Source organism: Alteromonas sp. KUL49 (assembly GCF_006538345.1).
Taxonomy (GTDB): Bacteria; Pseudomonadota; Gammaproteobacteria; order Enterobacterales; family Alteromonadaceae; genus Alteromonas.
Window position 1 is genome coordinate 115,343 of record NZ_BJKL01000009.1, and the last position, 89,525, is coordinate 204,867.

At 45.2% G+C, this 89,525-nt stretch carries 86 protein-coding genes, 2 pseudogenes and 1 riboswitch (1 of these 89 cut by a window edge); of the genes and pseudogenes, 39 read left to right on the forward strand and 49 right to left on the reverse strand.

The features are described 5' to 3' along the window. Positions 1-2,057, reverse strand: the 5' portion of a protein-coding gene (priA, locus tag EYS00_RS15800) for a primosomal protein N' (RefSeq protein WP_130638332.1). 133 nt of this gene lie to the left of the window's left edge; only the first 2,057 of its 2,190 coding nucleotides appear in the window; its start codon is at positions 2,055-2,057; the stop codon falls past the left edge of the window. 319 nt (positions 2,058-2,376) lie between these two features. Here priA and rpmE point away from each other — a divergent pair, with 319 nt between their 5' ends. Together rpmE and EYS00_RS15810 are read left to right on the forward strand one after the other, a co-directional pair. Continuing rightward, positions 2,377-2,589: a 50S ribosomal protein L31 gene (gene rpmE, locus EYS00_RS15805; RefSeq protein ID WP_130638334.1), complete on the forward strand. Its 213-nt coding sequence runs from the start codon at positions 2,377-2,379 to the stop codon at positions 2,587-2,589. Between the two features lie 401 nt (positions 2,590-2,990). Further along, positions 2,991-4,214 (forward strand): malic enzyme-like NAD(P)-binding protein, encoded by a 1,224-nt coding sequence (locus EYS00_RS15810; protein ID WP_130638336.1) that lies wholly within the window; start codon positions 2,991-2,993, stop codon positions 4,212-4,214. Between the two features lie 11 nt (positions 4,215-4,225). Here EYS00_RS15810 and metJ read toward each other — a convergent pair whose 3' ends face one another. Continuing rightward, the gene (gene metJ, locus EYS00_RS15815; RefSeq protein WP_130638337.1) at positions 4,226-4,555 is read right to left on the reverse strand and encodes a met regulon transcriptional regulator MetJ; all 330 of its coding nucleotides are present in this window, start codon (positions 4,553-4,555) and stop codon (positions 4,226-4,228) included. A 146-nt stretch (positions 4,556-4,701) separates the two neighbouring features. Between metJ and metF the strand changes: the two genes are divergently transcribed. Continuing rightward, positions 4,702-5,586: a methylenetetrahydrofolate reductase gene (gene metF, locus EYS00_RS15820; RefSeq protein ID WP_130638339.1), complete on the forward strand. Its 885-nt coding sequence runs from the start codon at positions 4,702-4,704 to the stop codon at positions 5,584-5,586. Between the two features lie 107 nt (positions 5,587-5,693). After that, a complete protein-coding gene (locus EYS00_RS15825) occupies positions 5,694-6,578 on the forward strand; it encodes a virulence factor BrkB family protein (protein WP_130638341.1) in 885 nt (294 codons plus the stop codon). A 32-nt stretch (positions 6,579-6,610) separates the two neighbouring features. Here the strand turns inward: EYS00_RS15825 and EYS00_RS15830 are convergent, their stop codons facing one another. Continuing rightward, positions 6,611-7,270, reverse strand: coding sequence for a DUF2959 domain-containing protein (locus EYS00_RS15830; protein ID WP_130638343.1), 660 nt, complete (start codon positions 7,268-7,270; stop codon positions 6,611-6,613). Next, positions 7,270-7,493 (reverse strand): annotated as a pseudogene (locus EYS00_RS15835) (hypothetical protein). The gene EYS00_RS15830 and the pseudogene EYS00_RS15835 overlap by 1 nt, the downstream one beginning before the upstream one ends. Before the next feature lie 102 nt (positions 7,494-7,595). On the opposite strand from EYS00_RS15835, the gene pip reads away from it, so the two are divergent. The 3 genes from pip (at position 7,596) to EYS00_RS15850 (ending at position 10,016) form a co-directional block, all read left to right on the forward strand. Beyond that, positions 7,596-8,573: a prolyl aminopeptidase gene (gene pip, locus EYS00_RS15840; RefSeq protein WP_130638345.1), complete on the forward strand. Its 978-nt coding sequence runs from the start codon at positions 7,596-7,598 to the stop codon at positions 8,571-8,573. Then, positions 8,570-9,007, forward strand: coding sequence for a D-aminoacyl-tRNA deacylase (dtd, locus tag EYS00_RS15845; RefSeq protein ID WP_130638347.1), 438 nt, complete (start codon positions 8,570-8,572; stop codon positions 9,005-9,007). The genes pip and dtd overlap by 4 nt, the downstream gene beginning before the upstream one ends. Positions 9,008-9,107: 100 nt before the next feature. Beyond that, the gene (locus EYS00_RS15850) at positions 9,108-10,016 is read left to right on the forward strand and encodes a bifunctional GNAT family N-acetyltransferase/thioesterase (protein WP_130638349.1); all 909 of its coding nucleotides are present in this window, start codon (positions 9,108-9,110) and stop codon (positions 10,014-10,016) included. Between the two features lie 51 nt (positions 10,017-10,067). On the opposite strand, the gene rpoH is transcribed toward EYS00_RS15850, so the two are convergent. After that, positions 10,068-10,922, reverse strand: a complete 855-nt coding sequence (gene rpoH / locus EYS00_RS15855) for an RNA polymerase sigma factor RpoH (RefSeq protein ID WP_130638351.1) — start codon at positions 10,920-10,922, stop codon at positions 10,068-10,070. 429 nt (positions 10,923-11,351) lie between these two features. Here rpoH and EYS00_RS15860 point away from each other — a divergent pair, with 429 nt between their 5' ends. Together EYS00_RS15860 and EYS00_RS15865 are read left to right on the forward strand one after the other, a co-directional pair. Beyond that, positions 11,352-12,590, forward strand: coding sequence for an EAL and HDOD domain-containing protein (locus EYS00_RS15860; protein WP_130638353.1), 1,239 nt, complete (start codon positions 11,352-11,354; stop codon positions 12,588-12,590). A 165-nt stretch (positions 12,591-12,755) separates the two neighbouring features. Further along, positions 12,756-13,997: an EAL and HDOD domain-containing protein gene (locus EYS00_RS15865; protein ID WP_130638355.1), complete on the forward strand. Its 1,242-nt coding sequence runs from the start codon at positions 12,756-12,758 to the stop codon at positions 13,995-13,997. On the opposite strand, the gene ftsX is transcribed toward EYS00_RS15865, so the two are convergent. The 3 genes from ftsX to ftsY are packed head-to-tail and all read right to left on the reverse strand — an operon-like array spanning position 13,998 to position 17,031. After that, complete coding sequence (gene ftsX, locus EYS00_RS15870) at positions 13,998-14,978, reverse strand: permease-like cell division protein FtsX (RefSeq protein ID WP_130638357.1); 981 nt, start codon at positions 14,976-14,978, stop codon at positions 13,998-14,000. It lies immediately after the preceding gene. Beyond that, a complete protein-coding gene (ftsE, locus tag EYS00_RS15875) occupies positions 14,975-15,664 on the reverse strand; it encodes a cell division ATP-binding protein FtsE (RefSeq protein ID WP_130638359.1) in 690 nt (229 codons plus the stop codon). The genes ftsX and ftsE overlap by 4 nt, the downstream gene beginning before the upstream one ends. A 38-nt stretch (positions 15,665-15,702) precedes the next feature. Beyond that, complete coding sequence (gene ftsY, locus EYS00_RS15880; protein WP_165399406.1) at positions 15,703-17,031, reverse strand: signal recognition particle-docking protein FtsY; 1,329 nt, start codon at positions 17,029-17,031, stop codon at positions 15,703-15,705. 87 nt (positions 17,032-17,118) lie between these two features. Here ftsY and rsmD point away from each other — a divergent pair, with 87 nt between their 5' ends. Continuing rightward, positions 17,119-17,754 carry a 16S rRNA (guanine(966)-N(2))-methyltransferase RsmD gene (gene rsmD, locus EYS00_RS15885; RefSeq protein WP_130638361.1) on the forward strand — a complete coding sequence of 212 codons (636 nt, stop codon included), beginning with the start codon at positions 17,119-17,121 and terminating at the stop codon, positions 17,752-17,754. Between the two features lie 26 nt (positions 17,755-17,780). On the opposite strand, the gene EYS00_RS15890 is transcribed toward rsmD, so the two are convergent. Both EYS00_RS15890 and EYS00_RS15895 read right to left on the reverse strand, forming a co-directional pair. Then, positions 17,781-18,356, reverse strand: coding sequence for a YjaG family protein (locus EYS00_RS15890; protein ID WP_130638363.1), 576 nt, complete (start codon positions 18,354-18,356; stop codon positions 17,781-17,783). Continuing rightward, the gene (locus EYS00_RS15895; protein ID WP_130638365.1) at positions 18,349-18,957 is read right to left on the reverse strand and encodes a YhgN family NAAT transporter; all 609 of its coding nucleotides are present in this window, start codon (positions 18,955-18,957) and stop codon (positions 18,349-18,351) included. The genes EYS00_RS15890 and EYS00_RS15895 overlap by 8 nt, the downstream gene beginning before the upstream one ends. A 305-nt stretch (positions 18,958-19,262) precedes the next feature. Between EYS00_RS15895 and EYS00_RS15900 the strand changes: the two genes are divergently transcribed. Continuing rightward, positions 19,263-19,445 carry a helix-turn-helix domain-containing protein gene (locus tag EYS00_RS15900; protein WP_130638367.1) on the forward strand — a complete coding sequence of 61 codons (183 nt, stop codon included), beginning with the start codon at positions 19,263-19,265 and terminating at the stop codon, positions 19,443-19,445. An 84-nt stretch (positions 19,446-19,529) separates the two neighbouring features. Here the strand turns inward: EYS00_RS15900 and pepB are convergent, their stop codons facing one another. Next, the gene (gene pepB, locus EYS00_RS15905; RefSeq protein ID WP_130638369.1) at positions 19,530-20,807 is read right to left on the reverse strand and encodes an aminopeptidase PepB; all 1,278 of its coding nucleotides are present in this window, start codon (positions 20,805-20,807) and stop codon (positions 19,530-19,532) included. 91 nt (positions 20,808-20,898) lie between these two features. Between pepB and sfsA the strand changes: the two genes are divergently transcribed. The 7 genes from sfsA (at position 20,899) to panC (ending at position 26,887) form a co-directional block, all read left to right on the forward strand. Then, on the forward strand, positions 20,899-21,600 hold the full coding sequence (sfsA, locus tag EYS00_RS15910) for a DNA/RNA nuclease SfsA (RefSeq protein WP_130638482.1): 702 nt from the start codon (positions 20,899-20,901) through the stop codon (positions 21,598-21,600). Positions 21,601-21,821: 221 nt separating this feature from the next. After that, positions 21,822-22,271 (forward strand): RNA polymerase-binding protein DksA, encoded by a 450-nt coding sequence (dksA, locus tag EYS00_RS15915; RefSeq protein ID WP_130638371.1) that lies wholly within the window; start codon positions 21,822-21,824, stop codon positions 22,269-22,271. Positions 22,272-22,322: 51 nt separating this feature from the next. Continuing rightward, positions 22,323-23,270 (forward strand): tRNA glutamyl-Q(34) synthetase GluQRS, encoded by a 948-nt coding sequence (gluQRS, locus tag EYS00_RS15920; RefSeq protein ID WP_130638373.1) that lies wholly within the window; start codon positions 22,323-22,325, stop codon positions 23,268-23,270. A 100-nt stretch (positions 23,271-23,370) separates the two neighbouring features. Then, a complete protein-coding gene (pcnB, locus tag EYS00_RS15925; RefSeq protein ID WP_130638484.1) occupies positions 23,371-24,687 on the forward strand; it encodes a polynucleotide adenylyltransferase PcnB in 1,317 nt (438 codons plus the stop codon). Further along, the gene (gene folK, locus EYS00_RS15930; RefSeq protein WP_130638375.1) at positions 24,680-25,177 is read left to right on the forward strand and encodes a 2-amino-4-hydroxy-6-hydroxymethyldihydropteridine diphosphokinase; all 498 of its coding nucleotides are present in this window, start codon (positions 24,680-24,682) and stop codon (positions 25,175-25,177) included. Before pcnB ends, folK begins: the two co-directional genes overlap by 8 nt. A gap of 51 nt (positions 25,178-25,228) precedes the next feature. Continuing rightward, positions 25,229-26,023: a 3-methyl-2-oxobutanoate hydroxymethyltransferase gene (panB, locus tag EYS00_RS15935; protein WP_130638377.1), complete on the forward strand. Its 795-nt coding sequence runs from the start codon at positions 25,229-25,231 to the stop codon at positions 26,021-26,023. Between the two features lie 15 nt (positions 26,024-26,038). Beyond that, a complete protein-coding gene (gene panC, locus EYS00_RS15940; RefSeq protein WP_130638379.1) occupies positions 26,039-26,887 on the forward strand; it encodes a pantoate--beta-alanine ligase in 849 nt (282 codons plus the stop codon). Positions 26,888-26,936: 49 nt separating this feature from the next. On the opposite strand, the gene panP is transcribed toward panC, so the two are convergent. Then, entirely contained in the window at positions 26,937-28,574 is a 1,638-nt protein-coding gene (gene panP / locus EYS00_RS15945; RefSeq protein WP_130638381.1) for a pyridoxal-dependent aspartate 1-decarboxylase PanP, read from the reverse strand. A 325-nt stretch (positions 28,575-28,899) separates the two neighbouring features. Between panP and EYS00_RS15950 the strand changes: the two genes are divergently transcribed. Further along, positions 28,900-29,619, forward strand: coding sequence for an EAL domain-containing protein (locus tag EYS00_RS15950; RefSeq protein ID WP_130638383.1), 720 nt, complete (start codon positions 28,900-28,902; stop codon positions 29,617-29,619). A 16-nt stretch (positions 29,620-29,635) separates the two neighbouring features. On the opposite strand, the gene EYS00_RS15955 is transcribed toward EYS00_RS15950, so the two are convergent. From EYS00_RS15955 to pdsO, 4 genes are all read right to left on the reverse strand, one after another. Continuing rightward, the gene (locus tag EYS00_RS15955) at positions 29,636-30,292 is read right to left on the reverse strand and encodes a tRNA (guanosine(46)-N(7))-methyltransferase TrmB (RefSeq protein WP_130638385.1); all 657 of its coding nucleotides are present in this window, start codon (positions 30,290-30,292) and stop codon (positions 29,636-29,638) included. Beyond that, entirely contained in the window at positions 30,292-31,104 is an 813-nt protein-coding gene (locus tag EYS00_RS15960) for an ABC transporter permease (RefSeq protein WP_130638387.1), read from the reverse strand. The genes EYS00_RS15955 and EYS00_RS15960 overlap by 1 nt, the downstream gene beginning before the upstream one ends. A gap of 6 nt (positions 31,105-31,110) precedes the next feature. Next, positions 31,111-32,031, reverse strand: coding sequence for an ABC transporter ATP-binding protein (locus tag EYS00_RS15965; RefSeq protein ID WP_130638389.1), 921 nt, complete (start codon positions 32,029-32,031; stop codon positions 31,111-31,113). Positions 32,032-32,329: 298 nt separating this feature from the next. After that, positions 32,330-33,061, reverse strand: coding sequence for a sortase-associated OmpA-like protein PdsO (gene pdsO, locus EYS00_RS15970; protein WP_130638391.1), 732 nt, complete (start codon positions 33,059-33,061; stop codon positions 32,330-32,332). A gap of 256 nt (positions 33,062-33,317) precedes the next feature. Here pdsO and pdsR point away from each other — a divergent pair, with 256 nt between their 5' ends. The 4 genes from pdsR (at position 33,318) to EYS00_RS15990 (ending at position 38,201) form a co-directional block, all read left to right on the forward strand. Then, on the forward strand, positions 33,318-34,004 hold the full coding sequence (gene pdsR, locus EYS00_RS15975; RefSeq protein ID WP_130638393.1) for a proteobacterial dedicated sortase system response regulator: 687 nt from the start codon (positions 33,318-33,320) through the stop codon (positions 34,002-34,004). A 9-nt stretch (positions 34,005-34,013) separates the two neighbouring features. Then, a complete protein-coding gene (gene pdsS / locus EYS00_RS15980; protein WP_130638395.1) occupies positions 34,014-36,191 on the forward strand; it encodes a proteobacterial dedicated sortase system histidine kinase in 2,178 nt (725 codons plus the stop codon). Between the two features lie 154 nt (positions 36,192-36,345). Continuing rightward, positions 36,346-37,002 (forward strand): methylamine utilization protein, encoded by a 657-nt coding sequence (locus tag EYS00_RS15985; protein ID WP_130638397.1) that lies wholly within the window; start codon positions 36,346-36,348, stop codon positions 37,000-37,002. After that, positions 37,002-38,201: a hypothetical protein gene (locus EYS00_RS15990; protein ID WP_130638399.1), complete on the forward strand. Its 1,200-nt coding sequence runs from the start codon at positions 37,002-37,004 to the stop codon at positions 38,199-38,201. Before EYS00_RS15985 ends, EYS00_RS15990 begins: the two co-directional genes overlap by 1 nt. Here EYS00_RS15990 and EYS00_RS15995 read toward each other — a convergent pair. Then, positions 38,198-39,274: a CNNM domain-containing protein gene (locus EYS00_RS15995; protein WP_130638401.1), complete on the reverse strand. Its 1,077-nt coding sequence runs from the start codon at positions 39,272-39,274 to the stop codon at positions 38,198-38,200. The two genes, EYS00_RS15990 and EYS00_RS15995, sit on opposite strands and share 4 nt — an antisense overlap. 90 nt (positions 39,275-39,364) lie before the next feature. Next, positions 39,365-40,477, reverse strand: coding sequence for an SO_0444 family Cu/Zn efflux transporter (locus EYS00_RS16000; RefSeq protein ID WP_130638403.1), 1,113 nt, complete (start codon positions 40,475-40,477; stop codon positions 39,365-39,367). A 230-nt stretch (positions 40,478-40,707) separates the two neighbouring features. Here EYS00_RS16000 and EYS00_RS16005 point away from each other — a divergent pair, with 230 nt between their 5' ends. Together EYS00_RS16005 and EYS00_RS16010 are read left to right on the forward strand one after the other, a co-directional pair. After that, positions 40,708-41,226 (forward strand): hypothetical protein, encoded by a 519-nt coding sequence (locus EYS00_RS16005; protein ID WP_130638404.1) that lies wholly within the window; start codon positions 40,708-40,710, stop codon positions 41,224-41,226. A 164-nt stretch (positions 41,227-41,390) separates the two neighbouring features. Next, the gene (locus tag EYS00_RS16010) at positions 41,391-44,309 is read left to right on the forward strand and encodes a TonB-dependent siderophore receptor (RefSeq protein ID WP_130638405.1); all 2,919 of its coding nucleotides are present in this window, start codon (positions 41,391-41,393) and stop codon (positions 44,307-44,309) included. Between the two features lie 131 nt (positions 44,310-44,440). Here EYS00_RS16010 and rpsQ read toward each other — a convergent pair whose 3' ends face one another. From rpsQ to EYS00_RS16070, 12 genes are all read right to left on the reverse strand, one after another. Further along, positions 44,441-44,698 carry a 30S ribosomal protein S17 gene (gene rpsQ / locus EYS00_RS16015; protein WP_130638406.1) on the reverse strand — a complete coding sequence of 86 codons (258 nt, stop codon included), beginning with the start codon at positions 44,696-44,698 and terminating at the stop codon, positions 44,441-44,443. Next, positions 44,698-44,889, reverse strand: a complete 192-nt coding sequence (rpmC, locus tag EYS00_RS16020; RefSeq protein WP_130638407.1) for a 50S ribosomal protein L29 — start codon at positions 44,887-44,889, stop codon at positions 44,698-44,700. Before rpmC ends, rpsQ begins: the two co-directional genes overlap by 1 nt. Next, positions 44,889-45,299, reverse strand: a complete 411-nt coding sequence (gene rplP, locus EYS00_RS16025) for a 50S ribosomal protein L16 (RefSeq protein ID WP_130638408.1) — start codon at positions 45,297-45,299, stop codon at positions 44,889-44,891. The genes rpmC and rplP overlap by 1 nt, the downstream gene beginning before the upstream one ends. A gap of 2 nt (positions 45,300-45,301) precedes the next feature. After that, positions 45,302-46,006: a 30S ribosomal protein S3 gene (gene rpsC, locus EYS00_RS16030; protein ID WP_014947978.1), complete on the reverse strand. Its 705-nt coding sequence runs from the start codon at positions 46,004-46,006 to the stop codon at positions 45,302-45,304. A gap of 9 nt (positions 46,007-46,015) precedes the next feature. After that, a complete protein-coding gene (gene rplV / locus EYS00_RS16035) occupies positions 46,016-46,348 on the reverse strand; it encodes a 50S ribosomal protein L22 (RefSeq protein WP_020745230.1) in 333 nt (110 codons plus the stop codon). A 12-nt stretch (positions 46,349-46,360) separates the two neighbouring features. Further along, a complete protein-coding gene (gene rpsS, locus EYS00_RS16040; RefSeq protein ID WP_012516961.1) occupies positions 46,361-46,636 on the reverse strand; it encodes a 30S ribosomal protein S19 in 276 nt (91 codons plus the stop codon). Between the two features lie 15 nt (positions 46,637-46,651). Beyond that, positions 46,652-47,476 carry a 50S ribosomal protein L2 gene (rplB, locus tag EYS00_RS16045; RefSeq protein ID WP_130638410.1) on the reverse strand — a complete coding sequence of 275 codons (825 nt, stop codon included), beginning with the start codon at positions 47,474-47,476 and terminating at the stop codon, positions 46,652-46,654. A 14-nt stretch (positions 47,477-47,490) separates the two neighbouring features. Further along, complete coding sequence (gene rplW, locus EYS00_RS16050) at positions 47,491-47,790, reverse strand: 50S ribosomal protein L23 (protein ID WP_130638412.1); 300 nt, start codon at positions 47,788-47,790, stop codon at positions 47,491-47,493. After that, a complete protein-coding gene (gene rplD, locus EYS00_RS16055; protein ID WP_130638414.1) occupies positions 47,787-48,392 on the reverse strand; it encodes a 50S ribosomal protein L4 in 606 nt (201 codons plus the stop codon). Before rplD ends, rplW begins: the two co-directional genes overlap by 4 nt. Before the next feature lie 17 nt (positions 48,393-48,409). Continuing rightward, the gene (gene rplC / locus EYS00_RS16060) at positions 48,410-49,048 is read right to left on the reverse strand and encodes a 50S ribosomal protein L3 (protein ID WP_130638416.1); all 639 of its coding nucleotides are present in this window, start codon (positions 49,046-49,048) and stop codon (positions 48,410-48,412) included. An 18-nt stretch (positions 49,049-49,066) separates the two neighbouring features. Further along, positions 49,067-49,378 (reverse strand): 30S ribosomal protein S10, encoded by a 312-nt coding sequence (gene rpsJ / locus EYS00_RS16065; RefSeq protein ID WP_010179497.1) that lies wholly within the window; start codon positions 49,376-49,378, stop codon positions 49,067-49,069. A gap of 291 nt (positions 49,379-49,669) precedes the next feature. Further along, entirely contained in the window at positions 49,670-50,185 is a 516-nt protein-coding gene (locus EYS00_RS16070) for an Rrf2 family transcriptional regulator (protein WP_130638418.1), read from the reverse strand. Positions 50,186-50,312: 127 nt separating this feature from the next. Here EYS00_RS16070 and EYS00_RS16075 point away from each other — a divergent pair, with 127 nt between their 5' ends. Then, a complete protein-coding gene (locus tag EYS00_RS16075; protein ID WP_130638420.1) occupies positions 50,313-51,260 on the forward strand; it encodes a cytochrome b in 948 nt (315 codons plus the stop codon). A gap of 33 nt (positions 51,261-51,293) precedes the next feature. On the opposite strand, the gene EYS00_RS16080 is transcribed toward EYS00_RS16075, so the two are convergent. Both EYS00_RS16080 and EYS00_RS16085 read right to left on the reverse strand, forming a co-directional pair. Continuing rightward, the gene (locus EYS00_RS16080; protein ID WP_130638422.1) at positions 51,294-52,007 is read right to left on the reverse strand and encodes a LytTR family DNA-binding domain-containing protein; all 714 of its coding nucleotides are present in this window, start codon (positions 52,005-52,007) and stop codon (positions 51,294-51,296) included. Then, entirely contained in the window at positions 52,001-53,593 is a 1,593-nt protein-coding gene (locus tag EYS00_RS16085; RefSeq protein WP_130638424.1) for a sensor histidine kinase, read from the reverse strand. The genes EYS00_RS16080 and EYS00_RS16085 overlap by 7 nt, the downstream gene beginning before the upstream one ends. Positions 53,594-53,824: 231 nt before the next feature. Between EYS00_RS16085 and EYS00_RS16090 the strand changes: the two genes are divergently transcribed. The 7 genes from EYS00_RS16090 (at position 53,825) to gpmA (ending at position 63,402) form a co-directional block, all read left to right on the forward strand. Continuing rightward, on the forward strand, positions 53,825-54,703 hold the full coding sequence (locus tag EYS00_RS16090; RefSeq protein WP_130638426.1) for an ABC transporter ATP-binding protein: 879 nt from the start codon (positions 53,825-53,827) through the stop codon (positions 54,701-54,703). Further along, entirely contained in the window at positions 54,696-57,956 is a 3,261-nt protein-coding gene (locus EYS00_RS16095) for a M1 family aminopeptidase (RefSeq protein WP_130638428.1), read from the forward strand. The genes EYS00_RS16090 and EYS00_RS16095 overlap by 8 nt, the downstream gene beginning before the upstream one ends. A gap of 41 nt (positions 57,957-57,997) precedes the next feature. Continuing rightward, positions 57,998-58,097, forward strand: a riboswitch (TPP riboswitch). Positions 58,098-58,294: 197 nt separating this feature from the next. Then, entirely contained in the window at positions 58,295-58,819 is a 525-nt protein-coding gene (locus tag EYS00_RS16100; protein ID WP_258313036.1) for a TenA family protein, read from the forward strand. 239 nt (positions 58,820-59,058) lie between these two features. After that, on the forward strand, positions 59,059-61,272 hold the full coding sequence (locus EYS00_RS16105) for a GspE/PulE family protein (RefSeq protein ID WP_130638430.1): 2,214 nt from the start codon (positions 59,059-59,061) through the stop codon (positions 61,270-61,272). Positions 61,273-61,372: 100 nt separating this feature from the next. Continuing rightward, on the forward strand, positions 61,373-61,873 hold the full coding sequence (locus tag EYS00_RS16110; protein WP_130638432.1) for a sel1 repeat family protein: 501 nt from the start codon (positions 61,373-61,375) through the stop codon (positions 61,871-61,873). 137 nt (positions 61,874-62,010) lie between these two features. Beyond that, positions 62,011-62,472 (forward strand): cupin domain-containing protein, encoded by a 462-nt coding sequence (locus EYS00_RS16115; RefSeq protein WP_130638434.1) that lies wholly within the window; start codon positions 62,011-62,013, stop codon positions 62,470-62,472. 183 nt (positions 62,473-62,655) lie between these two features. Beyond that, a complete protein-coding gene (gene gpmA / locus EYS00_RS16120) occupies positions 62,656-63,402 on the forward strand; it encodes a 2,3-diphosphoglycerate-dependent phosphoglycerate mutase (RefSeq protein ID WP_130638436.1) in 747 nt (248 codons plus the stop codon). A gap of 49 nt (positions 63,403-63,451) precedes the next feature. Here gpmA and EYS00_RS16125 read toward each other — a convergent pair whose 3' ends face one another. From EYS00_RS16125 to EYS00_RS16155, 7 genes are all read right to left on the reverse strand, one after another. Continuing rightward, positions 63,452-64,201, reverse strand: coding sequence for a DUF1080 domain-containing protein (locus EYS00_RS16125; RefSeq protein WP_130638438.1), 750 nt, complete (start codon positions 64,199-64,201; stop codon positions 63,452-63,454). A 61-nt stretch (positions 64,202-64,262) separates the two neighbouring features. After that, positions 64,263-64,880, reverse strand: a complete 618-nt coding sequence (locus EYS00_RS16130; RefSeq protein ID WP_130638440.1) for a gluconate 2-dehydrogenase subunit 3 family protein — start codon at positions 64,878-64,880, stop codon at positions 64,263-64,265. Next, positions 64,880-66,565, reverse strand: a complete 1,686-nt coding sequence (locus EYS00_RS16135) for a GMC oxidoreductase (RefSeq protein WP_130638442.1) — start codon at positions 66,563-66,565, stop codon at positions 64,880-64,882. The genes EYS00_RS16130 and EYS00_RS16135 overlap by 1 nt, the downstream gene beginning before the upstream one ends. Before the next feature lie 47 nt (positions 66,566-66,612). Further along, positions 66,613-67,500 (reverse strand): hydroxypyruvate isomerase family protein, encoded by an 888-nt coding sequence (locus tag EYS00_RS16140; RefSeq protein WP_130638444.1) that lies wholly within the window; start codon positions 67,498-67,500, stop codon positions 66,613-66,615. After that, positions 67,490-68,710 carry a nucleoside permease gene (locus EYS00_RS16145; protein WP_130638446.1) on the reverse strand — a complete coding sequence of 407 codons (1,221 nt, stop codon included), beginning with the start codon at positions 68,708-68,710 and terminating at the stop codon, positions 67,490-67,492. Before EYS00_RS16145 ends, EYS00_RS16140 begins: the two co-directional genes overlap by 11 nt. A 235-nt stretch (positions 68,711-68,945) precedes the next feature. After that, positions 68,946-70,001 carry a sugar phosphate isomerase/epimerase gene (locus tag EYS00_RS16150; protein WP_130638448.1) on the reverse strand — a complete coding sequence of 352 codons (1,056 nt, stop codon included), beginning with the start codon at positions 69,999-70,001 and terminating at the stop codon, positions 68,946-68,948. A 13-nt stretch (positions 70,002-70,014) separates the two neighbouring features. Then, positions 70,015-71,169, reverse strand: coding sequence for a Gfo/Idh/MocA family protein (locus tag EYS00_RS16155; RefSeq protein ID WP_165399408.1), 1,155 nt, complete (start codon positions 71,167-71,169; stop codon positions 70,015-70,017). A gap of 379 nt (positions 71,170-71,548) precedes the next feature. On the opposite strand from EYS00_RS16155, the pseudogene EYS00_RS16160 reads away from it, so the two are divergent. Together EYS00_RS16160 and EYS00_RS16165 are read left to right on the forward strand one after the other, a co-directional pair. After that, a pseudogene (locus tag EYS00_RS16160) lies at positions 71,549-72,554 on the forward strand (LacI family DNA-binding transcriptional regulator). Between the two features lie 40 nt (positions 72,555-72,594). Continuing rightward, positions 72,595-73,470 carry a sugar phosphate isomerase/epimerase gene (locus EYS00_RS16165; protein ID WP_130638452.1) on the forward strand — a complete coding sequence of 292 codons (876 nt, stop codon included), beginning with the start codon at positions 72,595-72,597 and terminating at the stop codon, positions 73,468-73,470. Positions 73,471-73,477: 7 nt separating this feature from the next. Here the strand turns inward: EYS00_RS16165 and EYS00_RS20595 are convergent, their stop codons facing one another. The 3 genes from EYS00_RS20595 to EYS00_RS16175 all read right to left on the reverse strand — a co-directional run bounded on the left by EYS00_RS20595 (position 73,478) and on the right by EYS00_RS16175 (position 76,449). Continuing rightward, the gene (locus EYS00_RS20595) at positions 73,478-74,035 is read right to left on the reverse strand and encodes a hypothetical protein (protein ID WP_207301719.1); all 558 of its coding nucleotides are present in this window, start codon (positions 74,033-74,035) and stop codon (positions 73,478-73,480) included. After that, positions 74,025-75,857 (reverse strand): serine hydrolase domain-containing protein, encoded by a 1,833-nt coding sequence (locus EYS00_RS16170; RefSeq protein WP_130638454.1) that lies wholly within the window; start codon positions 75,855-75,857, stop codon positions 74,025-74,027. The genes EYS00_RS20595 and EYS00_RS16170 overlap by 11 nt, the downstream gene beginning before the upstream one ends. A gap of 97 nt (positions 75,858-75,954) precedes the next feature. Further along, positions 75,955-76,449, reverse strand: a complete 495-nt coding sequence (locus tag EYS00_RS16175; protein WP_130638456.1) for a hypothetical protein — start codon at positions 76,447-76,449, stop codon at positions 75,955-75,957. A gap of 238 nt (positions 76,450-76,687) precedes the next feature. Between EYS00_RS16175 and EYS00_RS16180 the strand changes: the two genes are divergently transcribed. Beyond that, positions 76,688-78,565 (forward strand): winged helix-turn-helix domain-containing protein, encoded by a 1,878-nt coding sequence (locus tag EYS00_RS16180; protein WP_130638458.1) that lies wholly within the window; start codon positions 76,688-76,690, stop codon positions 78,563-78,565. 35 nt (positions 78,566-78,600) lie between these two features. Here EYS00_RS16180 and EYS00_RS21285 read toward each other — a convergent pair whose 3' ends face one another. From EYS00_RS21285 to EYS00_RS16195, 4 genes are all read right to left on the reverse strand, one after another. Further along, positions 78,601-78,795 (reverse strand): helix-turn-helix domain-containing protein, encoded by a 195-nt coding sequence (locus EYS00_RS21285; protein WP_207301720.1) that lies wholly within the window; start codon positions 78,793-78,795, stop codon positions 78,601-78,603. Beyond that, positions 78,714-79,538, reverse strand: a complete 825-nt coding sequence (locus EYS00_RS16185) for a GlxA family transcriptional regulator (RefSeq protein ID WP_207301721.1) — start codon at positions 79,536-79,538, stop codon at positions 78,714-78,716. Before EYS00_RS16185 ends, EYS00_RS21285 begins: the two co-directional genes overlap by 82 nt. A 117-nt stretch (positions 79,539-79,655) precedes the next feature. Beyond that, the gene (locus EYS00_RS16190) at positions 79,656-79,979 is read right to left on the reverse strand and encodes a VF530 family DNA-binding protein (RefSeq protein WP_130638460.1); all 324 of its coding nucleotides are present in this window, start codon (positions 79,977-79,979) and stop codon (positions 79,656-79,658) included. A 2-nt stretch (positions 79,980-79,981) separates the two neighbouring features. Continuing rightward, positions 79,982-80,335 carry an RNA-binding protein gene (locus EYS00_RS16195; RefSeq protein ID WP_130638462.1) on the reverse strand — a complete coding sequence of 118 codons (354 nt, stop codon included), beginning with the start codon at positions 80,333-80,335 and terminating at the stop codon, positions 79,982-79,984. 257 nt (positions 80,336-80,592) lie between these two features. Between EYS00_RS16195 and EYS00_RS16200 the strand changes: the two genes are divergently transcribed. From EYS00_RS16200 to EYS00_RS16210, 3 genes are all read left to right on the forward strand, one after another. Next, positions 80,593-81,954 carry a uracil-xanthine permease family protein gene (locus EYS00_RS16200; protein WP_130638464.1) on the forward strand — a complete coding sequence of 454 codons (1,362 nt, stop codon included), beginning with the start codon at positions 80,593-80,595 and terminating at the stop codon, positions 81,952-81,954. 12 nt (positions 81,955-81,966) lie between these two features. After that, positions 81,967-83,331 carry an 8-oxoguanine deaminase gene (locus EYS00_RS16205; protein WP_130638466.1) on the forward strand — a complete coding sequence of 455 codons (1,365 nt, stop codon included), beginning with the start codon at positions 81,967-81,969 and terminating at the stop codon, positions 83,329-83,331. Between the two features lie 66 nt (positions 83,332-83,397). Next, positions 83,398-83,721 (forward strand): DUF3392 family protein, encoded by a 324-nt coding sequence (locus EYS00_RS16210; RefSeq protein WP_130638468.1) that lies wholly within the window; start codon positions 83,398-83,400, stop codon positions 83,719-83,721. 8 nt (positions 83,722-83,729) lie between these two features. Here EYS00_RS16210 and EYS00_RS16215 read toward each other — a convergent pair whose 3' ends face one another. From EYS00_RS16215 to EYS00_RS16225, 3 genes are all read right to left on the reverse strand, one after another. Continuing rightward, entirely contained in the window at positions 83,730-85,304 is a 1,575-nt protein-coding gene (locus EYS00_RS16215) for a sodium:solute symporter (RefSeq protein WP_130638470.1), read from the reverse strand. Positions 85,305-85,443: 139 nt separating this feature from the next. Continuing rightward, the gene (locus tag EYS00_RS16220) at positions 85,444-87,501 is read right to left on the reverse strand and encodes a hypothetical protein (RefSeq protein ID WP_130638472.1); all 2,058 of its coding nucleotides are present in this window, start codon (positions 87,499-87,501) and stop codon (positions 85,444-85,446) included. A gap of 99 nt (positions 87,502-87,600) precedes the next feature. After that, positions 87,601-89,487: a DUF3466 family protein gene (locus tag EYS00_RS16225; RefSeq protein ID WP_130638474.1), complete on the reverse strand. Its 1,887-nt coding sequence runs from the start codon at positions 89,485-89,487 to the stop codon at positions 87,601-87,603. Positions 89,488-89,525 lie beyond the last annotated feature (38 nt).

Here is an 89,525-nt window from a genome sequence, read left to right on the forward strand (position 1 = left end):
ATAAAACGAAAGCGTCCTTGACGTTTTTCGATTAAACAAGGAAATGGACCGGCGATTTGTAACGGTACATCAGTCTGCCCTTGTTGTCGGATAATCTCTCGGCATTGGGCGAGAAAGTCATAAGCCAATTGACCATCTTGCGCTTCTGCCCGCACGACAAACTGACTCACAAAAGGGGGTAATCCAGCGGCTTTTCGTTCGGTAAGGGCTAGACGTGCGAAGTGCCCATAACCATTGTTAATGAGATCTTGGAGCAATGGGTGGTGTGGATTATGTGTTTGTAAGTACATCTCACCGGGTTTGCTCGCGCGCCCCGCTCGACCAGCCAATTGGGTGACCAACTGCGCAAGCTTTTCCGACGCTCTAAAGTCAGCGCTAAATAAGGCGCCGTCGCAATCGAGCACGGCCACAAGCGTTACATGGGGAAAATGATGCCCTTTTGAGAGTATTTGAGTACCCACCAATAATTGATGCTCTCTGCGGTTAACCGCATCGAGTATGTCGTTGAGCTTATCCTTGCCCCTCACTGAATCACTATCTATTCGCACCTGACTGACATTAGGAAACAGCCGTGCCAAGCCTTGCTCCACTTGCTCCGTACCCGTACCTGCTGTGACCAACTCATCTGAGTGACAACTTTCGCATTGCTTGGGAATAGCACCAGAAGCACCGCAGTGATGACATTGGAGTCGACGCATGCCTATATGAACGGTGTAGGGTCGGTCACACCGTCGACATTGCATGGTTTCACCACAGTGATGACATAGCATCGCTGGGGCGTAGCCGCGTCTATTTACAAACACCAATACCTGATTACCAAGGTTAAGATGTTGGCGCATTATGTTGAGTAAGGGAGATGACAGACCGTAGTCAAGGGGTTGATCTCTCACATCGAGTAAATGTTGATGTGTACTACTCGCACCGCCGGCTCGCTTGGTAAGTTGCAAATGATGATAACGACCGTTCAACGCATTATTTAAACTTTCTAGTGAGGGTGTCGCACTGCCGAGTAACAAGGGGATATGCTCGTGACGTGCACGAATGGCCGCCAAATCACGGGCGTGATAGCGAAGACCATCTTGCTGTTTGAATGACTCGTCATGCTCTTCATCAACAATGATCATACCGAGGTTTTTAACGGGCGTGAAAATGGCCGAACGGGTGCCAATAATAATACCTAATTCACCGGCATTAGCTTGCTGCCACACGCGAAGTCTCGCAGTATCGGTCAGTTGAGAATGCAATACCCCCACATCCACATTAAACCTGCGCTTAAAGCGCGACACTGTTTGAGGTGTTAAGCCAATTTCTGGCACTAAAATAAGCACTTGTTTACCAGCTTCTAATAGCGGCTCAATTGCCTGCAAGTAGACTTCGGTTTTTCCACTGCCTGTAACCCCCTCTAATAAACTTACCGCAAAGCGCCCTTGCTGTTGAATAAGGGCCGCAATAGCAACGGCTTGTTCTTTATCTGGCAGTGGTTTATCTGCAACGCTGAAGGTCTTGAGCCACGCTTTTTCTGTAAATTGAGGCGTAGTTTCTTCTAGCGCTATAAGACCTTTATCTGCTAACGCTTTGACTACTGGGTGCGAAAACTGCTTACGCGCATCTACCGCTAACATGGTTTGTTCAATCAGAGCGTCTAAACAGGCTTTTTGCTTGGGTGCATTTTTTAGCGTTGTTTGCACAATCTCGCGACCAGATTCCGTTGCCTTAGCAAACAGACTTGGCGTTGCTTGAGCAGACTCACCTTTGCGTAACAACACTGGAAGCATGGCATGAATAACCTCACCCGGTGCATGGTGATAGTATTGCCATAACCACTGTGCTAGATGAATCAATGTAGGAGATAACACTGGCTGAGTGTCGATGACTTCACTGATGGGTTTAACTTTAGTTTCGTTATCAACATCATCAAGTTGGCCTACCACAATACCTACCAGCGATCGCGGGCCAAAGGGCACCTTTACTCTTACACCAACTTGGAGAGCTTCGTCATTCGAATAAGTAAAGTTTTGTCGTAACGGCACAGGAACCGCAACCTCGATGTAAGCCATTGATGTAACGACACCTCACAGTATGCATATAGCGCGTAGTCAAAGGGGTATATCATCTGTCTTTCCGGCAGAAAGTCAAACATCCAATCTCGAGCTTTATTGATTTGCCAATAATCTCACGGATAAATAGCAACTAAAGCCCTTAGGTGCTCACTTTGCATACAAATATGCTTGATCCCGAGCCCGTCATACTTTAATATGCGCCGCTCTTTTGCGACGTGCTGCTTTTAAACAAGCGTCATGTCATTGAATATTAAGTAACGTATGGTGTGCGACTTCGGGTTGTATAGCGATGCGGCCTTATTATGTGAGGTAATCCATGAAACAAGGTATCCACCCAGAATACGCAGAGATCAAAGCAACTTGCTCTTGCGGTAACGTATTAAACGTTCGTTCTACACTTGGTAAAGACATCAACCTAGACGTATGTTCAGCGTGTCACCCTTTCTACACTGGTAAGCAACGTAACGTTGACACCGGTGGTCGTGTTGACCGCTTCAAGAAGCGTTTCGGTGCTTTGGGTAAAAAATAAGCCCAATCCAACGTTTCTAAAAAGCGCCCGTGTGGCGCTTTTTTTATGTCTTTGTACCCTCTATCCTCCCCCGTTAAATTTATAAGAAAAATACAAATAAATTTAATGATAAACCACATGAATGACTAACATTTTATAGTGTGACTGGTCTAATGAGATATTCTGTCCTACATTGGGTACAAAATTAAGCGTGATCAGATATGTAACCTCAAAATCCCTATGCTAGAGTAATTGCACAGGGATAGGTTAAAAGGACTAAGCACCTATCTCTAATCATGCTGACGGTGCAAACGTTAGTTGTTCTGCTCGTCATATGTCGTGTGTGTCACTAAAAAAACGATAAAACGCGCCCACACAACACTTTGTTTATCCACTCCCTACATCGAAGGATACGTGAACCAATGTCAGACTTTAGACAACGCGCTCTTGATTACCATGCCAAGCCTACGCCGGGAAAAATTCGCGTTGAACTATCAACGCCTGCAGACAGCGTAGAAGATCTTGCTCTTGCCTACAGCCCAGGTGTTGCCGAACCGGTAAGAGAAATTGCCGATGACCCAGATAACGCCTACAAATATACCGCTAAGGGCAACATGGTTGCGGTTATTAGTAACGGTACAGCCATTTTGGGTTTAGGTAACTTAGGTCCACTTGCTTCAAAGCCAGTCATGGAAGGAAAAGCGTTGCTGTTTAAACGCTTTGCTGGTTTAGACGCCATCGATATTGAAGTTAAACACCGCACCACAGAAGAATTTATTAATACGGTAGCCAATATTGCTGACACTTTTGGTGGTATCAACTTAGAAGATATTAAAGCGCCAGAGTGTTTTGAAATCGAAAAAGAGTTGATTAAACGCTGTAATATTCCCGTGTTTCATGATGACCAGCACGGTACCGCTATTGTTACCGCCGCAGGCATGCTAAATGCCCTTGAGATCCAAGGTAAAACCATAGAAAACGCCAAGATTGTTTGTATGGGAGCGGGTGCTGCTGCGGTGGCATGTATGGAATTACTCATCAAGTGTGGTGCTCAGCGTGAGCGTATATATATGCTTGACCGCAAGGGCGTTATACACACTCGCCGAGAAGACTTAACAGAACATAAAAAGCTTTTCGCAAACAATACGGACAAACGCACCTTAGATGATGTAATGGACGGTGCAGACATATTTGTGGGTGTTTCAGGGCCTGATGTACTACCGCCCGAGACCTTAGCATTAATGGCTGAAAACCCAATTGTCTTTGCGTGTTCGAATCCCGACCCAGAAATTAAACCTGAGCTAGCGCATGAAGTACGCAGTGACTTAATCATGGCAACGGGACGCTCGGATTACCCTAATCAGGTGAATAACGTGCTGTGCTTCCCGTTTATTTTCCGGGGTGCTTTAGATGTTCGTGCAACAGCCATTAATGATGAGATGAAAGTGGCAGCAGTGGAAGCCATTAGAAGTATCAGTAAAGAGCCAGTGCCAGAAAGCGTACTGAAGGCGAGTAACAGTAAATCGCTAGAGTTCGGTAGAGAATACATCATTCCCAAACCTATGGATCCACGGTTGAATGAGCGCATTGCCTCTGCGGTAGCAAAGGCTGCAATCGACTCAGGCGTGGCTAGAATTACCGACTAACTAGTTAGCCTTTACTCTTCTTCTAGGGCATTGTCGATAGACACGTCAATGCCCATCTCTTCCATTATTTTCCGCGCTTCCGCTGGAATGCGATTTGGATTGTCTTTTTTCAGGTCGTCGTCATTGGGCAATGGCTGACCAGTAAATGCGTGTAAGAAGGCTTCGCACAACAGCTCTGAATTGGTTGCGTGGCGCAAGTTGTTTATTTGTCGACGGGTACGTTCGTCAGTAAGTACTTTCAAAACATTGATCGGAATAGAAACAGTAACTTTCTTAACCTGCTCACTCTTTTTTCCGTGTTCTGCATACGGATATACATACTTTCCGTTCCACTCTGCCATTTGCTACTCATTCTGCCTGTTTTTAAGTTATAGACAGAAATTCTAAACAATGTAGCGAAAAGGTCAATTGAGCAGTGTAAACCGCTTGACGTCTAGACATATATTATTTAGTTTAGACGTCTAAACGTCCATTGAAGAGAAAGATCATGGTTTCCTACGCAGAAGGTATCGACGCCCTTAACCAAACACTGTCGGAATTGAGAGACATCGACGTATCGTTTGAGTTTTTTCCGCCTAACAGCGAGAAAATGGAGCAGACCTTATGGAAGTCAGTAGAACGCCTAGCACCGCTAAAGCCAAGCTATATGTCTGTGACCTATGGCGCAAACAGTGGTGAGCGTGACCGTACTCACGACGTAGTCAAGCGCATTCAACAGCAAACTGGTGTTGCTGCTGTACCTCACCTTACCTGTGTAGATGCGTCTAGAGATGAGCTGAAACAAATCGCTCAAGATTACTGGGATTCAGGCATTCGCCGTATTGTTGCTCTGCGTGGTGATTTACCCAAAGGTGTAGACAAAACTGAAATGTATGCGTCTGACCTAGTGGCCTTGCTGAAAGATGTTGCAGACTTTGATATCTCAGTTGCCGCCTATCCTGAAAAACACCCTGAAGCACCCAACGCTCAGTTTGATTTACTCAACTTAAAACGCAAAGCCGAAGCGGGTGCCAGCGAAGCAATCACGCAGTTTTTCTTTGATACTAGTGTTTACCTACGCTTTAGAGACCGCGCCGCTGCTGCAGGCATCGACTTAGATATTGTTCCGGGTATTCTACCCGTGACTAACTACCAAACCTTGGTTAAGTTCGCTGGCTTTACTAACGTGCACGTACCAGGCTGGTTACACAAGATGTTCGATGGTCTAGACGATGACGACCAAGCGACACGTAACTTAATTGGCGCCAACATTGCCATGGACCAAGTGAAAGTATTAGCTAAAGAAGGTGTAAAACATTTCCACTTCTATACGCTTAACCGCAGCGAACTTAGCTACGCGATCTGCCATATGTTAGGGGTTCGCGGCAATTAATTTTGCTGAATACCGCCATTGCGGTATACCATGTACATGCACTGTATCGGATAAACGCGCGACGCATATCGCGCGTTTATTGTTTCTAGAAGAACAAGGAGCACAGCGTGGACTGGAGCCAAGTAAAAAACAAGTACAGCGAGGTACAACCTAAAGTTCTCAATGTACTTTCAATTTTTATTAAACGCTGTAAAGACGACAGTATCACTATCTCGGCAGGTCATTTGGCTTATGTGACTCTGTTATCACTGGTGCCCTTTATTATGGTGACCTTTACCATAATGTCAGCCTTTCCTGTTTTTGCCTCAGTGCGCACCAAGTTAGAGTATTTTATTTTCAATAATTTTGTTCCCACCGCCAGTGACGTTGTACACGAGTATATGTCGGACTTTGTTGGTAACGCTTCGCAAATGGGTGCTATTGGTATATTGTCATTATTACTGGTTGCACTAATGCTTATCATGAACGTTGACAAAACGTTGAACCGAATTTGGCGCACTCAGAGTAACCGTCCGGTGGTTTATACCTTTGCGATTTATTGGATGGTTATTACACTTGGTCCTTTACTCATCGGTTCAAGTGTTGTTATTAGTTCCTATCTTCTTGGTCTAGCTGCCTTTGCCGAAGAATACACACCGGGTTTGGGTACGTTTTTACTCAAGCTAGTACCCAGCTTTACCGCCCTACTCGCCTTCATGATTTTGTATATGCTAGTGCCTAACAAGCGCGTGCCTGCCAAACACGCATTACTAGGTTCGTTACTCGCTACGCTCTCATTTGAATTCACTAAATCAGGGTTCGCGTTATACGTGACTAACTTTCCGTCGTACCAGGTTATTTATGGTGCGTTAGCGGTTGTTCCAATTTTGTTTTTGTGGGTATATCTGTCTTGGATTGTGGTGTTACTTGGCGCCGAGTTTACTTGCGCATTGGATGATGCTTCAGACAAAGAAGCTGCAGAAGAAGATTCTCCCGCAGCATCATTGGGATAACATGGCGTTGAGAAAGGTGAGGACTACTAGCTTCAGTCCCCTTTCATTGTAGCGATGAAGGCGTCGGATTCGGCTATAGCAGTATTCATTTGAGAAATTAGCTGCTTCACATTGTTTTCAATGGTTGAAAGTTCGCCTTGCAACGCACCTATCGCGCTCGCGTTTAAATTGTGTTTCAAATAGAGCACATTGTCTTGTAGCGCAGATAGCACAGGCGCCATTTTGCTTTCTGCCCGTCGCATTGACGACAGCAAGCTGTTATAGCGACGCTTGGTCGCGTTAAGTTTCTGCTGGCTATCACGTTTTAACGACGCATTCTGATACTGAGAAAGCTCAGTTTCCCACTCTTCAAATAATGCATCCGCAACACTTTCGATATTATTGATACGCTGTGTAACTTCGTCAGCCGCGGCTTGGCTATCGTAGTACTGAGACGAGAGCGTATCGTAGATATCCTCAAGCTCTCCACCATCAAACGCTACAACCGCACTGTATGCCTCAAGAGCAGAGCTAAACTGTTCTTGCGCTTCCTCTTGAGAAGATTTAGCGTCTTCAACGCGGTCAACCAATATGTCACGCTTTTCAACACCGACCTTTTCCCAAACAGCGTAATAGGCCGATTGATAAGCAGATTGACAGCCTGTTAGGCTAATAGACAGAACGGCCAACACACACAGCGAACGAAATTTCATTAATCATCACCCTTATATCGTGCTGCGCTAATAATAGCGAATAGATGCACGATGACGCCCACGATACCCAAAATAATAGTCCAGCTTAAGGCATAGCACACACCAACGGTAACAAAAATAAAATCGCCGCTAAAATACGGCCTTGAACCAAATGCCCTAATCCTGGGATAAAAAAGTTACATATTGCGGCAATTACATTTCCGCCTGAACCTTGTCCAGCCATAAGCTACTCCATCGAAAATAAAAGTATCAATAAACGCCAAAGCGTGATTTATTAAGAATAAGCTAAACTAAAATCACAACTCATACAATGCGTTGACACAAAATGAAACGACTTTACCCCGAAGCTTCGTGCTACCAGAATGGATATCTTGACGTGGGGGACGGCTATTCAATCTATTTCGAACAAAGCGGGAATCCAGAGGGCATTCCTATTCTTTTTCTTCACGGAGGCCCAGGTGCTGGCCTTCCACCGCATTACACCCAGTTTTTCAATCGTGATCTCTACCGTATTATCGGTCTAGACCAACGAGGTTGTGGTCGCTCTACGCAAACTCTCATGCCGGAGCACAACACTACGGAGCACAATATCCGTGACATCGAATCCCTTCGCGAGCATCTTGGTATACAAGAATGGGCTTTGTTTGGAGGCTCATGGGGAGCAACTCTGGCACTTTGCTATGCTATTCGTCACGCAGACAAGGTCACAGGAATGGTGCTTCGCGGGGTGTTTTTAGGTAGGGCGGAAGATCGGGAGTGGTACCTTGGTGCTAATGGTGGACCTGCACAGTATTTTCCAGAGTATTACCAAGAGCTCACCCGTGATGTGATAGGCGAATTAAATGCGGATAACATAAGTCAATATTATCTTTCTTTGCTCAAATCTACTGATGAGAGCGTACAGCATTATGCGTCGATACAATGGTACTGTTGGGAAGAACGCCTGTCTAAATTGTTTCACTCAGATACGCACATTAAGAGCCAAGCTTCTCAGCTTCATCCGAGTGTATTCCCACTCGCCTACCTAGAGTGTCATTATCTAGTACATCATTGCTTTATTAATGATGATTATATTCTTGAAAATGCAGAACATTTCAGTCATATTCCAGGCGTAATCATACACGGCCGCTACGACATGATATGTAAAACAGAAGCTGCTTTTTCATTGAATTCTCGTTGGCCAAATAGCGAACTTAAAATTGTGTCCAATGCTGGTCATAGTACTTCAGAGCCCGGAATAGCCTACGCCTTATGTAGAGCAACTAAAGACTTAGCAGTAACCATAAGAGAATCCAATTTGTGATAGGACTTATTCAACGAGTTTCAGAAGCCAGTGTATCGGTAAATAACGAAGTGGTAGGTAACATAGGTCATGGCATGCTGGTATTACTGGGCGTTGAAAAGTCTGACAACGACTCCTCAATAGAAAAGCTAGCCAACAAACTCTCTCGATATCGCATGTTTTCAGACAGCGATGGAAAAATGAATCTCAATATTGAACAAGTGGGCGGTGAAATCTTAGTGGTCTCACAATTCACATTAGTTGCAGATACGCAAAAGGGCAATCGCCCAGGATTTTCTCGAGGCGCAACGCCAGAACACGGCGAACAGATTTATAATCAATTTGTTAGTAAGCTAAAAAGTCTCAACATGGCAGTACAGACAGGTCAGTTTGGCGCTGACATGCAAGTGGCACTCATTAACGATGGGCCAGTCACTTTCCAATTCCAAGTCTAATTTCTGCCGCTAATGCAGTAAAGCGAAGACCAATTAACACTTGTTTCACATTTAACCATGAGGTTAAATGAATGCTTTCCCTCAATATAAGGCGAACATTTTGTATAAGGTTGTGACCCCAAAAAGCGAAGCGGAACTCGATGCCTACTATCACTTCCGTTGGGAGAACCTTAGGCAGCCTTGGAATTACCCGTTAGGATCAGAGAAAGACGAATATGAGCAAGTCTCTGAGCACCGAATGATAACTAACGGACGAGGAGATATTGTTGCTTGTGGTCGCGTACATTTAAACACTGCTGAAGAAGCGCAAATCCGCCATATTGCCGTTCATCCCGATCAGCAACGAAAAGGCTTAGGGCAAATGATGTTAGCTGCCTTAGAGAGTGTTGCTAGAGACCTCGGCGCTGATCGAGCGGTAACCAATAGCCGAGAGATATCCATGGACTTCTTTAGTGCATGTGGATTTGAAGTCGAGCGAGAGGCTGCCAGTGAGTTAGGTATGCTTAAACGCCAGCAAATGGTCAAAAAACTCACTGCCAACAACACGCTCATACTACATCCCATATGGTGTGATGAATTACAAAAAACCTGGTCGGAAACCATACCCATTACCGAACATATGGGTATTAAACTACATCAGTACAGTGGACGAACCTTAGAAACACGGGCCTCGTTAAACAAAAATATTAATATTCACGGCACCATGTTTGCCGGCAGCATATTTTCGCTAGCTACACTCACTGGCTGGGGAATGTTATACCTTCAACTGAAGGAAAAAACACTCTCTGGTGATATCGTGCTAGGTGATGGTGATATTCATTACCACAAACCCATCACCATGAAACCTCGAGCAATTTGCAATATAGAAACCTTAAGTGGAAAGTTTAAAACCCTTGAAACGGGAACGAAGAGCAGGTTTGAACTGAGTGTTGAAATTCTAGACGACGATATACCTGTCGCAGAATTTAAAGGGGTTTACTGGGTGTTGCCCAGCAAAGATGAGGCATAAAAAAACGCCCGATAAATCGAGCGTTTTCATATCGTTATTAAAGACAGTTGTTTAAGCAACCATTGCTGCTTGCAACTTCTTCATCGCATTCTTTTCAATTTGGCGTACGCGCTCAGCAGACACCTGATATTTATCAGCTAAGTCTTGCAAAGTAATCTTGCTATCAGCTAACCAGCGAGTTTCGATAATGTCTTGGCTACGCTCATCAAGAGTTTTGAGTGCTGAGTACAAACGCTTGCTCGCATTAGTATCCCAATCAGTGTTGATCACTTCCATTTCAACATCAGTAGATTTGTCTTCTAGATATTGAACAGGAGCAAAGTTACCCGTTTCATCTTCGTCAGCAGACAAATCAAAAGCCTGATCTTGGCTGCTCATACGAGCTTCCATTTGAAGGACTTCTTTGGTGCTCACACCTAACTCTTCTGCAACGGTTTGTACTTCTTCATGAGTGAACCAGCCGAGACGCTTCTTAGCCTTACGGAGGTTAAAGAACAACTTGCGCTGTGCTTTAGTCGTCGCGACTTTAACAATACGCCAGTTTTTAAGAACAAACTCGTGAATCTCAGCTTTAATCCAGTGAACTGCAAATGAGACTAAGCGCACACCCACTGAAGGGTCGAAGCGTTTTACCGCTTTCATCAAGCCGATATTACCCTCTTGAATGAGGTCAGCTTGTGGAAGGCCGTAACCTGAGTAAGATTTAGCAATATGCACAACAAAACGCAGGTGAGACATTACCAGCTTACGTGCAGCTTGTAGGTCTTCTTCCTCTCGTAATCGTAAAGCCAGATTGCGCTCTTCTTCAGCGCTAAGCATATCAATACTGCTAACAGCTTGTACGTAGCCTTCGATGCTACCACTGTGCGGCACTGATAAGGCCATAGATTGCATTTTATCGCTCATTGTTCACCTCTTTTTTCGCATCTTGATACTATCAAACTTGTATCCGCTGCGCGAGACCTAATTTTAACCTAAATACGATGACATATTGATATGTTATTCCTCGTCAAAAGATCAAGACCGGTTTAGACGAAAAAAGTTTCAAAATATTATCTCAACCCCATTTACAGCCGTTTGTTTAGCTTAGAGGGGAAGGCATAGGACCATAATAAAGTTAACCTTTAATGACATAGTTGCTAACTCAATTTGTCTCATTAATCTGCGATTCATCGCGTAGTTTCAATTCACATGACATCCATCTAACCAGTTGCTATCTTAGTGGAACCGGTTCGAAGAGTATAAATGGGTTGATTTATTTTCAGTTATCTTTTCGCGAAAAGCTGATGTAGTTTTATTTTCACTAGCATAAATACAAGAGGCTAAGACGTACTCATGTTTGCATATGTTGCACGACAACCTATTTTTGATGCCAATCAGGAAGTATTTGCATACGAACTTCTCTTTAGGGTTGGCCAAGAAAACTGTTTTCCTGATATTCCACCAGACGAGGCAACATCTAAAATTCTCACTTCTACACATTTGAGTATTGGAATCGAGGAAATCGTCGGCGACAAAATGGCCTTTATCAACTTCCACAAAGATACCTTGATGTATCGCTTTCCTACCTCACTAGACGCCAATAAGGTAGTTATAGAAGTTGTTGAAACCGTCGAAGTCAATAATGCTTTAGTCAGTGCGTGTAAGCATATTCGAGGGCTTGGCTACAAAATAGCGCTAGATGATTATGACATGCAGGGTAAGTGGGAAGAGTTCATGCCCTTCATCAGCATTATTAAAATCGATATCACCGAACTTGATCACAACGACATTGCTGAGCTTGCAAAACGTTTTAAAGAAAGAAAGATTAAGTTGGTAGCCGAGAAGATTGAAACCCTTGAAGAGTTTGAAAAATTTAAAGCGATGGGTTTCGACTATTTCCAAGGGTACTTTCTAGCAAAACCTGAAATAGTTAAACATCGAAAGCTCGGGCCAAACAGTATCACTATGCTAGAGCTCATTAGTATCAGTGCTCAGCCTCAGCTAGATTTCGACAAAGTGAATAGCATTATTGAGCGAGACCCATCGCTGATATATCTACTGCTGCGCTTTATCAACAATCCTATGTTTAACAAACGCAATAAAATCACCTCGCTAAAACATGCACTTACGTTTATGGGCGAAGTTGAAGTGAAAAAGTTTATTGCGTTGCTGTCCCTCGCCAATTTAAGTGAAGGCAAGCCCAGTGAACTTATGCAGATGGCACTGGTACGTGCGAAATTTTGTGAATTGGTGTCGGTATCATTAAAGGAAATTGAAAATCCGCCGACAGGCTTTCTTACAGGGCTACTTTCGCTACTCGACGCTATGATGGGTCAACATATTGAAGATTTAGTCTCTAAAGTACCCATCAGCGACAAAGTGAGTGACGCTTTGTGCGGTGGTACGGGCCTTCTTCGAGATTGTTTGGATTTGGCCAGACACTTTGAAGCGGCGAATTGGGCAGGTGTAAAACGTTTCGTTGCTAAATATCCAATAAAGCAGACTTTACTCCATGGGTATTACAACGAGGCAATGAAATGGGCGCGTCATATGCAAATCAGCGCTCAATCGGAGAACACGAGTACAAAGTAAATACCAAGTCACGGCTAGTTTAGTACTTGAGCACGTCAAACTTATTGGCGTAAACTGCTTACTTATGCATGCGAAAAGCTATCTCATAGCGATTTGCAAGGGTTATGTTGTTTAACAAGAACGCCGCAAACAAGACGGCGCAATGAACGCAGGGACTTTTTATTTATGTTCGCTTTCACAGCTCGCCAACCGATATTGGATCGAAACAAAAGTGTTTTCGCTTATGAGCTTATCTTTAGAGATGGAAAAGCAGGTGCGTTCCCGGAGCATTCAAAAGAGAAAAGCAATTACATTGCAAACCATTTTCATCCGCTTGGGCTAGATGATATCTGCGCCGAGAAAACGTCATTCATCAATTTCTCTAGCGATACCATTATCTCTCGGTTCCCTACATCGTTAAATCCGGAAACCGTCGTGGTTGAATTAGCTGATAATCCATTTACCCAAACAGGATTATTGGAAGCCTGTCAGCACATTAAACAATTGGGTTTTAAGCTAGCCATAGACGATCCAATGATGATGAGCGCGCAACACGACATTTTTCCGTTAATTGATATTTTAAAAGTTGATGTATCTAAAACTCGCTACGAAAATATCGAAAAGCAAATACCCCGCTTCATTGATGCAAACATTAAGTTAGTCGCCGAACAAGTTGAAGACCACGACAACTTTGCCACTTGCAAGGACTTGGGTTTCGACTTCTTCCAAGGATATTTTTTCGCTCAGCCAGAAGCTCGCATGATGAAGCAGCTGCCAGCGTCGAAGATGAACCTTGTAGATTTGATGGGAGAGAGCTCAAATTCGGTTTTTGATGTTGATCGCATTAGTGAAATTATTGAGCGAGACGCAGCATTAAGCTACATGCTGCTTAAGTTCATCAATAACCCAACAATCAACAAGCGCTACAAAATTACGTCTTTGAAACACGCTCTGAACTACATGGGTGAAGTCGAGATTAAGAAGTTTATTGCACTGCTTAGTATCGCTAATTTGGGTGACGACAAGCCATTAGAAATTATTCACATGTCTCTTGTTAGAGCCAAATTTTTTGATTTGTTAAGCAAGACACGAGACATGAATACCAATCCGCCGATTGGCTTTCTGGTCGGGCTGTTCTCTTTGCTAGACGGGCTTTTAGATCAGTCGATGACAGACATCCTAAAACAGTTACCTTTATCTGAAGAGGTAAACGACGCGCTTATGGGTAAAAACCTCGAGTTCAATGCTTACATGAGCTTAGTCAGAGCCCTTGAAAGTGCGCTGTGGATGAACGTTATCAAGCAGGCTAAAGTGCTCAATATTGACCAAAAGCAACTGCATGCTCTGTATAACCAAGCCATCATTTGGGGCAATGGTGTAAGAAGCGCAATTTCGGCGCACTATCCTAAGGCGAAAGCTCAAGGATAATTAAGTGGGCTCTATTTGCTTGACGTGACGTTGTACTGAAATCAAAGAGCCCAACAAACCCAACCCAACCGATAACCCCAACATGACAAGTAGTGCCGTTCCAGACAACCCAGTAATATTGAAAGAGGTTTGATAAAGGGCGGCGAAGGCCTGAATACTACTGTCCATCCACCATAGAATTCCCACTACGGCGAACCACGCCATTACTCCGCCTAGTAAGCCAAACCAAAAGCCAGTGTACAAGAATGGACGATGAATAAAGGCATCTGTGGCGCCCACCAATTTCATCACTAATATTTCATCTCGTTTACTGAGTATATTGAGCCGAATAGTATTTCCTATGATTAATACCACGGCCACAAACAGTAGGCCGCCAATCAATGAGACTAAATCCCGGGCTATAGCGATCACAGCATGTAGTCGTTCTAACCATTCAATATCCAGTTTTGCCGATTCTACTTCTCGCTCTGCTTTTAACTTATTGAGCAAGCGCTTTGCGGCTAAAGGGCTATCATGACGCTCTGCGGGAGTGACTAACACAACATCTGGTAAGGGATTGGTCTCTAAGTAAGCGATAGCGTCCCCCAAACCTGACAATTGCTGAAACTCTTGCAGTGCATCATCAGCGGGAATGAAGACTAAGCTGTCGATTTCAGGCCAACTGTTCAAACGAGCCACTAACTGCTGGCTTCGAGAGGCAGGAGTACCTGTTTTCAAAAACAGAGATATCTCTGAAGCTTGCTCCCAACCTACAGTAATTTTTTCTGTATTTTTTACCATGATATAGAGCGTACTGGGTAAGGTAATACTTAATCCGAGCACACCAATGGTCATGAGTGACGCCGCGGGTTGCCGCCAAAGTTCACCAAGACTCGCAAGGGCTTGGCGAATATGGGTAACGAAGAACATAAAAAATGCTTGGATCACACCCACCTTTCGCTCGCTTGCACCGCTATTTCGACCTCTAAACAAAATACTCATAGTGGTGTCGCATCCAAGTCTTGAGTGAGTCCGTCAGTAATCATCTGCCCTTTTCGCAGAGTTAATGTACGATATTTCATCCGTGCAATCAGGCCCAAATCATGGGTCGCAATCAATACAGAAACACCTGCTTGATTGAAGTCTTCAAATAGACGAATAATTTCCATAGACAGCTTGGGGTCTAGGTTACCCGTGGGTTCATCAGCTAAGAGCAAAGGAGGTTTATTCACCACGGCTCTAGCGATACCTACGCGTTGTTGTTCACCGCCTGACAGCATGATAGGCAAGCAGCGACTCTTATCCCGCAAACCGACCATTTCGAGTGCCGCATCAACCCGTTTAGTGATTTCTTTGTGGGTGTATCCTTCGATAACTAGCGGTAGTGCAACGTTATCAAACACGGTTTTATCCATCAGCAACTGATGGCTTTGGAAGATCATGCCTATGTCACGGCGAATGTACGCAATATCTCTGCGACTAATTTTGTTAAGGTCGTGACCATTAATAAGTACACGACCCACAGTAGGGCGCTCCATAATGCTAATCAGTTTGAGCAAGGTGCTTTTGCCTGCACCAGAATGTCCGGTCAAGAAAGCCATTTCACCGGGCGCAATATGGAAATCCACTTTACTCAGTGCCCGTTGCCCGCCTGCATAGGTTTTACTAACTTGCTCAAACTTAATCATGCTTATCCCTAGAGCACTACCTTTTGCGTTTTATAAACTCATTGTGTTGCGCTGTCAGCTTCACTAAACAAGGCATCGATGAATTCATTACTATCAAATTCTCGTAGGTCGTCAATACCTTCACCTACACCTATATACCTGATAGGTATACCAAACTGGTCTGCAATAGAAAAGATTACACCGCCTTTAGCCGTGCCATCAAGTTTGGTTAATGTGAGTCCAGTTAGTCCAACCGCTTCATTAAACAGTTTGGCTTGACTTACCGCATTTTGACCTGTACCCGCATCGAGAGTAAGCATAACTTCATGGGGTGCATTCGGATTGAGTTTTTTCATTACTCGAACCACTTTTTTAAGCTCTTCCATCAAGTTGTTTTTGTTTTGTAGTCGACCTGCCGTATCTGCGATAAGTACATCACATTTGCGCGATTTAGCAGCTTCCAACGCATCATAGAGTACAGAAGCACTGTCAGAACCTGTGGGCTGCGCAATCACAGGAATATCGTTTCTTTCACCCCACACTTGAAGCTGTTCAACCGCTGCAGCCCGGAAAGTATCCCCTGCCGCCAACATGACTTTCTTACCTGCTTGTTGATACTGCTTCGCCAATTTTCCGATAGTGGTAGTTTTACCCACACCGTTAACGCCCACCATAAGAATGACAAAAGGTCCGGTGCTAGCGTCATGTTCTGCCATAACCTCATTCAGGGGTTGATTAACTTTTACCAACATCTCTGACATTTGCTGCTTTAGAATATCAACCAAAGCTTCGGCATCTTTTAAGTCTTTACGACTAGCGTTATCTGTAAGGTTATCGATAATTTTTTGCGTGGTTTCCATGCCAACATCAGCGACAAGCAGCTGGGTTTCTAAATCTTCATACAGTTCATCGTCAATGGCTTTGCCTTTAAACAGGCTCACCAATCCACTGCCCAAGTTTTCTTTGGTGCGAGATAAACTGTCTTTTAAGCGCGCAAATAAAGACTTCTTCTTCGGCTCTGGCTCTGGCTCTGGCTCTGGCTCTGGCTCTGGCTCTGGCTCTGGCTCTGGCTCTGGCTCTGGCTCTGGCTCTGGCTCTGGCTCTGGCTCTGGCTCTGGCTCTGGCTCTGGCTCTGGCTCTGGCTCTGGCTCTGGCTCTGGCTCTGGCTCTGGCTCATTTTCAGTATTTGATGATGTCGTTGTGTCAACTAGAGATTCTGCAGAAGTAATCTCAGTAGCCTCTACTTCTCCATTGGATTCTGATGTTGCGTCTGCGGCAATAGATTCATTTGCTTCACCGCTCTCTTGCAACGGCACATCGTTGCTTTCTTGTACTTTCTCTTCATCTGCTTTTTTATTCTTGCTGAACCAGCCAAAAAGTTTAGACATTGTTAAGACAAATCCTTATAAATTCGGAGCAAACTCGGCTACACTGGCCGGCTAATGTATAAGCTAATGATACCACTGTAAGTCACCATGAAGCGAGCGTCTCGCCCATCTAGGGCACCTTTCACAGCTAAAAAACGCCAATCCAATGCAACGCATGGGGCGAGCGGTCAAATTCGTATTATTGGTGGGCAGTGGCGAGGTAGAAAACTGCCAGTAAGAGATGTCACCGGCTTGCGGCCAACCACCGACCGAAACAAAGAAACCCTATTCAACTGGTTAATGCATAAATTAACCGATGCGGTATGTATCGATGTATTCGCAGGTTCTGGTGGGTTGGGTTTTGAGGCCCTATCTCGCTACGCGAAGCACTGCGACTTTATCGAAAAAGACAGTGGCGCATTCAACCAACTGGTAGAGAATACAAAGCTGTTACGCTTGAATTCACCAGAACACGTCAGTGTTTTACAAGGCGATGCTCTGTCTATTCTCTCTTCTCTGTCGAAAAACAGTTTTGATATTGCATTTGTGGATCCGCCCTTTGGGAAAGGGCTAGTACAACCCGTACTGGATTTAATCGACAAACATCAATTAATGGCCAGTAATGGAGTGATTTATATCGAGCAAGAAAGTGGTCTACCTTGGCCGACACTACCCGCACACTGGCAACTGACAAAATCAAAAGAGACATCGTCGCTGATGTATGGGCTTATTGAAATATCTTGAATGAGATAGGGCCTTTCAACCTAGACTTACTCGATAGCCAAACCAATGTTCGACATCTGTTCTTCCAAAGCCAAGGCTTTGAGCGCCTCTACCGCTGCAACTGATGAGGTTTGTTTTTCAACTTCATCAAGAAGTGCTTCTTGTATCTCTATTTCAAATGCCATCAAAGGGTGTGACTTCACGGTGTCGTCGTCAGCTTCTTCGGTAGACAGTAGGTAAGCTTCTACGCTGCCTTGAGATAACTTACTCACAACAACCGCCCCTTGAGGGTCATCGCCCGACTTTAAATTGAGCAGAGCAGCTAGGCCAATAGCCGCATCAATGGCAGGATAAACCCCATAAAAGTCATAGTCTTGCGTATCAGGAGTGGCCAACTCTACCTTTTCGAGCTGGGTCGCAACATTAAACTTACTCTTAGGCGACTTGAGTGACTCCCAGACTAAATTCAAACAATGACGCAGTACCTCTCCCCCTTCGTATTCTGTCACTTCACAGAACAATTGATAGTTGGGGAGCATTCTCTCGAGAAGTGCAGCACTAAAAGCTACAGCACGCCACCCTTCGAGGGCACGTACGCGAGCGAATGTATTTAACTTAGCCATGTTGAACTCCAGTAGCATGTAAGAAGTATTGCGATGCTCCGTCGAGCAACATTTGTATTGCAATCATTACCAAAATCATTCCCATCAGTCGTTCCATTGCCGCGAGGCCTCTCTCACCGAGCAACTTATGGAATACATTGGAAAACATTAGTATCACCGCACTCACTAACCAGGCTGCACCCAATGCTATCGACCAATCGAGCATTCGGTCAGGGTTTTGATTAGCAAGAAGAATAAGGGCAGCCAAAGTAGAGGGGCCGGCAATCAGTGGGATCGCCAAAGGTACAAGAAAAGGTTCTTCACCCACAGCCAACGCATTGGCATTACCCGGTTGGGGGAAAATCATTTTGAGCGCTATTAAGAATAATATAATACCGCCAGCGATACTGACGGTCTCTTGACCCACATTCAAGAAGTTAAGTACCGACTGACCACTGAACAGAAAAATAAACAAAATCACAAACGCAAAAAGCAACTCTCTGACCAATATGACTTGTCGTCGTTTAGGCTCAATGGACTTTAATACCGACATAAAAATGGGAAGGTTGCCCAGTGGATCCATGATCAAAAATAACATTATTGCTGCGGACCAAGTATCCATAATAATTCTTTCTCGACAGTGAGTTGCTAGTGTTATCGGTGGATAATTGAGCAATCGTCTTATCCATTAGTTGTAGTGTACAAAAAAGCACTCGAAAATTACTAACTTTGGGCTTAAATTTTACCAATTCCCTAAAGTGCTCGATAGAAGAAACAAATTTTTACTGAAAAAACATCACGTTTTTTCCATTTCTCCTATAATTTAGAGCAGAGTAACCATTCCTCACTACATTGGGTGGAATTGTAAATGTTTAGGATTGGGACGGGAATAGTTACTAAAACACAATAACAATCTGGAAATAAACAATGAGTTTGATGACTGTAAAAGAAGTTGCCGCCTTCCTTGACGTGCAAGAAGTTCGCGTAGAACGTTTAGCAAGAGAGCATTTGCTAATATCAAAAGACAAAGACGCCGATGGCAACCCACTGTTTGACCGTGGCGACGTTGAAAAATACAAAGAACTAGCAGAACGCTTAGGCGGTATCTAGCGCTTTAGCGATATTTTAGTACTTCTGAAAAGGCAGTGCTCTCGCACTGCCTTTTTGTTACTGACAGATGTCTACTTAAAACAACTACTTGAGCATTGCAGCAATACTTCTTATGCCTTTTGCTGTGGCTCCCGCTGGCATTTCTCCCGTAGCGTTGCCGTGGTAAGCAGCTGCAAGGTCAATGTGGATCCACCCTTTTCCCTCTGGATTGACAAACCTTGCCAAGAATCCTGCGGCGTTGGACGCGCCACCTGCACCACCGCCTTTCATCGGACGACTATTTGCAGTATCAGCAAAAGGTGACGGACACTTTTCACTGTGAAAACTTTCAAGTGGCAAGGGCCAAAAACGTTCATTTTGTTCCGCCGCAACGGCTAGCATCTTCGCTCTAGCTTCATCATCCAATGAGAAAACACCGTGATAGTCAGTGCCGAGTGCCACTACAGCAGCACCAGTGAGTGTGGCAGCATCAATAATTAACGGCGCACCGGTTTCTGTTGCAGCTAACAATCCGTCAGCGAGTACTAAACGACCCTCTGCATCTGTATTCACGATTTCTACAGAAACACCGTTCTTGTAGGTCAGTACATCACCAAGCTTATAGGCATGGCCGCTAATGAGGTTTTCTGCACAGCATAAAATTAATTGAATACGTTTATTCAACCCTTGAGAAATTGCCAAACCTAGTGCACCTGTGACAGTGGCGGCACCTCCCATATCGCATTTCATGTCTAACATACCTTCACTAGACTTGATGCTATAGCCACCAGAGTCAAAAGTAATGCCTTTGCCCACCAACACGGCATCAACGGGTGCGTCACTATTACCTGTGGGGTTGTAGTCTAACGTCAACATAACAGGGGGACGCTCACTGCCACGTCCTACGTTGTAGATCCCTGTCCATCCGGCATCCTTTAGCGCTTCACCCACTACCATAGTGTATGACACTGCATCGCCACCTAATTCAGCAATCCAATCAGCGGCACGTTGCGCAAGATCTTCAGGGCATAAGTCTTCTGGTGTGTCGTTTACCAACTGACGAGTGAATAGTAATGCCTGATACTGCGATGCCAACAGCGCTTTGTCGTCATTATCAGCCCAGTGAATTACACCAGGATTTCTTGCGCGTGTGTAGCTCATGGCAAAAGCCCATTGCTGTTCTTTGTGCCAATTACCAGCCAAACGAACTGCCGGAATACCAAGAGCATCTAGCTTTCTGGCGGCTTGTTGAATTACACGTTCATTTAAACCGTCATTGGGCAAATGAATAACTGCGCCAGACTCAACGAAAGATAACCTCGCGTTATCTCCCCAAGCACTCTGTGCGCTCTCGGTAGATAAATGAACAACAAATTCAGACATAACTTTCTTTCCTATTTCTCGATGACTTTGCTCGACACCACTGTCGTAGCATAGTGTAATGCGCTTCTTTCGATTATCTGAAACGCACAATATGTTCTTTGAGCCTGCGCTAATAAAAGGTACTTTAGTTAAACGCTACAAACGTTTTCTTGCAGACGTTATTCTTGAGAATGGCGAACTCGTCACCGCCCATTGCCCTAATACTGGCGCAATGACGGGATGCGCTGAGCCTGGTTACACGGTTTACTTGAGTGAATCCAACAATCCTAAACGCAAATTAAAGTACACATGGGAGCTCGCGCAAACCGATGAAGGCGACTTCATTGGCATCAACACTCACAATGCTAATAAACTGGTAGCGGAAGCACTAAATAACAAGGTGCTTGATTCATTTTCTTCCGCCCGTAGCTGGAAAGCAGAAGTAACACCTCCTACGATGACGAGTCGATTCGATTTTGCCATCCAGCACGACGATTCCACGAGTTTTCTAGAAGTAAAATCAGTCACCTTAAACAGAGCTGGGAAAGGTTATTTTCCCGACGCAGTCACAACAAGGGGCGCTAAACACTGTAACGAACTCGCACAATTGGTACGCTCTGGTATAGAAACCAGTTTACTGTTTTGTGTGCAACACACGGGCGTAACTAGTGTGCATCTCGCCGAAGACATTGATCCAAACTATGCCAAAGCGGTGCGTGAAGCTAATGAAGCAGGTGTAAAGATACTCGCCGCGGCCTGCAAAATAGACAAACAAAAAATACTTATAAATCATGAAGTACCGGTATTTTTATAAAAAATAGGTTGATTTTTTTAAAATCATCTTCATATTTTCGCCTTGCTCTGCATTAGACGCAATTCGAAAAAAAGCGGAGCCACTTCGCTGCAATGGGTAAAAATACCTGTGCAGCTATAAAATCACATAGACACGTAAAATTGCCTGAAGCTGATGAGTCTGATATAGATAGCTGATGTAGTCAGGACAATTTGGATGTCGTAGTGTAGGAGATATGGCACATGCCAACAGGAAAAGAAACTAAATCCCTGGGATTATTGGCGTTAGCAGGCTTACAGCCATACGAGCCAAAAGCTGATGAAGAGTACATGGGTGAACCCCAAATGGAACACTTCCGCCTATTGCTTAAAGCATGGCGTAACCAGCTAAGAGAAGAAGTAGACCGTACAGTTACACACATGAAAGACGAAGCGGCAAACTTCCCTGATCCAGTGGACAGAGCTGCTCAAGAAGAAGAGTTCAGTTTAGAGCTTCGAACGCGTGACCGCGAACGTAAGCTTATCAAGAAGATCGAAAAAACCCTTAAGCGTATCGAAGAGGACGATTTCGGTTTTTGCGATTCTTGCGGTATCGAAATTGGTATACGCCGTCTTGAAGCACGTCCAACAGCCGACATGTGCATTGATTGTAAAACAATGGCTGAAATCAAAGAAAAACAACTACAAGGCTAACCCCCTTGCAGTGTTCAGGCTCAATACGCTTATTGAGCCTGTCTATCTTCAATGACGATCACATTACCTTCTACAGATGGCGCTTTGCAATCTGACCCACGTTCTTACGTTGGACGTTTCGCCCCGTCCCCATCTGGGCAACTTCACTTTGGTTCCCTTGTCACCGCGCTCGCTAGCTATTTAGAGGCTAGAAGTAAAAAAGGTACTTGGCTGGTGCGTATGGAAGACATCGATGAACCACGATGTATCAACGGTATGGACATTGCCATTCTCAATACCCTAGAGGCTCATGGGTTAACATGGGATGGGGAAATTATTTATCAGAGTCAACAGCATCATCGATATCAAGACTCTGTCGACAGCTTACTTACTCATAATAATGCGTATTACTGCCAATGCACACGTAAACAGATCAATGCCATGGGTGGGCGCTACAGTGGCCAATGTCGAGATAAAAAGCTTACCGCCGATGGAGCTGACAAAGCCATTAGACTTCCATTGACAGGAAACACTCCTTCATTTAACGACGGTGTCCTAGGTATCGTACCTGAAGGTGAATCCCTAGAAGATATTGTGATTAAGCGCAGAGATGGTTTGTACTCGTATAATATAGTGGTTGTACTCGACGACGACTATCAAGGCGTTAATCATATCGTTCGAGGCGCAGATTTATTGCCCGTAACGGCGACACAGATTGCCCTCTATCGCAGTTTAGGATTATCTGTACCACATTATAGCCATATTCCCGTGGCATCAGTGGCTCCTGGAAGAAAGCTCAGCAAGCAGAATCATGCTAAACCACTGGACAACAGCCACGCGATAGAAAATCTGCATCGAGCCATGACTTTTTTGTCATTATCGCCCCACCAATGTCAGGAATATCAAGGAGTAGATGATCTGTTGAAGCATGCTGTGTCACTGTGGAACATGAAAAAGGTGCCGAAAACCCCTGAAATTATTGTCGACGCGCAGGAATCCACTTATCATAGCCAACGTTAATCGTTGTGGAGTTAGTATCATCATTCATCGTGTATTTAAAACGGTAAAACAAGCATTCACCAAAGAGAAAAGCAGTGAAGCGGGCTTGACCGCCCGTGTTATGACACGAGCCGAACACGGGATCTCTCGTGATGATGTTAGCCCCAATGCATTAAAAGTCATGTATCGCCTTAACGGTGCCGGTTTTGAATCCTATCTTGTTGGCGGATGTGTTCGCGATGTACTGATGGGAAAAGTCCCTAAAGATTTTGATGTCGTAACCAACGCCACGCCAGAGCAAATCAAAGGCTTGTTTAGAAACTGCCGCTTAATTGGCCGCCGATTTAGACTCGCTCATATAGTGTTTGGTCGAGAAATCATCGAAGTCGCAACCTTCCGAGGGCATCACAGCGATGAAGCAAAAGACACCGATGCCCCAAAAAATAAGGTCAGAGCGAAGCAAGACGACCAGGGTCAGTTAGTAAGAGATAATGTATTTGGCACAATTGAAGAAGATGCAGAACGTCGCGACTTTACGTTCAATGCCATGTACTACAGTGTCGCCGACTTTACGGTAAAAGACTTCGCCAATGGCCTTGATGCCATTGAAAAGCGTGAGGTGCGTTTGATTGGGGACCCAGAAACCCGCTATCGCGAAGATCCTGTGCGTATGCTCCGAGCAATACGATTTGCTGCTAAGCTGCAAATGACGCTACATCCAGAAACAGCTGCGCCTATTAAAAACCTTGCCCATTTACTGCAAAACATACCAGCAGCTCGCCTGTTTGAGGAAACGTTAAAACTATTTTTGTCAGGAGAAGGCGAAAAAACCTTCTTTATGCTCCATGAGTATGGCTTGATTGCACCACTGTTCCCTCAGATAGAGCCGTTTTTATCCGACACCTCATGCCGAGAAATGCAGTTTATTCGCAAGGTACTGCAAAATACTGACGAAAGAATTAATAGCAATATGCGTGTTACGCCAGCGTTTTTATACGCAGCCTTATTGTGGTATCCGTTAGAGGAACATGCACAACGACTGCAAAGCGAGTCTGGTTTAAATGCTCACGATGCCTTTAATATTGCGTCAGGTGATGTGATTGCCAAACAAACACAGCGTATTATGATCCCAAAACGTTTCTCGACTGTGATCCGTGACATTTGGGTACTCCAGCAACGTTTACCTAAACGTTTCGGTAAACGCGCGTTCCAATTACTCTCTCACCCAAAATTCAGAGCAGGCTATGATTTCTTGCTAGTTCGAGGGCAAATAGAGGGAGGTAAATTATTGGAGCTTGCTCAATGGTGGACGCAGTTCCAGCACGCCGATAATGACAAACAACGCAAACTTCTCAACGAGTTACGTCGTACAGAAAGTTCAGGAAATAATAATAAACGTAGAAAGCGCAGACCACCAAAGAGATCTCCGGATGCATAAAGAACACGTATATATCGGCGTTGGTAGTAACTTAGGCGACTCATATGAAACAGTACGCGAAGCCTTTGACGCACTCAATGAATTGCCATATACCCGATTATTGACGTCATCGTCGCTATACAGCAGTAAGCCTATGGGGCCTCAAAACCAGCCTGATTACGTAAATGCAGTAAGCCTAATTGAGACAGGATTAGAGCCTGAAGAGTTGCTGACTCTGTTGCAAGATATCGAGTTAAACTTTGGACGGGAACGCAAAGGTGAACGGTGGGGTGCGAGAACGCTAGATTTAGATATTTTAATGTTTGGCAGCAAACAAATATCTACTGAAACTCTTACCGTCCCTCATATTGGTATGGCTCAGCGAGAATTTGTTATGGTACCTTTGTTTGAGATTGCTCAAACCATGGTCATGCCCGACGGTAAGCCTATATCTCAGTGGGTCGCAAAATGCTCTCTCGACGGTTTAAAGCGCCTTCGCCCTTCCAATTAGCAGCAAAATCCGTATAGTTCGCCTCACGATAGACCATCTTAGGTAGGTGCCATGAAAAAAGTTACGGTTTCCAGTCTGCTCAAGAAAAAGCAAGCTGGTGAAAAAATCACATCGCTAACCGCTTACGACGCCAGCTTTGCCAAAATGTTCGACGAACAGGGTATTGATGCCATGCTAATTGGTGATTCACTGGGTATGGTACTCCAAGGGCAAGACGACACCCTACCTGTTACCGTAGACGATATTGCCTACCACACGCGCAGTGTACGCAGCGGAACCTCAAGGGCTTTTGTGTTGGCTGATATGCCTTTTATGAGTTACGCAACACCAGAACAAACTTACACGAATGCAGCGATTTTAATGGCAGCGGGTGCCAGCATGGTTAAGTTAGAAGGTGGTAGCTGGTTATGTGAGACCATTTCAGGACTAAATCAACGGGGCGTTCCTGTCTGTGGACATCTTGGCTTAACACCACAATCAGTACATGTTTTTGGTGGTTTTAAGGTACAAGGAAGAGAAGCCAGCCAAGCCGAGCACTTGTTGGCTGAAGCGCAAGCATTAGAAGAAGCCGGTATTCAACTACTTGTTCTTGAGTGTGTACCCTCCAGCTTAGGCAAGGCTATTAGTGAAGCGCTAACTATCCCCGTTATTGGTATTGGCGCTGGCAAAGATACCGATGGCCAAATTTTGGTGATGCACGATATGTTTGGTATTAGTGCTAACTATATGCCGAAGTTTTCAAAGAATTATCTAAAAGAAACTGGCGATATGCGTGAAGCCGTGAGCCAGTATATAAGCGAAGTACAAGATGGAACCTTCCCGTCTGCTGAACACAGCTTTGAGTAAATAGAAAGGTTAGCTATGCAAGTAGTATCGAGTATCTCCGCCCTGCGTTCGCTAATCGGGCAATGGAAAAATGACGGTAACTCTGTTGGCTTTGTTCCTACTATGGGTAACCTTCATGATGGCCATTTGTCACTGGTAAAACAAGCCAAAGACAACACGCAGAAAGTCATCGTTAGTATTTTTGTTAATCCTATGCAGTTTGGAGAGAACGAAGACCTCGATGCCTACCCGCGTACGTTAGACCAAGACAAAGCCAAACTTACCGATGTAGGCGCAGATGCAGTTTTTCTTCCCAGCGTTGAAGATATGTACCCGGGTGGATTGAAACAGCAAACTTTCGTAGAAGTGCCCGATATTTCACATGTACTTTGCGGTGCCAGTCGCCCCGGACATTTCAGAGGTGTGGCAACAGTAGTGACTAAGTTGTTCAACATGGTACAACCTGACGCAGCGTTTTTTGGAGAAAAAGACTTCCAGCAGCTGCAAGTGATCCGCACTATGGTACAAGACCTTTCTATGCCCATAGCGATACACGGCGTACCCACCGCCCGTGAAGATTCTGGGCTCGCGATGAGTTCAAGAAACGGTTATCTGAGCAAAGAGGAAAGACTCGTTGCTCCCGAACTCTTCGCCGCTATGAGTGGATTAGGTGAGTCGCTGAAGAAAGGAGAATACTTGTTCACTGAGCTTGCTCAGAACACGGCAAGACGTCTTAATGAAGCTGGATTCGTTACCGACTATGTGAAAATAGTGAATACGAAGACATTGCAACCAGCAGTGGTTGGAGATAAAAGTGTAGTGATATTGGTCGCAGCTTATCTTGGCACCACACGTCTAATAGATAACCTGCCTGTAGTTCTTTAATTTATAGCAGATGTGTAGGTGCTTTTTTTAAGTGCCTATACCTAAGAAGCTATGCGCTCAATCGTTCTGATTGTTTCTCAACGTCTAAAACAAGTTGGTCCCACAGCGCTGTTTTGGTAGCGATTAGATGCTGTTCAGCCAATATCGCGGCTAAATCGTTATGACTGGTAAGTGGATTAGCCAACACCACGCGAAACACGGTAATGCACTGACCAGGGTAGTTCTCGGCTTCTAATCGTGTACGCGAAACAAAAGACTTACCGGCTTCACGCTGCTGCTTTTGCACCGACACTACCAGCCTGTCGATCTTTTCATTAATCTCTCTGCACGTATTCATATCAGAGCTCTGCATTAATGCTTGCAAACCGGCCGGTACAACACGATAGGTCAGTAAAGATAGTGTAGGTGTGGTAGTAAGCTCAAAATCTGGATGACGACTTATCATATCAGCAAAAGCTTTGGCCTTTTCGATACTTCTGTCGATAAGCAATTCATAACCTCGACGACCAAATATGTGTAGCGCAGAATACACCATCATCGCCATACCATTGCGTGAACCTTCAAGGGTTGTCGATCCTAAATCTTTGGACCCCGCACGAAGAATATATTGCGCATGATGACGAACAGCATTGGCATCTTCAGGATTCTTAAACAGCGCCATACCAGCCCCCATGGGGACGTACATTTGTTTATGTGCGTCGATAGTCACTGAGTCTGCACGCTCGATACCTTTGAGCTTATAACCATTTTGCGACGAAAATAAGGTTGCTCCACCCCATGCGGCATCAACGTGGAACCAGCAACCCAACTCATTGGCAACATCGGCAAGCTCGTCGAGTGGGTCGATATGGCCAGTTTCAGTGGTTCCACCCACACCAACAATGGCAAGTAGCTTATTACCTTGCTCTGCGTAACGCTTGCCAACTTGTAGAGCCTTTTCAGGGTCTAAAGTTTGTCTAGGCGCTGGTAGGGTAATTAATTGTTCGCGCCCAATGCCGAGTACATCTACAGCTTTCGACAACGAGTAGTGGCCTCGCTTACTGCAAAGCACGCCAAGATTATTAATATCGTAGTGACGATACGCTGCTGCCAATCCAGCTTTTGCTACGCCAGAAAAGCCCGGTGCAGGACCAAGGCACTTATTTCTCGCCACCCACAATGCAGTGATGTTAGCGATAGTGCCTCCAGAGCAGAATGCACCAAGCGCATGACGAGAGCTGTGCAAATAGTCTTCGTAGAAAGCGTCTGACTCGCCGTAAATCAAGTTGTGCATCATTCCAAGCACTTGGCGCTCTAACGGCGTAAAGGCTTTGGATGTTTCGATTTTAACGAGATTTTGATTTAGCCCCACCATCAACTTAGATAAGGGAAGATGAAAATACGGTAGCGCTGAGGTCATATGACCAATAAAAGTGGGTGAGTATGTATTGACTGAATGAGCAACCAGCTTATTCAGTAAGCTTTCTGCATGCGTTGAGACGAATTCTGGAGACTCAGGCACAAACGCATCAGCGAAGTCTTTTTCGACCTCCTCCAATGACGTTTTTTTAGTCACAACATGTTGAGACAAGAAATCTAAAATATTGTCTGATAAATGTTGTTCTATCTGCGCTAGCTTTGAGTCTTTATGCTCTGGTTTAGTGAATACCCTAAACAAGTGCTCCAGACTGACCTGAGCTTCACCCACTCACACACCTCATCAATATAAAGAATGGATACTCAGCGTAAAGCATGAATTCCACGACAAAACCCAGAATACTGCTAATTTGAAACTTAACACATTCATTTGGGGGTGGCGAACTTTACCTCAGATTAACAGTCTCGCCAAGATATAAACATGCGTTTGATTATTCCCTTTTGATCTGTTTTACGCTGTTTTTAGTGCTATTTAGACCTCAACCAGCCTAGTACAAGACAAAGTATTACACTAGCTTTTAGTTAGGAAATCGCTTTTCCGATCAGCTGCTATAATAAAAATTCGAGCACATTACATAGAGTTAAGGCTTAGGGTCATGCCGATTAGAGAAATACGAGAGAACTTTGCCGTTGACGACATCGTGCCCTACTTTCAACCCATTATTGATTTGGAAAGCCAAAGAGTATGGCGTTACGAATGTTTGGCAAGATTAATCACCTCTGGTGATAAAACGTTTTTACCCAGTGAATTTCTGTACTTAATAGAGCGTGAGCAGCATATTCACGCACTGACGGAAGCTATGTTCTGCCAGTCTGCGCAATACTTTCACGATGTGAATGTTCCGTGGAGTATTAATATCAGTGCCACAGATCTTCAAAACCAATCCCTTACCACAACCTTAATCACTCACTTAGCAAACTACCCCAATCCATCTCGGGTTAGCATAGAAATAAGTGCGTCGAGCGCGATGGATAATCCACAGGCGTTGCACAGTTTTGTTGAGCAAAGTATGCAAGCAGGAATCGGTGTTTTCATCGACAACGTAGGTACTAGACCCGGCAACATTAACGCCTTACTCAACTTACCCATTCGGGGAATAAAACTTGCTGGCGGGCTTATTCACCATTATCAGGAGGACAACGGAGTCAGAGAATACGTAGACTACATGCTGTCTTTGTGTACTAAAAAAGACATTAGCGTAGTGGCAGAACACATAGAAACCACAAGTTTATTAGAGTGCGTAAACAATCTCCGTATTCGCTATGCGCAAGGCTATGTGTTTAGTCCCCCTGCACCTACGTCGTTACATCATTGAATGAGTATTGGCTTGTTCAGGTTAAATGAACACGCCAACACGCCTGCCCGCTAGAGGAGTATTTACGCTCGAAGGGCGTCATGGGGTGAGTAGTGTCGATAGGCTTAACAACACCATGTAACCCGTAATGCGCCGCTGCCTGAGTAAACTCCTCAACATATATCTGCCAATTACTACGCACTTCCACATCTTGGCATATTGCCATTAAGTCAGGCATTGCTGCGCTGGCGTGCCAACGCTTCTGTATCTGAGTCTTCTTTGGATAGGGATTGGGATACAACAGGTAGTGTTGCTTTACTTGCCACTTATGCTGGTTAACTAACCGCCAGAAATCATTTACGTCGGCCCGAATAACTCGGTAGTTGTCTTGCCCTGCGCTGTAGTGCGCATGTTTACCCACGCGAAGTTCGGATTTATCTAACCCAATAACACGACAATCTGGATTTTCTCTTGCCAAATTGGCGGTACTCTCGCCCACTCCACAACAAGAATCCAAAATAATCTCTCCGCTACCCGATGCGAGCCACTCAGAGGCTTCATCGAATGCCGCTTGTGTGTGGGCTCCGATAGGACGTTGATTCACCGAATGTTTGTACTTTTCAACCAAGGCGTCCAACTTATCGTGAACACCTAATTGATTAGTGGTTATCGCTCTAGAATTGCCCTCTGACATTAGCTTCGAATTCCCTTGCCTGTTTTCAACAGGTAATAAGCCACACTGAACAAAAGGCCATTAAACCCAACGAGCAGCGCTAGGGATACACCCACATTCACATCGGATACGCCTAAAAATCCAAAGCGGAAACCATTGACCATGTAAACAATAGGGTTAGCTTTACTCACCCACTGCCAAAACTCGGGTAATAGTGTGAGTGAGTAAAACACGCCGCCAAGATAGGTTAATGGCGTAAGAACGAAGGTAGGTACCACACTAATATCGTCAAAGGTTTTCGCAAACACCGCATTAATTAAGCCTGCGGTAGCAAACAGGGTTGCGGTTAACAGCAAGGTAATAGCGATAACACCGAGGTTGTATATTTGAACATCCACAAACAGTAAAGAAACTAAGGTGACAATGATACCGATAAGTACCGCTCGAGCTACACCTCCGCCAACGTAACCCATAATAATCACTGATGTGGGTACTGGAGATACGAGTAATTCTTCAATATTGCGCTGAAATTTTGCGCTGAAAAACGACGACGATACATTCGCGTAAGAGTTAGTAATCACCGACATCATGATCAACCCCGGTACGATAAACTCCATGTAGCTGAAACCGCCCATTTGCCCAATACGCTCTCCAATCAAGCTACCAAAAATCACAAAGTAGAGGCTCATAGTGATCGCAGGCGGCACTAGAGTTTGCACCCAAATACGCAAAAAACGCGTACATTCTTTTATCCAAATGGTGGTTAATGCCACTGAGTTTTGTTGCAGCCAGTTCACTTTTGCCGGTGCAGTAGAAGATGGTTCTGAAGACATAATGATTTACCCTTGCTGCTCTGCCGATTCGACTAAACGAACGAACAATTCTTCGAGTCGATTTGATTTATTGCGCATGCTCAAAACTTGAATGCCTTGTTCTGACAATTGAGTGAATACTGGATTGAGCCCTTCTTCTTTCTCTACGTCGACTTCCAAAGTGTGTTCGTCGAGCAAGCGAGACTCGAATCCTTCAAGTGTTGGCGCGCTAGTATTTCCAGCAATATCCAGCACAAAGGTTTCAATACTCAGCTTCGCCAACAGCGCTTTCATGCTGGTGTTCTCGACGATAGTTCCTTTGTTGATGATCGCGATATTGCGACACAACATTTCAGCTTCTTCGAGGTAGTGAGTCGTGAGAATAATGGTAATGCCTTGCTCGTTAATTTCCTTGAGAAACTGCCACATTGCTCGGCGAATTTCGATGTCTACACCTGCGGTGGGTTCATCTAAAATCAGCAACTTGGGTTCATGCATCAACGCACGTGCAATCATAAGCCTTCGCTTCATACCGCCAGACAACTCTCTGGCACGAGCATCCCGCTTTTCCCACAAGTCTAACTGCGCAAGATATTTTTTGGCGCGTTCTTTCGCAACCGAACGCGGCACGCCGTAGTAGCCCGCTTGGTTCAATACGATTTGCATGACAGTTTCAAACTGATTGAAATTAAATTCTTGGGGTACCAATCCAATACAAGATTTAGCTAGCTCTTTTTGTAACACTAAATCGTAACCAAACACAGAGACCTGCCCCTGTGATTGATTCACCAGAGAACTGATAATACCGATGGTAGTAGATTTACCCGCACCATTTGGCCCGAGTAGTGCAAAGAAGTCGCCTTCTTGCACGCTAAGATCAACACCTTTTAGTGCCTGAACTCCGCCTTTATAGGTTTTAGTTAACCCTTTTATGTCCAACGCATTCATTTTCTGTCTGCTTTCCGAGTGTTATGGCTAATATGCTGTGGTGTGGGAAGGTAGTATTTACCCTGAATTACCACATTGGCGTATTCTCAATGCTGAGAGTAAAAAGAAAAATAAGTGTATCACGTCCTCGCATACTAGAACGACTGAAGGACTAACACTAATAGATTACGTAGCAGAAGTGTTGGCGGTAGCTGGATATTTCAAGGCATAAGACAAAATTTAATATAGATAAACGGACTTATGTGGTTTTCTATAAGATCACTAGACGCGCCGAATATGGCGCGTCATTTGTAATTTGCTACTGATCGTCAGTAGACGCGAGTTGCGCCGCCGGACTGATTTCCATTTCTACTTTTCTGTCAAAGAAGTTACCTTCAAAGGTATCTGTTTTGCTGAACTGTTCACCCACGGCAATGACATCAATTTGAGAGTCATTGACCCCTTTTGCTTCAAGATAGGTTTTTACACTAAGTGCACGTTGCATTGACAGCGCTTGATTGAACTGAGTATCACCCCGTTGGTCTGCATGTCCGGTCAAACGAATAGTCAATGATGTATTATTGCCAAGTGCATGGGCGATTAAATCCAATTGAGGCTTAAACGCAGGCTCCACCTCTACTGACCCCGTCTTAAACTGAACATTACTTAGTAGTGTAGGAATGCTCGCCTCAACCATATTGGTTTGTTGTTGAGTCACCCTTGCCATTTCAAGTGCAGCAGATTGCTGGTCAAATGCTTGTTGCAACGCGTATAACTCTGCGTTCTTCTCATTGAGGCTATCAGTCATTACCGAGAGAGATTCGGTTTGCGCTGTGTCTTTTCCAATCAGCGCGCCAATCGTGCCCACGACAAAAGCGCCTACTGGGCCTGCGACAACCGCACCAACGACAACGCCGGTACCAAGTCCGATAGCGGTAGCCCGCTCTGCATCCTCTTTAGCCGCAGAGTACGTTGTTGCAACACTCGTCAATGAAGTAGACATAAGAAGTGAAAATGCGATGCCTTTGCTCAAACGATTAATAGTGGTCATGATGTAATCCTTAATATGAAGTAAATAGTGCTGTTTAGTATTTGCCGAACATAAAACTGTGAAGTCATGTGGTTATGTTTGGTAGGTTCATTAAACAAACACAAAGGGGCGAACGGGCGACGACAAAGAGGCAAAGCAATGAAATTTAATGGCAAATGTGGCGAAAAAAGGGCAGTTCTGTGGAATTGTTGCCGAACTTAAGACGGCGAGGGAAGACCAAGGTATAGTACGAAAAACATCGAAATGAGACGCCACCATGCCAAGAACAATAGCGCTAGTTGAAGACGATCCGGCGATTAGAGAAAATTATATTGTTGCATTGAAAGCACAGGGTTATACGGTAAACGCCTATGAAGATAGACCCTCTGCGGCGATCGCTTTTGATACAAAGCTGCCTGACTTAGCCATTATCGATATTGGCCTCAAAGAGGAAATAGAAGGCGGTTTTCTATTGTGTCAGCAATTGCGCAGACTCTCAGAAACTCTGCCGATCATATTCTTCACCGCTCGAGACAACGATGTAGACACAATCAGCGGCCTTCGTATGGGTGCGGATGATTATCTAACAAAAGATATCAGTATGGCGCATTTATTAGCTCGTATTGCAGCACTATTCAGACGTACTGATTTGCTAGCAGCCCCTGCCAAGCAGCAAGATGAGATCCGCCTAAGTAAACTTTGCGTCGATGTGTCTAGAATGACTGTCAGTTGGGATGGTGAACCCGTTGCTTTGACCGTTACCGAGTTTTGGATGCTTCACGCACTCATAAAGCACCCTGGCCACGTAAAAAGCCGACAGCAACTTATGGACGAATCACAAATGGTAGTTGATGACACTACAATCACATCGCATATAAAACGTATGCGGAAAAAGTTTGTTCAACTCGATCCTCAGTTTGACCACATCGATACCGTCTATGGTATGGGTTATCGCTGGCAGTAGCGGTGAGTTATGCGTATACGTTTTTCGATCCGAGTTCAGTTACTGGTATTGTCACTTTTTCTCTTTACCATTCCCTATTTGGGGTATCAATATGTATGGGAGTTAGAGCAATACCTACGCACAGGACAAGAACAAACCATGATAGGTACGGCTCGGGCTGTTGCCACCGCTCTGCACGAGCGACCCGCTCTGTTTGAAAGCCGCTCAGCCTATTTGAAAAATGTTAGACCGGGGACAGATTTATACGCACCTGCAATACCAAATCCCATTCGGTTAGATGGTGAGCTCAATGACTGGAGAGCGGTAGAACACCTTGCCACCCAGTATAGTGACGATGAAATCGTAGATATTTTCATCGATACTGACAAGCCAGTCACTTCGCTTTCGTTTACACACATGGTAGGACGTTACGACCAGTACCTCTATGCCATGTTCAATGTTGAGGACGACCATTTAGTGTGGCGCCATCCGTCAAGTCTTAGCGTTGACCGTAGTGACCACTTACTTATAGCTCTTCAAGAAGATACCGATACGCTCAAGCGTTATGTCATTGCACCATATGAGAGTGGTTGGGTTAATGCTTATCGACTTGGTGAAGACCAAAATGCCTACCGCGCTGTAGAGAACGCATTAAACATTCAAGGGCGGTGGATGGAAACGAGAAAAGGCTATGCTATTGAACTGCGCTTTCCACTCGATGAGACTAGCGGTAGCCTCGCCTTTGCCCTTGTTGACGTGGATAACGAAGGTACACGACAAAAGCAATATGCCATTGGAACGGCCAGTACTTCAAATATTGGTGAATTGGGTACCGTGGTAACGCCATCTCCTGAAATAGAGCGGATCCTCTCAGGATTAAAATATGCCGATTCCAGAGTATGGGTGGTAGACAAGCATAAGCGGGTACTGGCCCGGGCGGGTGATATACTCTCTTCTGCAGGCATACGCACAGCGACACCCGAAGAAAGCTCAGATTCTTGGTTAAAATGGGTAGAGCAAAACTGGCTCATTCCACTTTACTACAACATACTTACTCGCCCCCCCGCTGACTTTGTCGATGAACTTGAGAATGCTTATGCCTTAGTGGGGAAAGATATAGCGACAGCACTTTCAGGAGAACCGGACTCACTTTGGCGTCTCACACCAGACAATAAAGCGGTGGTTTTATCTGCTGCACATCCAATCTTTATTGGTGATACCGTAATGGGCGCAGTGATTGTAGAGCAAACCACGCACGGCATAAGAACACTAAGAAACCAAGCATTAGAGCGATTATTCCACGTAATACTTGCTGTAATGTTATTGGGTACCTCAGGGTTACTGTTGTTTGCCCATCGCATTTCAAGCCGTATTCGAAGTTTACGCGACAACACAGAAGCTGTCATAGACGATAATGGTAAAATTATTGGAAGCTTACCGCAGTCGAAACAACGGGATGAAATAGGTGATCTCAACCGTTCATTCTCTGACGTTCTGTCTCGACTTCAACAATACAACACCTACTTGGAGAATATGGCATCCAGACTTTCTCATGAGCTTCGAACACCCATTGCGGTGGTTAAGTCTTCTCTAGATACTTTGTCACAGGTATCAACAAATGAAGAAAATAATGTCTTTGTAGAGCGAGCTCAATCGGGTATTACACGTTTGAGTAAAATACTCAACAGCATGAGTGAAGCGACAAGATTGGAGCAGGCAATCGCTACAGAGGAATCCATCCCCTTTGAATTGAACAAAGTGGTATCTGGGTGTGTACTGGCATATCAACAAACCTATTCTAATCGAACATTTAACTACATTAATAATGGTGAAGGCACTGAAGTTATCGGCTCGCCAGATCTTATTGCACAACTACTCGATAAGGTTATCGCTAACGCTGCTGAATTCAGTAATGACGAGGACACAATCACTGTACATTTATGGCGCCAAGATAAGTCGGTCTATTTAACGGTAAGTAACCCTGGCCCCGTCATTCCTGCTGGTATGGAAAATCAGTTGATTCAGAGTATGGTATCTATTCGTCCTGAAGCAAAGGCTCATTTGACCACACCGGAACCACACCTAGGACTAGGACTTTTTATTGCCAATATGGTAGCTAACTATCACAAGGGTAACCTGTCAATCACTAACCTCGAAGACAACACAGGTGTGTGTGTAAAACTGAGCCTACCTCTTATTCCTACCTAACAATAGGGTAAAAAGTGAGGATTGGACAAATACCCTATAATAGGTCATGGTAAGATCTTAATTTAGTTTACTGATGTACCAAGCTGTTGTACAAAAGTGAAATCTTATAGCGCAAACGTGGGTCATGTATAAAAAAATGGAATCTAGGTTTAAAATGATTACCCGCATAACCTTTCTAGTTTTGGTGTCAATTTTTAGTGGCGTAGCTCTCGCTGACACAAACGAAACCATCACGATTACCTTTCAAATCGATGATGATAATCGCACTCCCGTTTCAGATGCTGTCATTATTCTCACTCCCACCGATGGCGATTACCCAGAGGTGTCCGTTGATAATTTGCCTACCGCGGTAATGAATCAGATAGATAAACAATTTGCGCCGCATGTACTCGTGGTACAGAAAAATACAGAAATTGCTTTTCCCAATGCCGATAATTTGTTTCATCACGTTTATTCCTTCTCCCCCACTAAGCAGTTCGAGCTCAAGCTTTATAAAGAATTTACTGCTGAACCTCTGCTATTCGAGCAGTCAGGCATTGTGGATATAGGCTGTAATATTCATGATTGGATGCTTGGTTATATTGTAGTGTCTGACTCTCCCTATTTTTTGAAGACAGACAATGACGGTACAGGCCAAGTTACCGTGCCTAAGGGCGAATATGAAATGCAACTATGGCATCCAGCACTGTCTTATGTGGAAGCTTTTGACGATAAAGTAGCGTCTTTCACTACCTCTCAAACGATGTCAGTTTCACTGGATGAGACTGTACCTGAACAACAAGGATTTGATGACGGCTTTGGCGATTATTAATGCGAATACTTTTGTTCACACTGTGGTTTGTGGCGGGCATTTCTCATGCTGAAATTAACATTCTGGTAAGAGCGAGTGCGTTAGCCCAGAGCGATGAAACCAGTTTTCAAAGTTGGGGGGTTTCCCATCAGCGCTTTGATAATGAAGATATAGCTCTATCTCAAGCTCTACTATCTTTTGACACGTTAGTTACTGACGATTGGTATGTACATGGCGTTTTTAACGGCTACTCTGATGGTGAAGAAAAACTTGGCTTTACCCAGCTATACGCCAAATATAGACCACTGACCTCGAACAAAATCAAACCAGAAGTAAAATTGGGTTTCTTTTACCCTGCAATGTCTGTTGAAAATACTGATATCGGCTGGCTGTCGCCAAATTTTTTGTCTAACTCAGCCATTAATAGTTGGATTGGTGAAGAGCTAAGAACAGCAGGCGTCGAAGTGAGCTTTCGTCAAAATGGGCGACAAACCCGCAGTCCATGGTCATGGAAAGTCGTAGGCAGTCTTTATAAAGGTAATGACACCACAGGTACGCTATTAGCATGGCGTGGTTTTGCACTGCACGATAGACAATCGGTACATGACGATCGTATCAACTTTCCTCCGATTCCAGGTGTAGTTAACGACAATGGTATTGACGCTCCTGCATGGACCGACCCTTTCAGGGAAATTGATACCAATATTGGTTTTTATGTGGGCGGCCACTTGGCCTATAAGCGTGATACTGATGCTCGGTACTATTACTACGACAATCGTGCAGACCCACTTGCACTGGATCCTGACAGAATTTACGCTTGGCGTACTCGATTCCACTCATTAGCAGTGCGACACAGACTCTCTCCAGATTTAACCTTGCTTTCACAGGGTCTCGTCGGTTCAACGTTGATGGGATATAACATAGTCAAAAACGACTTTTATTCCGCGTTTTTGGCGTTAACGTATCAACAAGACAGCCATACTTATTCGGCAAGGCTAGACTGGTATCAAGTAGTAGATAACGACAGCTTTATGTATGACCCTAATGCGAGCCGAGGCGAGGCGCTCAGTGTAAACTATCAATACCAGATCAATGACTATTTTTCTGTTGCCACTGAATGGCAAACCAATCGAGGAAGAAAAGCTCAACGTAGATTCTTTGTTACCGACGAAGACTACATTGAGAACTCACTTCAGCTTGCTGTGACTTTCAGGTACTAACGCTTTACCTTGTCGAGCGCTGCATCAGGAACATTTTTAATCATCATGCTCTCGCGTCTTTTAGTCATCATTTTGGCTAGCCTGCGCATGCTTACTGTGGTGTCTTTTTCATCTACGATATCTACACCTAACAAGCGCTCTAAGAGATCCTCTAAGGTAACAACCCCCTCAAGACCACCGTATTCATCAACCACAAGTAGCATATGAACGTGCTTATTGAGAAAGTGTTCAAACGTGCTCGACAACGGCATACTACCGAGCACAGTAATGAGGTCTTTAGCATATTCTTTTAATGGCTTATCCGTGTTTCCACGGGCCTGTGCAACCAATAGGTCCGACCGCATCACATAGCCGGTGATTTTTTCGGAATCGTTACTTTCAAAAACAGGAATACGCGAGTATTCAATATGCGCATGTTTATGAAAGAAGGTCTCTACAGTCATCGCATCTGAAACAGAAAATACTGCTGTACGATGAGTAACGACCTCTTTTACAGTTAGTTCATGCAGGCTCAATAGACTTTGCAAGAAAGCCGCCTCATGTTGTGCCAACTGACCTTCTTGTCCGGACAATTCGGCCATCGCGTGAAGTTCGGTCCTGCTTAGTCCGCGCAGTGGGCTGTCTTCTTTGAATCCTTTAGTCAAAATAGCTGACATCACTACAAATGGTTTTAAGACCAAAGTTAAATATTTAAGAAAATAAGCGGTAACTGGTGCTAAGCTTCTCCAGTAGGTGGCTCCTAGCGTTTTAGGGATTATTTCTGAAAACACCAAAATCAACAAAGTTAAAATGGCGGATATTACACCTAAATACGCGTCGCCAAAAACAGCAGCAGCTTGAGCTCCAGCGCCCGCAGCCCCCATCGTATGGGCAATGGTATTAAGTGTTAAAATCGCCGATAAAGGTGTGTTTATATCATCGGTTAAAGAGCGTAGTAGTTTACCACTGGGTCTTTGTTCTTTTTCGAGCACCGAAATATATGCCGAAGAAACACTGAGTATCACTGCTTCTGCTATTGAACACAAAAACGAAAAGCCAAGAGCAATGAACACATAAATTATTAGAAGTAGCATGGATCCTTTCCATTAATTTGCACGCACTGTGCGGACTTCTATTATGGGTGCTACTCAGATAGATACAAGAGGTATCACCTCCAAAATCACCTAATGACAGCAGTTAGAGGTTTTGTGTTGAGTACTAATAAGTCGCTTCTTTATGCTTTGATATCCCAACTTCCCGATCAAGAAACCCAGTAACAGGGCAGACAATATGTACACCCATTGTCCACCTTCTCCGTGATGGTGAATTCCGTGTTCAAGGTAAATCAATTGACTGAGTTCAAAATGACTAATAAGCCAATTGAGTCCATAGCCCGCTGCAATGCTGGTACTCATTACACTGAAAATATAGAGTACCAAAGTTCGGGTACCCATTTCTTGTTTGATCATTCCCATGGTTGAAACATTGGTCGCTGGACCAGCCATAAGGAAAACCAGAATCGCGCCCGGAGACAAACCTGCAGCTAAAAATCCTACAGCGATAGGCGTTGATGCGGTGGCACAGATGTACATTGGCACTCCTATTAATGCCATAACGAGCATTGCAACAAAGCCATCGCCCCACTGAGTTAAAAAGTCTGTGGGAACCCAAGTTTTAATAACCGCTGCCAACATCAAGCCCACTAAAAGCCACTTCACAATATCTTCAAGTAACTTTCCTGAGGCAAATTGCCATACTTTGCCAAGAGTTGCCCCTAAAGATTTATTCGAAGACGACTCAACGGTATGTTGGTGGTGTTCGTGGTTCTCATGACCATGGCCACTGCAACAGGATGATACTGGTTTGTGAGTGTGAGAGGATGACTCATTATCAAACCATCTAACCATTAAACCTGCAAAGATAGCACTAAAAATAGCAGCAACAGGACGAACAACTGCATATAAAGGCCCTAGTAAGGCATAGGAAACCGATACGCTATCTACACCAGTCTCAGGTGTGGATACTAAAAACGAAACCGTCGAAGACTTCGATGCTCCGCTACGACGCAGGCCGATAGCCGCAGGAATAACGCCACAGGAACACAGAGGAAGTGGCGCACCAATAAACGCCGACTTTGTAATCGCTGAAATAGAAGAACTACCCATATGTTTTTGTAAAAACGAAATGGGCACCACCTCATGCATCACTCCAGCAACAAATAATCCCAGAAGCAACCATGGCGCAGACTCGACAAAAAGCGACGCAAAGTTTTGTAGGAGTAGCAATACATCTGTCATAAGCATTTCCGAGCTGACCTTTTCCTAGCTGGAACCATAGAAAATGAATCTTGTTAGTACCGACCTCAGTCTACCAAAAGAACCTGCAGGCTGAAATAAAGTCTCATGCGTCGGTGACTAAACGTAAACATTTGTTGATTCTTCTCACAAAACACAAATACACCTTTAAACAATTTCTATTCTCGTTTATAAATCAATCTAAAATTTTCAATATAGATACAAGAAGAACTATGGCGTCCACAAAACTACACATGGCATTTAGAAAATATCACCGTTGGCTAGGCTTTTTCCTCGCCGGAATTATGGGGGTATATGCAATCAGTGGGGTACTACTCATTTTCAGACCCACCGATATCCTAAAGTACGAACAAACCAACGAGTACCAAATTGAAACACAACTCAATAGCCAAGCGGCGATACAACAGCTTCGTGTGAAAGGGCTAAAAGCCAATGGAGAGTCAGACACCCAAGTAGAGTTTAACTACGGACACTATGACAAAAGCTCGGGCTTAGCGGTGATTACAAAAAAAGACTACCCCATTGTTTTGGCTAAAATGGTCAAACTTCACAAGGCAACTAATAATAGCCCGTTGTTTTGGCTGAACATTAGTTTTGGCGTAGCACTGCTGTTTTTCGTTGTCTCTGCATTTTTCATGTTTCTACCTAAGTTACCAATATACAAAAATGGGTTAAAAATCGCGGGAGCAGGCGCACTGGTAACGATACTCGTCGTTATTTTTGGCTCTTAATCTATAACTCACACAGCGGCTCGCCATTGAGCGAGCTCGCTCATTAAAAAAAATTTATCTTATTTATTTCACTTTTTTGAACTTTTTTGTTTCCTTTCCCGTTCCCTTTTATTGACGAGTATAAAAATAGTGCTCGCGAATAATAAAAAACCCAGGGGAAACATATGTTTAAAACCACCAAAATAAATAGGGCGGTGGGTATAGCGTTGGCGTGTGCCACGTTCACCAGTTTGAGTACCACTGCATTAGCACAAGAAACATCTAACCAGGAAGCCGAAGAAGAGTCCGTTGAAAAGATCCAAGTCACGGGTTCGCGTATTAGTCGTATCGAGCTATCAACACCAGCACCAGTGCTGACTGTTGACGCTCAACAGATTGCGCGTTTCGGTAACCCAGATCTAGGTTCAATCCTTGCAGAACTACCAGCAATAGCCGCTGGCTCTACACTGATTGGCAACAACAACTCAAACGCAAACGCAGGTTTGAGTTCACCCGACCTTCGCTCACTTGGCGAAAACCGTACTCTTACGCTAGTAAATGGTAAACGTCACGTTGCTGGCTCTCCATTCAGCAACGCGGTAGATACTGGTTCTATCCCAGCAGCATTGATTGAACGTGTAGAAGTAATCACAGGTGGTGCATCTGCGATCTACGGTTCAGATGCGGTATCCGGTGTAATCAACGTCATTCTTCGCGATGACTTCGAAGGCGTAGAAATTCGCGCTACAGGTAGTAGCGATACCGAAAGTATCGGTAACGAAACGTATACATACAGTGCACTTGTTGGTGCAACTACCGATGATGGCCGTGGTAACGTTACTTTCTTCGCTGAACGTAACCAAATCAACGAAGTGATGATTCCAGACCTCCAGCAAGCTGCAAACTGGGGTACTTTCATCAACCCTGATAACACAGGTGAAGAAGACGGCATTCCAGATCGTATCCGAACTCGCAACGTAGGTTCGGAAATGATCAACGCCTTCACGGTACTTAACCCATTTGGCGGTGGTCCGAGAATTACCTTCACGCCTGACGGCTCTCCGATCGATCAAGTTTCTCGTATCAACACAAACAGTTTTGCATTTGGTAACTTCGACCAAGCATATGACACTGTGTTCTTTACTGAAAACTACGAAAACTATATTCCAAACCAGGAAACACAGACGTTTGCCAGTACCTTTAGGTATGACCTAACTGAAAACGTTAGATTTTATGGTGATGTGAAATATGTAGATAAGTTTATCGAACAGCAATTCCAGCCATCATTCCGCTTTGGTAACATTTCAATTAATGCTGCTGATAACCCGTTTCTTCCTGAAGCTGCTAGACAACAGCTAGCTGATAACGGACAAACAGGTATTGTACAAACGGCCCGTTTCTTTGATGACATTGGTAACCGTTCTGCATCGAATGACCGTAAGTTATGGCGTGTAGTTACTGGCTTTGAAGGTTACTTCAGCCTTGGTGAAACTGACTTCGATTACGACGTTTACTACACTCGTGGTGAGACGTCTAACACCCGAAGAACACTAAACGATCTTATTCCAGACAACCTTACGGCTGCTCTAGACGCAGTTATCGATCCAGCCACTGGCGAAGTAGCTTGTCGTAGCCAGGTGCCTGATTTACAGGGTGAAGGTTACGAAGATCCAGCGTCAGTTAATGGTGGGGCTTGTGCGCCATTCAATCCTTTTGGCTTTGGACAAGCATCAGCTGAAGCAGTTGACTTTGTTTCTGGTGACGTAGAGCGTAAAGACGAAATTACTCAAACCGTTTACGGTGGTTTCGTTTCATTCGATACCAGCGCATTGTTCGAACTACCTGCGGGCCCAATGGGTATCGCGCTAGGTTATGAATACCGCGAAGAGACAGTATCGACAATTACTGACGAATTTACAAAAGCAGGTTTCTTCACCAACGCAGCAACGCCTGACTCTTCTGGTTCATACGATGTAGACGAATTCTTCATCGAGCTACGTGCACCACTTCTAGAAGATGTTTTTCTTGCTGATTCACTAAGTATTGATGCTGCGTATCGTGCTGCGGATTATTCGCATGCTGGTAGCGCTGATTCTTGGCAAGTAGGTTTAATGTGGGCACCTATTGCTGACCTAACCTTCCGTGGAACACTAGGTGAAGCGGTTCGTGCGCCAAACGTTGATGAGGCGTTTAGTCCACAATCACCAGGTTTTGCGAACATCAGTGATCCGTGTGATGAAGACAACATCGACGATGATCCAGATCGTCGTGCAAACTGTGCCGCATTGGGTATCCCTGCTGGTTTCCAAGCTAACGATAACGTAAGTATTGAAACTCTTTCTGGTGGTAACCCAGATCTGTTCTCTGAAGTTAGTGAATCTCGCACCGTTGGTGTTGTATGGGCACCTGATTTCATTGAAGATTTCTCAATTACTATCGATTGGTATGACATCGAAATTGAAGATGCTATTAACGCCGTTTCTGCTCAGGACATTCTAGATAACTGTGTTGATGCAACCGGTGGTCCTGATGCTGCGTTCTGTGCGCAAATCGACCGTGATGCGAACAATGACGTAGAACTTGTACGTTCAGGATTCGTTAACGCTTCTGCAATTACAACCTCTGGTATTGAATTCCAAGTCTTGTACACCACAGACCTTGCTGACTTCTCTCTTCCGGGTGAAGTACGTATTAATTTCCAAGGTAACAAGGTTCAAGAGTTCGACATTTTCGAATTCCAAGACCGTCCTGACGAAATTAACGTTGAAGTTGGTGAACTTGGTGACCCTGAGTTCCAGTTTAGAACAATCATCGATTATCGTATCGGCGACTGGGTGTTCAACCACACAAGTCGATTCATTGACCGTGTAGCAACGTACGATGTATCACCAGGTGGTGGTTCTCCAGAAGATACGTCGCCTGCATTTGTTGGCACAATCTGGACTCACGACTTTGGTGTTGAATATAACGTTTCTGAGAACTTCGAAGTTAACTTCGGTGTTCGTAACGCGTTTAACAAAGTACCTCCTGGTTATACCTTTGACCCACTATATGACTTAGTTGGTCGTCGAGTTAACGCTGCGATGGTATACCGCTTTAATTAAGTCTACCCTCCCTGTAGACCACACCCGCTACCTCCTTGTGGGGTAGCGGTTTTTTATCAAAGTAAGCATAAAAAAAAAAAAAGCGCCGGTCTTTCGACCGGCGCTTTCTTATTTACTTAACGTGAAAAAACTTATACAGAAGCTTTTTCTACAACGTCAACTAGGATCCAAGTCTTAGACTTAGAATAAGGACGACACTCGCGAATAGTCACTGTATCGCCTTCGTTGCACACGTTGCTTTCGTCGTGGGCGTGAAGCTTAGTAGAACGCTTGATGAACTTCCCATAGATAGGGTGCTTAACGAAACGCTCAACTACAACAGTAATGGTTTTATCCATTTTGTTGCTAACCACACGACCTTGAACTGTACGAATTTTTTGTTCAGTCATTACGCATCAGCCTTTTGAGTCAGAATGGTTTTAACACGCGCGATGTTACGACGCACTTTTCTCAACTGATCAGTTTTTTCAAGCTGGCCAGTTGTGTGCTGCATGCGCAAGTTGAACTGTTCGCGTAGCAGGTTTAACAACTCTGCGTTCAGCTCTTCTACGCTTTTTTCTTTCAGTTCAGTCGCTTTCATTACATCACCGTCCGAGTTACAAAGGTTGTTTTAAATGGCAGTTTCGCAGCTGCCAGTTCAAACGCTTCACGTGCTAGTTCTTCTGGAACACCTTCCATTTCGTAAAGAACACGACCAGGTTGAATTTGGCAAACCCAGTACTCAACGTTACCTTTACCTTTACCTTGACGAACCTCAAGAGGCTTCTCAGTAATTGGCTTGTCAGGGAAAACTCGAATCCAAATTTTACCTTGACGCTTAACGTGACGAGTCATTGCACGACGCGCTGCTTCGATTTGACGCGCAGTCATACGACCACGGCCAACCGCTTTAAGCCCGAAAGTACCAAAGGCTACAGTGCTACCCGCAGCATAACCGCGGTTACGACCTTTGTGCATTTTACGGAACTTCATGCGTTTTGGTTGTAACATGATTAGCCCTCTCGCTTAGCGTTGCGGCCTTTCTTCTTAGGTTGAGCAGCTGGTGCTTGCTCTTGAGTTGTAGGTAAACCACCTAGAACTTCACCTTTGAAGATCCAAACTTTAACGCCGATGATACCGTAAGTTGTTGACGCTTCTGAGGTCGCGTAATCGATGTCCGCACGGAATGTGTGCAATGGAACACGACCTTCACGATACCATTCTGAACGTGCGATTTCCGCGCCGCCCAAACGACCGCTAACTTCAACCTTGATACCTTTAGCACCAAGACGCATTGCATTTTGTACCGCACGCTTCATAGCACGACGGAACATAACACGACGCTCTAGCTGGCTAGAGATGCTATCAGCTACTAGCTGACCATCTAGCTCTGGCTTACGTACTTCAGCGATGTTGATCTGAGCTGGCACACCGGCTAGCTTAGATACGTAATTACGCAACTTTTCTACGTCTTCACCTTTCTTACCGATAACTACGCCTGGACGAGCAGTGTGAATAGTCACACGGATGCTCTTAGCAGGACGCTCGATCACGATTTTAGAAAGTGATGCGTTCTTAAGTTGCTTCGTCAAGTACTGACGTACTTGATGATCGTTGTACAGATTATCCGCATAGTCTGCAGTATTAGCGTACCAGGTAGAAGTCCATGGTTTGCTGATACCCAGGCGTATACCTGTAGGATGTACCTTCTGTCCCATTATCTACTCCTAGTTATCCGCTACAACCACAGTGATGTGACTGCTGCGCTTAAAGATACGATCAGCACGGCCTTTAGCACGTGGCTTAATACGTTTCATCGTTGGACCTTCGTCAACAAAGATCTTCGCTACAACAAGCTCGTCGATGTCTGCGCCTTCGTTGTGTTCTGCGTTTGCAATTGCAGACTCCAACACTTTCTTAACTAGCGCAGCGCTTTTCTTCGGGCTGTAAGCAAGCACTTCTAGTGCTTTCTCAACGTGTAGACCGCGAATCTGATCTGCAACCAAGCGTGCTTTTTGAGCCGACGTGCGGGCAAAACGGTGTTTAGCTAATGCTTCCATTTATTCTACCCCTTAACGTTTAGCTTTCTTATCCGCGACATGACCGCGGTAAGTACGCGTTGGCGCAAATTCGCCCAACTTATGGCCTACCATTTCGTCACTGATGATTACAGGAACGTGCTGGCGACCGTTATGGACCGCAATGGTCAACCCAATCATATCTGGGATGATCATAGAACGACGAGACCAAGTTTTGATTGGTTTACGTTCGTTCTTTTCCACTGCAGCCTCTACCTTCTTCAGCAAGTGAAGGTCAATAAAAGGACCTTTCTTGAGAGAACGTGGCATGGTGAATCCTCGCTATTACTTGTTACGACGACGTACGATAAGCTTATCAGTACGCTTGTTGCTTCGGGTTTTCTTACCTTTAGTAGGAACACCCCAAGGAGTTACTGGGTGACGGCCACCAGAAGTACGACCTTCACCACCACCGTGTGGGTGATCAACCGGGTTCATGGCAACACCACGAACTGTCGGACGAACACCGCGCCAGCGGTTAGCACCTGCTTTACCTAGTGAACGAAGCATATGCTCTGCATTGCCTACTTCACCGATGGTAGCGCGGCAGTCCGCAAGTACTTTACGCATTTCGCCTGAGCGTAGACGCAATGTGATGTAGTTTCCATCACGTGCTAGCATCTGTGCGTAAGCACCGGCTGAACGTGCAATCTGTGCACCTTTACCAGGCTTCATTTCAATTGCGTGAACAACAGTACCCACTGGGATGTTGCGCATTGGCAATGTGTTACCAGCTTTGATCGGAGCGTCTGAACCAGACTGAACCGCATCACCAGCTTGAATACCTTTAGGAGCTAGGATATAGCGACGCTCACCGTCTGCGTACAATACTAGTGCAATGTTTGCAGAACGGTTTGGATCGTATTCTAAACGCTCAACTTTAGCAGGAATGCCGTCTTTGTTACGTTTAAAGTCGATTACACGATAGTGATGCTTGTGACCACCACCGATGTGACGAACTGTGATACGACCGTTGTTGTTACGACCACCAGACTTGCTGCTCTTTTCCAACAATGGCGCGTACGGTGCACCTTTGTGCAGGTCAGGGTTAACGACCTGAACAACGTGACGACGACCGGCAGAAGTTGGCTTAGCTTTCAATAATGGCATTTCTAATCCCCTTCTTACTCAGCACCACCGACAAAGTCGATGTCCTGACCTTCTTTAAGCACTACATATGCTTTTTTCCAGTCGCTGCGCTTACCGAAAGACATACCGTGACGCTTAGTTTTACCTTTAACGTTTACAGTACGAACACCGTCAACTTCAACTTCAAACAATTTTTCAACTGCTGCTTTGATTTCGGCTTTGTTCGCGTCTTTAGCTACTTTAAATACAACTGTGTTGCTCGCTTCAGCAGCCATAGTAGACTTTTCTGAAACGTGAGGTGCTAATAGCACCTTCAGTAGACGTTCTTCATTCATGCTAACGCCTCCTCAAGTTGTTTAACTGCATCAGCAGTGATTAGCACTTTTTCAAATGCAATCAAGCTCACTGGGTCGATGCCTGCTACGTCGCGTACGTCAACTTTGTACAAGTTGCGTGCTGCTAAGAACAAGTTCTCATCAACTTCAGGAGTAACGATTAGAACGTCAGTTAGTTCATATTCGTTAAGTGCAGAAAGAAGAGCTTTAGTCTTAGGTGCTTCAACACCGAACTTCTCAACAACAACCAAACGGTCTTGGCGGATTAGTTCAGACAAGATGCTCTTGATCGCACCGCGATACATTTTCTTGTTAACTTTTTGGTCAAAGTCACGAGGCTTAGCAGCAAATGCACGGCCACCGCCAACCCAAATTGGGCTACGGATAGTACCAGCACGTGCGCGGCCAGTACCTTTTTGACGCCATGGCTTCTTACCACCACCACGAACTTCAGCGCGAGTCTTCTGCGCTTTAGTGCCTTGACGAGCACCTGCACCGTAAGCGACAACTACCTGGTGTACCAGGGCTTCGTTGAAATCACGTCCAAAAGTCGCTTCGGATACTTCAAGAGCGCTTTGCGCGTCTTTCAATGTTAATTCCATCAGTTCACTCTCCGACGTTACGCTTTAACAGCTGGCTTAACGATCACGTCGCCGCCAGTTGCGCCAGGTACGGCACCTTTAACTAGGATAAGGTTGTTTTCTGCGTCTACGCGTACAACTTCCAAAGACTGAGTAGTCACTTGCTTGTTACCAAGCTGACCAGCCATTTTCTTGCCTTTGAATACTTTACCTGGAGATTGGTTTTGACCAATTGAACCAGGAGCACGGTGAGACAAAGAATTACCGTGAGTCATACGCTGTGAACTGAAGTTCCAACGTTTGATTGCACCAGCAAAACCTTTACCTTTTGATGTACCAGTTACATCAATTTTCTTAGTGTCATTAAAGATTTCAACAGTGATTTCACTGCCTACTTCAATATCGGCACCTTCGTTATCTTCTAGGCGGAATTCTACTAGAGAAGAACCTGCTTCAACGCCAGCTTTAGCAAAATGACCTGCTTCAGCTTTGTTGATGCGGTTTGCTTTCTTAGTTCCAGCAGTAACCTGAAGAGCGCGATAACCGTCAGTTTCCTCAGTACGTAACTGAGTTACACGGTTTGGGGTCGCTTCGATAACAGTCACAGGGATCGACGTACCATCTTCAGTGAAGATGCGCGTCATGCCCACTTTACGACCGACTAGACCAATCGCCATTGTTATAACCCTCTCTTGTTAGCCCAGGCTGATTTGAACATCAACACCGGCAGCCAAGTCCAAACGCATCAACGCGTCAACTGTTTTATCAGTTGGCTCGATGATGTCTACCAAACGCTTGTGAGTACGGATTTCGTATTGATCACGCGCGTCTTTATTGACGTGCGGAGAAATCAGAACTGTGTAGCGTTCTTTGCGAGTAGGCAGAGGAATTGGACCGCTGACCTGAGCACCAGTACGTTTCGCTGTTTCGACGATTTCAGCCGTAGACTGATCGATCAACTTGTGATCGAACGCTTTCAAGCGAATACGAATTCTTTGATTTGGCATCGATTAAGCTCCAATCGAAAGAACAAAAAAATTCACCTTTTCACTCCCTTTCTAACTTGGGACGAAAAGATGCGCGTTAACCGTTGGTTCCCAATCGGAACCCTGTTTCTCTTCTCTAGCACGCCCACCGCAGAGGTTAATCTTTGGTTTTGGCAACAACCCTAAAAACAGTGAAGTCGCGGCTGAAAAAATATGCCCTTCATGGGCAGTGGGCGCGAATTATACATGGGTTGGTGATTAATGCAACAACAACCTACGAATAAACTCGCTATTTATTGAAGTGTCTGAAAATTACTTATATGTAGGCTTTTTTAGTGGTGTAGTTGAGTGAAAGTCTAACCAGCGAAGTACGTCTACTTTGGTTGTTTCATTCATGTCATTAGCACCATTTAGAGCAAGCGCTTTAAGCGACGTTTGCTTTAATACCTTTCTATAAGCCATTTCAGCCTCGTGAAAAGCCGAAGCTATGTGGCATTTATTCGCACACTCACTCGTTGTCATGGCACAAGGCCCATTTTGTCGAATTTCAGTACACCGAAAGCTAGATTCAGTACCTTCAACCGCCGCAGTAATATCCCAAAGGTTGATTACGTCAATCGGCTTAGCTAACTGGTAACCACCGGCCGCGCCTCTATGAGCGTTTACAATACCCGCACGACTCAGCGCCTGCATCTGCTTGGCCAAATAAGGCGCGGGTACGCCCAGAAATTCTGCAAGCGCTTCTTTAGGTAGCGACTTATCACTTGGCAGCCCAGCAAGTAGCGTGCATGCATGAGCAGCCCACTCTACACCTTTACCTATTTTCATAAGTATCCTTTACCAACCCTTTTAATTCGGATATATTTTATCTGAATTATATTTTTGTACGTTTAGTATACCTCGATAACCGCCAATGTTGTCGGCGAAATAGGTAATAAAAGTAAGGAGAGATTTTATGTCTACCTTAATAAAACATTTAGTACTCGTAGCACTAGTGCTGCTACCCACGTTAGCTTTTGCGACGACTGACGAGCGTTTACCCGGAAACCATGAAAGTTGGTTGGCACTGTGTTTTGTTGCAGGTTCTATAATTTGCGCTTGGGCGTTAAATCACGCGCTCTCCCGAGTACGGGCAATGGGCACGCTAATGGCGGCTTTGACTTGTTTCGGCGTAGTCATTTGGTTTTTTGTATACGTGTATGGCTCAGGTATTCTTGAATCGCCAAAGCCTTTCGACTCCCGTCTTGATGGCGCAAAACCCACCCTATTGTGGGCTATAGTAACCCTTTGCTTTATTGGAGGGGTACTGCTACTTCGGGTTAGCCTTAGCCAATATCGCAATAGCACTAAGCTTACACTTACCGCAGTTAACCAACCAGATAGATACGGTAGCGTATCTCGAATGTTGCATTGGACTACCGCAATTTTATTCCTGTTAATGATACCCATGGGTATATTCGCCACTATGATCCCAGAAGGTACAGCATACCGTTTAGAGTACTATGTGGTGCATAAAACCATTGGCGTGCTTATTTTTATTCTTGTCATATCACGAGTGCTATGGAATCTGTATTCAAAGCGACCCACACTAGACCAACACATGAAGCCCTCGGAAAAAAAGCTTGCCCACTTAGCGCATATTACACTGTATGGATTGTTGTTCTTACTGCCTATTACTGGCTTTATAATGACAAGCTTTTTCGGCGCACCTACTTACTTATTTGCGTGGGAACTAGCGCCGCTATGGGAGCCCAATGAAAAAGCCGTTTTGCTTTGGGGGCTACTACACAAGTACTTGTTGCCCTATATCGTGTATTTAGTCCTTGGCGCTCACATATTCGGGGTACTTAAACATCAGTTTTATGACAAACATCGGCATATACTCAAGCGCATGGTGTCATGAGGCGGGAACAGTGAGTAGCCTAGATGTGCATCATCAAAGTAGGGTATCAACGGACTTCTTGTAGGATTTGCCAATTTTAATTTGTTCGCCGATGCTCAAGGTTAAACACTCAGCATCGGTAGCTATAACAAATGCCGTGTTAACCGCAAAAGACTTGTGAACTTGTATAAAACCGCTGTCCGGTAAATCAGCGACCAACTGCTTTAGTGTAGTGTTGACTAGTGACATTCTAGCTTGCGAAGCGTTTTCTGATGGCTCAAGGGTCCATAAGCGAACATAATTGCCATACGCCTCAGCGTAACAAATGTGTTCAAGGATAAACTTGCGTTTCTCTCTGCCAACTTTGAGTACGATATGTTTTGGCGCAGCAGACACTGGGGTAGCGGCCACTAGTTGTTGCTCTTTGTAGACTTTTACCATGGCTTGGTTGAATCGTTCAGCGCCAACGGGCTTAACCAAGTAGTCGGTCACCTCTAGTTCAAAACCTTCAACGGCAAATTCTTGGTAGGCACTAATAATGATGACTTGCGGTTTGTTCGCAAGCACCCGCAACATTTGCATACCTGACAAAGCAGGCATATTAATATCTAAAAAGAGTAAATCTACCTTGTCTTTTGATAGATGCTGCAGAGCGTCAGTCGCATTGTAGTACTGCCCCGCAACACTTACCTTGGGATGCTCTGCTAGATGATGTAATACCACCTGATGAGCAAGAGGTTCGTCATCAATAATCAACGCCTTTAGCACGGTGTTAACTCCAGTGTAAGTTCAGATAACCATTCACCGCTTTCGGTTTTCCCACTGTTGAAAGTAGCGGTATTGGGCTGTAGTAACTGCAACCGTCTTTGTAAGTTAGCCATTCCTACTCCATCGCTATCGGCTCGCGATGGACTATCAGCACCTACGCTATTGATGCATTTTACTATTAGCCGATTTCCCTCCACGGTCACATCCAGTGCAATCTGACTGTTTCCGTTTGTGACTTCCACGCCATGCTTGAATGCATTCTCTACTATCACGATGAGCAATAAAGGAGGCAGCTTCCAGCGTTCACCCTCTTCGCAGAAATTCGCTTTCAATGTAAATCCTTCACCGAACCGCAAAGCTTGTAGGGCAAGGTAATTTTGAAGATAGTTGATTTCTTTCGACAACAACACGAGGGCGTTTTGCCCCTCATAAACCGTATAGCGCAGGAGTTCAGCTAATCCAAGCACCATTTTAGGTGCATTTTCAGAGCGATTTAACGTGAGCGCATAAAGGTTATTTAAGGTATTGAACAAAAAGTGCGGATTTATCTGTTGTTGCAGCAACTGTAATTCGGACCGTGCACGCTCACTGGTAATTTGTGCCATCACTCTACTTTGATGTTGGCGTTCAAAAGCCAAAATCACGGGCGTGGTGATTACCAGAATCCAAAATACGATTTGATAGTTTATGGGGGCAAAGAGATTGTGGTCTTCCGAAGGTAACAAGGTTTGCTCAGGAATGTTCAACGGCATTGCCAGAATCGAAGCCCCCAGCAATGGCGTCAATACAATTGTGGTTACTAGCACTCCGCTGACGAAAATGAATATTCCTTTCTCTGAGAGTAAGTGTCGAATCAGCACATTTCTATTGAAAAAATAGATAGCCAGGGCGCAAAAACCCACAACACTAAACTGTAAAAAATAGCTGAGATAACGCAGTGGATCTTTCAGAATTTTACCAAGGTCGAACAACCATGGTAGTGGCTGGTTTCGCATTGGGTCTAATTCATTCATAAACACACCAGAAATAATGAGTGCCCATACGAACATACTGACAACTATCGCACCGTTGAGAGATAGCAGACGGGAAACTAAGCTCGTCGTTTTGTTCAACGCCGATACTGACTGTCGTGCATTGAAAAGAATACCGACACTGGCTGCCACCATAAGCAACCAGCCTTGAACGCTAAATAATGTATAAGTTGAATACCATTCCCAGTTATTTACCAGTATCAAACACACCAGTGGATAGCCTCCAAAGCATAATAGCCATAACACTAAGCGCTTTGGTAACACTCGATTTTGATTCGCACCGCGTAGCAAATACTTGTGCCACAAGAAAAAGGGTAAGGATTCAATCGAGAGTTGTATCAGTATAAATAGCAGTCTTAGCGGAGAGCTTGCCGTACTGTCGCTAGTGCCTAACTGAACGGAGAAAAAGCGAATAGAAGCCTCTAGCAGTAATGCTGCATATAAAGGTAAAAGCGCTACTACATAGTTGTTAACTATATTGCTAGCTCGGGCGATGAAACTGGAATTCCCTTGAGCTTGAGTGGTCTGGATAGACTTGGTTTCCGTCGTATTCATCAATGGTCTTTTACCTGTTGCGCTTAGTACGTTGCAACCATGCCTTAAAATACTCGGTTACTCACGACAAAAATGACAAACCATGTATTTTCACTGACGAAAGTAAACGGCACTCTGTGCGACTACCTTTATCATTTATAGAGTTAGGTTTGTCCTTGCAACGTTGTCGATGGCGCTCCCTTTTGATGCAGTAATACACCTATCAAATGCATCACTCAGGGGAAGCAAACCATGCTAACGATTAAAAACCTCAGCAAAACCTACGCTGACGGCACTGCCGCCTTGAAGGGTATTAACCTATCTCTACCCACTGGAATGGTTGGTCTACTGGGACCAAATGGCGCGGGTAAATCCACATTATTGAGAACGCTAGCCTGTATCCAATCACCCGACACAGGATCGATTGTGTTTAACGGTACAAACACTCTTGAACTGCCAAGCGCTCTGCGTGATCAGCTAGGATACCTTCCTCAGTATTTTGGTGTATACCCCAATATGTCGTGCTTTGCCTTACTAGAATATTTTGCGGTACTGAAAGGAATGACTGACAAATCAAGTACGCGCGCGCAGATAAACGAGTTGTTGGAGTTAACCAACCTCAAAGAGGTTGCCAAAAAGAAAGTCACAAACTTTTCTGGAGGTATGCGTCAACGCTTTGGGATTGCACAAGCACTACTCGGTAATCCAAACCTTATCATCATGGATGAACCGACGGCAGGGCTAGACCCGGCTGAACGAGACCGACTTCACGACCTTCTTGTCACCATAAGTAAAAACAAGTTGGTTCTTCTATCCACCCACATCGTTGAAGACATAGAAAATCTCTGTCATCACGTGGCACTGATAAATAGCGGACAAATCATTGAACATGGCACCGTTCAATCCTTGATTACGCCGCTAGAGGGCAAAGTCTGGCTTACCAATAGCTCTCCAGGTGATAAAGCCAATATTCTCAGCAAGCGGTATCAATATGGGCGACCTTATTTTCGAGTACATAGTGACTTGGCGCCCGACTCCACTGCTAAAGCTTTGGCTCCCACGCTTCAAGATAGGTATTTCCTTGAACTAGCAAGCAAGAGCGTTGTTGAAGGAGAAGCGCGCCATGTTTAATCAAGAACTCGCTTTTTTCCTAAGGCAACCTCTCGTGTGGGTGAGCTTTTTTTGTTACCTCTCTTTTGCCGCTCTCGTATCTGTTGGAGTGCATACGCCGGACCTTCTGGTTGAGAAGCAATTCAGTATTAAGGCAATGACGATTTTAATGTTGGGAATACCCCTGTTTATTGGTGCGCTCTCACCTATTAGCTACTTGCGTGATATGACTAGCAACATGGAAGAGCTTGTCCTAACAACACCCCGAACTTTCCTACAACACCTGCTACAGCGGTCTCTAGTGTTTGGGGGAGTGACATTATTCGTAGGTGCATTGGGCTTAACCATATTGGCATTGCTAATCGCAAAGCAAGGTAGTACTTCAATGCTCTCACTCGCCCCCCTACTGCTATGGAACATTAGTGTGCTTTACATGCCAAGCGTTGTGTTTTTCATTGTACTTGGCGCATGGCTCAGTTACAGATTTATCAGTGTCCCGGTGATTTACGCAGTATTTACCTGTATTTGGGCAGGCTACATGGTAATTGCGAGTATGTCGGGTATATCCATAATGGCGGGTAGCTATGTCGCCAGTGAGTCACTTGTATTCACTATGCAATGGATTGACCCTTACGGAATCACCAGCGTTTTTTCTCAGTTTGAGAATCAGCGCAGCGCACCTTCACTGACTTTTCAACTCGCCATTAACCGCATTAGTTACATGGCAATGAGTGTTGTGCTGTTTTTTAGCGCCGTCACACTCATGTTAAAACTAACGACGAGAGAAAGAGATACCAAGACACTATTCACTTATTTGAGAAAGCGCATGGCGCAACGGCCGCTCGTTTTCACCAAGCCACTGGCGTCGTCCAACACTGGGACGTTCAACAACACAGGGAGTTATTCAACATACTCGACACTCGTACTAAACGCGACCGCGTACCTTTTTACCAACAAACTGAATGTTTTAATTCTTATTGGCTGGTTTTTCCTGATTTTCAGCGAAGTAGCATCCGGTATTCGATTTGCCGAACCTATGTCAACGCTTGCAGCCACCAGCGTCGATGCTTGGAATCGCGTGGCGTACGACATTGTTCCAACACTTGGCAATGCATTGTTGTTAATGTGGACATGGCAGCTATGTTGGCGTGCGCAGATCAATAATATGAGTGAGTTGGTTGCGGCGTCCCCTGTTTCCTCGATGCTCCTTGCTCTGTCACACCTATCCACGGCAATTATTGCGCTACTCGCTATTCTTCTCGTCACAGCATTGGCAGTTTTCGCGGCTGAAACGTGGTCCGGCAGTACGATCATACTCAGCCATTACGCAAAACAATCGGCATTGTTGTTATTACCTCTAAGCGTCAGTGCGACACTCTATGTGGCCATCAATACGGCGACACGAAATAAGCTAGTGGCAGCACTGTTTTGTCTGTTTTGTATTGGAATGAAGCTATCGCCACTCATGGCTCAATTTGGTATCAGCCATCCATTACTCAATATTGCACAAGTCCCTATACTTAGGCCGGATCTTATGTGGGGATTTAGCGCAAGTATAACGACCTTTGCGCCCTACTTGGCTTATTGGCTAACCATTGCTACCGCCTTTTTAATATGTGCAGTGTCAATGTCCCATCGTGGTAACGGCACTAGGCTTCATATGAATCAAACGAAGCAACGCACTTTGTGTGTTGCCTCAGTACTAGTCGCTACAGTGTGTATGCATTTGTTTTTACACTATGAACGGCCATTAAAAATCAATCATGGAATAAGCGATTGGCGCGCAGCTTACGAGCGAAACTACAGCCACTGGCAGCACCAACCACAGCCGCAAATCACTGACATGAAAGTCAATGGCAATTTCTATCCAGAGCTAGGTAATGCGGATTTTGCGCTTGAGTACACACTTACAAACACAACAGCTAGCCCGATAGAGCACATTTTAGTTGGTGGGATAAGTGGCTTCGAATTGCATTCACTAGAACTTCATCGCCCGAATACGCTTACAGAAGATAAGTCGCTCAATCAACATGTGTTTACCCTAGCCGAACCACTAGCACCCAACGACTCTACTAAATTGACAACACGGATTGAGTTTACTCAACCCACACTGTGGTCAGCGTCACTGCACCAAATTGTTACCCCAAAGTTTAGCTACATTCGGTCTCAGCCCTTGATGCCAGTCATAGGGTTTAACGCAGATTACATGCTATCAAAACCGGTAATAAGGGAGCGCATGGGATTGCCTCCACTCTCCCGCCCCCAACCCACTGACTTTATTAATGAGCAACCAGAGCACAATGAAATTGGCGCACGTTATCCAATCAACGTGCATAGCATCATCACCACAAATGCGAGCCATCATGTCGTGGCACCTGGAGCACTCATAGCACAAACTCATGCTCACGGCAGAGCAACATTTGAGTATAAGACTCAAGTACCTATTCGCAACTTAGTGTCTTGGTTCTCTCTTCCTTACGGATCCGTTACTGACAGCTTAGGCCAAACCCAATTGCACGTTTACGCTCCCACTGAAAGCCTTTCTACTCCGTCAGACAGTGTTGAAGTGAATCTCCAAGCAATGAAAGACACGCTACAGTGGTTTAACGAATATATTAGTGAGTACCCCGGTGCTAGACTCAACCTCATAGCCATTCCAGACTTGGGTGCTACAGGATATGCTTTGCCGCAGATTTTACTCATTAACCACCGCGTTGGTTTCCGCGCAACACCGTTTGCATATGCAGAAGATAAACGAGGGTTGGATCAGAGATATAGACGGGCGGTGCATGAAACAGCTCATCAATGGTTCGGTCACGATATGGGCTATGGTGTTGAATGGGATAATGCCTTTTTGGTGGAATCTATGGCGAAGTACGTCGAGCTAGTGCTGCTTGAAAAACATCGAGGGCAATATGAAGTAGAAGCCTTGATAAACTACGAATTTCAACGATTTAGATATGCTGTAGCAAATGCGACGTTAACAGCCGATGCGCTAGTTAACTCAAACAAAAGACATGACATGTATTCTCGCGCGACTCTCGTGTTCACCATATTACGAGATAGCCTAGGAGATGAGGTGATAGTGTCAGCGCTTCGCACCCTGTGGAAACAGCATAGCCACCCCAACCCACCAGCGAGCTCAATAGACTTTGTGAGACTACTCAAAGTATCTACAAACCCGGTACACCATGAATTGATCGACCTGTTGTTTCTATCTGAAGATATAAAATTCATTCTCTCCCATCCCCGTTTTGCAGCTGCGCGGGGGTGACGATTAAGGATTGCTTTCACTCCTTGTTTAGCTACAATCAAAAGCGCTTGTCGGAGTGCCTCACGGCTGAGATCGCTTTATGCGGGATCCGTAGAACCTGATCTGATTAATATCAGCGAAGGAAACAAGAGCTCAATGCCATTGTCGCTTGCTATCTACACTCCGTCTTTTGGTTTTAATCATTCAAAAGGCTTCTATTTCAATGTCAGAAACAACTCACGGTAATTGGTTCGAAACTATCAATGAACAAACATCACCTATTTTAATGCCATCTGTGATCACGGGTTTATTCAGCAATTAACACAAGGCACACTGCCTAAAAGATTTTTGATTTCTACATTCACCAAGACACCTTGTATCTCTCGGTGTATAAAAAGCTATTGGCCATACTAGGGTCAAAATGCGACGATGATGACGAATGTCAGTTCTTTTTCGACAGTGCCACAGGCGTTTTAGAAGTTGAGCAAGCCCTTCATCTAACCTATTCAGACGTTAATGATGCCGATGCTCTATCACCCACATGCGAGCTATACACCAGCTACTTGGCAAAATCTGTATATTCGCAACCACTTTCTGTGGGTATTGCCGCGATTTTACCGTGTTTCACTATCTACAAGGCGGTAGGTGATTTTATTCTTGCTCAGCCTCAAGTCGAAGGTAACCCCTATCAAGACTGGATAAACACTTATGGTGGCGAGGAGTTTGCTCAATCTACAGCACGAGCGGTAGAGATTGCGAACCGACATGCTTCCCTTTGCGACGATGCCACCCTAGAAAAAATGAATGCAGCATTTATCAAAGCCTCCAAGTTAGAGTGGATGTTCTGGGACAGTGCATTCAATAAGGAAGAGTGGGTAATTTAGTTTCTTTGATGGCTGTGCTCAGACCTTAGACGTAAAAACTATACCTGAGCACAGTGAATCTCTCGTCTATACTTAGCTAGTATTGACACCTATGTTGTCATTTCACGTAACTCGCCGCTTTGACACCAAAATAAGTGTGATTTGTTGCCCGAAAGCAGATATCGGTATATCGTGCTAAAACTTATATTATGAGGCCGTTATATAGGTTGGCTCAAATGTGCCAGCAGTAACTACGCATTATGATTTCAAAAACTAGCCAACCTTTGTTTAAAAACATCCGCGACATACTCGATAACCATTCTTCGTTATTCGATGCCTACGCCAAACTAGAACCGCTAATTTTGTCAATTTTCGGTGCTTCCAGAATGAGCTTGTTTCAACGACGTAAGCAGCATCAGGATTTAGTCGCTCGGTTTAAAACGGGTAAAGAAACCACTGAAATTAAAGTCCCCATCAGCCCCTTATCTATCGCTGGATATGTTGCATTGGCACAACGCACTATTCTTATTGATGATCCATATAACGACGCTGAGTTAAAGGCCATACATCCGCGGTTGCGTTTTGCGGGTAAGTTCGACAAAGACAGTGACTTCAAAACTGCAAATATTCTTTGCGTACCCATTCTCAATGCTGGCGTTTTACTCGGCGTCATGCAAATCATCAACAAGCGGGATGGTGCGTTCTCAGACGCAGATATCGAAAATGGAAAAATGGTCGCAGCAGTATTGGGGGAAAAATTCCGTTACGAGCTCGGTGGCACAAACAATCCATTTGATTTACTCGTTCACAAAGGGTTGCTATCCCAATCGGTACTCGATGTACTTCAAGATGAAACGCCAGACACAGCAGCATGTATCCAACGTATGGTGTCTGAGCACCGAGTTTCCGAGCAGAATATTGGGGAGGCTTTGTCTACCCATTATCAGGTGCCTTTCGTTTCATTTTTGCCAGACAAGTACCACCTGTATGAAGGCAATTCGAAACTCAACCTGTCATATCTAAAACGCAACCTAGTCGCCATTATCGCCGACGTTGACGATAAACCTATTGTGCTCATGGCCGAACCAAACAATGCAGCACTTCTTATGGAAATGGAAAGTGCCATGGGTATCGACAGCTACGACATTGCCGTGGGCTTGCCCAAGCAGATATTGCAATATTTAGGCGAAGGTAGTGGCGGTGCGCCCGGTGAAATGAGTGATATCTTGGACGAAATAGGCTCGTCAGCGGAAGAAAGCGAAGAGCAAGTTGATGAGCTGTCCGACGATGCTCCTGCCGTTGTTCGTTTGGTTAGCCGTATTTTACACGATGCCAAACGAATGGACGCGTCAGATATCCATATCGATCCAGAGAAAAATGCGCCAACACGAGTAAGAATGCGAGTTGACGGCGTATGCCGTGACATGAGTCAGGTGCCAAACTCACACCATAGTGCTGTTATCGCTCGTATCAAAATTATGGCGAACTTAAATATTGCCGAAAAGCGCATCCCCCAGGACGGAAAGCTCTCATTCAGAATAAACGGGCAACTCGTCGAGGTGCGTGTAGCGACCATCCCTACCGTGGCAGGAGAAGGTGTGGTCATGCGTATTCTTGCCTCTGGCGGTGCTATGCCTATAGAGAAAATGAACCTTGCCCCCACTACGCATCGCCGTATTGAGGAAATGATCAAAAAACCTCATGGTATTCTTTTAGTGGTTGGCCCAACGGGTTCAGGTAAAACAACAACGCTTCACGCCATTCTTGGCTACCTTAACACTCCAGATAAAAAGATATGGACAGCAGAAGATCCGGTAGAAATCACTCAGCCGGGATTACAACAGGTACAGGTAAGTCCTAAGATTGGCTTTACCTTCGCAAATGCGTTACGCGCATTTTTGCGTGCCGACCCCGATATCATTCTTATTGGTGAGATGCGTGATAAAGAAACCGCTCATGCGGGCATAGAAGCTTCATTAACAGGTCACTTGGTATTATCAACGCTCCACACTAATTCGGCACCAGAAACGATTACTCGTTTACTCGACTTGGGCTTAGACCCAGTTAACTTTTCGGATGCCTGTGTAGGTATTTTGGCTCAGCGTCTAATTAGAACTTTGTGTGGTAAATGTAAGGAAAAGTATATTGCTACCGAAAAAGATCTGGCCTTTATTAACCGTCAATACGGGCCCGATTATATCGGTGAGCTAAACCTTCCAGAACCACTGGAACTATACAAAGCCAAAGGTTGCGATCACTGTGGTAATACAGGATACAAAGGCCGCACCGGTGTTCATGAATTACTAGGTATGACCCCCGAATTACGTGGCTTGGTGTACAAAGAAGCCAGTGTTGAAGCGATGAAAAAGCAAGCTACTAAAGATGGCATGAGAAGCCTGATTCAAGACGCTATTTTCAAAGTAATCAAAGGTGATACAGACATAACTCAAATTCAATCATTTAGTTCAGACTAAAACAAAACCTCAGAAAAACTTTGTTACACCCATAAACAGTTCGACATAGGTATAGCAACTATTATGGACATGTTAAATGTACACTGAAAGGAAAACAGTGATGAAAAAAGTTATTTTTGCAGCAACACTAGTAGCAACATCGGTACTGACAGTTTTGCCAGTACACGCCGCCGTATACTCACAAGACAATGTCTCTAAACGTGATTATGAGGAATTGATCAAAGACGGCTTACGCGCCTTGAAGATCGATGACTACACAGAGGCCATGGAGCTTCTGACAAAGGGCGCTAAAATGGGCAACAAGCTTGCCCAGTATTACTTAGCGACGATGTATATCCAAGGTCAAGGTATGGAAGAGCCAGATTACGAACAAGGTTGGCTTTGGTTAAATGTGGCATTGGAGCAAACTAACCCCCAATGGAAACGCACCTTCAATTCGATGGATTCTGCACTACCTGAGGATTTTAAAGCTTCTATGGCTCCCCTCGTTGAAGAGCACATTGCCTTGTACGGTGCGGAAACACAAGATTTACAATGTAAAAAGCGCCGAGAAACTGGTTCTAACATCAAAAATGTCATCTGCGAAAAACGCTTTTACTAATCTTTGCCAGTTAGCTTATCATCACTAGCGATGCGTTTATCAGACGCATCGCGCCTTACCGTTAACACAAGATACATTTCATTAAAAATGATGTAACATCTCGAGCTGTTGCTGCAAATCAATGGAATATTTGTAAGATGGCTCACCCACTAATAAAAAAATTGGACTTACTTCCTCACCCAGAGGGGGGCTACTACAAACATGTTTATCGCTCTGAAGATACGGTATCTTCTCCTAAACACGGACTGGCAAGGCCGTCGCTAACACATATATACTTTTTGTTACTCAAGGGACAAGTCAGCCGTTTTCATCGCGTACTACACGATGAAGTCTGGAATCACTACGCTGGCGCGCCTTTGCGACTCTTTCATCTTCATCAACAACAACTCACAGAGCAGCGCTTAGGTACAGAAGACTTTGAATTTGCCAGTGTAGTTCGCGCTGGCCACTATCAAGCAGCTGAGTCTATGGGTGATTACACCTTGGTTGGGTGTAGCGTAGCCCCGGGTTTTGATTTTGCAGATTTTAGCTTTATCGAAGAACCTAGCATGAAACAATGGTTAGAAGTCTCTCATCCAGATATGCTGCGTTTTATCTAATATCACCAGCGCGTTAAGATCTTTAGTTTACCTACGCTTACCAGTCACTGAATCATGCTTGAAGCTGGATTTTTTCTGCACAATCAAGGATGATAAGCCCCATTCATATTGACCGCTTTATATCTGGCTGCTGATATCCATGCAGTTAGACCTTTTCACTTTAACGCCACAGGTAATATTACTATGTACAAACTGGTACTTATTCGTCACGGAGAAAGTCAGTGGAACCTAGAGAACCGTTTCACAGGCTGGCACGACGTTAACTTAACCGACGCTGGTGTAGCGCAGGCAAAAACTGCTGGTAAGCTACTTAAAGACGCTGGTTTTGAGTTCGATCAGGCATACACGTCTGTACTTTTACGTGCAATCAAAACCCTTAACCTTGCACTTGAAGAAATGGGACAGCACTATTTGCCAGTAGAACGTCATTGGCGTCTTAACGAGCGTCACTACGGCGCGCTTACTGGTTTAGACAAAGCTGAAACTGCTGCTAAACACGGTGAAGAGCAAGTTAAAATCTGGCGTCGTAGCTTCGATATTCCACCTCCAGCGGTAGAAGACGAAAGCGAACATTTCCCAGGTCACGATCGCCGTTACAGCCATGTTGATGCAGACATTCTTCCACGCGGTGAAAGCTTGAAACTTACTATCGAGCGTGTACTACCTTACTGGCACGACGTGATTCGTCCTGATATTCAAGCAGGCAAGCGTGTTGTTATTGCTGCTCACGGCAACAGCTTACGTGCATTGGTTAAGTACCTAGACGGCATGTCTGACGAAGAAGTACTTGGTTTGAACATTCCTACGGGTGTACCACTAGTGTATGAGCTAGATGCAGACCTAAAACCAATCTCTAAAGAATACCTAGGCGATCCAGAAGCCATTAAAGCAATGATGGACGCCGTTGCTAAACAAGGTCAGGCTAAGTAATTAATCGCTTAGAATTGAAAAAGCCATCAGAATTCTGATGGCTTTTTTGTTAGAGCTCTCTTACCCAAATATTCCTAAAACTCACTAAATTACCGTGGTCCTGCAACTGAAATGGTTCACAACCATGAGCCTTGTATTTCGGCGGCCCTATCCATTCTGTTGTACCCTGAATTTCAGTATGGTTTTGTACCACTACTCCATTGTGAATAACCGTTATCGCTCCTTTCGAGATAAGCTCCTCACCTTCAAAGCGAGGCGCTTTGTATATAATGTCATAAGTCTGCCATTGCTCTGGCGGACGCATGGCATTTACTAACGGAATAGTTTGCTTGTATACACTCCCCGCCTGCCCGTTGGGATAAGTTACATTTTGGTATGAATCTAGTACCTGCACTTCATAACGTTGTTGAAAGAAGATTCCACTGTTGTTGCGTTGCTGACCATCCATATCAGGCTGTGGTTCTGGCACTTTCCATTCCATGTGCAGCTGTACATCGCAAAACCCTTGTTTGGTTTTAATGTCACCTGTGCCTGGTTTTACCGTGAGTACGCTGTCCGTCATTGTCCATTGCACGTCACCACCGTTAACCGATTCCCAAGCGTTTACGTTGTCGCCTAACAATACAATGGCATCTGAGGGAGCTTGACCCGGATTAGCCGTAACCACTGCCGGCACTGGCTCCCATACTTCGGTTTTTGCCGCTTGCTGCTCACGAGTGAGTTGTTCATGCTCATGGGCGTAGGCACCTGTAGTGAGCGTACACAGCGACAATGCCGCCGTTAGTTTAAAAAAGCGCATGAATGCTCCTTTTTTTTTAAAATAATAATTAGAATATTAGATGAGTACTTGTCACGAGCCACTAGGTTGCCCATGCCTTATCGCCTTTCTTAAAGGGGTAAGCGCCGTCATATCGCCCCGGTATAGCCACATATCTCAACACTTGGGTTGCTCCCGGCCTAGACGTGAAAAAGCCGAACAAGGTTAATTGTTTAAGCAAGGTAAAGTGGTGCGGGACTGGTCCTTCACTACCGGGCTCCCAACGACTAGGACGTTCACTAGCAATGTAATCATTGATGTGATTTTCCCGATTGTAAGCATTAGCTTCTTTGTCGAGGGTACTGAAAAGCGCCAATCGCTCCTGACCACTAAGTAACAAAAAGTCCTTACCATAGTCTTTCACTGCTCTTTCACGAATTGCTTGAATCCCATCAACGAATGCCTTTTGAATAACGGCGGGGTAGCAATCTGCTACTAAAACAGTAATGATTTGCCCAACATTGGCCGCTTTTGCTCCCGGCGTATCTGTCTGCGGAATGATCACCTCAGCCATCTCGTTGAACAAAGCAACGTCCGACTCAGTAAACCCCGTACTTGCCAACGACACAGGTGCATGGTCGTCCCACGCGAACGAATGTGAGGATACAAACGCCACACCAGTAGCAGCGCCTATAAATTTAAGTAGGTCTCGGCGATCCATTACAGGTTACCTCGCTTCAATTCTTCCACTGCGTAGCTCGCGGCACGAGCGGTTAATGCCATGTAGGTCAGCGATGGGTTAACGCAGCTACCAGAAGTCATTGCAGCGCCATCAGTGACAAATACATTGGGCGCATCCCATACTTGGTTAAAAGCATTGAGTACTGATGTTTTTGGATCTCTTCCCATACGTGCGGTACCCATTTCATGAATTCCTTTACCCGGGTTGTACTCTCCCTCCCAACCATGAACGTCCTGCATGCCGGCAGCTTCTAGCATATCAATGGCATCTTGCTTCATGTCGCGACGCATTTTGAGCTCGTTTTCTTTTATCTCAACGTCCATAGCAAGCACAGGTAGTCCCCACTTATCTTTAACGTCGCGATTCAAATAAATACGGTTCTCGTGATAAGGCAACATTTCACCAAAGGCGGTCATTCCTACATTCCATCCGCCCGGTTGTGATACTGCGTCTTTTAGCCCTGCACCAATGCCTAGCTCGGCAACATTCTTTTGCCAACCTTGTCGACCAGCGCCACCTTGATAACCAAAGCCACGTACGTAGTCTCGCTTGTCATCACCCCAGTTTCTAAAGCGTGGAATATAGAAGCCACTTGGACGTCGGCCATAAAGGTATTTGTCCTCAAAGCCTTCAACTTGTGCTGATGCTCCCACCAAGAAATGATGGTCCATCACATTGTGACCCAGTTCGCCACTACTGCTACCTAACCCACCTTCCCATACGTCAGTGGCAGAGTTCATTAGCACCCAAGCGGAATTGAGCGCCGATGCATTGACAAATACTATCTTGCTGTTGAAGACGTAGGTTTCGTTGGTCTCAGCATCAATAATTTCAACACCAGTGGCTCGTTTACGGTCTTTATCGTAAAGAATCTCTTTAACGATAGAGAAAGGACGTAAGGTCAAATTACCGGTTTTAACCGCCGCAGGTAAGGTAGACGACTGAGTACTGAAATAGCCACCAAAAGGACATCCCAACCAACACTTATTGCGGTACTGACAATTGGCGCGGCCATGCTCAGGTTTGGGTTGTGTCATGTTTGACGTACGACCGTGAATAACATGACGTGCACCGTTAAATGCCTTTCTCACTCGAGCTGCAACGGTTTCCTCCACGATGTTCATCGGCATGGGTGGTTGGTATTGACCGTCGGGTAGCACATCAAGACCATCTAAGTTTCCACTAATGCCAGCAAAGCGTTCAACGTAGTCGTACCAAGGGGCTAAATCGTCATAGCGAATAGGCCAATCAACGGCAATTCCCTCTTTCGCGTTGGCTTCAAAATCTTCTTTGTTCAGACGATAGCTCTGACGCCCCCATAGTAGTGAGCGCCCACCAACGTGATAACCTCTAAACCAATCAAATGGCTTGTCTTCGGTATAGGGATTTTCCTTCTCATTGGCCCACATTCCTAATGTAGGTTCATTGAGAGGATAATCTCTGTTTAGCACAGGGTAATCTAGCTTCATCGCTTGAGTAGGTAAGCCACGATGAGGATAGTCCCATGCTTCCTTATGCGCATTTTTATAGTCTTTGATATGCTCGATGTTTTTACCTCGTTCGAGCATAAGAACTTTAAGTCCTTTCTCCGTTAGTTCCTTCGCTGCCCAGCCTCCGCTAATGCCAGAACCAACGACAATTGCGTCGTATTCATTATTTGCCATGTGATGTCCCCTTAGCACTTACGTCATGTATCGTGCCCGGTGTAAAGTCATACGTCACAGATGTGAACCGCTTGGCGAAGCGACTCTATCCTGCCTGTTTTATTATCTGGTGTTGGAATGAACTCCTGTGCGAGATACCCATCAAATCCGGTCTCTTTGATTGCACTCGCGATAGCTGCGTAATTCAGCTCTTGGTTATCTCCGATTTCGTGACGACCGGGTACACCAGCGGTGTGGTAATGCCCGAAGTAGGTATGGTTGTCACGAATGGTACGGATAATGTCCCCTTCGCTAATTTGCATATGGTAAATGTCGTAAAGCAGTGAAAAGTGCTGACTACCAAGGCGCTTACAAAGCTCGATACCCCACGCTGAGTTATCTGCCATGTAATCTGGGTGGTCCACTTTACTGTTGAATAGCTCCATGAAAATCACTACACCACGCTTTTGTGCATGAGGTAGTATGCGGCGCAATCCATTCGCCGCATTAGTTAACCCTGTTTCAGTATCCATTCCTCTAGCGTTGCCGCTAAAACAGATGAGGTTGGTGTAACCAGCATCTGCCACAAGATCTATGTGTTTTAAGTAACGTGACACTAGCTCGTCATGGTGCTCAGGGTGGATAAAACCGTCGGTTAAACCAATGTCAGCGCCATTACACATGGAAGAATCAATACCGTATTGCTTTAGCACCGGCCAATCTTCTGGCCCAACAAGGTCGATAGCACCAAACCCCAGTGTCTTAACGGTTTGACACAACTCTTCGATACTCAAGTCACCATAAGTCCAACGGCTGACAGAGTGATTGATATTGCCTTTCAATCCGACCTCCTCACCTGATGCCGAAACTGACGTATTCACAGCGCCTGCGGTCAGCAATCCGGCGCCCGTATACGCCACGCCTTTAAGTACACTTCTGCGAGTTTTATTGTGCATTTGCGTCCACCTTTTCACCTTTGAACAAGACCACAAACACCACTAAGATCACCGCAGCAAAGCCCGCAGGGAACAACCAGATGTCTTGCCATGCGTGTCCGCCTTGTGCCAATGCATACTTGTCGGTAATCATGCCCGCTACCGCGAAGCCAACTAACATACCCACACCATAGGTAGCTAATGTAATAAGCCCTTGCGCGGCACTTTTAATCGCCTCAGAGGCCTTGCTGTTGGTGTATATCTGCCCAGATACAAAGAAAAAGTCATAACAAATACCGTGCAGTGCAATGCCCACAATCAACATGAATAGGCCTTCGTTTGCGTCCCCAAAGGCAAATAATGCGTAACGGAGCACCCATGCTGCCATGCCAATGAGTAAGGTAATCTTGATACCAAAACGATTGAGGAAAATGGGTAACGCTAGCATGAACAAAACTTCTGACACTTGGCCGAGCGTCATTTTGCCCGTGGCGTTTTCCACACCGATTTCGGTAAGAAATGGATTGGCGTTTTGGTAGTAAAAAGCCAGTGGAATACAGATCAAAATAGAAGAGGCGAAGAACACGAGGAAGTTTTTGTCTTTGAGCAACGCCAGTGCGTCTAAGCCCAATAGACTACTTAAGCCACCTTCTTGACTTGCGCCTTTTGGCGCTGTCGCTGGCAAGGTAAAACTGAAAATACCTAAGGCTAGAGAGGCCACTGCGCACAGTAAAAAGGTGTTACGCAACATACCGGCTTCGATGGCACTGGCAGAGTCCCAGCTAAATACATAGCTGATCATCAACCCCGCAACAATCCAACCAACCGTGCCCCACACACGAATTTTGCCAAACTCTTTTGACGGGTCGCTCATTTGTCCAAAGGCTACTGAGTTGACCAATGCCAACGTAGGCATATACGCAATCATGTAGCCCAGTACATAGGGGTAAAATGCGGTAAAGTCTGACGCCTGATACATCATGTACATCAGCCCTGCGCCCAAAAGGTGTAACACGCCCAATATACGCTCAGCATTAAAGTAACGGTCGGCAATCAAGCCCACGATAAATGGCGCAATAATGGCTCCCCACGACTGAGTAGAAAACGCCATGCCAATTTGGCCGCCACTGGCCGACAAGGTACCGCCAAGGTAAGTCCCTAAGGTGACGAACCAACCGCCCCATATAAAGAACTGTAGGAACATCATGATACTAAGACGCATGGTTATCATAATTTTATTGCCTCTCTGTTATCTATTCTTGTTACCGCACTAAATTTACTGTGTGTCTGGCAACGGGCGGAGGGGAGTGAACAGGGAGCAAAACGTTGCTGGCATGGATGCCAGCACCGAGACTACATGGATGTATTCACGGCGTTTTTGCGACTGTTTACTTCCCTCCTCCGATAGTTGTCGGACACTCCCCTCTATCAACATGCGAATCTCAGCGTGTTAACACTCATTCTTACTACCGATCTAATCCTAAAATTCGGCGGTTCTTTTCTTCGCTGGTATCACCGCCTGCAAAGTCATCAAAGGTGTATTTCGGGGGTTCAATAATGTGTTCAGCGATAAATGGCGCACCTTCGGCAGCGCCTTGTTCTGAGTCTTTTAAGCAGCATTCCCATTCAAGTACTGCCCAGCCTTCGTAACCGTATTGGGTTAATTTGCTGAAGATCCCTTTGAAATCTACTTGGCCATCACCCAATGAGCGGAATCGACCTGGGCGATCAACCCAACCTTGATAACCGCCGTAAACACCGCTTCTACCGTTAGGCAGGAATTCTGCGTCTTTAACGTGGAACATTTTGATGCGATCGTGATAGCGATCGATAAACTCCAAGTAATCGAGTTGCTGCAATACAAAGTGACTTGGATCGTAAAGAATGTTGGCTCTTGGGTGATTGTCTACAGCCTTCAAGAACTGCTCGAAGGTGGCACCATCGTGCAGGTCTTCACCCGGATGAATTTCGTAACACAGGTCAACACCAGCTTCGTCAAAGGCGTCTAGAATAGGTTTCCAACGCTTGGCCAATTCAGCGAACCCCTGCTCGACTAAACCAGCAGGACGTTGGGGCCATGGGTAAACCAAGTGCCACATGAGCGCACCGGAAAATGTCACGTGCGCCGTAAGCCCTAAACGCTTGCTTGCCACAGCAGCGCACATTAACTGATTTACTGCCCAGTCAGTGCGCTCTTGCGGCTTACCGTGCAGATGTTCTGGTGCAAAGTTGTCGAATAACTCGTCATACGCTGGATGTACTGCAACCAGCTGCCCCTGCAAATGGGTTGAAAGCTCTGTTATTTCAACGCCCGCCGCTTCACATGTGGCTTTTATTTCATCACAGTATGCTTGGCTTTCTGCGGCTTTTTCTAAATCAAAAATTGATGGGTCGGTGGGTATTTGAATACCCTTGTAACCCAATGATGCAGCCCACTTCGCCATATTTTCTAAGGTGTCGAATGGAGCTTCATCGCCCATAAACTGGGCCAAGAATATTGCTGGACCTTTAATTGCTGCCATTGATATGTCCTCGTTACTTCGCGCCTGCGTTATTCACATTTATCCATTTGGTATCGCTGCTCGAGCTTTCTAATATGGCATCGATAAACGCCATACCCCGAAGTCCAGCATCAACACCAGGTACTCCGGTTGCTTTACCCGACTCTCCAGCTCGAATAGCCTTAGCAAAGTCGTTGTATAGATTCGCCATGGCCTCTAGATACCCTTCAGGGTGACCGCCCGGAGTACGACATCTGTCTAAAGCTTCGTTATACAAGCCTGCTTGCCCTTGACCCGCGCGTATGACCTGAAACGGTGCTCCCAACGGACGGTAAGTAAGAGAGTTTGGCTCCATTTGACGCCATTCAACACCACCCTTGTCGCCGTATACGCGAATTTTCAGTGGATTCTCTTCGCCTGCACAAACCTGACTAGCGATAAGTACGCCCGTTGCACCATTCGCCGTTTTAATCAGCGCTGCGCCGTCATCATCTAAACGACGCCCTTCCACATGGGTGTATAACTCACCACACAGCTCGCTGATAATGTCGCTAAGTACAAACTCCACCAGGCCAAAGGCATGTGTACCAATATCGCCCATGCAACCACTACCACCAGAGAGGGCCGGGTCTGTGCGCCATGCAGCTTGTTTATTGTGAGTTTCTTCATTGGCAGAGAGCCAACCTTGAGGGTATTCAACGTAGACCTTGCGAATATTGCCAAGGTCGCCATTTTCAATCATTTGACGAGCCTGCCACACCATGGGATAACCTAAATAAGTGTGAGCTAATCCGTATAGGCGGTCTGATGTTGCAATGGTGTCAGCTAGACTTATAACTTGTTCAAGTCCAACACCTGCTGGCTTTTCACAAAACACATGGTAACCAGCATTGATTGCCGCGATAGAAATCGGCACGTGTAAATGGTTGGGCGTGACAATAACAACCACTTGCATCCGCTCATGCTCAGGTAGACGAGCTTCGGCTTCGAGCATCATTTCCCACGAAGAATATAAACGCTCTGAGTTAACGCCTAATAAATCACCAGTGCGCGCATTGTTTTGCGCATCTCGGCTGAATGCCCCACATACTAATTCGTACTGCCCGTCGAGGGCTGCTGCATGACGATGAACCGCTCCAATAAACGCCCCTTCTCCACCGCCGATCATTCCGAATTTGATTCGTCGCATCTGTGCCATTCGGCTACGCTCCTGTTGCTGACGTTATTGCACACTCTAGTGCAAAATACCGCCAATATGTTGCAATAATGTAACTTGAGTTAAAATGTAACGGATTACATTTTTATCTTCAATGCATTTCATCGCTAAAAACGACCAAAAAACGGTCTTTGCAATCGTATTCAAAGGATAAAACTAGTCAAACACCTCTAAATCAGGCTCAAAATTTACATAAAACAAACATGAAACATTGGAATTAAGAAAAACTTCTCGTATCCTAAAGAAAAAATGATATCGGTTACATTTAGTATTTGTAGGCATAAGTGTTTCCTACTGAGCGACCATTCGATAGTCTGGAAAAGTAACTTGATGACACAGGATATAATAAGAAATGGCTAACATAAGAGATGTAGCTGACAGTGCGGGAGTGTCTGTGGCAACTGTGTCGCGAGCGTTACAGCAACCAGAACGAGTCTCTCCAAAAACACGTGAAAAAGTAATGGCCGCGGTTGAATCCGTAGGTTACAAACCCAATTTGATGGCGGTTAAATTTCGCTCAGGAAAAACCAACAACTTAGTAGTACTCGTTCCTACAGTCGCCAACGGTTTTTTTTGCGCGAGTCATCAGTGGTATGCAAGAAGCAGCGGCGGATTTGGGGTATTCCATTCTGTTAGCAAACACCATGGGCAACACTGATGTAGAAGCGCAGTATGCAAAAATGGTGAGCACATCCCAAGCGGATGGTTTAATTCAGCTTCGTGCGGCTAACCCGTTTGATCCTAGTATGATCAACGACAACGGTCTGTTCCCCATGGTCAATGTGTGTGAAGTTATTGAAGATAGTCAGTACCCAGTAGTGTCACTCGACAATAGGGCAGCGGCAAAAGCAATGACAGAGCACTTAATATCACAGGGTCACAAGCGCATTGCAATGATTAAAGGGCCACAATCCAGCCCATTAACTCAAGAGCGAATGAATGGATATAAAGATGCTCTAGCTGGTGCCGCAATTGCTTTTGACGAAAACCTTATGTTTCCCGGTGACTTTACACTGCAATCGGGTTATCGCGCAGGAGAGGCAATAGCAGCATGCCCTCACAAACCCACAGCAGTATTTTGTGAGAGTGACGAAACGGCCATAGGTGCAATGCAAGCGCTTAAGCAAGCAGGGTTGAGTATTCCACGTGATATATCGATTGCTGGCTTTGACGATATCGCTTTTTCTGCGTTTACCGATCCGCCCTTAACCACGATAGCACAACCTGCTGAGGAGTTCGGACGCACCGCAGTCACACTTTTAGTAGACTTGCTCAACGATAAGATACGCAAAGCACCCAAAGTAATAATGCCCTTCGAACTTATTGTGAGAGAGAGTACTAGTAACGCGCCAGAGTAAACGTTAATCACTATTCGTAATAACAGAAGAGGAACCAAGGATGCAAAACAATATTCCAGCAAACGATAAACTGGATCGCCGACAATTTATGAAACTTGCTGGAATAGCAACTTCATCTGCGTTTTCATCTTCACTATTTGCTCATGGACACAGTATGGCGAACAACAAACACCACAGTATTGGTCTTCAGCTTTATACCCTTCGTAACATTATGCAAGTTAGCGTACCCGCCACGTTAAAGCTCGCGGCTGACGTGGGTTACAACGAATTGGAGTTTGCGGGTTACTTTGACCATGACTTGAACGACATCAAACAAATACTCGAAGGAGAGGGCATTACGGCACCCTCAGCACATTTTCCGTTGGACATGTTTGAAAACAACATCAACCAAATTATAGATATATCAAAGCAACTGGGTCACAAGTTCGTTGTAATGCCGTGGTTAACCGAAGAACAACGGGGAAAGGACATTGCCACCTACTATCGCTTAGCTGAAGACTTGAATCGTTATGGCGAAACATGCAGAAGCGCAGGACTCACTTTAGCCTATCATAATCACGATTTTGAGTTTGAAAATCGCGAAAGTGAGTTGCCCATGAACGTGTTACTCAACGAAACCAGTGCAGAGAATCTAAGTATAGAGTTAGATTTATACTGGATAGTAAAAGCGGGCTTCGACCCTATTGCATACTTTAAACAACACCCCGGTCGCTTCAAACTGTGGCATGTAAAAGACTTGGCTGCTGACGGAGACTTCGCCGACGTCGGTACTGGCACCATAGACTTTGCAGCCATTTTCGCACAAGCGGAACTTGCTGGCGTTGAACACAAATTTGTTGAGCGCGATCAAACTCCTGACCGTATCAAAACCATAGAACAAGGCTATCAGGCAATGACAGCCCTTTACGAAAAATAAGTTAGCTTTAGTTGCTAAGGTGCTGCTGTAAAAACGGCAGCACTTTATCGATAACAGCTTGATGGGCGTCTATTCTTCTAATAAACCCTGTGTCATCGCACAATGCCGGCAAAGCGGTGTTCCCATGCTCTGTGCACTCAGATAAAAAACTATAGTGGCGCGCCCCATCAATGACGACTAGCTCACTGTTGGGCATAAGATCGTGAGCATAGTCTGAGTTGTACCGATTAGGTGCAATCCTATCTTCGCTTCCTACCATAAGCATGGTGGGTGTTTTCACTGCCATTAAACTTGCAGGTTCGAAGGCGTGAACCACAGCAGCACCTATTGCTACGGCAGCCTTTATATTGTCGACGTGATAGCTGTTACCTTGTCTTGTTAAGCTTTGCTGAACTTTTGCAGTGTGCTTAATCGCGTTAAAGGCCTCGAGCACCGACAGAAACTCAGGCTGAGGTTGGCAGCTGAAATCTTCAACGGTGTTTTCACAGTACTCGTTAAACAGGGCTTTATTGGTAATCCCCCCTAACCCAGACAGCGTTGTATAACCACCAAGGCTAAACCCCACTAAAGCTATATTTTCGTCGTCTATAAGTGAAGCCCAAGTTGGATCGTCCAACAGTTGTTTTTGCACTTGAGATAGATCTGCCGTTCGCTCCCACCACAACAGAAACCCCTCTGGATATTTTTTGCGATTCAAAGGCGGTATTCCCGTGGTGATTTACCGCTGCCACAATGTACCCCGCTTTGACCAAGGCACTAGCTAACCAAAGCATTTGCGGTGCCGAGCCACCTGTTCCATGTGACATGAGAACCAGGGGGTATTTTTGTTGTGACGCTGGCGTACCATCAACCACCACATCACCTGCATGAAATAATGGAGACTCGCTTGCTCCCAACAGCAGAGGTGTTGTGTGTTTTTCCACAGTTGGGTAGAACATATGTGTGAGCATGGGGCGTGGTAATGCCTCTCGCCATGCCTCGCGATTGTGGTCAACAAGCGGAAGCACTCTCATCCCCACCGCCACTCTGTTTCGTTTTAAACAGGCGACATGATCTTCCATATCAGAACACAAGTTACCAAGCTGACGTTGAAGGCCTTCATTTTCTGGAAAGCTAGTGGCTAACCAGTCAATCACATCGATGGCTTTGTTGGTATTTCCAGACCACATGAGTTGTTGCGCTAAATCCAAAACTAATGAGGCATTAACTGGGTTTGAGAGCGCTTGCTGTTTTAGACGGTTAACTGCAGTCTGCCATGTGTTATCAACCAAGCTTTTATTCAGTTGTAGCGAGGGCAATGTCGTTCTGTCAGGTACGTCAAAACCGTAGTATGCAGTCAGCACATCGTTAGCAAGCAGAGCTTTATGTTGAAACCCCATGCCTGTGTGATTAAGCAGGACCAAACTCACGTCGTCTTCAATTAGGTGATACAACAGACTACTGTGCCCTTGTAACTGGCCATCGTAGGTATGGGCACGCAAGGGCTCGCTATCACCTAAAAGGATATCTTCAGTTCGCCAACCGTAGGGCTGATTTTCTGAGAACAATAAGTTTCGGCTATTTTCTGTCAAATAGTCAGGCGTATGCACACCTGTGACAAATCCAACGAGGTCTTTCGCCGACGAATACAAACCAGCACCACCATCAAACACCTGCATGTGAAGGGGCATTTGCACTTCCCAACCACCCTGATTGCCCCATCGTAAATCATCAATTAAGTGCACTTCAGACGTCATCACTCGTCCAGTTTGTTCCATCTTCAATGGCACAAGTATCAAGCTTTTCAGGCTATTTTCATAAGATTCACCGGTTACCTCGGCGACAATAGCCACCAATAAGGTCCAGCCTAGATTGGTGTATAGGTAGTTTTCACCCGGCTCGAAGCCAAGTTCGAGCGCTGCTATTTGTGCGAATAACGTTTCGCTCGATACGTGTTGTTGAAACTCTCCGCTTTGCCAACCGGGCAACATAAAATGCCCCGGCAGCCCAGAGCGGTTTGACAGCAAGTGATGTATGGTGACTTTATCGGCCCAGGGCGCATCAAACTCAGGGAGTACTGCGCGGATACTGGCATTAAGATTTAGTACACCGTCCTCGTGAAGTTTGAGGATCAGTGTTGAAATAATAGGCTTGCTTAAAGAGGCAATAGCGAAACGAGAGTTTGTCGGATTAGAATTTGCCTGAAAGCCTTGTGAGAGACTCACATTGAGTTCACACAGTATTGTCCCCTTTTTTGCTATCGCTAGGTCGCCATAAAACATCTTCTGCGCCACAAAAGGCTTTACTGCTGTCGCAACCCGCTCACATATTTCAGGCGATGTAACTGTATTTTTGGCTGTTGCCATGGTGGGCAAAACAACCGCCAATACTAGTAAAAGAAACTTCATAAGTACTAACTACCATTAAAATTAACTTGCTCTCGCATACTAGTAATGTGAGTGATAGAAAGTCCTTAAATTATTCTCTTTTTATTCTAATGATGGCCTAAAAAGACTTACCAATAGCGATGCCCCACACAATCGCATCTTCATCACCTTCGTGGTAATCGTAATGCAACTGGGGTGCAAGGGTCCAACCTTGGTTAAGTTCAAATTCGTACAGTGTGCCGATACGAGCAACGAACAAATCGTGTTTTGATGTATGCTCATAACCCGGCCCGATTTGCAGTATCCATTGTGGGGTAATATGAATATCGGCTACCGCCAAAAACGTCCAAGCTTCTAATTCGCCGTCAGCATATTCTACAATAGCGCCGAGCCCCAACGCTTCGTTTAATCGATACTCGTAGTCAATGCCTATAGTGGCACCATTTCCATGTTCGCGAATATAGGTACTACCCAGCAAAACCGAAAAGTGATGTGGGTGAAGTGAATGATCTATGCCACCGTGGTCGGAGGGTTCAGCACTGGCGTTCACTGTCGTTGCAGCTCCCACCGTTATCACAATAAAGAAACCAAGAAACAATTGTGTTGTTTTCATAAAGCATGTGCTCTTTTTGTGTTCTACCTAAAAACTGTAGCAACAAAAGCGTCTTTATCAATGTGATGCTTAATGATCAGTGCCTTATCAAAAGGAATTAAAAACCCTTGGTATTAGCAAAGCTAACCTTACAAATGCTAATTACCGTTACATTGAATTTGCTGCCACATGCTAGTAATGTGCTCGCTAGAAAGCCCTAAAATAATTTTCTTTTTGTTCCAATAACGGCTAATCAACTATGGACAGTTCAGCACCGCCCTTCACTGAGTACCTACTAGGCCCCTTTAAAATCAAAGGTTCAGAAAACTTGGTAGTACATAACGATGAGGAAATTGTTGTATTACCCAAAGTCATGTCGTTACTCCTGCATTTTTGCCAGAATAGCGGTGAAGTACTCACGTTTGATGCCCTTAACAACGCGATTTGGCCCAATGAAGTCGTCGGTGACAACGCCATTTACAACCTAGTTGGTCAGCTAAGAAAAATACTAGGAGACAAAGCAAGCAACCCAACCTACATTCAGACCATATCGAAAATTGGATACAAATTATTGGTTGAAGCTACACCGGTTGTGAACACTGAAAGTGTAGAAAATGCTGACATCACAGAGAGTGCGGAAAACGCAGAAGTACTTGAGCCAGTATCAGAGCCTTCAACGAACCTAGTCAAAGCTCGCAGAAAATCAGGGATCTCAAAATGGCTTATCCCTTTTATTTTGATTGTGTCGTTTACCACCATTTTTGCTAGCAAACAGAAAAATGAGGGCGAAGAAGCACTATCAACTCAAGCACAAAGCCAAATGCAATTGGCCCACTACCAATTGTATCGAGGGGATGGACAAGGCGTTACACAAGCGATAGAAACCCTTCAAGAGCTCATAGCCTCAGAACCAAAGCTATATACGCCCAAGTTGGAACTTGCCTACAGTTTTATTCGCATGGCGCGTATTGAGCCAGCGCAAAAAGAATTTTGGTTACAAAAAGCGCGAGCTATTAGCCAAACAGAGTTACCAGATAACGCTAAAGCTAGGTTAACACTCATCTTAAATAGCATTGGTGGAGTGCCACTAGATATCGACACATACGAGTCACTATTCTCACTACCAGATGTATTGAACAACGAGCGCCTCGCCTACAGTGATATTTTGTTTGACGCTGGGCAAACCGAATTGGCGCTCACGCATATTCAACGAGTGCTCGATAGCTGTTTAGATTGCCCTTACGTGTATCGCAAAATAGCGACAACCCATATTGTACTTGGACAAGTCAAAGAGGGTTTTGATAACTTCGCGCAATACAGCAAGCTGCTGAACAAACCACAAAACAACCCTATTGATACCGCTGGATTCGTGCCGTTAAATCTAGCCACCTTGTCTGCTATGGCCAAATGGCACTCAACGGCTCAATCGAAAGTTGAGCTACTCTCACATCAGCGAAATACGCTTGCACTGTTCTATCTAACACTAAATAACATTCAAGACGCTGAAGCCTTGTTGCCTGAGGAAGTACACACTAGCGAAAGCTTTTTCGACCTGTATACCCTAGCCGCCATCGCAGGTGCCAAAGGAGACTTCCATACCAGTTATCGTTTGCTACTCAAACGACAAAACCTCTACCCCGATAACAAGCGCTTTAAGTTGTCGGTGGTATACGCACTTTGGCAATTGGGTAACCCCAAAGAAGCAATCGATAAACTCAGTGATTGGGAGCTTGTGCCAACTTATGACTCGTTGCCCAATGACCTTCCCTTCTCAGAGTGGGCCTTGTACGCAAGCTTGTTAATAGAAACTGGTGAAGAAGAAAGAGGGAGAGAGATATTATCAGCACTCGAACAACAACTCGCTTCGGGTATGGCAATTGGAAGTCATAGTGCTGATATTCGACTGGCATCGGTACTGGCCTTGCAGGGCATAACTGAGGCGTCATTAAATGCGCTAGAGGACGCCATCAGTCAAGGTTGGGTAAGTGATTTCAATCAAAACTGGTGGTACTTACAGGACTCACCCTTTTTTATCTCGTTGAAAGGTGACCCAAGATTTGAAGCCATCGTTGACCGATACAACCAGAACATTCAACAGCTCAATATAACAACGCACAATGAACGTGAAGGTGAATAGCTCCTGCTATTCACCCTTATGAGTTCTCTCGTGTACTAAGCTCGACTTTCAGTGTGAAAGGCCTGTCGATAGGTAGACGGGCACACAGAAAAGTTGCGTTCAAAGGCTCGCCGAAAGCCATCATACGAGCCGAAACCTATGGCAAGTGCTATGGCTTTGATTTCTTTATCTGTGGTGGCAAGTAAATCACTGGCGTCAGGCCAGTTTCGGTAACAAATAACCTGTGGCACTGACGCTCACTTAGGTGTAACTGCTCTGCCAATGCTATTACCGAAATATCATCTGCAATGTTTTCTTTAATCCAGTTTGCCACCGTTTTTATCCGCTCGTTTTTGGGTGACTGAACGTCTAGTAAATCAGAGAACTGCTTTTGATTGCCTGTGCGTTGAAGATAAACCACAAGGCATTTTGCAACGTGATGCGCCGCTTGTTTACCCAAATCTAATTCAATGAGTCGCATGGATAAATCAATACCAGAAGTCACTCCTGCTGACGACCAGTACTTGCCCTCGTTGATGTAGAGTTTGTCTGGCTCTACATCGAGGAATGGATACTGAGTTTTGAACATATCCACAAACGCCCAATGCGTTGCCACCTTGGTGTTATCAGGAATACCTGCATTTGCGAGTAAAAACGCCCCAGTACATATAGACACCACCCGCTCACTTCGCTCCATAAGTGCCTGAAGTTTATCTAGGTCAGTTTCTGAAATTGATGAGCTACGCGACCCTTTGCCCCCAGGAATTATCAAGGTATGACAAGACTCTACGTCATCAATGCTCACTGTAGGCGTAATTTGTAACCCAGCTTCACACCAAATAGGTTTGTTTGAAAAACCGATAACTTGGAGTCGATAACTTCCTTTTTGATACTGCTCAGCTTCATAGAACGCTGACTGAGGCCCTGATAAATCAAGTAGCTCAAGGCCGTCATATGCCAATAGGCAAATAGTCTTTTGTGTATTTGATTGCATTGTCCTTACCTCGTTTTTCAAAGTGAAGCACAAGCATAAGTCTACACGCAGAAGGCATAAATGACATATATGCAACCAAAACTGCCATCTTTCAATGTCATTAGTGATTGGGAAGTGTTATGACTTATTCTCTAACCAAGGATTAGGTTTATCACCCTTTGGATTAGCAGTAGAGCTGGAAGAGGGATTGCTAACTTTAGATGCGCTAGGTTTGGGTTTAGGTTTGGGCTTGTGCCCCTTGCTACGCAAATATAGATTTTCCACTTTTTCCCGAGCCCAAGGTGTGCGGCGCAAAAATGTAAGGCTAGATTTGATACTAGGGTTACTTTTAAAGCAGTTGATATTGATGCGTGCACTGAGTCCTTCCCATCCCATGGATTCTTGTAACTCGGTGAGCATGGCTTTTAGGGTAACGCCGTGAAGAGGGTCGTTGCTATTCATGATTATTCGCTGTCTTCGCTTTGCTCTGGCGCAGTGCGATTTGCGTTAGCCCACACATCATCGGGAATATCTCTGGGCGGTGGCGTTTCATACTCTGCGGCTTCGGCCTGTTTTTTCTCTTGATTCGACCACTTAACACGAATTTTCTTACCCTCGATAACTTTAGCATTGAGCGTTTTAATCGCCTTATCGGTCTCTTCTTGGGTGCTCATCTCTACAAAGCCAAACCCCTTAGATAACCCCGACTTGTCATCCATTACTAAGTCGCACGACACCATAGTGCCACATTCAAAAAACAGGTCTTCTAGGTCTTCTTGGGTAAATGATTTGGGTAAATTGCGAACTAATATGCTCAAAGTTTGGCTCAGCTAAATGAAGAATGTGTGATACATGCATTGTAGCATGTAGGTGAGGGAACACAGTAGCGACTTGGTGCTTTTCTGCACCAGTGTGGTGCCCTATGGTTACCCTGCAATTCCCCAAGGTAAAAAGCGGTACAAACAAACCTTAAAAACCATTTAAATCATAACCTTATCTATAAACCAGCAATATTGACTTCATGGTCAAATAATTGCTTTAAAACTATAATACTTTGCTCAGAGCTGTGATAACCATGCTTAACAATAATGAGGTCCTCTACGGATTAGAAGACAAGCCCAAAGTTACCCATTGTATTAATGCTGCACTACAGCATGTGATGGCGTGCTTTATTGGCATTATTACTCCAACCCTCATTATTGGTGGCGCATTAGGTTTAACCGCAGAAATGCCCTATCTCATCAGTATGGCGTTGATGGTCAGTGGCGTATCCACTTTTATTCAAGCTAAAACCTTTGGCCCCGTAGGGTGTGGCCTTATCGCGGTACAAGGGACCAGCTTTACTTTTATCAGCGCCCTGTTAGTGGCAGGCTTTATGGTGAAAGACAAAGGCGGTACTAATGAAGACATACTCGCCATTATGTTTGGCATTTGCTTTTTTGGAGCCTTTGTTGAAGTTATTCTCAGTCAGTTCATTGGCTTTTTTAAGGCCGTGATTACACCGCTCACTACCGGAATTGTTATCACCACCATAGGCATCACCCTAATAAAAGTGGGTATGACCGACCTTGCTGGCGGCTATGGGGCGAGTAACTATGGCTCACCTGAAAATCTAAGCTTAGGTTTCACTGTGCTGGTGATTGTTGTACTGCTCAATATGTCGAAGCACCCCATGCTTCGACTTTCTGCTATCTTCATTGGCATGTTAGCCGGTAGTTTACTGGCGTGGTGGCAAGGGATTTTGTCTTTCGATTCAATGATAGAACTGCCGTTATTCGCAGTACCTCAGCCTTTCAAGTATGGCATTTCCTTTCAGTGGGACGTGTTTATTCCTGTGGCACTGGTTTATTTTCTTAGCGCCATCGAAACCTCGGGCGATCTAACGGCCAACAGCTTGTTTTGCAAACAGCCCATCACCGGTCCTCTGTACTTAAAACGTATCAAAGGGGGCATTTTAGCCGACGGCGTAAACTCCATGCTTGCGGCAGTATTCAACAACTTTCCTAATACTACGTTTGGTCAAAACAACGCGGTTATTCAGCTCACTGGCGTGGCGAGTCGTCATGTGGGTTTTTACATTGCGGGGCTGCTTGTGTTGTTGGGCCTATTTCCGGCAATCGGCGGTGTTATTCAACTCATGCCTAAATCGGTGTTAGGCGGCGCGACCTTAGTCATGTTTGCGACTATTGCCGTAGCGGGAGTAAAAATTCTCACAAACGATCCTATCGATCGTCGCAAAAGCTTAATTATAGCCACATCATTAGGCTTGGGCTTAGGTGTGATGATGGTGCCTGATGTACTGTCTCAACTACCACCATTGGCAAAGAACATCTTTTCTTCATCGGTCACTGTTGCCGGCTTTTGTGCCATCATCATGAGCATAATCATACCCCAAAGCAGTGAGCCAGCCCCCGTATTAACACAGCAAGAACAGTAGGAAATTATACCCATGTTAACTAAAACCCTGTGGTTAAAATCACCCGCAGCCGTATTCACAGGGAACAGCACTAATGCCGACAATGGCATAGTCATTCAGGGTGACAAAATTGTAGAGTTGGTGGCCGCTGGCGAAACACCAACAACACCTATAGACAGCTATATCGATTGTAGTAATCAGGTAATTACCCCGGGGTTAATCAATACCCATCACCACTTTTACCAAACTCTCACTCGATGTGTACCCGGTGCATTAAACAAACCTTTGTTTCCGTGGCTCAAGTTCTTGTACAAGGTGTGGCAAAACCTCGATGAAGAAATGATTTACACCGCAACTCAACTTGCTGGTTTAGAACTCATGGTATCAGGTGCAACATGTATTTCTGATCATCACTATGTGTTTCCTAAAGGGTTAGAAAACGCCATAGATATTCAGGTAGACGCTATTAACAGTTTGGGTTGCCGTGGTGCATTAACACGTGGCTCGATGAGCCTAGGCGAGAGCGATGGCGGGCTTCCGCCCGACAGTGTTATTCAAACAGAAGATGTGATTTTGGCCGACAGCCAGCGACTTATTAGTCGTTATCACGACCGTTCAGACTCTGCCAAAATACGCATTGCATTGGCCCCGTGTTCGCCGTTTTCAGTATCCACACCGCTAATGAAAGATACAGCGGCATTAGCAGAAAAAAATGATGTACTGCTACATACCCACCTTGCAGAAACCGAAGACGAAAACAATTTCTGCCTTCGAGAATACGGCATGCGCCCGTTAGACTATTTAGAATCGGTAGATTGGCTTACCTCACGCACATGGCTTGCCCACGGAATTCACTTTACCGAGGATGAAATTCAGCGCTTGGGTAAAGCCAAAGTAGGCATAGCTCACTGCCCTAGTTCAAACATGCTATTAGCGTCGGGGATCTGCCCTACAGTAGAGCTTCAACAAGCCGGTTGTAACATCGGTTTAGCGGTTGACGGCTCGGCGTCTAACGATTGCTCGAACATGATTCAAGAAGCTCGGCAGTCTTTGCTTCAACAAAGACTTCGTTACGGTGCAGAACTTATTACCGCTGATCGGGTGTTGGGTTTTGCAACCCAAGGTTCAGCCAAAGTGCTGCATTGGGATAACATCGGCCAATTTGCTGTAGGTATGCAAGCTGATGTCGCCGTGTTTGGTTTAGATGAGCTGCGCTTCTCAGGGGTGGGTAGTCCACTCGACGCACTCGTCACCTGCGGTGCCCATCAAGTCGATAAGCTCATGGTGGCAGGGCAATGGGTAATCGAAGACGGACAACACTCCCAAATAAACCCACAACAACTTATCGAAAAGCATCAACAACTGGCTAAAACCCTTCAGAGTAAAGTGAGTATGTAACTGCATTTAGGCGAATAACCCGTTAGAATCACCTTGTTGTTGCAGTTAATATAACAAGGTTTTCTAATGAGCGAATTATTCGCCTCACTTTCTCGATTACTCAGCCCCTACTATACCGATCTCAGCATTATGCTTATGGCGACGATACTTGTGGTATACGGCGACGTGATCAACAAACACCTCAAACGCATACTGTCGCCGTATCACTTTGTAATTCGGGTGAGCCTTTTCGTACTTCTATGCGCTTTTGGTTATGGTGCACTCACTCTGTTCGGCGCACCTTTTTTGCATCATATCATTGCGTACTTACCTTGGCAGTATCAGGGTGCTGGTTTTGTGGCAGCGTTCTTAGCCATTGGCATATTAGCTGAGCGCAGGCGTTATATTTAGCGCTATCACTAGCGCAAGGAAAGCACTGCATCGGGTACAAATAGGCATATTACGCAAAGCACCACAGACCAACTTGCTAACAGCAACGCCGTAGTTCGGTTTATGCCAATCACACTGGTTAGGTTGTTTTCACCATCAGTATCATTGGGGAAACGCTGACTAGCAATAACACCCACGCCTAAAGTCACAACAAACCCAATAAGGTTCCACCAGAACCAAAATATAGGGCTGCCCGATAGCCAAAACGCCACATTTACCAATACGCCTGTAATCAATCCAATATTGGCCGCTTTACCAGAAATTCTCGTCAGGTGTATGCCGGCAATAAAAGTAGCCAGCACAGGGCCGTAAAATACTGAGCCAATTTTATTAATAGCTTCGATAACCGTAGGGGCAATATCTCCGGCATAAAATGACAGTATTAACGTCACAAGCCCCCAACCCACACCGGCAATTTTGGCGTTGCGCAAATACTCGGTATTGCTGAACGGTGTTTTTCGCAATCGCTGAATATCTTCTACCGTGACTGCCGATAAGCTATTGATGGCTGAACTTAAGCTCGACATGGCAGCACCCATAATTGCCACCAAAAGTAAACCGACAATACCCGCAGGAAGATAGTTAACAATAAAAATAGGGATCATCCAATCGGGAGACTCCACTGGGATCTGAGCGCGAATGGCAGGCGTACTCATCACCACAGTACCAATCACCAACCCGGCTAGACAGTACAGCAAGGTAATGGGGAAGCGACAAAAAGCCACCGTGAGGAGCATTTTCCGTAAGTCACCCACTGACTGCGCCGACAGCGAACGCTGGGCTTCAGACTGATCGCAGCCGTAATACGAGGCATACAAGATTACCCCGCCGAATATCATGGGTAATAGGCCAAAGTCACTATGGGTTAACCCAGCAGATTCAGTATTGACTGCCATCAAGCGCTCGCCATCTACGTTGGCAAAAACATTCGCCCAACCACCTGCGGCGTCTAAACCCGCCCATAAACACAAGCCCGCGCCCATCACGATTAATGCCATTTGAATGGCATCGCCATACACGACGGCTTTCATACCGCCCATGGCAGAATACACCAAGGTGATCACCCCGATAGCCACAAGCGAATGCCACTGCGACAACCCCATGGTGCCTTGCAGTATTAAAGAAATGGCGTAAATCATAATGGCCGTGGCGAACGAACGGCTAAGCTGAAACACAAAGCTGATAAGCAAACGGGTTGAGCGGGTAAAACGCCGTTCAAGGTAGTCGTACACGCTCACTACACCAGCAGCGTGTAAGGTGGGTAATAAACGCCACAGCATGATGATTACTGCCAAAGGCAATGCCAGTTCATACGACAACCAAATGAGGCCGCCACCTTCACGCAGCCCCACAAATGCGGGGGCAGAAATAAAACTGATGGCCGACAACTGGGTAGCCATAACCGATAGCGCTAATGCAGGCCAGCCAAGGGTTCGCCCCCCTAAAAAATAGTCTTTACTGTTTTTTTGGCTGCGAAAGAAAACACCTAAACCGAGCAAAGAGACAAGGTAGATAGCGACAATGGCATAATCGAGGGTAGTCATGAGCGCACTCCGTTGCTGCAACTTACAAAAGGCGTAGTGGTTATTTAATCAACAACCACTCTACCCTAGTGCAACACAAGACGCACTCACAAATTTTGCTAAGCTACCGTAAGTTAGAAAAGATAACGTAATGAATTAGTTATCTTTTTAACCAAGTAAAACGAACATTTCGACGTGAAAGCATCAGTAACATTAGCAATGCTGTAAACACCATCGCCTGCGGCGCCGCCACACTACTTACCAGGTTAGGTGCACGAGCCAATTGAATCGTCGCCTGATAAATCGTTGATGTATTGTTGTTTTGATCGTACGCCCTACCAACAACTTGCCCACTGTCGTTCAAATAAAGACCATCGTATAGTGCCAATAAGTCAAAGTCTGTTAATGAGTCTTCGAGAATACTGCCCAAATCAAAAAAGCCATCGTTCACCGTAAAACCCATTGCACGCCATTGCTGGTTATTATTGCTATCGAAAAAGCTATAACGGCCAAGCGCTACGCCTGCATCATTAATAAATTGAAAAATGGAATAGCTATAACCCGTTAGCGCATTAACCGCGTTAGGTAAATTAAAGGTATACATAACCGCAGAGCTCAAATCTCGATACCAAGCCGTATGTCCTTGATGAGCATTACTATTGCTGTCTCTGCGTTCAGAATAGCCAATAACGTCACCCAGTTCATTTTGCCCGTTTATCCAACTACGTTGATAGTTGTTAGTTCCCGTGTGTGTTGCATCAAAAATACCTAATCGGGTAGTCACACCATCAATGGCCTGCCAAGCACTTTGGCCTTGATAATTGTTACTGCTATCTCGGCGCTGTGAGTATCCAATCACATGTCCAGCTTCATTCTGTCTGTTCAAGCTACTGTATTGGTAGTTGTTGCTTCCAGTATGTTCAGCATCATAAAGCCCTATTTTTGTGGTTATGCCGTCGACCGCTTGCCACACACTTCGACCTTCCCCAGCGTTTGTTGAACTATTGCGGCGGTCACTGTATCCGGCTACATCGCCAGCTTCATTCTGAAATTGTGCATAACTCGTGCGATAGCCATTAGTACCTGTGTGAGCAGAATCTGTTAGGCCAATTTGGGTAGTCACGCCATCCACCGCTTGCCAAACGTCTCTTCCTTCAAAGTTATTAGTACTGCTGTTTCTGCGATCAGAATACCCTATAAGGCTTCCGGCTTCGTTCTGTGCCTGAATGGTACTGTACTGGTAATCGTTTGAGCCAGTATGCGCCGCTGTGGTTAAACCAACTCGTGTAGTAACGCCATCAACCGCCTGCCAAGCGCTTTGCCCTTGCCCTGCATTGGTACTGGAATTGAGTCGCTGAGAAGTGCCCGCCACGTCACCGGCCTCATTTTGAAACTGAGCATAGCTGTTTTGATAATTATTTGTACCCGTATGTGCAGAATCCGTCAGTCCAATTCGGGTTGTTGTTCCATTTGAATACTGCCAAGCACTTCGCCCCTCATAGTTGTTAGTAGTACTGTTTCTTCTGTCTGATTCACCAATAACATCGCCTGCTTCATTAATGTCTCTTGCGTAACTAACTTGATAGTTATTGGTACCCGTATGCGCACTGTCGGTGAAACCTAACTGAGTCATTGCTCCGTTCTCCGCCACCCATACAGTACGGCCCTCGTAGTTATTATTACTGCTATTACGGCGTTCCGAGTAGCCAATAACTGCTCCCGCCTCATTTTGAGCAGTCGCATTGCTGTACTGGTAGTTGTTTGAACCAGTATGTGCAGCATCTGTGTAACCTAATCGAGTAGTCACGCCATCCACCGCTTGCCAAGCACTCTGTCCTTCATAACCGTTAGTACTACTGTTACGGCGTTGCGAGTAGCCAATAACGTCACCCGCTTCGTTTTGCTGGCTAGCATTGCTATACTGATAATTATTAGTACCTGTATGAGTAGCATTTGTTAAACCCAGCTTGATGGTAACACCATCCACCGCTTGCCATGCTGTTTGCCCTTCATAATTGTTATTACTACTATTTCGTCGTTGAGAGTAGCCTATTACGTCGCCCGCCTGGTTTTGCTGGTTTGCATAACTATATCGGTAGTTATTCGTACCCGTATGTTCTGCATCGGTGAAACCCAACACGTTAAAATCGGTAATGACGGGTTCGGCATTTGCTGTGCAGGCAAACAGTCCTGCGAGTAATAGGGTGGTCTTGTTCATCACTAACTCCGTTTTAGCTGACTTCTTCGTTACTCACGAATGATGAAAGGTGTCTTTACTTTTTTAACTCGAAAATCAAAAGATAACGTACCTAATACGCTATCTTTTGAACCAGGTAAAACTACTATCTCTACGTGAAAGCATCAGCAGCATTAACAATGCTATAAACACCAACACTTGCGGCGCCGCTACACTACTTACCAAATTAGGTGCGCGAGCCAGCTGAATCGTCGCTTGATAAACCATTGATGTACTGTTGTTTTGATCGTACGCCCTACCAACAAATTGTCCGCTATCGTTTAAATATGTAGCGTCGTAAAGTGCTAATAAATCAAAGTCTGTCAACGAGTCTTCAAGAATACTGCCTAAATCAAAAAAGCCGTCGTTTACCGTAAAGCCCATGGCACGCCATTGCTGGTTATTATTGCTATCAAAAAAACTATAGCGACCCAGTGCAACGCCCGCATCATTGATAACGTTAAAAATTGAATAGCTGTATCCTGTAAGCGCATTAACTGCATTAGGTAAATTAAAGGTGTACATTACCGCCGCACTTAAATCCCAATACCACGCGGTTTGCCCTTCATGGGAATTATTACTACTATTTCGGCGCTCCGAATGGCCAATAACATCGCCCAGCTCATTTTGTCCTCTTACATAACTTCTTTGATAATTGTTAGTTCCAGTATGTTCAGCGTCAAAAATACCCAGTCGAGTGGTAACGCCGTCGACGGCCTGCCAAACACTATGCCCCTGATAGTTGTTACTGCTATCACGACGCTGGGCGTAACCAACTACATGCCCAGCTTCATTTTGATAGCCTAGCCAGTTATTCTGGTAATTGTTACTACCCGTATGCTCAGAATCGTACAACCCTATCTTTGTGGTTACACCATCAACCGCTTGCCAGGCACTACGACCTTCACCAGCGTTTGTTGAACTATTCCGCCGGTCACTAGTTCCTGCAACATCACCTGCTTCGTTCTGAAATTGAGCATAACTAGTACGGTAACCGTTAGTTCCAGTATGCGCCGAATCCGTCAAACCAACTTGAGTAGTCACGCCATCAACCACTTGCCAAGCATCGCGACCTTCGAAAGCGTTGCTACTACTATTTCTGCGGTCTGAATACCCTATCAGATTACCAGCTTCATTCTGTGCCTGAATTCTACTGTACTGGTAATTATTTGAGCCAGTATGAGCAGCTGAGGTTAAGCCAACACGGGTAGTAACACCATCCACTGCCTGCCAAGCACTTCGCCCTTGCCCTGCATTAGTGCTGGAATTCCGTCGCTCAGAATACCCAGCCACGTCACCGGCCTGATTTTGGAATTCAGTAAGGCTACTTTGATAACTGTTGGTTCCTGTATGCTCGGCATCTATTAAACCAACTCGGGTTGTTGTTCCATTTGAGTACTGCCAAGCGCTACGCCCTTCATAACTATTGGTAGTAATGTTTCTTCTATCTGATTCACCAATAACATCACCAGCGTCATTAATGTCTCTGGCGTAACTAACCTGATAGTTATTGGTACCTGTATGAGCACTGTCGGTGAAGCCTAACTGAGTCATTGCTCCATTTTCCGCCACCCACGCTGTACGCCCCTCAAAGTTATTATTACTACTGTTTCGGCGATCAGAGTAGCCAATAACAGTGCCCGACTCGTTTTGAGCAATCGCACGACTGTACTGGTAATTGTTGGAACCAGTATGAGCAGAATCTGTGTAACCCAGTCGAGTAGTAACGCCATCAACCGCTTGCCAGGCACTCTGTCCCTCACTATTGTTGTTACTACTATTTCGTCGTTGGGAGTAGCCGATTACATCACCCGCTTGGTTCTGCTGAGTGGCTTGACTGTACCTGTAGTTGTTCGTGCCCGTGTGTTCAGCATCGGTCAGCCCTAACACCTTAAAGTCGGTGATAACAGGTTCGGCACTTGCTGTGCAGGCAAACAGCCCTGCGAGTAATAGGGTGGTCTTATTCATCACTAACTCCGTTTTAGCTGACTTCTTCGTTACTCACG

Coding starts and splice junctions, on each gene's coding strand:
- rpmE (WP_130638334.1), top strand. CDS start 2,377: ATGAAACAAGGTATCCACCCAGAATACGCAGAGATCAAAGCAACTTGC.
- EYS00_RS15810 (WP_130638336.1), top strand. CDS start 2,991: ATGTCAGACTTTAGACAACGCGCTCTTGATTACCATGCCAAGCCTACG.
- metJ (WP_130638337.1), bottom strand. CDS start 4,555: ATGGCAGAGTGGAACGGAAAGTATGTATATCCGTATGCAGAACACGGA.
- metF (WP_130638339.1), top strand. CDS start 4,702: ATGGTTTCCTACGCAGAAGGTATCGACGCCCTTAACCAAACACTGTCG.
- EYS00_RS15830 (WP_130638343.1), bottom strand. CDS start 7,270: ATGAAATTTCGTTCGCTGTGTGTGTTGGCCGTTCTGTCTATTAGCCTA.
- pip (WP_130638345.1), top strand. CDS start 7,596: ATGAAACGACTTTACCCCGAAGCTTCGTGCTACCAGAATGGATATCTT.
- rpoH (WP_130638351.1), bottom strand. CDS start 10,922: ATGAGCGATAAAATGCAATCTATGGCCTTATCAGTGCCGCACAGTGGT.
- EYS00_RS15860 (WP_130638353.1), top strand. CDS start 11,352: ATGTTTGCATATGTTGCACGACAACCTATTTTTGATGCCAATCAGGAA.
- EYS00_RS15865 (WP_130638355.1), top strand. CDS start 12,756: ATGTTCGCTTTCACAGCTCGCCAACCGATATTGGATCGAAACAAAAGT.
- ftsX (WP_130638357.1), bottom strand. CDS start 14,978: ATGAGTATTTTGTTTAGAGGTCGAAATAGCGGTGCAAGCGAGCGAAAG.
- ftsE (WP_130638359.1), bottom strand. CDS start 15,664: ATGATTAAGTTTGAGCAAGTTAGTAAAACCTATGCAGGCGGGCAACGG.
- ftsY (WP_165399406.1), bottom strand. CDS start 17,031: ATGTCTAAACTTTTTGGCTGGTTCAGCAAGAATAAAAAAGCAGATGAA.
- rsmD (WP_130638361.1), top strand. CDS start 17,119: ATGAAGCGAGCGTCTCGCCCATCTAGGGCACCTTTCACAGCTAAAAAA.
- EYS00_RS15890 (WP_130638363.1), bottom strand. CDS start 18,356: ATGGCTAAGTTAAATACATTCGCTCGCGTACGTGCCCTCGAAGGGTGG.
- EYS00_RS15895 (WP_130638365.1), bottom strand. CDS start 18,957: ATGGATACTTGGTCCGCAGCAATAATGTTATTTTTGATCATGGATCCA.
- EYS00_RS15900 (WP_130638367.1), top strand. CDS start 19,263: ATGAGTTTGATGACTGTAAAAGAAGTTGCCGCCTTCCTTGACGTGCAA.
- pepB (WP_130638369.1), bottom strand. CDS start 20,807: ATGTCTGAATTTGTTGTTCATTTATCTACCGAGAGCGCACAGAGTGCT.
- sfsA (WP_130638482.1), top strand. CDS start 20,899: ATGTTCTTTGAGCCTGCGCTAATAAAAGGTACTTTAGTTAAACGCTAC.
- dksA (WP_130638371.1), top strand. CDS start 21,822: ATGCCAACAGGAAAAGAAACTAAATCCCTGGGATTATTGGCGTTAGCA.
- gluQRS (WP_130638373.1), top strand. CDS start 22,323: ATGACGATCACATTACCTTCTACAGATGGCGCTTTGCAATCTGACCCA.
- pcnB (WP_130638484.1), top strand. CDS start 23,371: ATGACACGAGCCGAACACGGGATCTCTCGTGATGATGTTAGCCCCAAT.
- folK (WP_130638375.1), top strand. CDS start 24,680: ATGCATAAAGAACACGTATATATCGGCGTTGGTAGTAACTTAGGCGAC.
- panB (WP_130638377.1), top strand. CDS start 25,229: ATGAAAAAAGTTACGGTTTCCAGTCTGCTCAAGAAAAAGCAAGCTGGT.
- panC (WP_130638379.1), top strand. CDS start 26,039: ATGCAAGTAGTATCGAGTATCTCCGCCCTGCGTTCGCTAATCGGGCAA.
- EYS00_RS15950 (WP_130638383.1), top strand. CDS start 28,900: ATGCCGATTAGAGAAATACGAGAGAACTTTGCCGTTGACGACATCGTG.
- EYS00_RS15955 (WP_130638385.1), bottom strand. CDS start 30,292: ATGTCAGAGGGCAATTCTAGAGCGATAACCACTAATCAATTAGGTGTT.
- EYS00_RS15960 (WP_130638387.1), bottom strand. CDS start 31,104: ATGTCTTCAGAACCATCTTCTACTGCACCGGCAAAAGTGAACTGGCTG.
- EYS00_RS15965 (WP_130638389.1), bottom strand. CDS start 32,031: ATGAATGCGTTGGACATAAAAGGGTTAACTAAAACCTATAAAGGCGGA.
- pdsO (WP_130638391.1), bottom strand. CDS start 33,061: ATGACCACTATTAATCGTTTGAGCAAAGGCATCGCATTTTCACTTCTT.
- pdsR (WP_130638393.1), top strand. CDS start 33,318: ATGCCAAGAACAATAGCGCTAGTTGAAGACGATCCGGCGATTAGAGAA.
- pdsS (WP_130638395.1), top strand. CDS start 34,014: ATGCGTATACGTTTTTCGATCCGAGTTCAGTTACTGGTATTGTCACTT.
- EYS00_RS15985 (WP_130638397.1), top strand. CDS start 36,346: ATGATTACCCGCATAACCTTTCTAGTTTTGGTGTCAATTTTTAGTGGC.
- EYS00_RS15990 (WP_130638399.1), top strand. CDS start 37,002: ATGCGAATACTTTTGTTCACACTGTGGTTTGTGGCGGGCATTTCTCAT.
- EYS00_RS15995 (WP_130638401.1), bottom strand. CDS start 39,274: ATGCTACTTCTAATAATTTATGTGTTCATTGCTCTTGGCTTTTCGTTT.
- EYS00_RS16000 (WP_130638403.1), bottom strand. CDS start 40,477: ATGACAGATGTATTGCTACTCCTACAAAACTTTGCGTCGCTTTTTGTC.
- EYS00_RS16005 (WP_130638404.1), top strand. CDS start 40,708: ATGGCGTCCACAAAACTACACATGGCATTTAGAAAATATCACCGTTGG.
- EYS00_RS16010 (WP_130638405.1), top strand. CDS start 41,391: ATGTTTAAAACCACCAAAATAAATAGGGCGGTGGGTATAGCGTTGGCG.
- rpsQ (WP_130638406.1), bottom strand. CDS start 44,698: ATGACTGAACAAAAAATTCGTACAGTTCAAGGTCGTGTGGTTAGCAAC.
- rpmC (WP_130638407.1), bottom strand. CDS start 44,889: ATGAAAGCGACTGAACTGAAAGAAAAAAGCGTAGAAGAGCTGAACGCA.
- rplP (WP_130638408.1), bottom strand. CDS start 45,299: ATGTTACAACCAAAACGCATGAAGTTCCGTAAAATGCACAAAGGTCGT.
- rpsC (WP_014947978.1), bottom strand. CDS start 46,006: ATGGGACAGAAGGTACATCCTACAGGTATACGCCTGGGTATCAGCAAA.
- rplV (WP_020745230.1), bottom strand. CDS start 46,348: ATGGAAGCATTAGCTAAACACCGTTTTGCCCGCACGTCGGCTCAAAAA.
- rpsS (WP_012516961.1), bottom strand. CDS start 46,636: ATGCCACGTTCTCTCAAGAAAGGTCCTTTTATTGACCTTCACTTGCTG.
- rplB (WP_130638410.1), bottom strand. CDS start 47,476: ATGCCATTATTGAAAGCTAAGCCAACTTCTGCCGGTCGTCGTCACGTT.
- rplW (WP_130638412.1), bottom strand. CDS start 47,790: ATGAATGAAGAACGTCTACTGAAGGTGCTATTAGCACCTCACGTTTCA.
- rplD (WP_130638414.1), bottom strand. CDS start 48,392: ATGGAATTAACATTGAAAGACGCGCAAAGCGCTCTTGAAGTATCCGAA.
- rplC (WP_130638416.1), bottom strand. CDS start 49,048: ATGGCGATTGGTCTAGTCGGTCGTAAAGTGGGCATGACGCGCATCTTC.
- rpsJ (WP_010179497.1), bottom strand. CDS start 49,378: ATGCCAAATCAAAGAATTCGTATTCGCTTGAAAGCGTTCGATCACAAG.
- EYS00_RS16070 (WP_130638418.1), bottom strand. CDS start 50,185: ATGAAAATAGGTAAAGGTGTAGAGTGGGCTGCTCATGCATGCACGCTA.
- EYS00_RS16075 (WP_130638420.1), top strand. CDS start 50,313: ATGTCTACCTTAATAAAACATTTAGTACTCGTAGCACTAGTGCTGCTA.
- EYS00_RS16085 (WP_130638424.1), bottom strand. CDS start 53,593: ATGAATACGACGGAAACCAAGTCTATCCAGACCACTCAAGCTCAAGGG.
- EYS00_RS16090 (WP_130638426.1), top strand. CDS start 53,825: ATGCTAACGATTAAAAACCTCAGCAAAACCTACGCTGACGGCACTGCC.
- EYS00_RS16095 (WP_130638428.1), top strand. CDS start 54,696: ATGTTTAATCAAGAACTCGCTTTTTTCCTAAGGCAACCTCTCGTGTGG.
- EYS00_RS16105 (WP_130638430.1), top strand. CDS start 59,059: ATGATTTCAAAAACTAGCCAACCTTTGTTTAAAAACATCCGCGACATA.
- EYS00_RS16110 (WP_130638432.1), top strand. CDS start 61,373: ATGAAAAAAGTTATTTTTGCAGCAACACTAGTAGCAACATCGGTACTG.
- EYS00_RS16115 (WP_130638434.1), top strand. CDS start 62,011: ATGGCTCACCCACTAATAAAAAAATTGGACTTACTTCCTCACCCAGAG.
- gpmA (WP_130638436.1), top strand. CDS start 62,656: ATGTACAAACTGGTACTTATTCGTCACGGAGAAAGTCAGTGGAACCTA.
- EYS00_RS16125 (WP_130638438.1), bottom strand. CDS start 64,201: ATGCGCTTTTTTAAACTAACGGCGGCATTGTCGCTGTGTACGCTCACT.
- EYS00_RS16130 (WP_130638440.1), bottom strand. CDS start 64,880: ATGGATCGCCGAGACCTACTTAAATTTATAGGCGCTGCTACTGGTGTG.
- EYS00_RS16135 (WP_130638442.1), bottom strand. CDS start 66,565: ATGGCAAATAATGAATACGACGCAATTGTCGTTGGTTCTGGCATTAGC.
- EYS00_RS16140 (WP_130638444.1), bottom strand. CDS start 67,500: ATGCACAATAAAACTCGCAGAAGTGTACTTAAAGGCGTGGCGTATACG.
- EYS00_RS16145 (WP_130638446.1), bottom strand. CDS start 68,710: ATGATAACCATGCGTCTTAGTATCATGATGTTCCTACAGTTCTTTATA.
- EYS00_RS16150 (WP_130638448.1), bottom strand. CDS start 70,001: ATGGCAGCAATTAAAGGTCCAGCAATATTCTTGGCCCAGTTTATGGGC.
- EYS00_RS16155 (WP_165399408.1), bottom strand. CDS start 71,169: ATGCGACGAATCAAATTCGGAATGATCGGCGGTGGAGAAGGGGCGTTT.
- EYS00_RS16165 (WP_130638452.1), top strand. CDS start 72,595: ATGCAAAACAATATTCCAGCAAACGATAAACTGGATCGCCGACAATTT.
- EYS00_RS16170 (WP_130638454.1), bottom strand. CDS start 75,857: ATGAAGTTTCTTTTACTAGTATTGGCGGTTGTTTTGCCCACCATGGCA.
- EYS00_RS16175 (WP_130638456.1), bottom strand. CDS start 76,449: ATGAAAACAACACAATTGTTTCTTGGTTTCTTTATTGTGATAACGGTG.
- EYS00_RS16180 (WP_130638458.1), top strand. CDS start 76,688: ATGGACAGTTCAGCACCGCCCTTCACTGAGTACCTACTAGGCCCCTTT.
- EYS00_RS16185 (WP_207301721.1), bottom strand. CDS start 79,538: ATGCAATCAAATACACAAAAGACTATTTGCCTATTGGCATATGACGGC.
- EYS00_RS16190 (WP_130638460.1), bottom strand. CDS start 79,979: ATGAATAGCAACGACCCTCTTCACGGCGTTACCCTAAAAGCCATGCTC.
- EYS00_RS16200 (WP_130638464.1), top strand. CDS start 80,593: ATGCTTAACAATAATGAGGTCCTCTACGGATTAGAAGACAAGCCCAAA.
- EYS00_RS16205 (WP_130638466.1), top strand. CDS start 81,967: ATGTTAACTAAAACCCTGTGGTTAAAATCACCCGCAGCCGTATTCACA.
- EYS00_RS16210 (WP_130638468.1), top strand. CDS start 83,398: ATGAGCGAATTATTCGCCTCACTTTCTCGATTACTCAGCCCCTACTAT.
- EYS00_RS16215 (WP_130638470.1), bottom strand. CDS start 85,304: ATGACTACCCTCGATTATGCCATTGTCGCTATCTACCTTGTCTCTTTG.
- EYS00_RS16220 (WP_130638472.1), bottom strand. CDS start 87,501: ATGAACAAGACCACCCTATTACTCGCAGGACTGTTTGCCTGCACAGCA.
- EYS00_RS16225 (WP_130638474.1), bottom strand. CDS start 89,487: ATGAATAAGACCACCCTATTACTCGCAGGGCTGTTTGCCTGCACAGCA.